The sequence below is a fragment of the Comamonas sp. BIGb0152 genome, from assembly GCF_024809975.1.
In the GTDB taxonomy this organism is placed as follows: Bacteria; Pseudomonadota; Gammaproteobacteria; order Burkholderiales; family Burkholderiaceae_C; genus Comamonas.
The window spans coordinates 57672-173014 of the sequence record NZ_JANUDY010000004.1; the positions used below are offsets into that span (position 1 = coordinate 57672).

Consider the following 115343-nt stretch of genomic DNA (forward strand, 5'->3'; position numbering starts at 1 on the left):
CGCTGTTTTCGCAGCACTTATGAACCTATTAAATGCCTGAATAAAATTTTACGCACTGGTAAAAACACTAGGCTATGACAAACGGTGGATATGTCGCGCCCTGCAGGGCAAGACGACGCAGCACTCGAAGGGAATGCGATTTTTTGCGCATCCGGTGGGATAGGAAAAGCCGGCAATGCGGGCATGGCCGCCCGCATGCGGTGCGGGTTTGGCACGACCTTGCGGCACGGGGTTGTGTGCACCTGAAAGCCACGCCTGGTGGCACCGGCGGGCAGAGTTTCGAACCCGGCTCCGCTGCTTTCCGGCTTGTGGCACTGAAGCATGCGCTGCATCAGACCCGGCCATGCGCAGCACCGGGCCTGGGTGATCCGCTGCTTTTACGCCATGCCATCAGACCAGGAGGCATCCAGGGGCTGTTAGCGACATGGCCCGCACATGGCGCGCAGTCAGCGATAATGATAACAATTCCCATTTGCGTGTGTAGCAGGCTTGCGTCCCAGAGCGCGACGACGGCATCCACCGGTTGCGAAGACCTTCCCTCCCTTTTAGCAACGGCCGTCTGGTGTTTGAGCGCTACTACCGCGAACTGCTGAACTTTCTGTCCCGATCTGTGCAGGACCGCGACACGGCGGCCGATCTGGCCCAGGAGAGCTATGCCCGCGTGCTGGCGGCGCAGCAAAGCGGCCAGGCCGTGCAAGACCCGCGCGCCCTGCTCTACCGAACCGCCCGCAATCTGGTCATCGACCAGCACCGCCGCAGCAGCATTCGTGCCGAGCTGGAGACATCGCCTGCATCGGCAGATGAGGCATCCGGACTGGAACACTTGGCGGGCCCGCGCAGCCTGGAGCCCGAGACCATCCTGGCCTCGCGCGAAGGCCTGGCCGCCATGGTCGCCACCATCGACCAATTGCCACCGCGCTGCCGCGAAGCCTTTATGCTCTACAAGTTCGACGGCCTGAGCTATGCCCAGATCGCCGAGCAGATGGGTATATCGACACGCACGGTAGAGATGCAGCTGCAAATCGCGATGGACGCCTGCTGGCGTTGCCATGACCGGCTCGATGGCATCCCACCGACCGTCCCTGGACGCGCGCGCAGCAAACGCGCCCAACCATGAGCAGTCCATGTTGGCCTCCAGAATCCAGAATTGACCACGAGATGAACGCACCGCCCCAGCCACCAGACAACACCGCTGGCCTGCGCCAGCAGGTGCTGGACTGGTTTGTCCGGCGCCAGCGCGAGGCCTGGAGCGCGCAAGACGAACAGGCCTTTGTGCAATGGTTGCAGGCCGATGCCCGCCATCGCTCTGCCTATCGGCAGTGGGAGCAGTATTCGGCCGCGCTGGATGCGATGCCCGCTGACACCCTCGCCCAGCTGCGCCGCAATCTGGCCCGTGACAAGGCGCAACTGGCGGCCACGCAGCCGCCTACACTCCCTGCTGCTGCAGCCGTCACGGCCCTGCGCCGCCGCTGGGTGCTGCCATCGCTGGGCATGGCTGCGGCGATTGTGATGACCACCGGCACCGGGCTGCTGGCCTGGCAGCACTGGCAGGCTCAGCCCGTGTTCAAGCAAGCCTACGCCTCGCAGCGCGGCCAACAGCTGGAAGTGCAACTGCCCGATGGCAGCCAGCTGCGCCTGGACACTGCTACCCGGTTGGAGGTGAGCTACTACCGGGAGCGCCGCGAAGTGCTGCTGCACGACGGCCAGGCCGTGTTCAGCGTGCAAGCGGATACGCAGCGCCCCTTCCATGTGCTGGCCGGCCCGGTGGGCATCACCGTAGTCGGCACCCGGTTTTCCGTGCGCTACACGCCGGGGCTGGCGGGCAGCGATGGCGTGCGGGTAGGAGTGGAAGAAGGCCAGGTGCGGGTGCTACGCCGCGATGGCGCGCCCGGCCCCGCATGGGCGCAGATCGCCGAGGCCCAGACCTTGGCTGCCGGCCAGCAGATCAGCGCTGACAGCCAAGGCAGCCTGAGCCCCATCCAGCAGGTCGCCGCCGAAGGCATTGCCGCCTGGCGCGAGCACCGCATCAGCTTTGTCAACACGCCGCTCTCGCAAGCGCTGGCGGAGTTTGAGCGCTATGGCAGCACGGGCCTGTCGATCCACGACCCGGCAGTCGCCGCGCTGCGCCTGAGCGGCACCTTTGACCCCAGCGACACCCAGACCCTGCGCAAGGTACTGCCCCATGCGCTGCCGGTGCGGCTGCAGCAAGTGGCAGGCGGCCTGGAGATACGCGCTGCGCGTTGACCTCCCGGCCCCGGCAAAAATTTTTAATAAATTTTCGCAGCCACTACCGTATTTCTCGCCACTCGTGCGTCTACCTCAGTAGGAATGATTTGCATTGACTACTTTGAGGACCCTCATGCCGTATCCCCTCTTGCGCCCCGCTCCGCTGGCTTTGGCCATTGCCCTGGCCTTGGCTACCGCCGGCGTACATGCGCAAAGCGCAGCGCTGCCTACCACGCCGCTGGCCTTCAGCATCCCGGCCCAGCCGCTGGCCGAAGCGCTCAATGCCTGGGCACGGCAAACGCGCATCCAGCTGATCGCCCAGCAAGGCCTGGTGGCCGGCAAGCGGGCACCGGCCATCGTGGGCAGCTTGACGCCGAACCAGGCCCTTGACCGCCTGCTGGCCGGCACCGGCCTGGTGGCGACGGTGGAAGGCCAGGCCGTGGTCATCAAGGCCGCATCGCTGGGCGAGGAAGGCGCGACCCTGGCCACCGTTACCGTGACGGCAGATGCCCAGCGCGATGGTGCCACCGAAGGCAGCGGCAGCTACACCCAGCGCGGGCCCAGCGCCACCGCCACGGGCTTGAGCCTGAGCTTGCGCGAGACGCCGCAGTCGGTGAGCGTGATGACGCGCCAGCGCATGGACGACTTCAAGCTGGACACCTTGACCGATGTGATGGAGCAGACGCCCGGCATCGGCACCTACCGCCAGGGCAATGCCACCGATTTCCAGGCGCGCGGCACCTCGGTCAACCTGCAAACCGATGGCATGAGCCAGGTGCGCAGCGGCTGGTACTACCTGACCAGCACCCTGTTCTCGCTCGATGACATGGCCGAGATCGACCACATCGATGTGCTCAAGGGCTCCTCAGGCCTGGTGGTGGGCAAGGGCGAATACGGCGCCACCGTCAACATGGTGCGCAAGCGCCCCACCCGCAGCTTCCAGGCCAGCGTGCAGGCCAGCGCCGGCAGCTGGGACAGCTACCGCGCCCAGGCCGATATTGGCGGCCCGCTCAACGAAGCGGGCACGCTGCGCGGCCGCCTGGTCGCATCGGCCACCGATGCCGGCAGCTTTCGCGACCATGAAGACAGCCAAAGCAAGATGCTGTTCGGCACCCTGGAAGCCGACCTGAGCCCCGACACCTTGCTGAATGTCGGCTTTACCTACCGCCAGCGTGCGGCCCATGGCATCGGCACCACCCAACCCATCCAGGGCTACACCCGAGCCGGCGTCAAAACGCCCGACCGTCCACGCTCGTTCAACACCGGTGCCCCCTGGGGCGGCTATGACCAGGACGCTTTGAACCTGTTCGGCAGCCTGGAGCAGCGCCTGGGCAATGGCTGGACGAGCAGCCTCAAGGTCTCGCACCAGCGGGTGGCCATGGACGACATGTTTGCGGGCTACCTGTATGACCAGGACCGGCTGAACTATGGCCGCTGGACGGACATGCGCAACAACAACTGGACCGTGAACCTGGACATCAAGGGCCCCTTCAGCCTGCTGGGCCGCCAGCACGAGCTGCTCGCTGGCATCGGTATCTCGCGCTTCCAAAGCAGCGTCAAACTGCCTTTGAACGCGCTGACCCTGCTGCCCCTGGCTGGCCTGGGCCTGAGCTACGACCAAGGCGGCGCCTACCTGCCCGAGCCCGACACCAGCAGCTGGACCTATGGCGACAACCGCTTCAGCCAAAAGCAGCGCTACGCCTATGCGGCGGGCCGCTTTCAACTCAGCGACCCGCTGCAGCTGATCGCCGGCTTGCGCGTGACCCGGTTCGAAGAGCGCGACACCACCCCCTACTGGTGGAACTACGACATGAACGAGAGCGCGGTCTACACGCCCTATGCCGGTCTGGTCTATGACTTCCACCCCAACCTGTCAGCCTACGCCAGCTATGCGAGCATCTTCCAGCCCCAGACCTCGCAGGACGAGCAAGGCCGCACCCTCAAGCCCGAAGAAGGCAACACCTATGAGATCGGCATCAAGGGCGAGTTCTTTGACAAGCGCCTGAACGCCAGCATCAGCCATTACTGGATCAAGACCAAGAACACCGCCGAAGAAACCGGCGGCCTCACCCCGGGTGGCGACACCGCCTACCGCTCCGTTGCATCGGCGACGCGCCACGGCTGGGAGCTGGAGCTGTCGGGCGAGTTGGCGCGCGGCTGGCAAGCCCAGGGCAGCCTGGTGCGGCAGAACAGCTCGCTGAGCAACACCAGCCAGTACCCCGAGTACCAGTTCAAACTGGGCAGCACCTACCGCTTTGATGAAGGCGCGCTGCGCGGCTTGACCGTCGGTGCGTCCACCCGCTGGCAGGACAAGACCTCCGTCAGCAACGGCGCCGCCACCTTGGCGCAAAGCAGCTACGCCCTGCTGGACCTGATGGCCCGCTACCAGGTCGACAAACAGCTGTCCTTCAGCCTGAACATCAACAACGCTTTGGACAAGCAGTACAAAGCCGGCGTGAACAACTTCAGCGCCATCGGCCTGTTCTACACCTGGGGCGCTCCGCGCAGCGTGAATGTCGGTATGCGTTATGACTTCTGATGGGTCGCCCTAGCCTGGCCCTGGGTCGGGGGCTCTAGCCGCGCAGCCATGCTGACGGCGATCGCGCAAGCCCGCAACCTGTCCACGGCTGCGGGCTTGTGCACGGTGGTCTGCTACCGCTTGTCGAATGCCATGTCGGAGGCCGATGCACCGCTCACAGGCTGCTAGCCGGGTCTGGCAGCGCCTGCAAACCCGGGCTTGTTTTGGCAGGCACCGTGCGCTGCAGCACCGTGCCGGTTCGGCTACCCAGGTACACACCCTGTTCGTAGGCAATAGCCCCATTGACGATGACGCAGTCGATGCCTGCAGCGGGCTGCTTGGGGTCATCAAAGGTGGCGGTATCGCGCACGGTCTGGGGGTCAAACACGCACAGGTCGGCATAGTGGCCCTCGGCCAGCACGCCGCGCTTGTCGATGCCAAAGACCTCGGCCGTCAGGCCCGTCATCTTCCAGACCGCCGTCTCCAGCGGGAACAGGCCCAGATCACGGCTGTAATGGCCCAGCACGCGGGGAAAGGTGCCCCACAGGCGCGGGTGTGGGCGCTCGTTGGAGGGAACGCCGTCCGAGCCGATCATGGTGGGGCCGAAGGCCAAGATGCGCTGCACATCGCGCTCATCCATGTTGAAGTAGATGGCGCTGGCCGGCTGCAGGCGGGCGGAGGCCTCGGCACGCGAGACCTGCCAGCGTCTGGCGATATCGCCCAGCTCCTGGCCTTGCAGCTCGGGGTGGGCGGCGCTGTCGGCAATCACGATCCTGCCACTCAAGCGCTCCTCCTGCAGGTGCAGGATGGTCGAGCTGGCATGGTAGGGGTAGCAATCGAGCGACACGCACTGGCGGCGCATGGCGGCCTCAATCTGCGGCAAGGTCTGGGCTGAATTCCCCCAGTTGGCCTGGCCCTGCAGCTTGTGGTGCGAGATGATCACGGAGGCCTGCGCGCGCTGCCCGATCTTGAAGGTCTCCGCAATGGACTGCTGGCTGTGCGCTGCTTCGTCACGCATATGGCTCACATACAGCGCGCCAAATTCGGCCAGCGGCTGGGCCAGCTTGCACAGCTCCTGCGTGCTGGCTGCGGCAGCGGGCGGGTAGTAGGTGCCCGATGACAAGCCCACCGCCCCGGCCGCCAGCGCCTCGCGCAGCAAGGCCTGCATGGCGGCCATTTCTGGCGGGTTGGCAGCCCGGTCCAGATCGGCCATGGCCCGCACCCGCAAGGTGGTATGGCCCACCAGCGGAATCACATGTATCGCGGGCGGAGATGCGCGCAGCGCTTGCAAATAGGCCTCAAAGGTCGAAAAGCGCGTGGCGGCATCGCTGAGCAAATTGAGCGGCGCGGGCATCGGCGAATCCGGGTACAGCGGCGCCACGCTGATGCCGCAGTTGCCGGTGACCACCGCCGTCACCCCTTGCGAGAGCTTGAAGCCCATCTGGGGTTGCAGCAGCAGGGCCTGGTCGTCATGCGAGTGGGCATCGATAAAACCTGGTGCAACGATCTTGCCCCTGGCATCAACCACCTTGTCGGCCTGCGCAGCGGACAAGTCGCCCAGGGCCGCAATCACCGTGCCGCGGATACCAACATCGGCCTTGAACCGGGGGCGCTTGCGGCCATCGATGACCTCGGCACCACGGATCAGCACATCAAATACCTGCGTTTGCATCTGGCCTCCTTGCATGACATCGGTTGAGGGGCAGTTGTGGCCAGGTCATTCCACCTTGGCGCCACTGGCCTTGACCACCGCACCCCAGTGCGCGCGCTCCGAATCGACGAGGGCTTTGAAATCTTCTGGCAGGCCCGCCAGCGGGGTGTAGGCCATTTTTTCGAGTTGCGTTCTGATCGCGGGCGTCTTGAGCACCTGGTTCAAGGCCGTGTTCAGATGCACCACCACATCACGCGGTGCGCCGGGCGGCAGCAGCAAGCCGCCCCAGGCATTCATCACAAAACCCTCCACACCGGCCTCTTGCATGGTCGGCAGATCGGGGTACTGGAAATAGCGCTTGGCACTGGTCACCGCCAGCGCACGCACCTTGCCAGCTTGCAGCTGCGGGGCGGCGGTGACGATGTTTTCAAAGTAATAGTGCAGGTTGCCGCCAACTAGATCGTTCAGTGCCTGGGGTGAGCCCTTGTACGGAATGTGCTGTGCAGATTTCAGCTCCATCCGAGTCTTGAACAGCTCGGCCCCCAAATGGCTGGTGGTACCAATACCGCCTGAGCCATACTGCACCAGATTGCCTGCACTTTTGACATAGGTCACCAACTCCTCGACGGTGGTGACGGGAACCTGGTTGCTCACCAGCAAAAAGCTGCTGGTGGTAGCAATGCCGCCAACCGGCACCAGGCTGCGCGGGTCGTAGGGGAGTTTGCTGAAAAGAAACTCATTGGTCGTCAACGTGGCATTGTTGCCGTAGCCCAGGGTGTAACCATCGGGCGCCGCGCTGACCAGCGCCTGCATGCCTATGTTGCCACCCGCACCGCCTCTGTTTTCAATCACCACCGGCTGGCCCAGCTGCAGCGACAGCGCATTGCCGATCAGGCGCGTGAGCACGTCGGGGCTGCTGCCAGCCACGCTGGGCACAATGATCTTGATGGGTTTTTCAGGGTAGGCCGCGTGCGCGGTGCAAGCCAGCAGCGGCCATCAGCAAACGGCGTGAAAACAGAGCAGCAGCCATGGAGTTTCTCCCGAAGATTGGAGTACTGGTAAAGGGACCGGCTGGTATGCAGCCAATGCCCCTCTGCCCTCCTCCTGTTGAACCTAAGATCCTGCACGGCATAGCGTCCAAGACAGATTCATTCTGTTCTGAGTCTTTCCAAAAATCTGCTGAATTAACAACAACCTACCAAAGCAACATGTGCAAAAAGCAGGAGAGGGCAACAGAAGGCCGCAGAGCCAAGCACAGAGCGTCCATAAAAAAGCCCGTCGGCTTTCATGCCAACGGGCTCGGGTGCTATGGCTTGGCTAGCGCTTACTTGGCTTTATCAAATGCTTCAGTCAGCCTATCAACGGCTTGCTCGATCTGCGCCACATCGGGCGCTGCAAATGACAGACGCATCGAATGCAGATTGGCATGGTCGGCATAGAAAGCCTTGCCCGGCACAAAGATCACGTTGGCGGCGACGGCGGCATCAAACAGCTTTTGCGGATCGATGCGGGTGTCGAAGGTCATCCAGACAAACATGCCGCCCGCGGGCTGCACAAACTGCACCAGATCGCCCAGGCGCGCTTTCAGCCCCTGGGTGAGGGCCTGCATGCGGCGCTGGTACTCCGCGCAGGCCTTGGCCACCGCTTGTGGATAGCGGCCGGACTGCAGATAGCTGGCAGCCACGGCCTGCGCCAGGGGCGAGGTGCAGAGGTCATTGGTCTGCTTGGCCACGGTGCAGCGGCGCAGCACCGCCGGGTCGGCCACCATCCAGCCCACCCGCAGGCCGGGGGCCACGGTTTTGGACAGGCTCGACAGGTAGACCACCGGGTTCTCGCTGCCCGCCACTTGCTGCTGGGCCGCGGCATAGACGGGTGCGGGGCGGGCATCGGTAAAGGCCAGCTCGCCATAGGGATCGTCCTCAACCACCACAAAGCCATACTGCAGCGCCAGCTGCACCAAGCGCTCGCGGCGCTCTTGTACCAGCAAGGTGCCGCAGGGGTTGGAGAAGTTGGGCACCGTGTAGAGCAGCTTGGGGCGCTCGGCCACGGGCAGCGCGGCCAGCAGGGCCGCCAGCGCCTCCACATCCAGGCCATCGCCATCCACCGGTGTGCTCAATATCTTGGCGCCCGCCTGGCGCAGCGCCGCAATGGTGGCGGGGTAAGCGGGGGTTTCCACACAGACGGCATCACCGGGCTGGATCAGCACGCGCAGCAGCAGGTCAAATCCCTGTTGCGATCCAGTCGTCACCAGCACATCGGCAGCGCTGCAGCGGATGCCGCGCTCTTGGCACTGGGCGGCCAGCTGCTCGCGCAGCGCGGGTGAGCCTTCGGTGGCGCCGTATTGCAGCGCGGTGGCGCCCGTGGTCATGGCCTGCGCAGCGGCGGCGGCCAGGCCTTCTTGGTCAAACAGGCTGGGCGACGGGTAACCGCCGGCCAGCGAGATCATGCCAGGGCGGCTGAGGTAGGGAAACAGCTCGCGGATGGGCGAGCCTTGCGGGTTGGCAAATGCGGGCGTGAATTGAAAAAAGGACATGGCCTTGTCTCGCTGTTTTGTCTCTGGTTGTTGTTATTGGCCATGCCTGCCAAGGCAAACACAGCCGGTGCTTAGTTTTTGGCAGTGCCCAAATCCACCGTGCCGCACAAATGCTGCGGATCGAGCCGGTCGCGCCAGCCATCGGCCCATTGCTGCAGCAGCGGCGGCGTAAAGCGCTGGTAGTAGGCCAGGTTGTGGGGGCCCACGCCGTGCTCGGCGCTGTAGCTGCCGCCAAAGTCCTGCACCACCATGCCGTAGATGGCATCGCGCAGGCGCTGCACCACAGCCGGGTCGTAAGGCTCGGTAGCATCCTTGCGCCAGATGACGTTGAAGTGCACGCCGCCATCGGCGATATGGCCAAAGTCCACCACCGTGAGGAAGGGGTAGTCGCGCGCGACCAGCTCACGGCCTTTGCGGCAGAATTCCATGATGCGCGAACGCGGCACCGACACATCAAACGCAATCGGCTTGCCCAGCGCACGCGCGCCTTCGCTGATGCTATGGCGCAGGTGCCACAGCTCGGTGGCATTGCCCAAAGCGGCATTGACGATGGTCGACTCGAACTGGTCCTCCAAAAAGCTGTTGAGCGCTTCCTGCAAATCCAGCTGGCTGTACTTGGCAGCGGCATTGGCCTCCAGCTCGACCAGGATGGCGAACTCGGGCGCGTCGTCCGGCGCAAAGGGGTTGCGCAGGTTGGGCACATGGTCGATGGCCGCCTGCATGGCGTTGCCCGAGATGCCCTCAAACGCGGCCAGCCAATCGCCCAGGTCGCGCTCAAAAGCCTGCAGCAGCTCCATCACCGCCTCGTCCGAGGCGGGCACCACCAGCGCGGTGGCGCGCTGCGTCGGGCGGGCATGCACCTGGATGGTGGCCCGGGTCACGATGGCGCCGGAGCCACCGACAAACAGCTGCTTCCAGTCCACGCCGGTATTGTTCTTGCGCAGCGCACGGCCCAGCTCCAGCACTTCGCCGGGTGGGTCCATCAGCACCACTTGCAGGGCCATCAGGTTGGAGCGCACATCGCCATAGCGGATCAGGCGGGTGCCGCCGGTGTTGGTGGCCACCATGCCGCCGATCGAGGGGTTGGCCCCCAAGTCGATGGGGAACCACAGGCCATGGGGTTCGAGCTTGTCGTTGAGCTCCTGCAGGGTGACCCCCGCATCCACCACCACGCTGCGGTTGGCCACATCCACCTCGCAGTGGCTGCGCAGGCGCGATAGGCTCAGCACCAGCTGGGTGCCGCTCATGTCGGGCGTGCTGGCACCCACCATGCCGGTATTGGCGCCTTGCGGCAGCAACGCAATACCGCGTGCTGCGCACAGCCGCACCACGGCTTGCACCTGTGCCACATCGGCGGGGCGCACCACCAGGCGCGCACGGCCCTGGCCGTAGCGCGCGCCTTCTTCGTAGGCGGCCATATCGCTGCCTTGCAGCACGCCGACTTCGCCCACAATGGCGTGCAGCGCGCTCAGCAGCTCGGTGTTGTCCATGTCAGAGGCGGCCATCGCTCAGGCCACGCTTTCTGCCACAGCGGCTTGCGCCAGGGCCTGGCGCACCGCTTGCAAGGATGCATCCTGCATGGCCTGGTACAGCGCAATCTCGTCATGCACCGGGGCGCCAAGATCAGCCTCGAAAGCCTGCTGCGCCTGGTTGGCCTCGTAGTGTTTTTGCTCTTCGCCGCCCAGGTTGGACTGGAAGATGCCCGCTGCGCTCACCGGCAGAAAATCCTCGTACACGATAGGCTCGGCACGCACCACACCGTCGGCAATCAGGGTCTCGATATCGGCCGAGGCATCGCCCACCGGCTGCTGCAGCACATAGCGGTAGAAGGCCAGGCCTTGCTGGCGCATGGCGTCATGGCTGTCGGGGAAGGCCGCGAACGACGATTCCAGGCGGTCCTGGTAGTTGGCGCTGGCGCTGCCGGCATTGCCCATGCTGCGCACCTTGGCCAACAGGCTGTCATACAGCGCGCGGCCCTTGCGGGTGAGGGCCACGCCGCGCTGCTCGATCTCGCCAAAACGGGCGGTGTGCGTGCCCTGGTCATCGCTACCGGGGAACAGCACGCGCTCTTGCAGCGCCTTGAAGCTGGTCTGGCGCAGCAGGATGGGGCAGGCGCGGCGGGGTGGGCCTTCCACAACGTCTTTGGCATCCATGCCATGGGCCGGCATGCCGGCCTGGGCCACGTCGATGTCCAAAGTGCGCGGTGTCAGGTGGTTGATGTGCGGGCCCTTGAAGCAGACCACATCGGCGATCAGGCGGTGGGCCTTGTGCAGCTTGTCATAGGTGGCGGCATCCACGGTGGCCTCGCTGTGCCAGCGGAAGGTCTCCAGCGCCTCACGCACAAATTCGTCGGCCTGCGCATCGCTCAGGCCACCGGCGGCTTCGCACTGGGCAATCAAGGCCAGTGCGCGTTCGCTAAAGATCTGGCGGCGGGCCAGAATGGCAGCGGCTTCTTCGCGCACCGCCGCATCGGCAATCAGCTCCAGGCGCAGCAGCGAGGTGAACACCCGGAACGGGTTGCGGTTGAGCGAGCTGCCCAAGACCGGGCGGAACGCGGTGGAGTGCACCGGCACACCGGCCACCGACAGGTCGTAGTAGCCCACGGCCTCCATGCCCATCACGGCAAACAGGCGGCGCAAGGTGGCCAGCTCTTCTTTGGTGCCCACGCGGATGGCGCCATGGCGCTCCACATCCAGGCGCTCCAGCTCATCGGCCTGCTCCATTGCACGTTCCAGCGCGGGCTGGGTCTTCAATACCTCGCCATTGACCTGGGCCACCAGCGCCATCAGGCTGCCGTACTGCGGCACTTCATCGCGGTACATATCGGACATGGCGCGGGAGAAGCGCGAACGGACTTCATCGGGGTGCACAAAGTGGGTCATCGGGGGTACCAGATCAAGAGCTAATAAAACGAGAAAACCAGGCCTTGGTGGGCCGCCAAAAAGCGGCTCGGCACCAAGACAACACTGCGCGTCATGCTAGGCAGAGGCTTGTTCCAGGTCAAACGACAATAGCGCGGCAAATTATTCCAATTACGCACAACATGGGAGGGGGCTGCCGGGGCGGCTTGCAGGCACCAGCGCCCAGGCATAAAAAAACCCAGCCGAGGCTGGGTGGTGGTGGGTGCAAGCGCGGCGCTTACTGGTCGGCGTAGGCTTCCAGTGGCTTGTCGTTGGGCTCTTGCAGCAGCTTCTTCAGTGCATCGCTCATCGGCAGGTTCAGCGCCTGGCCCTTAGGCGGGATGGGTTGCATGAACCACTTGTCATAGACCTTGGCCAGCTCGCCCGACTTCATCATCTTGGCTAAGCTGTCGTCCACGGCCTTCTTGAAGGCCGGGTCGTCCTTGCGGAACAGCAGCGCAATCGGCTCCGATCCCAGCGCTTCACCGACAATCTTGAAGCCGGCTGGGTTGGCCGAGTTGGCAATCACGCCCGCGAGCAGGTTGTCGTCGAGCACAAAGGCATCGGCGCGGCCCGATTCCAGCAGCATGAAGCTTTCGAAATGGTCCTTGCCCAGGGTGGTGGGCAGGTTGATGCTGTTGTCCTTGGCAAACTTGCGCAGCAGCTGCACGGCGGTGGTGCCCGCCGAGGCGGCCACGTTCTTGCCATCGAGCTGCTTGACGCTGGTGATGTTGGAATCAGCACGCACCGCTGCGCGCACCTGGCTCACATAGGTGGTCACCGCAAAGGCGACTTGCTTTTGGCGGCTGAGGTTGTTGGTGGTGGGGCCGCAGCCGATGTCCACGGTGCCGTTTTGCACCAGGGGCATGGTGTTCTGGGCCGTCAGCGCCATGTATTCGATCTTGGCCTTGGGCGCGATTTCCTTGAGCACGCGCTCGCACAGCTCGACGTGGTAGCCGCCAAAGCTCTGGTTGGAGCCAATCGCATAGGCCATGGGGGCCGAGCTCTCACGCACGCCCACCACCACCTTGCCGCTGCTGTTGATCTTGTCAAAGGTGCTTTGCGCGAACGCCGCGCCGCCTGCGGCAAAAGCCACCGCCGCAGCAACCATCTTGATGCTGAATTTCATTGTGTACTCCTTGGAATGAACGAACTGGTATCCCGGCACTGCTGCCTGGATCCCTCACCAGCTTTGCGATTGCGCTGGTTGTAGTGCGCTGCGCACGCGCGCTTTAGAACTAAATGGACACGCCGGTTTTGCGCCAGCGCATCCAACCTCCGAGTATTCCAGAGAGTCGCGCCAATCCCTAGCGCGTATTCCGAAGCATGTGTTGCTGTTTTGGAAACACCATGCTGCGCTGCCGTATCCGGCAGCGCCAGGGGGACAAGGCTTAAGGTGCCAGCCGGCTGACCAACGCAACGGTCGAAGGATCCACGCCCTGCCAATCGCCCTGGTCCCGGCGTGCAAACAGGTCCTTGGCCAACTGCTTGCCCAGCTCCACGCCCCACTGGTCAAAGCTGTTGATGCCCCAGAGCGCACCACTGACAAAGACGCGGTGTTCATACAAGGCAATCAGCGCGCCCAACGATGTGGGGGTGAGCTTGTCCATCAGCAAGAATGTGCTGGGCCGGTTGCCTGGGCAGAACTTGGGGCCCTGCTCTTCGGTACGGCCCACCAGCAGGGCCTGCGCCTGGGCAATGGCGTTGATCACCAGGTTGTTCTGGTGGCTGGCCAGGTTCTTGCCGCCCTCGCGCGCGGCGATGAACTCCACCGGGATAACATCACGGCCCTGGTGGATCATCTGGAAAAAGGCATGCTGGCCGTTGGTGCCCGGCTCGCCCCAGACGACGGGAGAGGTTGCATAAGGCAGCGGCTGGTTGTCTACATCCCGGCCCTTGCCGTTGCTCTCCATCTCCAGCTGCTGCAAATACGCGGACAGGCGGCGCAGGCCATGGCTGTACGGCGCCACACAGCGCGTGGCAAAGCCCTGAAAGTTGCGGTACCAAATATCGAGCAGGCCCAGGCGCACCGGCAGGTTCTGCGCCAGCGGTGCCATCTTGAAGTGCACATCCATGTCATGCGCGCCCTGCAGCAGCGCACGAAACGATTCAGCCCCCACCGCAATCGCAATCGGCAAGCCGATCACCGACCACAGCGAGTAGCGGCCACCGACCCAGTCCCAAAAGCCCAAAGTGGTGTCAATACCAAAAGCGGCTGCCGCCTCGGTATTGGTGGTCAGCGCCCAGAAGTGCTTGGAGATCGACAGCGCAGCGCTGCGGTCCTCGCTGCCGCCATGGGCGATGAACCAGTCGCGCGCCGAATGGGCGTTGACCATGGTCTCCAAGGTGGTGAAGGACTTGGACGCGACCAGGAACAAGGTGCTCTCGGGCCGGGTCTGCGCCAGCACATGGCCCAGCTCATGGCCGTCCACGTTCGAGACAAAATGGAAGCGCTTGCCGGCAATGCGCCAGTCCTCCAGCGCGTTGACCACCATGGCCGGGCCCAGGTCCGAGCCGCCAATGCCGATGTTGACAATGTCGGTGATCTGCGGGTTGGCGCGCACCTGCTCGGCCAAGGCCAGCATCTGTGCCAGGCTGTCATGTACATCGGCCAGCGCCGCGTGCACCTCGGCGGGGCTGCCCGGTAGCCAGTTTTCCAGGCCCTGGGCGGGCTGGCGCAGCAGCCAGTGCATGGCGGCGCGGCCTTCGGAGGCATTGACCTGCGCACCGGCAAACATGGCATCGCGTGCCTGCTCCAGGCCACACTCATGCGCCAGCTGCAGCAGCAACTGCTGGCTGTGGCGGTCGATCAGGTTCTTGGACAGGTCGGCAAACAGATGGGGCGCTTGCTGGCTGAACTGGTCCAGCCGCGCTGCGTCTGCGGCAAACGCAGCGCGCAGATCGAGGCTGCGGCCCTCATCGTCGTAGTGCTGCTGAAGCTGTTGCCATGCAGGGGTTTGGTCGCAGCGTTTGCGCTGTGTCGCACATTCTCGGTTCATACGGGGCAGTGTAAAGCGCTGCGCGGTGCTGCCAGACCAGGCTGGCAGCCACCCGATCAGGCAGATTGCAACAACTTGTCGAGCTTGATGGCATCGGCCACAAAGGCGCGGATGCCCTCGGCCAGCTTCTCGGTGGCCATGGCGTCTTCGTTCAGTGCAAAGCGAAAGCCCGCCTCGTCGTACTGCACGCGCTCCAGCGACAAAGCCTTGGCGGCCTCGGCGTTCAAGGCCGGCTGCAGCGGTGCATCGGCAGCCGCCAGCTGGGCCAGCAGCTCGGGCGAGATGGTGAGCAAATCGCAGCCCGCCAGCGCGGTGACCTGGCCGATATTGCGAAAGCTCGCGCCCATCACCTCGGTAGTGATGCCGAAATGCTTGTAGTAATCAAAGATGGCTTTGACCGATTGCACACCGGGATCATTGGCACCGGCCATCGCGGCCTCGTTCCAATTGCTGCCGGCCTGCTTTTTGTACCAGTCATAGATACGGCCCACAAAGGGCGAGATCAGCTGCACCTTGGCTTGGCCGCAGGCAATAGCCTGGCACTGGGCAAACAGCAAGGTCAGGTTGGTGTGGATGCCTTGCGCTTCCAGCGCCTTGGCGGCCTGGATGCCTTCCCAGGTGGAGGCAATCTTGATCAGCACGCGGTCGATGTGCACGCCTTCGGCCTCGTAGAGCGCAATGATGCGCTGGGCACGGGCGACTGTCGCATCGGTGTCGAAGGACAGACGGGCATCGACCTCGGTCGACACACGGCCCGGGATGATGGACAGGATCTCGGCGCCAAAGCGCACCAGCAGGCGGTCCATCACCTCGTCGAGCGGTTTGCCTCGGAATTTTTGCACCGTCTCGGTCAGCAGCGGCGCATAGTCGGCCTTCTGCACCGCTTTGAGAATCAAGGACGGGTTGGTCGTGGCGTCTTGCGGCTGGAACTGCGCCAGCTGGTGAAAGTCACCGGTATCTGCCACCACCGTGGTCAGCGCTTTGAGTGCATCGAGTTGGTTCATGGTCTGCTCTTGGTCAAGGTCCGATTTGCCGCGCTTGTCTCCCATGGCCTGCTGCGGCAAACACGAGGGCCGCCCAAGCTTAACCGAACTTATGCCCGGTTTGAGGCTGGCTACATTCTACGGCTTCTCCTCGACCATGAAACTGAGTTACATTAATCCCTGCCTTGATGTTCAGGAAGTTTCATGCGTTTTGATCTGGTTTTATTTGGTGGCACCGGCGATCTGGCCTGGCGCAAATTGCTGCCCGCGCTGTTTCAATCTTTCCGCCATGGCAGCTTGCCTGCGGGCGGGCGCATCATCGGCGTAGGCCGGGGTGAGATGACGGATGACGAGTACCGCGCGCTGATTGCCCAGCGGCTGGCCGAGGTCGAGGCCGACAAGCGGCCCAGCGATGCGGAGTTCGCCCGCTTTGCCCAGCATCTGCACTATCTGCGCATGGACCTGTCGCAACCGACCGACTACACCGCATTGCGCGCGCTGCTGCAGGCGCGCAATGCAGATACGGTGGTGATGTACCTGGCCACGGCCCCCTCGCTGTTTACCACCGTCTGCGAGCAGCTGGGCGCTGCCGGCCTGGCCACCGAGCGCACCCGGGTGGTGCTGGAAAAACCACTGGGCCATGACCTGCCCTCGAACCGCGCCATCAACGCCGCCGTGCGCGAGGTGTTTTCCGAGACCCAGATCTTCCGCATTGACCACTACCTGGGCAAGCCCTCGGTACAAAACCTGTTGGCCTTGCGCTTTGGCAATGCCATCTTCGAGCCGCTGTGGCGGCGCGAGAACATCGCCAGCATCGAGATCACCATGGCCGAGCAGCTGGGCGTGGAAAAGCGTGGCGAGTTCTACGAAAGCACCGGCGCGCTGCGCGACATGGTGCAAAACCATGCCTTGCAACTGCTATGCGCCATTGGCATGGAGCCGCCCATCAGCGCCGACGCCGATGCCATCCGCAATGAAAAGCTCAAGGTGCTGCAGTCGCTCAAGCGCTGGACACCCGAGACGGTGAACCGCGACGTGGTGCGCGGCCAATACGCCGCCGGCCAGATTGGCGGCAAGCCGGTGCCGGGTTACCGCCAGGAAGACGGCGTCTCCCCCAGCAGCCAGACCGAAACCTTTGTCGCGCTGCGCACCGAGATCAGCAACTGGCGCTGGGCGGGCGTGCCGTTCTTCATCCGCACCGGCAAGCGCCTGGCGGGGCGTGAGGCCTCGATCGTCGTGCATTTCCGCCAGGTTCCGCATGCCATCTACCGCACCCCGCTGGGCGCTGCCAACCGCCTGGTGATCCACCTGCAGCCCAAGGATGGCCTGACGTTGCACTTGATGGCTGCGGCCCAAAGCCAGGCCGATACCGGTGGCGTGCAGACCTTGTCCCCGGCTGCCTTGGACCTGGACTTTGACCAGCGCTTTGGCAGCGAGCGCGTGGGCGCCTACGAGCGCCTGCTGCTCGATGTGATCGCCGGGCGCCTGAACCTGTTTGTGCGCGCCGATGAGCAGGAAGCGGCCTGGCAATGGGTCGAGCCGATTCTGGACACCTGGCAGCAGGCCAATGCCCGGGGCGAAGCCCCCCGGCCTTATGTGGCAGGGCATTGGGGCCCGGGCGCTGCCAGCGCCCTGGTGGCCCGCGATGGCCACAGCTGGATGGAAGAGTTTTGAGCACCGCTGCCACCCACCAGGGATTCCCATGCTAGACCGCATCACCGCCTCTCTCCCCTCTCTTGCGCCGGCCGAGCAGCGCGTGGCCCGCCTGGTGCTGGCCGATCCGCGCGCCTTTGCCTCGCGCCCGGTGCGCGAGCTGGCCGAGCTGGCCCATGTCAGCAAGCCCACGGTGGTGCGCTTTTGCCGCAGCATGGGCTATGACGGCCTGGCCGATTTCAAGCTCAAGCTGGCGGGCAGCGTCAGCGAAGGCGTTCCCTTTATCCACCGCAGTGTGGATGCCGATGACAAGACCGGCGACGTCATGGTTAAGGTGGTGGACAACTCGGTGGCTGCCTTTTTGGCCTACCGCAATGCCGCCAGCACCACGGCGCTGGAGGCGGCATCGAGCGCCATCGTGGCCACCTGGCAGGCGGGCAAGCGCATCGAGTTCTATGGCGTGGGCAACTCTGGCATCGTGGCGCAGGACGGGCAGCACAAGTTCTTTCGCCTGGGCGTCACCAGCCTGGCGACCAGCGACGGCCATATGCAGGTGATGAGCGCCACCATGCTGGGCGCGGGCGACTGCGCCATCGTCATCTCCAACTCCGGCCGCACGCGCGACCTGATGGACGCCACCGACATTGCCAAGCGCAATGGCGCCACCACCATTGCCATCACTGCCAGCGGCTCGCCGCTGGCACGCGCAGCCAATATCCACCTGGCCGCTGACCACCCCGAGGGCTACGACCGCTACAGCCCCATGGTCTCGCGCCTGCTGCATCTGTTGATTCTGGATGTGCTGGCCACGACCGTGGCCTTGCGCATCGGCGAGCCGCTGCAACCGGTGCTGCAGCAGATGAAGGACAACCTGCACGCCAAGCGCTACACCTGACGGCGTATCCGCCTGGACAGAACGAAAAACGGGGCAGCCAAGGCTGCCCCGTTGTCATGCTGCGTTTGCGTTAGTGTTTAACGCACATCCACAAAGCTCTTGGTGCTGTACAGCTCGGTGGACAGGCGCTTGAGCAGTGGCAGACCGGTGCTGGCATCCTTGGGCTGCGATTCGATGTAGTTGAAGAACACATCGGCATCGAGCACACCGATATCCAGGCGGCGCGCTGCCGGCACCGATGCCAAGGTCTTGTAGCCGTCGCCGCCATTGGCGTTGAAGCTCAGCACAAACAGGCGGTAGGTCTTGGCCTGGTCCAATGCAGCCCACTGGCCACTGGTGGCATCACGCACTTCAATGCCCGATATGCGGCTGCCAAACGCCTGCTTGGCATTCACATCAAAGCGCATGCCACCGGTGTAAGGGTAAGGGCCGGTGGAGCCGCCTGCGCCGTACACGGCTTCCAGGCCGTCTTCGAGCATGCCCTTGACCTCGGCACCCGTCACATCCAGGCGGTACAGCATGTTGCCAAACGGCAGCACCTGGATGGCATTGGCAGCAGTCACTTCACCGTTCAGCGCAATGCGCACGCCACCACCGCTTTGCAGCGAGATGTCGGCACCGCCATATTGCCGGTTGGCCACTTCCAGATAGGACTGGGCCACCAGCTGCTGGATATCGCCACCGCGCAGGCTGACGCTGCCTTCGGTGTTGCAGGCTGCGCTGGAGCGGCTGTAGTCGGTGCTGCCCACGCCGCCGGGCACCCGGCGCGAGCACAGCTCTTGCGGCGCCACCGCGACCTTGGTCACGTTGAAGCTGGCCACCTTGTCGCTGAAAGGCTTGAGCACCGCCTGGGCCTGGGCCGAAGGCGCTGTCATGCGCAAAAAGCCCGCGGCGTTGACGCTGCTGATGATGGAGGCGCGCTGGGCTTCGGTGGCGGCGGTGCCGGCGATCTTGAAGTCATCGCCAATCAGCACATGGGGCGTGCCCTCGCACTGGCTGACGGCGCCGTCCTTGTCGAACTTCACTTTGAGCTCGCCCACGACTTGCGAGTACTCCCAGGCCTGCACGATGCAGACGGGCTTGCCATCGAGGTCGGTGGTATTGGTCGGGTAGGCGCCGCCTGGCGTGCCCACGCCCAAAGTCTTCATCGCATCCGGGCCCAGCAAGGTGTGCGAGTCACCGCCAACGATCACGTCGACACCGCGCAGCTTTTTCGCGATGCTGCGGTCGTTGTCGTAGCCAATGTGGCTGAGCAGCACAATGCGCTTGACGCCTTGGGCCTGCAGCTTGTCGATTTCGCGCTGGGCGGCCACGGCTTCTTCTTCAAACAAAGTGTCCTTGTCCGGGCTGGACGAGGCCTTGGTCTTTTGCGCAATGGTCAGGCCCACGATACCGATCTTGTGGCCGCCACGCTCCACCACGGTGGAAGGGGAAACCAGGTTGGCCGATTTCATCGCCGAGCTGGCACCAAACTGCACATTGGCGCTCAGCACCGGGGTCTTGCAGCTGCCATTTTTCAGGCGATCAAGGATTCCCTTGAGGCCGCTGTCGCCCTTGTCGAACTCGTGGTTGCCCAGGGTGTAGGCATCAAAGCAGACCGTGTTGAGCATGGCCATGTCGGCCTCGCCGTCGGCCCCTGCGCGGTTGAAGTACAGGGTGCCGGTCACCGCATCACCGGCGTGCAGCTTGAGCACATTGGCCGACTGGGCAGCCATCGCTTCAATGGCGGCGGTCACCCGGGGGAATCCTGCAGCATCCACCGTCACTGCAGTGGTCTTGCCATCCAGCGGCAACTGCAGGGTGGCCGTCTTGCTCGCCAAGGTGGAGTGGTGGTCATTGATGTGCAGGATCGTCAGCACATCGTCTTTTTCGCTGTCGCTGGAGCCCCCGCCGCCGCAAGCCGCCAACACGGCAGCCGCCACGCCGCACACGGCCCACACCATCACCCGACGCGATCCCTCTCGCACTGACACTGCAACCATTCTTCTCTCCGTTTTGACAAAGGACTCTATGGTTTGTCTGCTTGATGACGTAGATGTGACTTTCTGTAATAGCAAAGGGGCTTGCCAAGCTGCTTTCCAAAAACAAAACCGGCGCCTGAGACGCCGGTTTTGAGGTGCCTGCCCATACATGGCGCGGGCAGCAGTGGGTGCTTTACAGCACCGGAATACGCCCCTCTTCGACCGCATGGCAGGCCACTTTCACGCCGGCGTCATCGATCAGCTGTGGGCGCTCGCTGCGGCAGCGGTCATTGGCCAGCGGGCAGCGCGGGTTGAAGGCGCAGCCAGTGGGCGGGTTGAGCGGATTGGGCACCTCGCCTTGCACAGGGGTGCGGGCCTTGCCGGTGTCGTGCATCTTGGGGATGGCATCGAGCAGCATGCGCGTGTAGGGGTGGCGTGGCTGGGCAAACAGGGTCTGCTTATCGGCCAGCTCTACCAGCCTACCCAAATACATGACGCCCACCTGGTCGCTGACGTGGCGCACGACGGCCAGGTTGTGCGAGATGAACAAATAGGTCAGGCCGCGCTTTTTCTGCAGGTCCTTCATGATGTTGAGCACCTGGGCCTGCACCGACACATCCAGCGCCGATGTGGGCTCGTCGCAGACCAGAAACTCCGGCTCGGTGGCCAGCGCACGGGCGATGGAGATGCGCTGGCGCTGCCCGCCCGAGAACTGGTGCGGGTACTTGAGCATGTCCATGGGCGCCAGACCCACCTGCACCAACAGCTCAGCCACGCGGGCCTTGAGCTGCTCGGCATTGGTAATCAGGCCATGCTCCTTGAGCGGCTCGCCAACGATCTGTTCGACCAACCAGCGCGGATTCAGACTGGCATAGGGATCCTGGAAGATCATCTGCACCCGGCGGCGCATGGCGCGTGCATTCGGGTCACGAAACGCAGCATGGGCATCCTGGCCATCAAAGGTGAAGGTGCCGCGCGTAGGGCCGTACAAGCCCACCAAAAGGCGCGCGACCGTGCTCTTGCCGCAGCCCGATTCACCCACCAGCGCCAGCGTCTTGCCTCGTTCAATGTCAAAGCTCACGCCATCGACGGCGCGCAGCAGGCTGCGCGGCTTGCGCTCCAGCACCCGGTTGAGCCAGGGTGCCGATACATCGAAGGTCTTGGCCAGGTCACGCGCCTGCACCAGCGGCTGCTTGTCGCCCGCGCCTTGTGCGCCTTGCAGTGGCGCTGCGTTCTTGTTCGTCATGGTTGCCATCTCGCTCATACCGTGTCCTCGGTGGCCGCTACGTTGGGCTGGTAATCGGGTGCATGCAGCCAGCAGGCCGCCTGGGTGGCAGCCGCGGCCATCAGGTCGGGGCGCTGCTCCATGCAGCGGTCGAACACCTGCGGGCAACGCGGGTTGAAGGCGCAGCCCTTGGGGATGGCGTTGAGCCGGGGCATGGCGCCATCGATCTGGTTCAGGCGCTCGCGGTCGACTTCCATATCCGGGATGGACGCCATCAGGCCCCGGGTGTAGGGGTGTGCGGGGTGGTTGATCACTTCATGTACCGGGCCAATTTCCGCGACACGGCCGGCATACAACACCGCCACGCGGTCGCAGGTCTCGGCAATCACGCCCATGTCATGGGTGATCAGCATCACGGCCGCACCGCGGGTGCGGCAGATGTTTTTGAGCAGGCTGATGATCTGCGCCTGGATCGACACATCCAGCGCGGTGGTCGGCTCATCGGCCACGATCAGCTTGGGCTCGGCGGCCAGGGCCAGTGCAATCACCACGCGCTGGCGCATGCCGCCAGAGAACTGGTGCGGAAAGTGGTCAATCCGCTCTTCGGCCGCCGGAATCCCGGTGTCCTTGAGCAGCTGGATGGCGCGCTCGCGGGCCTCGCGCGCCGAGAGCTTGAGGTGGGCCTGGATGGTCTCGATCAGCTGGCGCCCCACGGTGTAGAGCGGGTTCAGCGAGGTGAGCGGATCCTGGAAGATCGCGCCAATGCGGCGGCCCCGGATATGGCGCATCTTGTCGGCGGACAGATTGTCGATGCGTTCGCCTTCGAGCAGGATCTCGCCCGAGGCCACATGGCCTGGTGGCTCCAGCAGGCCGATGATGGCCGCACCGGTCAGCGACTTGCCTGCGCCCGATTCACCGACAACGCCCAGGATTTCACCGGGGGCAATGGAGAAGGAGATATTGTCCAGCGCCCGCAGCACACCATGGCGATTGGGAAACTCGACCACCAGATTTTTAACTTCCAACAATGACATCGTGGTTGTTCCTTATTCGTCTTGTGTCCGCGCCATCAGCGCAGGCGCGGGTTGAGCGCGTCGCGCAGCCAGTCACCCAGCAGGTTGACCGACAGCGCAATCAGCACCAGCATCAGGCCCGGGAAGATGGTGATCCACCATTCGCCAGAGAACAGATAATCATTGCCCACGCGGATCAAGGTGCCCAGCGATGGTGAGGTGGGCGGCGCGCCCACGCCCAAAAAGGACAGGGTCGCCTCGGTGATGATGGCGGTGGCCACCTGGATGGTGGCCAGCACCATGACCGGGCCCAGCACATTGGGCAGCACATGCTTGACCATGATGCGCAGCGGCGCCACGCCGGTGACGCGGGCGGCCTGCACGTATTCTTTGTTGCGCTCGACCATGGTGGAGCCGCGCACCGTGCGCGCGTACTGCACCCAGCCGGTGAGCGAGATGGAGATGATCAGCACGCCAAAGGCCAGCGATTCATTGGCATTGGGAAACAGCGCACGGCCCACGCCGGCAATCAGCAGCGCGACCAGGATGGCCGGGAAGGACAGCATCACATCGCACAGGCGCATCAGCACCGAATCGATCCAGCCACCCTTGAAGCCGGCCAAGAGGCCCAGGCCCACGCCCACGACCACGGACAAGATCACCGAGGCCAGCCCCACAATCAGCGAAATGCGTGCGCCATACATCAGCGCCGACAGAATGTCGCGGCCCTGGTCATCGGTGCCCAGGATGTACTTCCAGCCGCCCTCTTCGCTCCACACCGGCGGGATGCGGGCATCGCTCAGCTCCAGGGTGGTCAGGTCAAAGGGGTTGTGCGGCGCCACCCAGCCTGCGAACAGCGCGCAGAACACGCATATCGCAGCAATGATGGCGGCCACGATGGCTGTGGGCGATTTGCGAAAGCTATAGCCCACATCGCTATCCATCCAGCGCCTGAGTCGGTTTTTCATCGTCATCGTTTCTCTCTCTTGTCACGGGCCGCTGCAGCGCAGCAGCCCAGGGCATTTACTTCTTTACGGTCATCCACTTGAAAGGCATGAAGCCATCGGCCATCTGCACCAGCTCCACGTTCTTGCTCACACCCCAGTTCATGTACTGCTGGTGCAAGGGCAGGTAGCCCACATCGTCGGCCACGGTCCGCAGCGCTTCGTGGATCGCCTGGTTGCGCTTGGCGGTATCGGTTTCCGACTGCACCTGCCGGGTCAGCGCATCAACCTTGGGGTTGCAGTAGTTGCCATAGTTGAAGGCGCCAGCCCCCTTGCCATCGTTGCAGTTCATCAAGGCGAGCAGCGGGTTGTGGGCGTCATAGGTCGATGGCGTCCAGCCCAGGATGTAGAAGGCGGTTTCGTGGCGCATGATGCGCGGGAAATACGTGCCCTTGGTCTCGGCATTGAGTTGCACCTTGACCCCAATCTTGGCCAGGTTCGCTGACACCGCCTGGCAGATGCGGCTGTCATTGATGTAGCGGTCGTTCGAGCAGTTGAGCGTGAGCGAGAAGCCGTCTGGGTAGCCCGCTTCAGTCAGCAGTTTTTTGGCCGCTGCCGGGTCGTAGGACAGGCGTTTGACGTCGTCGGGATAGCCATTGACACCCTTGCCGATCAAGGTGGCTAGGTTACCCGAGGCCCCGCGCATGACCTGCTTGTGCAGGCCGTCGATATCGATGGCCTGGTAGAAGGCCTGGCGCACGCGCTTGTCCTTAAACGGGTTCTTGCCCTTGACGCTGGAATTGAGCAGCTCATCGCGCTTTTGGTCCATGCCCATGAAGATGGCGCGCAACTCGGGGCCAGACACCACACGCGTGTTGCCCGTGCTGCCCACCCGGTCCAAGTCCTGCACCGGTACCGGGTCAATCACATCGACCTGGCCCGAGAGCAGCGCGGCCACGCGGGTCGCATCGTTGGCCACCGGGGTGTAGACGACTTCCTGCACATTGCCATCGATCTTGTCCCAGTAGTTGGCGCTGCGGTTGAAGACGGTGCGCACATTGGGCTGGCGCTCGCGCACCCGGTAGGGGCCCGTGCCATTGGCTTTGAAGGAGGCGGTGTTCTCGATGCCCTTGCGGCGGTCCACCGGGTTGACGGCATTGTTGGCCTCGGACCAGGCCTTGCTCATGATGTAGACCTGCGAGATCATGCTCGGCAGGATTGGGGCCGGGTCCTTGGTTTCGATGTCTACCGTGTAGTCATCGACCTTGCGCGTCTCCTTGATGGGGTTGGTGTAGGACTTCATGTCCGAGCCTTCGAGCTGCGTGCGCATCATCGAGAACACGACATCATCGGCGGTGAACGGCGTGCCGTCATGGAACTGCACACCTTTGCGCAAGGTAAAGCGCCAGACGGTGGGCGAGGTCTGCTCCCATTGGGTGGCCAGCACCGGGCGCAGGCTCAGGTCCTTGTTGCGGCCGGCCAGCGGTTCGTAGACATTGCCGGTAACGCTCAGTTGCACGGTCTCATTGAAGGAATGCGGGTCCATGGACAGGGCATCGCCTTGGGCACCAATGCGCACGGTCTGCGCGCCGGCTGCCACATAGGCCGCGGCCAGTACCGAGGCCAGCAAGGTCTTGCACATCATGTGTTTCATCGTTCTTCCCTTTTTTGTAAATTCCAGCCTTGGCGGGCCGGGTGCTGCGGTCTCAGACCAAAGCAAGCGGCATGCCACGCTCGATGATGCCGGCGTGCAGGGCCGCACCCAGCGGCAACACATCGTCATTGAAGTCGTAGCGGTTGTTGTGCAGCGGAATGATGTCGTCCCCCACGGCCTGGCCCAGGCGCAGATAGGCGCCGGGCTTTTGCTGCAGCATGAAGGAGAAATCCTCCGCCCCCATGCTCGGGTCCATGTTGCGCACCACCAGGGCCTCTCCCACCAGATCGGCGGCCACATCGCCTGCAAAAATGGCATCTTCAGGCGTGTTGATGGTGGCCGGGTAGGAGCGCTCGTACTGCAGCTGGGCATTCACGCCAAAGGCCAGGCCCAGGGCCTGGCACAGCTCGCCCAGGCGGCGCTCGACCAGGTTTTGCACATCGGGGTTGAAGGTGCGCACCGTGCCCACCAAGGTGGCGGTGCCCGGCGTCACGCTGAAGGCGCCCAGGTCACCGGACTGCAGCGCACAGATGCTGATGACGGCCGCATCGATGGCACGCACATTGCGCGAGACGATGGATTGCATGGCCGTAATCAGGTGGGCCGAGGCCAGCACCACATCATTGGTCTGGTAAGGATGGGCGCCATGCCCGCCCTTGCCGCTGATGTTGATCTGGATGCGATCGGCTGCCGCCATCATGGCACCAGGGTTGACGCCAATCATGCCCTGGCGCATGGCCGGCCAGTTGTGCATGGCATAGATCGACTGCACCGGGAAGCGGTCGAACAGGCCGTCCTGGATCATCTCGCGCGCGCCGGCATAGCCTTCCTCGCCGGGCTGAAAAATCAGTACGGCCGTGCCATCAAAATTACGGCTTTCGGCCAGGTAGCGCGCCGCGCCCACCAGCATGGCGGTGTGGCCATCATGGCCGCAGGCATGCATCAGCCCCTGCTTGCCCGAGCGCCAACTGCAATTGCCCTGCTCGGTGATGGGCAGCGCATCCATGTCAGCGCGCAGACCGATCATGCGCCCGCTGCCGTGCTTGTGGCCACGGATCACCCCCACGACACCGGTTTTGCCGATGCCTTGGTGGACCTCGTCCACGCCGCACAGGCGCAGCGCCTCGCTCACGCGGGCCGCCGTGTACTTTTCTTCAAAACCCAGCTCCGGGTTGGCATGCAGATCGCGGCGGAAGGCCGTCAACTCAGGGTGGATCTGGGCCAGGTGGGAGAAGGCGCGCGAGCTGGCGCTATAAGGCAGACGCGGCATCTCAGTGGCCCCCCGACTTTTCGACGCGCAGGCGCGGGTCAACCGCGAAATACAGCAGGTCGACCACCAGATTGATCACCACAAAGATCAGCGCAATCAGGCACAGGTAGGCAGCCATCACCGGAATGTCGGCAAAGGTCACCGCCTGGATGAAGAGCAGGCCCATGCCCGGCCACTGGAACACGGTCTCGGTGATGATGGCAAAGGCGATCAGCCCACCCAGCTGCAGACCGGTGATGGTCATCACCGGCACCAGCGTGTTCTTGAGGGCGTGGCCAAAGTAGATAGTGCGGTTGCTCAGGCCCCGGGCCTTGGCAAACTTGATGTAGTCCGTGCGCAGCACCTCCAGCATCTCGGCGCGCACCAGGCGCATGATCAAGGTGAGCTGGAAAATCGCCAGGGTGATGGCCGGCAGGATGATGTGGTGCCAGCCCTTGGCGCTCAGCAAGCCCGTGCTCCAAAAGCCCAGTTGCATGGTGGTGCCACGGCCAAAGCTGGGGAACCATCCCAGGTGCACCGAGAAAATCAGAATCAGCAAGATGCCGATCAAGAAGGTGGGCAGGGACACACCCAGCAGCGACAAGGTCATGAACATCTGGCTCATGAAGCTGCCCCGGCGCAGCGCCGCGTACACACCCATGGGCACACCCAGCACCAAGGCCAGCAAGGCAGCCACCATGGCCAGCTCGAAGGTGGCGGGGAAGCGCTCGGCAATCAACGAAGAGACCTTGGCCCCCTGGCGCAGGCTGATGCCGAACTCGCCCTGGGCGGCATTGAGCAAAAAGTGCCAGAACTGCACGAAAAATGGTTTGTCCAACCCCAGGGCACTGCGCAATTCGGCAATCTGCTGTGGGGTGGCGTCCTGGCCCAGCAAGAAGGTGACGGGGTCACCCACATACTGGAACAGCATGAAGGAAATGAACGCCACGGCGATCATCACGATCACCGCCTGGATCAATCGGCGCAATATAAATGCAAACATGGCTGACTCTCATCGTGGCAAACAGGGTCTGGGGGCCTCAAAGCGCCCAGGTTGGTTGTCTGCCTATTCCTCTGTCGTTTTTATGAAATAGCCCACCGCCTGTACGGGCAGTGGGCCTGCAAAACGCTATTTGCGGCAGATCAATTTACCGTCACCAGCTTGATGTCTACCCGGTTGTCTGCGCGGTGTACCAGGTCGATGTTTTTCTTCATCGCCCAGGGGATCACCTGGTCATACAGCGGCAGGTGCGAGACCGTGTCGTTGGACAACTGCAAGCCCTCGGTCAGCATGCGGGTGCGCACGGGCTGGTCGGTTTCCGTCTTGACGCGGTCTACCAGGTAGTCCATGCGCTGATTGCTGTAGCGGCCGACATTGTAGTTTCCGTCGCCACCCTGGCCTACGGTGCGCACCAGCGACTGCAGGCTGTAGAGCGCATCAAAGGTGGGTACACCCCAGCCGAGCATGTAGACACTGGCCTCGTTGCGCTGAATCATCGGGAAGTAGGTCACCATGGGCAGGGTGCGCAGCTTGGCCTTGATCCCCACCTTGGCCCACATGGCCGTCACAGCCTGGCAGATGGCCTCATCGCTGATATAGCGGTTATTGGGGCAGGCAAAGTCCACCTCGAAGCCATCGGGGTAACCCGCCTCGGCCAGCAGCTTCTTGGCAGCATCCTGGTCGTAAGGCAGGCGTTTGCCCACCGCTTCCGTCCAGCCATTGACCTGGGGGGCAATGAGGGTGCCGGTCGGCTTGCCCAGGCCGCGCAAGATGGTCTTGGTGATGGCCTGGATATCGATCGACTGGTACAGCGCCTGGCGCACCTTCTGCTCTTTGAGCGGGTTCTTGCCTTTGATGTTCGAGCCCGGCAGCTCATCGCGGAACTGGTCCATGCCAAAGAAGATCGTGCGGTTCTCCAGGCCTTCGAGAATCTTCAGCTCGGGGCTGGCGCGCAGGCGGTTCAGGTCTTGCGGGGTGGGATCGAGCACCATGTCCACCTCACCGGACAGCAGCGCTGCCATGCGGGTGGGCGCGGATTTGATCGGGGTGTAGGTGATGCTCGTCACATTGCCCGGCATCTGGCCCCACCAATTGGGGTTTTTCTTGAGTACCATGCGCACATCGGGCTGCCACGATTCAAGGATGAAAGGGCCCGTGCCCATGGCATTGCGGTGGGCAAAGTTCTCGTCGGCCTTCTTGATGTCCATCGGCTCGGTGGACTTGTTTTTCTCCGACCAGGCCTTGCTCATCATGCGCAGCTCGGTCATCTGGCGCAGCAGCACCGGGTTCGGGTCGCGCATGAAGATATCGATGTTCCCGTCATCGACCTTGACCACCTTCTCAATGCCCTGCACGAAGGGGCCGTAGTTCGAGGTCTTGGCCATTGCGCGCGAGATCGAGAACACCGCATCATCGGCCGTGAAGCTGGAACCATCCTGGAACTTCACGCCCTGGCGCAATGAGAAGCGCATCTGCTTGGGGCTGATTTCCTTCCACGCAGTGGCCAGCAACGGCTCGACCTGGAAGGTCTTGCTGTTGTAGGTCACCAAGGTCTCATAGACATAGGGGTGAATGGCATTGTGCAGGCCATTGTTTTGCGCATGGATATCCCAGCTGGCCACATCGGCCTGGCTGGCCCACTTGAAGGGCTTGGCCTGGGCCACGCCAGCTGACAAAACGGCGGCTGCCGCTATCGCAACCAGAGCAAGAGAAGGCTGTTTCATAAGTCCTCGCAGAATAGTAGTGCTTCACTATGCCGCAAGGAACCGATCTTCCGCATGGTGCTTCCCCCAGGGCGGGGGAATTCCCGAGTTCCTCTAATTTCTGTTATGTGACCGGCAATCACAGGCCTTTTGTCGGGCAAAACCTGGCTTCGTCTGCCAAATGTGAAACAGCAAGCCCTGATGCGCGAGGTCTGCCGCCGCGCCCTGCGCCTCAAAAAAACCATGCACAGCGTCTCTTGATGCCTATGGCCAACGCGAAGCCGGCTGCATGTATGAACCCTGCCACAGCCGATCACCCGGCGACCTGGCACCGCCTTGCACCAAGCGAGGGCCTCGCGCAGGCAAAGCACAAGGCAGAAGGCAGAAGGCAAAGAGCGAGCACTCAGCACTCAGCGCGCAGAGATGGGCGCGGGCATCCGCACCAGCACAGCGGCAAGGTATCGACGCACCATGAAGTTGCCAGCCACCTGGCAAACAGGCATAAAAAAAGCCCGTCTTTCGACGGGCTTTTTGCTTTTCAGGTTGAGTAGCTAGGAAACCCTAGCCATTCATTAGAAAGCGTGACGCACACCAACGGTGATAGCGTTTTGGTTCTTGCCAGCACCAGCTGGATCGATACCCAGGCCATTAGCCGACAGGCTCATGGTTTCGCTCTTCTGGTTCTTCAGGAAAGCGTAGGTGCCGTACAGAGCGGTGCGCTTCGACAGGTTGTGGACATAGCCCAGCGACAGCTGGTGAGCCTTGCCTTCGATTTCCTTGTTGTCGTAGTAGTTGTAAGCCAGACGTGCTTCGCCAGCAGCGCCGACAGCAGCCGTTGCGCCCAGACCAGCGGACTGGAACTTAGCCTTGCTGCCACCACCCACTGGGGTGCTTTGCACTTGACGGATCAGACCCGACAGCTTGAAAGCGCCGAAGTTGTAAGCAGCGCCCAGACCCAGACCTTGAGCCTTTTCGAAGCTGGCGGTAGGATCGTTCTGTTGGTCATAAGCAATACCGGCGCTCAGAGGGCCGTTATTGTAACCAGCGGACACGCCGATGTAACGCTTAGCGGAGCTGTCACCAGCGGTTTCGCCGAAGCCGTAGTTCACGCCAGCGGTGAAGCCGGACATGTTAGGCGTGTAGTACGAAACCATGTTGCCAACGCGAACTGGGTCGCCGAAGCCGTAGGTGCCGTTGCCGAAGCTGAAGTTCTGGCCGATACCGACTTGGCCGAACACGTCGTAGCCAGACACGGTGTTGTAAGCTGCGGTCAGTTCACGACCCAGACGCACTTCACCGAAGTTGCCCATCAAGGACACGGTGGAACGACGCTTGAACTCGAAGCCAGGACCTGCAGCGCCGCCGCCGGAAGCGGTACCGCTGTCGTTCTGGATTGCGCCTTCCAGCCAGAAACCAGCCTTCAGACCGCCACCCAAATCTTCCACGCCGCGGAAGCCCAGACGGCTGGTGGCGTTACCGGAGTTGGTCAGACCGTAGTTGCTTTCGCCACCGCTGGTCTTAGCGTAGGTCACGCCAGCATCAACGATACCGAACAGGGTCACGGAAGATTGAGCCATTGCGGCGCCGGAAGCGGCCAGCACTGCCAAGGCAACAAGAGATTTTTTCATTGCGAGTTACTCCAAGGTTTAACAGACGGCGCTGGTACGGGGGGGTTAATGTCAGCCTCACGGTTCTGCACAACTTCTACCTGCTCCCGCGCCAACCTCCTAGTGTGGAAGTTCTCTCTATTTCAACAGACCGCAGGCGGTTGCGCAAACAAATTCCCCCACATGAAGAGCTATTCACTGTAAATCGTTGCTTGAGTGCAACGTTTAACGAATGTCAGCAGCCGTCCTATTTTTCGACAAAAATTTGCTGCAACACAAGCCGTTTCAGAGGAGATTCGCCATGTTTGCAGCGGGGTGTATTCTACTGGTTAGCATCAGACCCTATGCAAGATCGACTCCTTAGCGCGGCGGATACTGCGCTGCGTACCCTGTTCGCAACACCCCATGCGGCGCATCCCTCGCCGGCCACAGGCATCCCCGAGGCGGAACTCAGCCCAGCGGAGAAAAAACTTTCTGCTTCTTATATGCGGGTCAACCATGTGGGCGAGGTCTGCGCGCAAGCGCTCTACACCGCCCAGGCCATGGTGACGCGGGACGAACATCTGCGCGAGCACCTGCTGGAAGCCGCCCAGGAAGAAATGGACCACCTCGCTTGGACCCACCAGCGCCTGCAGGACCTGGGAGAACGCCCCAGCCTGCTCAACCCCCTGTGGTTTGCCGGAGCTTTTTTGATTGGAACCGTGGCGGCCAAGGTCAGCGACCGTGCCAGCCTGGGTTTTGTCGAGGAGACGGAAAACCAGGTCTCCCTGCATCTGAAGTCCCATCTGGAGCTGCTGCCCGCGCAAGATGCCCCGTCACGGGCCGTCGTCAGCCAGATGAAGGCGGACGAAGAGCGCCACGCCGCCGCCGCAGTCGATGCAGGTGCCCTGCCCGTGCCCCCGCCCGCCCGGGTGCTGATGAAGATCGCCTCCAAGGTGATGACCGCCACCGCCCACCATATATAAGACGCGAATGTCGGCAGCAGGAAAGCCAAGCCTGACAACCGCTATACACGCCGGAAGCACACCATGAAAAAGCCGCCCTGACGGCGGCTCAGCGGGTGCAGCAGTTCTGCAACACCGAGGCCTTAAGCCTCCACCAGGTCAAAACCCGTGGTGATCTCGGCCGTTTTGCTCAGCATGATGCTGGCCGAGCAGTATTTCTCGTGGCTCATGGCAATCGCGCGCTCCACAGCGGCTGGCGGGATGCCTTTGCCGGTAACTGTGAACTGCATATGGATCTTGGTGAACACCTTGGGCTCGGTCTCGGCGCGTTCGGCCTTCAGGGCCACGGTGCAGTTCTTGACATCATGGCGGCCGCGCTTGAGGATCAGCACCACGTCATAGGCGGTGCAGCCGCCGGTGCCGGCCAGCAGCAGCTCCATGGGGCGGGCAGCCAGGTTCTGGCCGCCGTTGGCCGGGTTGGCTGCATCTGGCGCGCCATCCATGGCCACCACATGGCCGCTGCCGGTTTCGGCCACAAAACCCATTCCCGAACGCGCGCCACTCGCGCCTGTCCACGTTACCGTGCATTCCATTGCAACTCTCCAAAAATCAGACAGCATGAGTGTGGCAGATCTGCCCGTACCTCTGCCATTTGTTGCTGGCTATCAACAGCATTGGGGAAAAAAATGGTTGCGCACATTATTTTGCTGCATCGCAACAGAAACATCGCTATACTTGGACTCATCTGCTGCTCCACAGCCTGGCCAAGCCAAACCAAGTGGATGCCAGCTTGCAAGTTGTCTCCTCCACCTCTCAAATGGTGGTTTCAAGCCCCTGATTCACATCAGGGGCTTTTTTTCTGCCTGGCGCCGCCAAAACCACCGCTGGCCCGCTCCAGTGAACGCCAGCGGTTATAGTGCATCGGTCTCTCGATCACCTGATGCACGCCACCCCGCCCATGCTGCCACCCGCGCATGCTCTGCGGGCTGGCGCATCAGCCAGGCGCCACCCGCATGCGCTACCTTCCTGTTGCCTCTTTTCTCTAGCGTGCATCCCCTATGCCTTCCAAGACTGCTGCCGCGCTGACGCCGGCCGATTACCTGAAGAAAATCCTGACTGCGCGTGTTTATGACGTGGCCATTGAATCGGGCCTTGATCCTGCCAAGAACCTCAGCCGTCGCTTGCACAACAAGGTGCTGCTCAAGCGCGAAGACCAGCAGCCGGTATTCAGCTTCAAGCTGCGCGGCGCCTATAACAAGATGGCCCACCTGACGGCCGAGCAGCTCAAGGCCGGCGTGATCTGCGCATCCGCTGGCAACCACGCGCAAGGCGTTGCCCTGTCGGCCAACCGCCTGGGCACCCGCGCCGTGATCGTGATGCCAACCACCACGCCCCAGCTGAAGATCGACGCCGTCAAAGGCCTGGGCGGTGAAGTGGTGCTGGCTGGCGAGAGCTTCAGCGATGCCTATGAGCACTCGCTCAAGCTGCAAAAGGAACAGGGCCTGACCTTTGTCCACCCCTTTGATGACCCGGATGTGATCGCCGGCCAGGGCACGATTGCGATGGAGATCATGCGCCAGGTGCAGAAAATCGGCTCCTCCCAGCTCAACGCTGTGTTTGTCGCCATTGGCGGCGGCGGCCTGATTGCCGGTGTGGCCAATTACATCAAGGCCGTGCGGCCGGAGATCAAGGTCATCGGCGTGCAGATGAATGATTCGGACGCGATGATCCAGTCTGCCCGCCTGGGCAAGCGGGTAACGCTGAGCGATGTGGGCCTGTTTGCCGATGGCACAGCCGTCAAGCTGGTGGGCGAAGAAACCTTCCGCGTGGCGCATGGTCTGGTCGATGAATACATCACCGTCGACACCGATGCCGTCTGCGCCGCGATCAAGGACATCTTTGTCGACACCCGCTCCATCGTCGAGCCCTCGGGCGCGCTGGCAGTCGCCGGCATCAAGCAGTACGTCGCCAAGAACAAGACCAAGGGCGAGACCTATGCGGCGATCCTAAGTGGCGCCAACATGAACTTCGACCGCCTGCGCTTTGTCGCAGAGCGCGCCGATGTGGGCGAGGAAAAGGAAGCGCTGTTTGCCGTCACCATCCCCGAAGAGCGCGGCAGCTTCAAGCGTTTTTGCGAGGTCATCGGCAATCTGCCGGGCGGCGCACGCAGCGTCACCGAGTTCAACTACCGCATCAGCGATGACCAGCGCGCCCATGTGTTTGTCGGTATCTCCACCAACAGCAAGGGCGAGTCGGAAAAGATCTGCCGCAACTTCCAGAAAAACGGCTTTGACGCGCTGGACCTGACCTTTGACGAGCTGGCCAAGGAGCATGTGCGCCACATGGTGGGCGGCCGCTCGCAGCTGGCCCAGGACGAGCGCCTGCTGCGCTTTGTCTTTCCCGAGCGGCCCGGCGCCCTGTTCAAGTTCCTGAGCCTGATGGCGCCGAACTGGAACATCTCGCTGTTCCACTACCGCAACCAAGGCGCAGACTACGGTCGCATCCTCGTGGGCATGCAAGTGCCCCAGGAAGACTCGCAGAGTTTTGAGCAGTTCCTCAACAACCTGGGCTACCCCTGGGTCGAAGAAACCCAGAACCCGGCCTACCGCCTGTTCTTGCGGGCTTAAAGCCTCTCTACCGGCCGCCCGCGCCATGCAAGCCCTACGCCATTTTTTGCTGGCTGTGCAGTTTTTCACCCGCATCCCCATCACGGGCAAGCTGGGTGACTGGGTCGGTTACAGCCCCGAGATGCTGCGCGCCAGCGCCGGTCATTTCCCGGGCGTGGGCTGGATTGTCGGTTTGGTCGCTGCTGGCGTGCTGGCCGCCAGCAGCCTGCTGCTGCCCGCTTCCAATGCCTACAGCCCGCTGGTCGCCGCCGTGCTCAGCACCTTGGCCACCGTGCTGCTCACCGGCTGCTTTCATGAAGACGGCCTCAGCGACGTGGTCGACGGCCTGGGCGGTAGCCACCAGCGCGAGCGCGCGCTGGAAATCATGAAGGATTCGCGCATCGGCGCCTATGGCGCCATGGCCATGGTGCTGGCCGTCCTCAGCAAGACCGCGCTTATTGCCCTGCTCGCCAGCCACAGCCTGGCGCTGGCCATGGCGAGCTTGGTCGCCGCCCATGTCATCGCCCGGCTCTGGCCCATGTGTGTGGTGCGCAGCCTGCCCCATGTGGGCGACAGCGCCAGCTCCAAAAGCAAGCCGCTGGCGGCATTCATCAGCCGCCAAGGTCTGGTCTGCTGCCTGCTCTGGTCCCTGCCCGCAGCCTTGTTGCTGGGCCTGAGCCAGGGCTGGCCTGCGTTGCTGCTGGCCCTGGTGCTGAGCGCTGCCGCCGCGCTGTGGATGCGCCAATGGCTGCAACGCCGCCTGCAAGGCTTTACCGGCGATGGCCTGGGCGCTGCCGAGCAGGTCAGCGAGATCGCTTTTTACCTGGGCGTGGCCCTGTCGCTGGGCCCGGCAGGCCTGTGGCTGGCCAAGGCGCTGGCATGAGCGCGCTGTGGCTACAGCGCCATGCCCAACCGCTGGTGGCACCCGGGGTGTGCTACGGCCGCAGCAATATGCCCGCCGATGACAAGGCCACCGCCGCTGCAGCACTGGCACTGCACAGCGCCTGGGCGGCTGAGCTATTGCAGGCCGGCACCGTCTGGCACTCACCACTGCAACGCTGCGTGCAGCTGGCCACCGCCTTGCAGGCACAAGCGCCGGGTTTCACACTGCGGGCTTGCGACGATCTGGCGGAAATGGATTTTGGTGCTTGGGAAGGCCAGCGCTGGGACGATATTGCGCGCGATGAGATACAGGCCTGGTCCGCTGACTTCATGGCCTATGCGCCCGGCAGCGGTGAATCACTGGTGGCCATGATGGCCCGCGTGGCACGCGCGCTCGATGCGGCACGCCAGCAGGCGCTGGAGACCGGCCAGCCGGTACTTTGGATCAGCCATGCCGGTGTGGCGCAATGCGTGCACTGGCTGCTGACCCGGGGCAACCGGGTGCCGCTGGCCAAAGACTGGCCCTCGGTCAAGATCGCTTACGGGGAATGGCTCCGGCTGCCGCTGCTCAGCAACAGCTGAACAAACCTTTACCTCATTTTTAAGATCAGCTTGAGCGCTCAGTCGCGCAGCGAACCTGTGCTGCGGTCCACATTGGCGGCGGTATCTGCAACAGGAGCCGGCGCGGGCACAGGCGCAGCGGCCTGCACCTGCGGTGCGGCCGGGCTCGCGGGCACCGTGGCTGCTACAGCATCGATCGGGCGCAGCGCAGGCAGCGCAATGGTCATCGCTGCGGGCCCATCCACGCCAGCGCCCAGGGTCACCGCGCGCGGCGCATCGCTGCGCAGCGACTGCAACACCAGGCCATCGGCCACCACCGCACCGACCCGGAATACTTTGGCAGGCTGGTCATCGACGGCAATGACGGCTGCGCCGCCTCCGCTGTTCTTGCCTGCCATGACACCCAGCAAACGCCAGCGGGTGGGCGCAACAGGGGCGGCTACGGGCGCACCCTCTTGCACACCAAACAGGCGCGCCATGGCAGCACCATCCACCTGCACGGCAGCCGGGCCACCGGCCTGTGGCACCGCCAGCACCTGGCGCGGTGCCGACAGCTTAAGCCCCCAGAACACCGCCAATGCCGCAGCGCCAGCCCATAAAAAGCCGGCCGCCAGCCGAGGAGACCAGGGGTTGCGTGATAGTGTCACCATTCGCAGATTATGATGCACCCAGATGTCAGTTTCGTCACTTTGACCCCCTTTGACCTGAGAGCATGATGTTTTCCTTCCGCCCGCAGTCGGCAGCACGCCACATCCAAGCCCATCTCCAGCGCGGCTTTACCTTGATCGAGCTGATGGTGGTGCTGGTCATCATCGGCGTGCTGGCCGCGCTGATCGTGCCCAATGTGATTGGCGCTGCCGACGAGGCACGCGTGACCGCTGCGCGCACCGACATCACCAACATCGGCGGCGCGCTCAAGCGCTACCGCCTGGACAACCAGCGCTACCCCACCGCCGAGCAAGGCCTGGCCGCGCTGATCAACCGCCCCAGCAGCGGCCCCGCGCCGATGAACTGGAAGCCCTACCTGGAAAAGCTGCCCAATGACCCCTGGGGCCATCCGTACCAGTACCTGAACCCCGGCGTCAAAGGCGAAGTCGATGTGATGAGCTTTGGCGCTGACGGCCAGGCCGGCGGTGAAGGCAATAACGCCGACATCGGCAGCTGGCAATAAGCCCGTTTAACAAGCGCTTTGCACTTTTGCAGTTTTTGCTCTGACTCCGCCCTGCTTTCCGGCCACCATGCGTTGCTCGCTTCCACCCACCGCCCAGCCGCGCCGCCAGCGCGGCTTTAGCTTGATGGAGCTGCTGGTCGTCATCAGCCTGATGGCGCTGGCCAGCGCCGGCGTGGTGTTTGCGATGGGCGACAACAGCCAGGACCAGCTCCAGCGCGAAGGCCAAAGACTCGCCGCCCAACTGGAAGCCGCCCGGGCCCAGTCCCGTGCCAGTGGCCAGCCGGTGCGCTGGCGTGCCGACAGCCAGGGTTTTGTGATCGAGGGCCTGCAAGGCGGCTCGCGCCAGGGCGCCTGGCTGCATCCACCCGTGGCAGTGCGCAGCAGCGGCGATATCATCCTCGGGCCCGAGGCGCTGATCGGCCCCCAAACCGTGGTGCTGGCCTACCCCGGTCGCAGCGCGAACAGCATCGCAGTGGCCACCGATGGTGTGCGCCCGTTTGCCTTGCAAGCGCCCTGAACCTTTTCCCCACCCGCCTCGCGTGCCCAGCAAGTCCTCCCCCCATTCCGGTTTCACCTTGATCGAGGTGCTGGTCGCGCTCGCCATCGTCGCCATTGCGCTGCTCGCGGGCGGCAAGGCGATGAACGCGCTGACGCAGACAGCAGGTCGCCAAAGCGATGTGATGCTCGCGCAGATCTGTGCCGAGAACCAGCTGATTGCTGCACGCCTGTCGCAACAGCTGCCCGGCCTGGGCAACACCAGCGTGGCCTGCGAGCAGGCGGGCCGCCTGTTTGATGTGCGCGTGGGCGTGTTTGCCACGCCCAACCCGGATTTCCGCCGCATTGATGCCCATGTGTTTGGCAACGGCGCGCCCTTGCTGCGCCTCAGCACCATCGTGGGGAGGTACTGATGCCGCGCCCCCCCCGTTTTAGCCAGCAGCGCCCCCAGGGCTTTACCTTGATCGAGCTGCTGATCGCCATCTCCATCCTGGCGGTAATGACCCTTGCCAGCTGGCGCGGCATTGATGGCATGGTGCGCGCCCAGCAGCAAGCCCACGCCTACAGCGAAGAGGTGATGGTGGTGCAGGCGGCGCTGTCGCAGTGGAACACGGACCTGAACGCCATCGAGCGCGTCGCCGCCACCACCCCGGTGGACTGGGATGGCCGCGTGCTGCGCCTCACCCGCCGCAGCAGCGACATCAATGAACAAGGCCTGCGCGTGGTCAGCTGGGCGCTGCGCAGCCTGGGCAACCGCGATTACTGGGTGCGCTGGCAGTCGGCGCCCGTGCGTGATCTGCAGCAGTGGCAGCAGGCTTGGAATATGGCGGCCCACGCCGTCTCCAACAGCGCACTGACCAACACCAACGCCGATGGCGGCCCGCAGCAGACCGTGCTGATGCCCATCAGCGGCTGGCAGCTGCTGTATTTCCGGGGCAACAGCTGGAGCAATCCCCTGTCCAGCCAAGGCAGCAATCCCCAGACCGATACCAACAACCCCACCACGGTGGCGCTGCCCGATGGCATCCGCCTGCGCCTGGAGCTGCCCGCACCCGGTGCGCTCTCAGGGGTCATCACCAATGACTGGGTCAATCCCATCGTGTCGGGTAACAAATCATGAGGCGTCTCCGCAACTCCCGTACAGGCCAGCGCGGCGCGGCGCTGCTGGCGGCCATGCTCACCGTCACCTTGGTGGCCACGATTGCCGCCAGCGCCGTCTGGCAGCAGTGGCGCAATCTGGAGGTGGAAGGCGCAGAGCGCACCCGCGTGCAGGCCGCCTGGCTGCTGCTGGGCGGGCTGGATTTCTCGCGCCAGGTGCTGCGCCAGGATGCGCGCGTGGGCGGCCCTGATTCTCTGTCCGAGCCCTGGTCCGTGCCGCTGGCCGAAGCGCGCCTGTCCACTTTTTTGCAGGCCTCTAACAACCAGAGCAATGCCGACGACAGCAGCATCGATGCCGCCCAGGCCTTTTTGTCCGGCGCCATTGTCGATGCCCAGGCGCGGCTCAATATCCGCAACCTGGTCGACAAAGGCCAGATCAACCCCGTGGCGCTGCGCCAGTTCCAGCGCCTGTTTGAGCGCCTGGGCCTGCCCAGCGCGGAGCTGACCGTGCTCAGCCAGCAAGCGCAGGCCGCGCTGCGCACCGAGGGCAAGGCCGCCAATGCACCGCTGCTGCCCCGCACCTACAAAGAGCTGGCCTGGTGGGGCCTGTCCCCCGGCACGCTGGCCCGGTTGGAGCCTTATATAGTCTTGCTGCCCCAAGAGAGCAAGGTCAATGTCAACACCGCATCGGCCACCGTCATCTGGGCCGCGGTCGAGGGCCTGGACTTTGCCACCGCCCAGCAAATAGCGCAGATGCGCCTGAGCCGCGCCTTTGACGACACGGCCGATCTGCAGAAACGCTTCCCCAGCAACACGGCGCTCTCCAGCGCCAACGCGCTGCTCGATGTCAAATCCATTTATTTCGAAGTCTGGGCCCGCCTGCGCTTTGACGACCTGGTGGTGCAAGAAAAATCCCTGGTCTACCGCCAGGGCCTGAATGTAACGACCGTGGTGCGCGAGCGCGGTGCCGCGCTGGCCGCCAGCCTGATGGGAGACGGCGCCGCCAACTAGGCGCCTGTGCCTGAACAAGAACATGATGACAAACGTATTGCAGATCGGTGAACCCGAGACCTCTACAATGCAGCGCACAACACGCCCATGAGTACTTTACTGATTTCACTGCCGCTGCCCCCTGGGCCGGACACGGCGCCCAGCGCGGCCGGGAGCTACAGCTATGCCCTGTCTCCGGATGGCGTGGCCATCAGCCAGCAAGGCAGCACCACCGCTGGCCTGCTGCCCCAGCCGGGCCGCACTGGCGAGGTGGTGGCCGTCGTGCCGGCTGCGATGCTGTCCTGGCAGCGGGTAACCCTGCCCCAGGGCGTAGGCCCGGGCTCGCCCCGGCTGCGTGCGGTGCTCGAAGGCCTCTTGGAAGAGCGCCTGCTCGACGACCCCGCCCAATTGCACTTTGCGTTGCAGCCCGACACCCGCGCTAACGCCCAGGGCGAACCCATCTGGGTCGCCTGCTGCCCGCGCCAGTGGCTGCGCGACCACCTCCAGGCGCTGGAAGCCGCAGGCCGTGCGGTGGCCCGCGTCGTACCCAGCCATGCCCCGGGCGAGCCTTCAGCCGACGGTGCGCAGATCCTCATCACCGGCAGCCCCGAACTGGCGCATGCGCTGGTCTATGGCACGGACAGCGCCGATGCGGTACTGGTGCTGCCCGTCTCGCGCGAAAGCGCCGCCCTGCTGCCCGCGCTCGGGCCTGACAGCATCGTCCATGCCGAGCCCGCCGTGGCCAGCACGGCCGAACACTGGCTGCAGCGGCCCGTGCAGCTTTACAGCCCCGCCCAGACTCTGCGCGATGCCGCGCGCAGCGACTGGGACCTGGCACAGCTGGAATTTGCCAACAGCGGGCGCAACCGCCTGCAGCGGCGCCTGGGCAGCGGCCTCAATGATGTGCTCCATGCCCCCGCCTGGCGCCCGGCGCGCTGGGCCGTGCTGGCCCTGGTCGTGCTGACCGTCGTGGGCGCCAATATCTGGGCCTGGCAAGAGCGCCAGCAGCTGCAGGCCAAGGCCGCGCTGGTGCGCAGCAGCCTGACCACCGCCTTCCCCAACGTGCAGGTCGTGGTCGATGCCCCCGTGCAGATGGCCCGCGAAGTCGCCAACCTGCGCCTGGCCTCGGGCGGGCTCTCGCCCACCGATGCCGAGCCCTTGCTGGCAGCGGCGGGCCAGGCCCTGTCCAGCCTGCCCGCCGGCACGGTGCCCAGCACGGTCGAATACAGCGGCAGCGAGCTGCGCCTGCGCGGCCTGCCCACCGATGGCTTTGAGGCCTTCAGCCAGAAACTGCAGGCCCAGGGCTTGCAGGCCCAGATGCAAAACGACCAATGGGTCATCCGCGCGCAGGCCCAGCCATGAAGAAAAACACCTCCCGCCCTTCGGCATCGGCCTCCTCGTCCGCAGCCAACCTGCTGCGCCAACGCTGGCGCGCGCTGGATGCACGTGAGCGCCGGGGCGTCAGCCTGGCCGCTGGCCTGGTGCTGATCGCGCTCTTGTGGTGGCTGGCGATTGCGCCGGTGCTGCAAACCTGGCGCAGCGCGCCCGCCGCGCACGCCCAGCTTGACCAACAACTCGCCCGCATGCAGGCCTTGCAGGCCGAGGCGCGCCAGCTGCAATCGGCGACCAAGGTCAGCACCGCCCAGGCGCGCCAGCAGCTTGAAGCCTCGCTCACCCAGCAGCTGGGCACCAGCGCCAAGCTGACCGTGCTCGGCGAGCGCGTCACCGTTACCTTGAGCCGCGCCTCGGCCGCATCCACCCAGCGCTGGCTGGGCCAGGTGCGCGCCAATGCGCATGCGATTGCCTCCGAGCTGCGCCTGACCCGCGATGAACCCGCCAAGGGCGCAGCAGCTGCTGCCGCCCCGACCTGGTCGGGCAACATCGTTTTGCAGCTGCCTGCACAGTAAGCGGCAAACCAAGATGGCCCAGCAGCGCTTGACCTCTCCCCTTGCCAGCAGCGGCGCCCGTGCGCCCTGGCGCTGGGCCGTGCTGGGCGCCTGCACCGGCGGCCTGGCGGCGCTGGTGCTGTTTGCTCCGGCGCACTGGCTGGCCCAAGGCCTGGCCTGGGCCAGCCAGGGCCAGCTGCAGCTGCGCGAGCCGCGCGGCACCGTCTGGAACGGCTCGGCCCAATGGGTGTTTACCGGCGGCCAGGCCAGCCGCGACCAGATGGCCCTGCCCGGCCGGGTGGACTGGGCCCTGCGCCCGGGCCTGCGCGGCCTCAATATGCGCTGGAATGCCAGCTGCTGCATGGCCACGCCGATGCCCATCCGCATCCAGCCCCATTGGGGCGGTGCCAGCGTACAACTGGCCACGCATGAGAGCCGCTGGCCGGCCTCCTTGCTGACCGGCCTGGGCACGCCCTGGAACACCATCCAGCCCCAGGGCCAGCTGCTGCTCAAAACCCGTGATCTGTCGCTGGCAGTCAATGCCGGGCGGCTGCAAGTCCAGGGCGGCGCTGACCTGGATGTGATGGCGGTGACCTCGCGCCTGTCCACCATCCAGCCGCTGGGCAGCTACCGGCTGCAACTGCAAGGCGGTGACAGCACCGGCCTGCAACTGTCCACCTTGGATGGCGCGCTCCAGCTCAAAGGCCAGGGCCAATGGGTGGGCCAGCGCCTGCGTTTTCAGGGAGAAGCCTGGGCCGCCGAAGGGCGTGAGGCCGCTCTCGCAAATCTATTGACTATGATCGGGCAGCGCAGCGGAAGCCGCGTGCTGCTCTCGGTTGGCTGAACATATGATGCATTACCACTCTCCCATTTATCGATTTGCGCTGCACTCCATCGCGGCGAGCGTCCTTTTAATGGGCGGCAATGGCGCGGCGCTTGCGCAGACCGCCATCAACACCGGCACGGCCAGTATTCGCCCCGGCGAGCCGGTGACCTTGAACTTTGCCAATGCCGACATCGAGTCCATCGCGCGCACCATGGCCACCATCACCGGCAAGAGCGTGGTGGTCGATCCGCGCATCAAGGGCACGATGAACCTGGTGACCGACCGGCCCGTCTCGCCCCAGGCTGCGTTTGAGCAGTTTCTGGCCGCGCTGCGGCTGCAGAACTACACGGTGGTCGAGGCCGCCGGCCTGTACAAGGTGGTGCCCGAGGCCGATGCCAAGCTCCAGGGCGGCACGGTGCGCATCACCCAGGGCGGCGCGGGTGGCCAGGTCGCCGGTGGCGGCCAGATCGTCACCCAGATCTTCAAGCTCAACTTCGAGAGCGCCAACAACCTGGTGCCGGTGCTGCGCCCGCTGATCAGCCCCAACAACACCATCAATGTGAACCCGGGCAACAACTCCCTGGTCATCACCGACTACGCCGACAACCTGCAGCGCCTCTCGCGCATCATCGCGTCGATGGATGTCTCCAACGCCAGCGATGTGGAAGTGGTGGGGCTGCAGCATGCCGTTGCTACCGATATCGTGCCCCTGCTGCAACGCTTGTTGGAAGGCGGCCAGACCATTGCCAGCAGCGGCACGGCCACCGCTGGCGCAGCAGCCACAGCGCAGTCCGACAATGCCTACCGCACCTCGGTGCTGGCCGACCCGCGCACCAACAGCATCTTGCTGCGCGCGGCCAACCCGGCACGCCTGTCGCAGGCCAAGATGCTGATCGGCAAGCTCGACAGCCCCAGCCGAGGCGCCAACGCCTCGGGCAACATCCATGTGGTCTACCTGCGCAATGCCGATGCCACCGCGCTGGCGACCACCTTGCGCGCGGCCTTGGCTGGCCAGGACAGTAACAGCGCCAGCCCCGCCACCAATTTGTCCAGCGGCGGCAGCAGCGGTGGGCTCTCCAGTAACACCCGCAGCGGCTCCACCTCGCTGGGCGGCAGCACCAGCGGCACCCTGGGCAGCGGCTCGGGCAGCAGTGCCAGTGCAGGCGGCCTGGGCTCGGGTACGCGCCTGGGTACCGGCACCTCGCTGGGCAGTTCCGGCGACAGCGGCAGTGCCACCGGCGGCATCATCCAGGCCGACACGGCCACCAACTCGCTGATCATCACCGCGCCTGAGCCGCTGTACCGCCAGATCCGCGCCGTCATCGACCAGCTCGACAGCCGCCGCGCGCAAGTGCTGGTCGAGAGCCTGATTGTCGAAGTCAGCGCCGAGAAAGCCGCGCAGTTTGGCGTGCAGTGGCAAAGCCTGCTGGGCCAGGGCAACAACGTCGTCGGCGTCATCGGCAACAACTTCACCGTGGGCGGGGCCAACCTGTTCAACCTGGCCGCTGGCATTGCCAACGGCACCTACAGCACCCTGCCCAGCGCCGGCATGAATGCAGGCCTGGCCTTCAAGCACAACGGCGAATACGTGCTGGGCGCGCTGGCCAACCTGCTGCAGTCCAATGCCGACGGCAATGTGCTTGCCACCCCCAACCTGCTGACCCTGGACAACCAGGAAGCGCAGATCCTGGTCGGCCAGAACGTGCCCTTTGTCACCGGCTCCTACGCCAACAGCGCCGGCAACAACTCCGTCAACCCCTTCACCACGGTGGAGCGCAAGGATGTGGGCCTGACCTTGCGGGTGCGCCCGCAGATCAATGCCAATGGCACCGTCAAGCTGACCATTTACCAAGAGACCTCCAACGTGCTCGACGGCACCACGACTAATGCCAATGGCCCCACCACCAACAAGCGCTCGATTGAATCGACCGTGCTGGTGGACGACGGCTCGGTCATCGTGATCGGTGGCCTGCTGCAAGACCAGTACTCCGGCTCGGTGCAGAAAGTGCCCTACCTGGGCGATATCCCCGGCATTGGCGCGCTGTTCCGCAGCGATACGCGCTCGCGCAAAAAGACCAACCTGATGGTCTTCCTGCGCCCCGTGGTGATGCGCGATGCCGCTGCCACCCAGCAGGTGAGCATGGACCGCTACGAGCTGATGCGCGGCGCACAGATCGCCGCCCAGCCCGAGCAAAGCAGCCGCGTGCCGATCAACGACTCGTCCATCATCACGCCGCTGGGCCAGCAGGTATCGGGTACGCCACTGGGCTACTCCGAAACCCCGGTGCTGGAGTCGCGACCCCTGACCGTGACGCCGCAAGGCATGCGCTTCGAGCCCTGATAGCGCCCAGAGAGACAGGATCCCATGCGCCACCCCCTGCCCTATGCCTTTGCGCGCAGCAGCCAGTTGCTGCTCGAAGAAGATGCCGGCCAGCACCTGCTGTGGCACGGCGCCCAGCCCCAGGGCTCGGCGCTGTCCGAGGTGCTGCGCAAGTACCCCGTGCAGCACCTGGCCCAGTTGGGCGATGCCGAACTGGCCCAGCGCATCAGCGCCGCCTACTCGCACAGCGAATCGAATGCCGCCACCGTGATCAGCGAGGTCGAAGAAGGCACCGATCTCTCGCGCATGATGCAGGACATCCCCGCCGTCGAGGATTTGCTCGAATCGGCAGGCGATGCGCCCATCATCCGCATGCTCAACGCCTTGCTCACGCAAGCAGCGCGCGACGGCGCCTCCGACATCCACATCGAGCCCTATGAGCGCCATTCCAGCGTGCGCTTTCGCATCGATGGCTCGCTGCGCGAAGTGGTGCAACCCCACCGCGCCTTGCATGCCGCGCTGATCTCGCGCCTCAAGATCATGGCCGACCTGGATATCTCGGAAAAGCGCCTGCCCCAAGACGGCCGCATCAGCCTGCGCCTGGGCACCCGCGCCATCGATGTGCGCGTCTCCACCCTGCCCAGCGCCCATGGCGAACGCGCCGTGCTGCGTCTGCTCGACAAGAGCGAATCCAAGCTCAGCCTGGGCTCGGTCGGCATGCAGGGCGAGACCCTGCGGCGCTTTGAGAAACTGGTGGCCCAGCCACACGGCATCGTGCTGGTGACCGGCCCCACCGGCTCGGGCAAAACCACCACCTTGTATGCGGCGCTGAGCGGGCTCGATGCCAGCCAGGGCAACATCATGACGGTGGAAGACCCGATCGAGTACGAGCTCTCGGGCATCGGCCAGACCCAGGTCAACCCCAAGATCGACCTGACCTTTGCCAAAGCGCTGCGCGCCATCCTGCGCCAGGACCCGGACATCATCATGATTGGTGAAATCCGCGACTTCGAAACCGCGCAGATCGCCATCCAGGCTTCCCTCACCGGTCACTTGGTCCTCGCCACCCTGCACACCAACGATGCGACCAGCGCCATCACCCGCCTGACCGACATGGGCGTCGAGCCCTTCCTGCTGTCCTCGTCGCTCCTGGGCGTGCTGGCCCAGCGCCTGGTGCGCCGCATCGACGACAGCGACCCCAGCGGTTACCGAGGCCGTACCGGCATCTTTGAGCTGCTGGTGGTGGACGAGGCCATCCGCGCGCAAATCCACGCCCAGGCGCCCGAGGCCGACATCCGCAAGCAGGCCATGGCCGCCGGCATGCAGCTGATGCGCGAAGACGGCGAGCGCCTGGTGCGCGAAGGCATCACCAGCGCCGAAGAAGTGGTGCGCGTCACCCGCGATTGACAGTAATTCGCCGAATACCCTGGTGGCGCCGCCCGCGCCAACGGGTATTGGCGATTTGACACAATCGCCCCATGTTGGAATCGCTCAATACCCTCGTCGCGCCCTATGGCGGCATGTTGTTTCTCTGGCTCACCGTCTTGGCCATCGCCAGCCTGGCGGTGCTGCGCCACTTTCAGCCGCGCATGCCCACCGCGCTGCTGCGCAGGCTGATGCGCATCGCCGGCCTGATGGCGCTGGGTATCTCCTGGTTTGCGATGCAGCAAGGCGAGCACTACCTGGCCACTGCGCTGCTGGTGCTGCTCTGGGGCATTCTGGTGGGGATCAGCTGCGCGCGGGAGATTCGGCGGCGCTGAGAACCTGTTTATACGGCCCCGGTTCATCGGCAAAAACAGGGCGCTGGCCGCCCTCTGCCCGCCATAACCACAGTCAGCAAAGGATATTTGCCTAGGCAAGAATGTCCGCATGACTGAGACAAAAACACCCCCCGCGCTTTCGATGTTGGACCTGGTGGCTGTGCGCGAAGGCGGCACCGTTGCCCAGGCTTTGCAACTGGCCGTGCGTACCGCGCAGCATGTCGAGTCGCTCGGCTTTACGCGCTACTGGATGGCCGAACACCACAATATGCCGGGCATTGCCAGCTCGTCCACCGCCGTGTTGATTGGCCATGTGGCCGGTGCCACGCAGCACATCCGCGTGGGCTCGGGCGGCATCATGCTGCCCAACCACGCACCCCTGGTGGTGGCCGAGGCCTTTGGCACCTTGGCCGAGCTGTACCCGGGCCGTATTGACCTGGGCCTGGGCCGCGCGCCGGGCACCGATGGCATGACGATGCGGGCACTGCGCCGCGACCGGGTGGAGACGGAAGAAGACTTTCCCCGCGATGTGCTGGAGCTGCAGCGCCTGCTGGCCCCCGCCCAGCCCGGGCAAAAACTGGTGGCCACGCCAGGCGCTGGCACCAATGTGCCGCTGTGGTTGCTGGGGTCGAGCCTGTTCTCAGCCCAGCTGGCCGCGCACCTGGGCCTGCCCTACGCCTTTGCCTCGCACTTTGCGCCGCGCATGCTGCAGCAAGCGGTGCAGCTGTACCGCGACCTGTTCAAACCCTCGGCCAGCTTGGACAAGCCCTATGTGATCGTCGGCGCGCCAGTGATCGCAGCGCCTACCGACAGCGAGGCCGAGTTCCTCGCCAGCAGCACCTACCAGCGCGTGCTGGGCATTGTGACGGGCAAGCGCGGCCTGCTGCCGCCACCGGTCGAAGGCTTTATGGAAGGCCTGAACATGGCCGAGCGCCAGGCGATTGAAGGCTTTTTGGCGGTGGCCTCCATCGGCGGCCCAGAGCGTGTGCAGCAGCGCCTGAAGGTGCTGGCCCAGCACACCGGCGCTGATGAGCTGATGCTGGTCTGCGATATCTATGATGGCGACCTGCGCCTGCGCTCGCTCGATATTGCAACCCAAGCCTTGCGGGCAGGCTACGCAGCCTAAACACAGGCGCTAACCAGCGCCTTTCCCCCGGATCGGCGCCCTTTTTTCAGCAAAAGCGACGCCGATCCCATCCCACCCAGGCTATGCTTGCGCCATGTCTGTCCCCTATAGAACCACCCTGCCAGCGGCACTGACGGCCTGCAGCTTGCTGGCCGGCTGCATGCAGCAGCCCCCCGACGATCCCCCCCCACCCACGCCCCAGGCCCAGGAGGCCGCGCCGGCTGTGGCCCCGCCTACGTCTGCCGCGCAGCCCCAGCCCAGCGCCCGCAGCGAAGACCCGGCCTTGGCCGCGCACATGCAAACGCCCGAGTTCCGCCGCGAGTACCGCACCAAGCAAGAGCAGCTGCAGGTCGAGGCCGACGTGCAAGAGAGCGCTGCCTGGCTGGGCAGCACCGGTCTCAGCGATGCGCAAGAGCGCGCGGTTCCTCGCTATATCCGCATGGAGCTGGGCCAATCGCTGGGCAGCACCGACCCGGTACGCGCCGATGACCTGCAGTACATGGGCCAGTTTGCCGAGTTGGATGGCACCGTCTACTACTGGCGCATTCCCGACAAGGCCCATGCCCATGGCGACACCCATGCCGGCCCGGCCTATGTCTATATCCGCAAGGATGGCGGCGGGGTGTTCTACACCGACTGGGGCAACCGCACCCCACCGGGTTAGCCAAAGCGCCACTACCCGTGTGTACAGGCGTTTGCCGGAATAACGCCTATTCCGCCTGCGCCTGCAGGCTGCTTTGATAATGGCCAGCGGAGACACCACAGCATGAGCAACACACCCCAAGCAGCGCTGGCCGATCCCCGGCGCGATCCCCAGCAGTTTCTTCTGGACCTGTACCGCAGCGCCGTGCTGCGCGCGCAGCCGCTGCACAGCCTGGCGCAGTACCTGCCCAAGCCGCCCAAAGGGCGAACGGTGGTGCTGGGCGCTGGCAAGGCCGGCGGCTCCATGGCCCAGGCGCTCGAAGCCTTGTGGCCACAGGACGCGCCGCTATCAGGCCTGGTCGTTACGCGTTACGACCATATTCCGCCGCGCCCCCAAGGGCTGGCCCAGCGCCTGGAGGTGGTGGAGGCCGCGCACCCCGTGCCCGATGCCGCTTGCCTGGCCGCTGCCGAACGTATATTGGCGCTGACCGAAGGGTTGACGGCCGACGATCTGGTGCTCTGCCTCATCTCCGGCGGCGGATCGGCCCTGCTGACCTTGCCCGCCGAAGGCATGGACCTGCAGGAAAAGCAGCGCATCAACCAGGCCCTGCTAGAGAGCGGCGCCGCCATCGGCGAGATGAACTGCGTGCGCAAGCACCTCTCGCGCATCAAGGGCGGCCGCCTGGCCGCTGCCTGCCACCCGGCCCAGGTGGTGACCCTGACCATCAGCGATGTGCCTGGCGACGATCCCTCGGTCATCGCCAGCGGCCCCACGGTGCCTGATGCATCGACCTGTGCCGATGCGCTGGCCGTGCTGAACCGTTACCAGATCAGCGTGCCGGACAGCGTGCGCGCCGCGCTGGAAGACGGCCGGCTGGAGACGCCCAAGCCCGGCGACCCGCGCTTTGCCGGCCATGAAGTTCACCTGATCGCCACGCCCCAGCAGTCGCTGGACGCCGCAGCCGCGGCCGCACGCGCGGCCGGTATCGCCGCCTATGTGCTGTCGGATGAGATCGAGGGCGAGTCGCGTGACGTCGGCAAGGTGCATGCCGCGCTGGCGCGTGCCGTTGCCCGCCATGGCGCGCCGTTTGCCAAGCCCTGCGTCATCCTCTCGGGCGGCGAGACGACCGTTACCATCCGCCCACGCCAGCCAGGTGCCGCCAAGGGGCGTGGCGGCCGCGCCGGCGAGTTCTGCATGGGCCTGGCGCAGGCCTTGCAGGGCCAGGGCAATGTCTGGGCGCTGGCGGCCGATACCGATGGTATCGATGGTGTGGAAGACAATGCCGGCGCCCGCGTGGCACCCGACACCCTGCAACGCGCGGCCAACCAGCATCTGAGGCTGAGCGAGCACCTGGACCGCAACGATGCCTATGGGTTTTTCGGGGCGCTGGAGGACCTGGTGGTCACCGGGCCCACGCACACCAACGTCAACGATTTCCGCGCCATCCTGGTGCTGTGATGTTGGCTGCCTGCCCCGGCCGCCCCTATCCCCCTTGGTGCAGACTCTCCCACCAAGCGGTGTCAAAGCTGCCTTGCAAAAACGCAATAAAGGACTGCACCTTTTGCGGCACCAAGCGCGGCGAGGGGTAGACCGCATGGATCTCCTGCTCGGGCAGACGGCAGGTCTTGAGCACCTCGACCACGCGGCCCGCCTTGAGCGATTCATGCGCCACATAGCGCGGCAGTGCGGCCACGCCCATGTGCGAACGCGCAGCGGCCAGCAAGGCCGACAGGTTGTTGGAACGCAGCCGCCCCGTCACGGGCACCGACACCGACTCGCCACTGGCGTTGCGCAGCCGCCAGACATCGTTGCCCTGCACGCTGCTGTAGATCAGCGCGGAATGCTCTTTCAGATCAGACGGCCTGCGGGGGGTGCCCTGCTTGCGCAGGTAGGCGGGTGATGCCACCAGCACCCAGGGATTGACGCCCAGCATGCGTGCGCCCAGCGATGAATCGGCCAGTTTGCCCAGGCGCAGCGCCACATCAATGCCCTGGGCCACCAGGTCGGTGTAGCGGTCCTCAAAGCTCAGGTCCACCTGCACCTGCGGGTTGTGCTTCATGAACTCCATGGCCAGCGGAATCAGCACGCGCCGCCCAAACGCCACCGAGCTGCCAATGCGCAGCTGGCCTTGCACCTGCGTTTGCCGCACCTGCACGACCTTGTCCGCATCGGCCACATCGCTGACGATGCACTTGCATTTTTCGTAGTACAGCGCACCCGGCTCGGTCAGGCTCACGCCACGCGTATTGCGGTTAAGCAGCCGCACTTTGAGCCGCGCCTCCATCGCCGCCACCTGCTTGGTCACCGTGGGCTGGGTGGTCGAGAACTCCTGCGCCACCTTGGTGAAGCTGCCCGTTTCCACCACGCGCACAAACATGTGCATGGCATCGAGTCGGTCCATGGTTTTGTCTCCTGGAAATGTCGTGCATGGATTGCGCGCAATGCCTCAGGCAATTCTGAATCGACGATACGCAGGGCGCGGCGATCTAAGCAGAACACATTTATCCATTCCTGGGCGGAATAAATTTTATGGTCTGCCTGCGCCTTCCAGCAAGGGCTTGTCTTCCCTACAGTGAATTCCAACTGTAAAGGAGACCCCATGGCCAAAATGAAAGCGATCGAAGCCGCAGTCCGCGTGCTGGAAAAAGAAGGTGTGAGCGTGGCGTTCGGCGTGCCCGGCGCCGCCATCAATCCGCTGTACGCAGCGATGCAGGCGCACGGCGGCATCGGCCATATCCTGGCCCGCCATGTCGAAGGCGCCAGCCACATGGCCGAGGGTTATACCCGCGCCGTGGCCGGCAATATAGGGGTGTGCATAGGCACCAGCGGGCCGGCCGGCACCGACATGATCACCGGCCTGTACTCGGCCAGCGCCGATTCGATACCGATTCTGTGCATCACCGGCCAGGCGCCGCGCGCCCGGCTGCACAAGGAAGACTTTCAGGCCGTGGACATTGCCTCCATCGCCAAGACCGTGACCAAATGGGCCACCACCGTGCTGGAGCCCGCCCAGGTGCCCGGCGCCTTCCAGCAGGCCTTCCACCTGATGCGCTCAGGCCGCCCCGGCCCGGTGCTGATCGACCTGCCCATCGATGTGCAGCTGGCCGAGATCGAGTTCGACATCGACACCTACGAGCCCCTGCCCGCCTACAAGCCCGCCGCCACGCGCAAGCAGGCCGAGAAGGCCATCGCGATGCTCAACGCCTCCGAGCGCCCCTTGATCGTCTGCGGTGGCGGGGTCATCAATGCCGATGCTGCCGGCCTGCTCGTCGAGCTGGCAGAAACCTTGAATGTGCCGGTGATCCCCACCTTGATGGGCTGGGGCAGCATCCCCGACGACCACCCGCTGATGGCCGGCATGTGTGGCCTGCAGACCAGCCACCGCTACGGCAACGCCAGCATGCTGGCCTCGGACTTTGTATTTGGCATCGGCAACCGCTGGGCCAACCGCCATACCGGCTCCATCGATGTCTACACCCAGGGCCGCAAGTTCATCCATGTCGACATCGAACCCACGCAGATTGGCCGCGTGTTTGCACCCGACTTCGGCATCGTCTCGGATGCCAAGGCCGCGCTGCAGCAGTTCCTGGCCGTGGCCCAGGAATGGAAGGCCGCCGGCCAGCTCAAGGACCGCAGCGCCTGGGTGGCCGACTGCCAGGGCCGCAAGAACAGCATCGACTACCTGCGCAAGACCAATTTCGATGACGTGCCGATGAAGCCCCAGCGCATCTACCAGTGCATGAACCGTTCGCTGGACCGCGACACCACCTATGTCTCCACCATCGGCCTGTCGCAGATTGCAGGGGCCCAGTTCCTCCACGTCTACAAGCCCCGCAACTGGATCAACTGCGGCCAGGCCGGCCCCCTGGGTTGGACGACACCCGCCGCGCTGGGCGTGCGCGTGGCCGATCCCCAGCGCAAGATCGTGGCCCTGTCGGGCGACTACGACTTCCAGTTCATGATCGAGGAGCTGGCCGTGGGCGCGCAGTTCAAGCTGCCCTACATCCATGTGCTGGTCAACAACAGCTACCTGGGCCTCATCCGCCAGGCGCAGCGCAACTTCAGCATCGATTACTGCGTGCAACTCGCGTTCGACAACATCAACATGGCCGAGGGCGAGGCCGCACGCGGCTATGGCGTGGACCATGTCAAGGTCGTCGAAGGCCTGGGCTGCAAGGCCATCCGTGTGCACCGCCCCGAAGAATTCGCCCCCGCAATGCAGCAAGCCGAGGCCTGGATGGCCGAGCACCGCACACCTGTCGTCATCGAATGCATTCTGGAGCGAGTGACCAATATCGCCATGGGCACCGAGATCGACAACGTCGTCGAGTTTGAAAGCCTGGCGGCCGACAAGGCCGATGCCCCCAGCGCCCTTGCGCTGCTGGATTGATCGTTCCCTTTTTTATTGGAGATACACCATGCCCCGTTTTGCTGCCAACCTCAGCATGCTGTTTACCGAAGTGCCGTTTCTCGATCGCTTTGAGCGCGCCGCCCAAGCCGGCTTTGAGGCCGTGGAGTTTCTGTTTCCTTATGCCTACCCGGTCGAAGACATCCAGCAGCAGCTTGATGCCACCGGCCTGCAGATCGTGTTGCACAACCTGCCTGCGGGCGACTGGGATGCGGGCGAGCGCGGCATCGCCTGCGACCCCAGCCGGGTGGACGAGTTCCGCGCTGGCGTGGCCCAGGCGGTGACCTATGCCCACGCGCTGGGCGTGCCCCAGCTCAACTGCCTGGTGGGCAAGGCGCCCGCTGGCGTGGATGCCGCCACCCTGCGCCGCACCTTGGTGGACAACCTGCGCTTTGCCGCAGCGGCGCTCAAGATGGCCAAGCTGCGCCTGCTGATCGAGCCCATCAATGCCTTCGACATTCCCGGCTTCTACCTGAACCGAACAGACCAGGCGCTGGACATATTGGATGAAGTGGACGCCGCCAATGCCTTTGTGCAGTACGACATCTACCATGCCCAGCGCACGGAAGGCGAGCTGGCCGCCACCTTGCAAAAGCACCTGGCCCGCATCGGCCACGTGCAGCTGGCCGACAACCCGGGCCGCCACGAGCCAGGATCGGGCGAAATCAACTACCCCTTTCTGTTCGCGCACCTGGACCGCATTGGCTACAGCGGCTGGGTGGGCTGCGAATACAAGCCGGCCAAGGACACGGCATCCGGGCTGCACTGGATCGAGACCGTGGCGGGCCAGAAAAGGGCTGCAGCCACCGCTTGATCCGCGCACGGCACGCACAAACATCGCTCATTCAGAAAACCAAGGAGATCTCTTCATGCATGCAACGCCCCTCAAACTGGGATTCATTGGCCTGGGCATCATGGGCGCGCCCATGTGCAGCCACCTGATCGCCGCCGGCCACCAGCTCTTCGTCAATACCCGCGGCAAGCTGCCAGCCCATATCGCCGAGAGCAGCGCCACCCAGTGCACATCAGTGCGCGGCGTGGCCGAGCGGGCCGACATTATTTTTGTGATGGTGCCCGACACACCCGATGTCGAGACCGTGCTGTTTGCGCCCGACGGGCTGGCAGCCGGCCTCAAGGGCAGCAGCGGCAAGATCGTGGTGGATATGTCGTCCATCTCGCCGGTCGCTACCAAGGACTTTGCCAAACGCATCAATGCGCTGGGTGCCCAGTACCTGGATGCGCCGGTATCGGGCGGCGAAGTGGGTGCCAAGAACGCCAGCCTGTCCATCATGGTGGGCGGGCCGGAGGCGGCGTTTGAGCGGGTCAGGCCGCTGTTCGAGACGCTGGGCAAGAACATCACCCTGGTAGGGGGCAATGGCGATGGCCAGACTGCCAAGGTTGCCAACCAGATCATCGTGGCGCTGAACATCGAGGCGGTGGCCGAGGCCCTGCTGTTTGCCTCGCGCGCAGGGGCCGATCCGGCGCGGGTGCGCCAAGCGCTGCTGGGCGGCTTTGCGTCGTCCAAAATTCTGGAAGTGCATGCCGAACGCATGATCAAGCGAACTTTTGAGCCGGGATTCCGCATCGCGCTGCACCAAAAAGACCTGAGCTTGGCGCTGTCCAGTGCGCGCCAACTCGGCGTGTCCCTGCCCAACACCGCCCAGACGCAGGAGCTGTTCAACAGCTGCGTGGCCCATGGCGGTGCGGGCTGGGACCACTCCGGCCTGGTGCGTGCGCTGGAGATCCAGGCGAATTTCGAGATCGGGCAACAAGCCCCCGCTTAAGCCTGTTGCAGGCCGGGCAGACCGGCTATGCTTGCGCGATGTCCCGCCCTGCCCGCCTGCTCCAACTGCTCGATCTGCTGCGCCGCGCGCGCCAGCCACAAACCGGCCCGGCGCTGGCCCAGACCCTGAAGGTGAGTCTGCGCACCGTCTACCGCGACATTGCCAGCCTGCGCGAGCAAGGCGCGGCCATCGAGGGCGATCCGGGTATTGGTTTTGAGATGCGGCCCGGCTTTTTGCTGCCACCGTTGATGTTCAATGCCGATGAGCTGGAAGCCCTGCTGCTGGGCGCGCGCTGGGCCAGCCTGCAGGCCGACCCGCAGCTGGCCAGTGCCGCCAGCGCCGCGATGGACCGTATCCGCAGCGCCTTGCCGCTGGAGCTGCGTATTGCGGTGGACACCAGCGGCCTGATGGTCCCCGACATGCAGCCCGCCACCCCGACCGAGCCCTGGCAGACGGCGCTGCGCCGTGCCATCCGCGCCGAGCACAAGGTGGTACTGCACTATCAGGACCAGCACGGCCGCCTGACCGAGCGCCTGGTCTGGCCCTTTGCGATGGCCTATTTCGACCGCAGCCGGGTCGTGTCCGCCTGGTGTGAGCTGCGCCAGGGCTTTCGCCACTTTCGCGCCGACCGGGTGCATGCGATGCAGGAGCTGCAGGAGCGCTACCCGCAAAGCCGCCACAGCCTGATCCAGCGTTGGCTGGCGGAGACAGGCTTCAGCTTGAGTGGCTGGTCGTAGGCTGCTGACAGTTTCTGTCAGCCCCTCTGTCTAACCTGCAAGGCATGGCGACTTTGCCAAGCCCTGAACAGGAAGATGACATGACCTCCCACAACGCCCCGCTGCGCTTTTTCTACCACCCCCAGTCCCGCGCCCGCATGGTGCGCTGGATGCTCGAAGAGTGCGATGCCGTCTATGAACCGGTGCGGCTGGAGTTTGGCGGCTCGATGAAGTCGCCCGACTACCTGGCGCTGAACCCCATGGGCAAGGTGCCGGCACTGCAGCATGGCCAGACGATGGTGACCGAGACGGGGGCGATCCTGGCCTACCTGGCCGATCTTTACCCCGAGAAAAAGCTGGCACCGGCGCTGGGCAGCGCCGAGCGCGGCAGCTACTACCGCTGGCTGTTCCTGGTAGCAGGGCCGGTGGAGGCAGTGTCTACCGCCAAGGCCGAAGGCTGGCTGCAGAACCAGACCGAACGCCAGGCGCTGTCGGCAGGCTATGGCCGCTTTGACGATGTGCTGCGCAGCCTGCAGCTGGCGGTGACCGGCAAGCGCTATGCCTGTGGCGACCACTTCACGGCCGCTGACCTGTACCTGGCCAGCTATATCGGCTGGAGCATGCAGGAAGGCAGCCTGCCCTCGCTGCCCGAATTCCAGGACTACGCACTGCCGCTGCTGCAACGCCCGGCCGCCCAGCGCGCCAACACGCTCGATGGCCCCGTCGAGATGCCCGGCGCTGCGGCAGCCTGATCGGAGCTGTGCCATCAGCGTGCCACGTGGATGGGGCACAATAGCCCCGGGTGGCCGTCGAGCCACCTTGTTTTATCCACCTGCCCATGCCCGCTTTTTCGTACGAAGTTCTAGACGCCCAGGGCCAGACCCGCAAGGGCATGATCGAAGCCGACAGCGCCAAGGCGGCGCGCAGCCTGCTGCGTGCCCAGGCCATGGTGCCCTTGGCGGTCGAGCCGCTGGGCGACGTCGACGACAGCGGCGCCAGCATGGTGCGCAGCCGGCGCGCAGTCTTCAATGCCACCAGCCTGGCAGTATGGACGCGCCAGCTCGCCGGCCTCATCAGCTCGGGCCTGCCGCTGGAGCGTGCGCTGACGGCGCTGATGGAAGAGATCGACAGCGAGCCCCAGCGCCAGCTGGTGGCCAGCCTGCGCGCCGAGGTCAATGGCGGCTCCACCTTTGCCAAGTCGCTGGCCCTCTACCCCCGTGATTTTTCGCAGATCTACCGCGCGGTGATCGATGCGGGCGAGCACAGCGGCCACCTCGACCAGGTGCTGTCGCGGCTGGCCGATGATTTGGAAGAGCGCGACCAGCTCAAGAACAGCCTCATCGGTGCCTCGCTCTACCCGGCCATCGTCACCTGCTTTGCCTTTGTCGTGGTGATGGTGCTGATGAGCTATGTGGTGCCCCAGGTGGCCGAGGTGTTCTCGGGCACCAAGCATGCGCTGCCGCTGCTGACCCGCGTGATGCTGGGTTTCAGCGACCTGATCCGCCACTGGTGGTGGTTGGGTGCCGGCCTGGCCTTTGTGGGCACGGTGATGCTGCGCCTGTCGCTGCGCCAGCCGGCGTTTCGCCAGCGCTTTGATGCGGGCTGGCTGCAGCTGCCGGTTGTTGGCAAGCTCTCGCGCAACTACAACGCCGCCCGCTTTGCCTCCACCTTGGCCATGCTCAGCAATGCAGGCGTGCCCATCTTGAAGGCGCTGCAGGCCGCGGCCGAGACCGTCTCCAACCAGGCCATGCGCCAAGATGCCATCGATGCGCTGGACCAGGTGCGCGAGGGCGCCCCGCTCGCATCGGCCCTGGCGCAAAAAAAGCGCTTCCCCGCGCTGCTGTCGATGTTTGCCCGCCTGGGCGAGCAGACCGGCGAGCTGCCGCAGATGCTGCAGCGCGTGGCCAACCAGCTCGCCGGCGATGTGAAGCGCCGCGCGATGCGCCTGGCCACCATCCTGGAGCCGCTGCTGATCGTCGGCATGGGCATCGTCGTCGGCATCATCGTGATGGCCGTGCTGATGCCCATCATCCAGCTCAACCAGTTTGTGCGTTAAACAACCAGTCTGACCCCGCTTGGCCCGGCCAGGCTAGCGGGGCCAAGTTTCACTCCGCGTGGATCTTGTTGGCCTTGACCACATCGCCCCAGAGCTTGTACTGCGCGCGCGTCATCGCCTCCAGCTGCTGGGGCGTGCCGCCGCCAGGCTGGTCGCCGCGTTCCTGAAAGCTGCGGATAACAGCAGGCTCTTTGAGCACCGTGTTGATGGCGGCGTTGAGCTTTTGCACCACCTCCGGGCGGGTGCCGGGCGGGCCATACATGCCGATAAAGGAGATGATCTCGAAGTCCTTCAGCCCCACTTCGGCAGGGGTCGGCACATCGGGCAGCGACGCCACGCGGCTGCTGCTGGTCACCAGGATGGGGCGCACCTTGCCGGACTTGATATAGGGATCAAACACCGAAGTGGCATCAAACATGGCTTCGATGCGGCCGGCCATCAGGTCGATCACGGCAGGGCCGCTGCCCTTGTAGGGCACATGGTTCATCGCCGGGCTACCCAGGCGCTCGCGCATCAGCTCGGTGGTCACATGCACCAGCGATCCGGCACCGGGCGTGCCATAGTCCACGCCCTTGCCGGCCTTGGCGCGCTCCTTGACCAGGGCCGAGAACTGCGCAAAGTCCTTCACCGGCGACGAGGCGGGCACCACCAGCACCAGCGGCGACTGCAGCAAGATGCCCACGGGCACAAACTTGGTCGGGTCCACAATGCCCAGGGTCGGGAACACATGCGGGGTCACCGTCATCGAGCCATTGCCCACCAGCATGCGGTAGCCGTCTGGGGCCGAGCGCATGATGTCCGCCGAGCCCAGGTTGCCATTGACCCCGGCCTTGTTCTCGATCACCACGCCCTGGCCCAGGTTGGCCGCCAGGCTGTTGCTGAGCACACGGGCGGCAAAATCGGTCTGACCACCTGGGGGAAAGCCCACCATCAAGGTCACCGGCTTGGTCGGGTAGGCGGTTTGCGCCAGCGATGGCGCACTCGCGCCCAGCAGGCTGGCCCCCAGCGCCAGGCCCAGGGTCAGTTTGCGGCGCAGCATCGCGTGCTGTGTTGTCTTGGTCGTCATTGTTATGTCTCCTTGGTTTGAAATCAGAGTGCAGCAGGCGCTGCCATGTCTTCCTGCGCGGGCGAGAACTTGTCCACCGCTTCCCACAGGCCATTGATATAGACAGCGCCCAGCGCCCGGTCATAGAGGCCATAGCCGGGCTTGCCGGTTTCGCCCCAGATCATGCGGCCGTGGTCCGGGCGCACATAGCCTTCAAAGCCCACATCGTGGTAGGCCTTGACGATGGCCGCGATATCGAGCGAGCCACAGGTCGAGAGGTGAGCGGTTTCTTCGAAATCTCCCTCGGGCGATACCTTCACATTGCGGATATGCGCAAAGTGGATGCGGCCCCGGCCGCCAAACTCGCGCACCAGTGCCTCCACATTGTTCTGCGGGCCGGCACCCAGCGAGCCCGAGCACAGAGTCAGGCCATTGGCGGGGCTGTCGATCAGGTCGACGATGCGGGCCAGGTCATCACGGTTCTTGACGATGCGTGGCAGGCCAAAGATGGGGCGCGGCGGGTCATCGGGATGGATGGCCATCTTGATGCCGCATTCCTCGGCCACCGGGATGACGGCCTGCAGAAAATAGGCCAGGTTCTGCCACAGCTGCTCGGCATCCACCTGGCGGTAGGCCTGCAGCAGGTCTTGCAGCTCATCGCGGCGGTAGCTGCTGTCCCAGCCCGGCAGCGAGATGCCTTTTTCCGCATCGATGCTGTCGGCCATGCGGCTGTCAAAGGCCAGGCAGGTGGAGCCATCGGGCAGCTGCTTGGCCAGCTCGGTGCGGGTCCAGTCAAACACCGGCATGAAGTTGTAGCAGACCACCTGCACACCGGCGGCAGCCAGGTGGCGCAAGGTTTGCTGGTAGTTGGCAATCAGCTGGTCGCGGCTGTCACGGCCCAGTTTGATGTCCTCATGCACCGGCACCGACTCCACCAGCTCAAACGTCAGGCCAGCGTCCTCGATCTGCTGCTTGAGCGCCTCGATCTTGGCCAGCGGCCAGACGGCCCCCACCGGCTCGTCATAGATCGCCGAGACGATATGCGTGACCCCGGGGATCTGGCGGATATAGGCCAAGGACACCGGGTCCGCGCTGCCAAACCAACGAAACGACATCTTCATGTTCTTTGAACCTCTTGCTGCAATCAAAAATCTGGTTAGACCAATTCTACAAACTGGCCAGACCATTTTGATTGATGGTTTACCACTATGTCCGGTATTTGCGGTGGTTTGGCCAGTGCGCGGCTTACACTGCTGCTGGCCCTCCGGTTTTGGCGGATCGGCCTACCAACGGAATACGCGCAAGATGCCCAACAAGCTGGTCCCTACGGCTGACGACGACAGCCGCACCACCGGTGTCAGGTCCTACCAGGACCTCGCCAGAAAAATCCTTGAAGAGACTGCCACCGACAGCGCAGCCGCCGACCAGCGCCTGCCCTCGGAGCGCAGCCTGGCCGACATGTTTGGCGTCAGCCGCACTGCCGTGCGCGAAGCCATCATTGCGCTGGAGGTGCAAGGCCTTGTCGAGGTGCGCCTGGGCTCGGGCATCTACCTGCAGCCCCATAGTCCCAACGGCCCCAGCCGCCTGCCCGCCTTTGATCTGCCCACGGGCCCCGGCCCGCTGGAGACCCTGCGCGCCCGCGTGCTGGTGGAGGCCGAGATAGCCGCAGCCGCTGCCAGCGAGCGCCGCGATGCCGACCTGGACCGCATGCTCGACGCACTGGCCACCATGCGCCAGCAGCTCGGTGACAAGGACGCCTATGACGCCGCCGACCGGCGTTTTCACCTCGCCATTGCCGAGGCCACCGGCAACCGCGTGCTGCAGCACATGGTGCAAGCCATGTGGGACAACGCCCGCCAGGACCCGCGCTGGGACAAGATCGAACAGCATTTCCACTCCGAGCAGCTGCGCGAGGCCAGCCTCAAGGACCACCAGGCCATCTTTGCCGCGATTGCCGAGCGCCAGCCCGCGCAAGCCCGCCAGGCGATGCAGCAGCATTTGGGGCGCGTCATCTCGCAGTTCTCCCAGGCCTGGTATTAAGCAAGAACAGCGCTGCCACTGCGCTATATTGGCCCTCAGTTCAGCAACAAGGACGGCCATGGCTGCCACTCTCGAAAACAAGCTGGTGGTCGCGATCTCCTCGCGGGCGCTGTTCAACTTTGAAGAAGAAAACCGGGTTTTCGAGCAGGACAAGGACCAGGCCTATGCCCAGCTGCAGCTGCAGCGGCTGGAGACGCCCGCACCGCCCGGCGTGGCGTTCTCGCTGGTGCGCAAGCTGCTGGCCTTCAACAGCGGCACGGCGCAGAAGGTCGAGGTGGTGCTGCTGTCGCGCAATGACCCGGTCAGCGGCATGCGGGTGTTCCGCAGCTGCAAGGCCCATGGGCTCGATTCGATCCAGCGGGGCGTGTTCACCCAGGGGCGCGACCCCTTCCGCTACCTCAAGCCGCTGGGCGCCCATCTTTTCCTGTCTGCCAATGCCACCGATGTGCAGCAGGCGCTGCAGCTGGGCTTTCCGGCCGCGCGCGTGCTGACCGAATCGGCCCAGGCGCAGGACAGCAACCCCGACGAAGTGCGCATTGCCTTTGACGGCGATGCCGTGCTGTTCTCGGACGAGGCCGAGCGCGTCTTCCAGGCCCAGGGGCTGGACGCGTTCCAGCGCCATGAGATCGAGCATGCCGCCCGCCCCCTGCCCGATGGCCCCTTCAAGCCACTGCTGGCCGCGCTGCACCGGCTGCAGCAAGATACGCAAAGCCAGATGCGCATCCGCACCGCCCTGGTCACCGCCCGCAGTGCCCCGGCCCATGAGCGCGCCATCCGCACCCTGATGGACTGGAACATCGGCGTCGATGAAACCATGTTCCTGGGTGGCCTGGCCAAGGGCGAATTTCTGCGCGAGTTCGAGCCCGACTTCTTCTTTGACGACCAGACCGGTCACGCCACCAGCGCGGCGGCCCATGTGCCCGCCGGCCATGTGAGCAGCGGTATCTCCAACCTCTGATCGCCTCCGCCAAACCCAGACGCAAAAAAGCCGCTGGCTCCTGAAGGAGGCAGCGGCTTTGGCGTTCAGGCCTGGGTTTTCAGATGCTTAGAACTGCTTGATAAAGCCCAGAGAAACCGCACGCCCCTGCAGCGGCGCCGCGTTCTTGATGAACGAGGTGTGCACATAGGCCAGCTTATTGGTCAGGTTGTCCAGCTTCAGGTAGATCTGCCAAGGCGTGCCGTCGCTGGAGGTCTGGTGGTAGCTGACGCGCCAGTTCAGCATGCCGTAGCCGGGGGTCTCGCTTTCATAGTCGGCCACCTTGTTCTGGCGCTTGACCAGCTGCCACTGCGCCTCGCTGCGCCAGTTGGCCCATTTGCCAGCCACGCGCAAGCCCACACGGGCAGGGGCCAGGCGCGGGATCTTGCTGCCGTCTTCCAGCTTGGCATGCACCAGGTCACCGGTGGCGCCCACCGTCCAGTTCGCATCGATGCGGTGCTGGATCTGGCCTTCCAGACCGGTGAAGGTGGCAGTCTGCTGCGCATACTGCAGCAGCTGCAGGCCGTCGTGCTCATCGACGGTGCGACCGTAGATGTAGTTGTTCACCCGGTTGCGGTAGACATTGACCGAGAAGGTCGTGTCGCCCGCCGTGCGTGCCAGCCCAATGTCGATATTGCTGGAGCGCTCCTTGCGCAGATCGGGGTTGCCCAGCTCGTAGGTGGAGGTGGCCATGTGCAGGCCGCGCGCATACAGCTCTTCGGCCGTGGGCAGGCGGCTGGCCGAGGTGACATGGGCGCTCAAGCGGTAGCCCGGCATAAAGCGCCAGCTGCCGCCCAGCGACAGCGAATTGCCCTTGTGCTTGCGCACCAGGCCGTCGTCGTTGGCATACACGCTTTGCCAGTCGTGGCGCAGTGCGGCCTCGACGCCAAAGTCGCCAAAGCGGCGCTCTTCGAGCAGGTAGACGCCCTGGCTTTGCGTGCGGGTCGGCTGCACATAGGCTTCCTCACCGGTGGCGCTAAAGCGGCGCTGCGCAGCCTCAAAACCCAGCACACCGGTCCAACCGGCGATGGGCTCATGCAGCACATCCACACGCAGGTCATGCGCGCGGTTCTTGAAGCTGGTGGAAATCTCGCCGCCCTCGATCTCGTCGTGGTGGTAGCGCGTCACACCCCCGCGCAGGCGGATGGCTGAGACGCCGGCAAACGGCTTGCGCCATTCGGAGCGCAGGTCATAGCGCTCGCTGTGCATGTCCACCACCGGCACGCCCTCTTCCTCATGGTCGTGGTCATGGTCGTCGTCTCCATGGTCGTGGCCGTCATGGCCGCCGCAGTGCAGGTGCAGACCATGGGTGTGGCAGCCCTCAAAGCTGTGGTTGTGGCCGGGCAGGCCATAGCGCGCCTGGGTGCGGGTGTAGGCCAGGCCCACATAGCCGCTGTCACCGATCCAGGACAGGCCAATGCTGCCGCCGGCATTGCGCGCGCGGCTGCCTTCCACCTTGTTGCCCAGGCCCCAGCCGCTGCCCACGCGGTAGTCATCGGCATTGCGGGCCATGCCCTCTACATGCAAGGCAAAGGGGCCCGAGCCCGCCGTCAACGACAGCGCGGTCGCGGCATCGTTGGCGCCCGTGCCGGCACGCACCTCGACCTGGCCTTCATAGCCCTTCTCGGGCACCTTGGTGGGGATCTTGTTGTCCAGCACATTGACCACGCCGCCAATCGCACCGGCACCATAAATCAGTGCCGAGGGGCCGCGCAGCACCTCGATCTGGGTGGCCAGCATGGGCTCGCTCACCACCGCATGGTCGGGGCTGATGGTCGATGCGTCCTGGATCACCGCACCGTCGTTCAGCACCTTGACCCGCGCGCCATCCATGCCCCGGATCACCGGCCGGCTCGCACCTGCACCAAAGTGCGTGGCCTGGATGCCGGGCTCATTGGCCAGGGTCTCACCCAGGCTGGCGCCACGTTTTTGAACCAGTTCGTCGCCCTGCAGCACGGTCACGGGGGTGGTCATGTCGTCGACCGTGCGGTTGGTGCCGCTGGCCGATACCGTCACCTCGGGCAAGGTGGTGGCCGTGGCCGGGGCTGCACCCTCGGCGTTCTGGGCCATTGCCGCGCTGCTGAGCAGCAGGCCGGCCACAGCGGCGGCCACCGGGCGCAGGTTGCGGGCCTGCGGCTTGAAAATTGCGGTGCGCGCCAGCAGCGGCTGCGCCTGTTGTGCATGGAAACCCATGGTCTACCCCTCGAAAAGCCCATGCCTGTGTGGCATGTGCGCGCGCAGCCCATCACAACGGCTTGAACCCGCCGAGCGCCATGGCGCTCCTGCGGCTACGCGGAAAAAACAAGACAGACCGGCCTCACCCGCTTGCTGCGCGCTATCAAGAAAAAGCGCGCGCGGGCAGCCGTGTCACTGGAACAAGGAGGGGGTAGGAGAAGGAGGCCCGCGCGCAAAGAACAGCGCCGGGCTTTGCCGCAGCAAGATGGCCAGCACGGTCGCTGCCGTTTCTTGCACAGCGCGCAGCAGGGGTGCCTGCAAGGAATGGCTGAGCAGGCCTGCGCCCAGGGCCATGTGGGAGAAGCCCTGGCAGTCGGCTTCGGAATGCTTGCCAAACAGGTCATGCACGCCATGGCCGCTGCTGGCCACGGCATCGCCGCTGTCGCGCTCGGCGGCCGATGCCGTCGCGGTCACCGCAGCCGTCTGCAGCGTCCGGGCATACAGGTGGCTGATGTCATGGAGCTTGCCCAGCAGCGGCAGGCACAGCTGCGCCAGGCACAGCCAGCACAGCAACACCATCGCCCAGCCACGCAGCGGCCTCGGCGCAGGCGCCGAGACAGACAGGGGATGGAGAGCGCGCAGGGAAGACACAGGCCGGGCAGACAATCAAACCAGTGGCCCCCGCCGAGGATGGCCACTATTGCAAATGAATTGCATTATGCCTGTAAATACCAGGTAAAACCGCGCAGAGCGGACAAGGCCCATAAAAAGCCAAGGCCCGGAATACCGGGCCCTGTGCGGCGCTTGGCGGGACGGCTGGCTTACAAAAAACGTTCCAGCAGCTTGCGCGAGGCCTTGTCCAGCCGGTTGGTATCCGGCAGCCGGTAGTGCACGCCATCGGCCGAGGTGATCAGCAGGTTCTGCCGGCCATGGAGCTTGCGGATGTCTTCCTCGGCCTTCAAGGTCATGTCCACCGGGCCCCGGTCGGTCTCCAAGGTCCAGATGCTGGGCACCGAGAAGGTGGAGACGCTGACGATGCGCTCGATCAGCGGCTGGAACTCGCGCGCGGCCAGGTCTTCTTCCAGCAGCGCGCGGGCGGCCGGGTCTACCGCCTCCATATCGGCGATCCACAGCACTTCCTTGCCGTCTTCACCAATCAGCGAAATGCCCAGCAAGGGGGCCGACAGTGGAAAGGCGCGCACGGGATTGACCTGGTGCGCTGTGCCGTCCTTGAGGAACACCAGGCGGCCAAAGCTGTTGCGGCTGAGCGCCAGCGGAGAGGAAATGGTTGTCATGAAAAGTCTTTCCTGGGCTGCAGATCAGCGGTTGTCATCGGACGCATCCACATGCGCTTTGGGGATGGGCTGGATGTCATAGGTCACGCCTGCGGCGCGCGCAGTCACCACGCCAGCGGCTTCTGCATCCTCCTCGGCACGGCGCGCCTGCGCCATATACAACCGCCAGTAGGCGCCCTCCTGGGCCATCAGCGCGTCGTGCGATCCCACCTCGACAATCTCGCCCCGGTCCATCACCACCAGGCGGTCGGCCTTGCGCAAGGTTGACAGGCGGTGGGCAATCGCAATGGTGGTGCGGCCCTGCACCAGGTTGTCCAGCGCCCGCTGGATTTCCTTCTCGGTCTCGGTATCCACGGCCGAGGTGGCCTCGTCCAGGATCAGAATGCGCGGGTCGATCAGCAAGGCGCGCGCAATGGAGATACGCTGGCGCTCCCCGCCCGACAGGCCCTGGCCGCGCTCGCCCACCAGCGAGTCATAGCCGTAGGGCAGGCGCAAGATGAACTCATGCGCATGGGCGGCGCGCGCTGCGGCCACAATCTCTTCGCGCGTGGCATCGGGCTTGCCGTAGGCAATGTTCTCGGCGATGGTGCCGAAGAACAAAAACGGCTCCTGCAACACCAGGCCGATGTTGCGGCGGTAGTCAGACACGGCAATGCGGCGCACATCGACGCCATCGAGCTGGATCGAGCCATCGGTCACGTCGTAGAAGCGGCTGATCAGGTTGACCAGGGTGCTCTTGCCCGAGCCGCTGTGGCCCACCAGGCCAATCATCTCGCCGGGGCGGATCTGCAGGTTCAGGCCCTTGATGACGGTGCGGCTGCCGTAGCGGAAGCCAACGTTGTCCATCGTGATGGCACCCTGCACCTTGCCCAGCTTGACCGGGTTGACCGGGTCGGGCACGTTGCTGACATGGTCGAGGATGTCGAAAATGCGCTTGGCACCAGCGGCGGCCTTTTGCGTCACCGACACGATGCGGCTCATCGAATCCAGCCGGGTGTAGAAGCGGCCGATGTAGGCGATAAAGGCCGTCAGCACACCAACGGTGATCGAGCCACCCGCGACCAGGTAGATACCGAAGGCCCAGACGATCAGCAGGCCGATTTCCGTCAGCAGGGTGACCGTGGGCGTGAACAGCGACCAGGTCTTGTTGACCCGGTCATTGGCTTCCAGGTTGACCTGGTTGGCCGCGGCAAAGCGGTCGGCCTCGCGCTGCTCTTGCGCAAAGGCCTTGACGACACGGATCCCGGGGATGGTGTCGGCCAGCACATTGGTCACTTCGGACCAGACGCGGTCGATCTTCTCAAAGCCGGTGCGCAGCCGGTCGCGCACGGTGTGGATCATCCAGGCAATAAAGGGCAGCGGCACCAGGGTGACCAGGGCCAGCCAGGGGTTGATCGAGAACAGGATGGCCGAGGTCATCACGATCATCAGCACATCGGTTGCAAAATCCAGCGCGTTGAGCGACAGAAAGAGGTTGATGCGGTCGGTTTCGGCGCCGATACGGGCCATCAGGTCACCGGTGCGCTTGCTGCCATAAAAATCGAGCGACAGCTTGAGCAGGTGGTTGTAGGTGGTGGTGCGCAGGTTGGCGCCAATACGCTCGGACACCCGGGCCAGAACAAAGGTGCGCGCCCAGCCCAGCAACCAGGCCACCAGCGCCGACAGCAGCAGCGCGCCCAGGTAAAAGCGCACCAGGCCGGCATCGATCTTCTCACCGTTCTGGAACGGGATCAGGATCTTGTCCATCAGCGGAATCGTCAGGTACGGCGCCACCAGCTGGGCCGCCGTGGTGCCCAAGGTCAGCATAAAACCCAACAACAATTGCATCTTGTAGGGTTGGGCAAAGCGCCACAGGCGCAGCAGCACCCAGCTGGAGGTGGGGGCGTTTTGCTGGCGCGCGCAGGCCGGGCATTCCTCGCTATCGGGGGGCAAGACGCTGGCGCATACCGGGCACAGCGCGCGCTCGTCGGCCACCGCCTCGTAGGCTTGGTTGCGCAGCAAGCGCTCGCGCTGGCGCTCAAACTGCTGCACCAGGCCCAGCACCGCCGTCTGGTGTGCCAAGGTGATGCGCCACAACCCCAGGCGCTGCGTGCTGTCGTGCAGCTCCAGGCTGCCAATGCCGCCATGGTCAAAAAAACGCAGGGCCAAGTCAGAAGATAGTGCCCACTCACTCCATTGCTGGCTGCCTGGATCAAAGGCCAGCAGGCGCTCGGACGTCAAGACCACCTGGCCGCTGCCAAAACGCAAATCCGCCGTCAGGTCAACCGGAGTGACGGCAAGCACGTTTTCCAAAGTATGGAGCTTGGCTCGCAAGGGGGTTCCGAGCGGGCCCGCAAAGAATGCTGACGCGTCCGCGGAATGTTGATGTTGCATATGGCGTGTTTTTCTCTCCGCACTCGGCGGTGGCTGTTGTCCGGTGAACAACCGCATATTATTGTGGCGAATAACTTGTGACGAATAACAGCACAGGCTGATCCATCCTCATCTGTCTTTAACGTCTGACACGTCCAATTGGCTGACAGAGGTTAATCTGCCTTATTTGGGCGCACAATGCTTTCCCATCTACGGCGATTCCCGTTGGAATTGTTACTTATGTTTATCCGTTGATCGATATGGCGAAATTCAATACCATCCAACTCTTGCGCACCACGTTTTTGCGCGGCCCCAGCGTCTGGACCTACCGCCCCGTACTGGAGGTCTGGCTGGACCTCGGAGAGCTGGAGGACTATCCCTCGAACAAGATCCCCGGACTGAACGAGCGCCTCACCACCTGGCTGCCCGATCTGATCGAGCACACCTGCGGCGTCGGTGAGCGCGGCGGCTTTATCCAGCGCCTCGAAGGCGGTACCTGGATGGGCCATGTGATGGAGCACGTGGTCATCGAGCTGCTGAACCTGGCCGGCATGCCCGCCGAGTTCGGCCAAACGCGCGAGATCTCCAAGCGCGGCGTCTACCGCATGGTGTTCCGCTGCCCCGAAGAGGCCGTGGCCCGCGTCGCGCTGGAGCATGGCCACCAGCTGCTGATGGCCGCCATCAACGACGAGCCCTACGACATCAAGCCGGCGGTCCATGCGATCAAGACGGCGATCAATGACCGCTACCTCGGCCCCTCGACCGGCTGCATCGTCGATGCCGCCAGCGAGCGCCGCATTCCCCATATCCGCCTCAATGACGGCAACCTGGTGCAACTGGGCTATGGCGCGGCACAGCGCCGCATCTGGACGGCCGAGTCCGACCAGACCAGCGCGATTGCCGAAGGCATTGCCCAGGACAAGGACTTCACCAAGCGCCTGCTGACCGCCTGCGGCGTGCCCGTGCCCGAAGGCCAGATCGTGGCCACACCCGAAGAAGCCTGGGCAGTGGCCCAAGAGATCGGCTTTCCCGTCACCGTCAAGCCCTCGGACGGCAACCACGCCCGGGGCGTGACCCTGGAGCTGTCGCAAGAGGCCGATATCAAAACCGCCTTCGCCCTGGCCCAGCCCGAAGGCTCGGATGTGATCGTCGAGAAGTTCATCGACGGCGTCGAGCACCGCCTGCTGGTGGTGGGCGACAAGGTCGTCGCTGCCACCAAGGGCGAAACCGTCAGCGTCTACGGCAATGGCAAGTCCAGCCTGCGCGAGCTGGTCGCCGTGCTTAACGAAGACCCACGCCGTGGCCCCGAGCAGGAATACCCGCTCGACTGGATCAAGCTCGACGCAGGCGCTGTCAAGCTCGAACTCAACCGCCAGCATGTCACCCCCGATTCGGTCATTCCCCAAGGCCAGGGCGTGCTGCTGCAGCGCAATGGCAACATGGCCATCGACTGCCTTGATGACGTGCACCCGGACGTGGCCTACTACGCGGTTCTGGCAGCCAAGATCGTCGGCCTGGACATTGCTGGCATGGACATGATCTTGAAGGATGTGTCCCAGCCCATGCAGGGCCAGGGCGCGATCCTCGAAGTCAATGCCGGCCCTGGCCTCTTGATGCACCTCAAGCCCACCAGCGGCGCGCCGCGCCCGGTCGGCATGGCCATTGCAGACCACCTCTTCCCCCGCGAAGACGGCGCAGGCGCAGGCCGTATCCCCGTGGTGGGCATTGTCGGCACGCAGAACAATGCCTTTATCGCTCGCCTGGTCGGCTGGCTGCTGCAGCTGTCGGGCAAGCTCACCGGCGTGGCCAGCGACGAGGGCATGTTCCTGTCCAACCGCCAAACGCAAAAGACCAATACCGCCAACTGGGCCGGCGCCCACCGCCTGCTCACCAACCGCCTGGCGCAGGCAGCGGTGATCCAGACCACGTCCCGCTCCATCCTGGAAGAAGGCCTGGCCTATGACCGCTGCCTGGTCGGCGTGGTCACCGACATGGAGGGCTTCGAAACCCTGGGCGACCACGATGTGCTCGAAGCCGGCCAGATGCGCCGCGTGATGCGCACCCAGATCGATGTGGTGCTGAGCGATGGCGCTGGCGTGCTCAATGCGGATCTGCCAGAAGTGGCCGACTTGGCCGAGCTTTGCGACGGCGAAGTCGTGCTGTACACGACCCAGGCGGAGAACGAAGCCGTGGCCGCCCACCGCGCCAACACCGAAGCCCAGCACGAAGGCGGCCGTGCCGTCCTCATCAAGGGCGCCAACGTGGTGCTGGCTACCGGCGCGCAAGAGCGCGTGCTGGGCACCCTCGATGCACTGAGCCTGCCCGGCGGCAAAAAGCCGGACCCCTCGGCGCTGCTGGCCGCCATCGCCACGGCCTGGGCGCTGGATATCACCCCCGATCTGATCGGTGCCGGTATCAAGACCTTCGAGTACAACGCCTGATACGCCGGACACGGCGCTCCACGACGACAAGCATGCACGGCCCGCTGTTTTTCAGCGGGCCCTCCATCTGAAAGAAACACTATGCAGCTCTCCCGCACCCGTGCCTTGCGTGGCCCCAACCTCTGGACCCGCAGCACCGCCATCGAGACCATCGTGCGCTGTGAAGACAGCGAACAGCGCTACAGCACCATCCCCGGTTTTGAAGAAAAACTGCGCGCGCGCTTCCCCAATATCGCCCCCCTGCAACCCCATGGCGCCGACCAGGCGCTGTCGCTGGCCCATGTGCTCGAAGTCGCAACGTTGTCGCTGCAAGCGCAGGCCGGCTGCCCGGTCACCTTCAGCCGCACCCATGTGACGACCGAGCCCGGCACCTACCAGGTGGTGGTCGAGTACACCGAAGAAGCGGTGGGCAAGCTGGCCATGGAAAAGGCCGAAGCGCTGATCCATGCCACCCTGAACGACAGCCCTTTTGATGCCGACGCCGCCATTGCCGCGCTGCGCGAGCTCGATGAAGACGAGCGCATCGGCCCCTCGACCGGCGCCATTGTCGATGCCGCCGTCGCCCGGGGCATCCCCTTCCGCCGCCTGACCAGCGGCTCGCTGGTGCAGCTGGGCTGGGGCTCCAAGGCCCGCCGCTTCCAGGCAGCAGAAATCGACTCCACCAGCGCCGTGGCCGAATCCATTGCACAAGACAAAGACCTGACCAAGCGCCTGCTGCATGCCGCCGGCGTGCCCGTGCCCATGGGCCGCCCTGTCGCCGATGTGAACGAAGCCTGGGAAGTCGCTTTGGAAGTGGGCCTGCCCGTCGTGGTCAAGCCCCAGGACGGCAACCAGGGCAAGGGCGTGGTGGTCAACATCACCACCCGCGAAGGCCTGGAGGCCGCCTACAAAACCGCCAGCGAATTTGGTGACGAAATCATGGTCGAGCGCTTTCTGCCCGGCCATGACTTCCGCCTGCTGGTGGTGGGCGGCCAGCTGGTGGCAGCGGCCCGCCGCGAGCCGCCCCAGGTACTGGGTGACGGCCAGCACACCATCCGCGAGCTGGTGAACCTGGTCAACCAGGATCCGCGCCGGGGCACCGGCCACGGCACGGCACTCACCAAGATCCGCCTGGACGATATCGCCATCTCCCGCATTGCCAGCGAAGGCATGACCCCCGACAGCGTGCCTGGCCAGGGCCAGCGCGTGGTGCTGCGCAACAATGCCAACCTGTCTACTGGCGGCAGCGCCACCGATGTGACCGACGACGTGCATCCCGAAATCGCCGCCCGCGCGATTGAAGCGGCCCAAACCATTGGCCTGCACATCTGCGGCGTGGACGTGGTCTGCGAGACCATGCTCAAGCCCCTGGAAGAGCAAAGCGGCGGCATTGTCGAAGTCAACGCCGCGCCCGGCCTGCGCATGCACCTGGCGCCCTCGTTTGGCAAGCCCCGCCATGTGGGCATCCCCATGGTCGACGAGATGTTCAGCGCCGGCAACGACGGCCGCATCCCGGTCGTCGCCGTGACCGGCACCAACGGCAAGACCACCACCACGCGCGTCATCACCCATTTGTTCACCTCGCACGGCTGGCGCACGGCGATGACCAACACCGATGGCGTCTACGTCAACGGTCGCCAGATCGACAGCGGCGACTGCTCGGGCCCGCGCAGCGCGCGCAACGCCCTGGCCCACCCGGAGACCGATGCAGCCGTGCTCGAATGCGCGCGCGGCGGCATTCTGCGCGAAGGCCTGGGTTTTGACCGCTGCCAGGTGGCCGTGGTCACCAACGTCGGCGAAGGCGACCACCTGGGGCTGAACTTCATCACCACCAAGGAAGATGTGGGCGTCTTGAAGCGCGTGATCGTACAGAACGTCGCCCCCACCGGCTACGCCGTGCTCAACGCCGCCGACCCGCTGGTCGCCGCGATGGCCCATGTCTGCCCCGGCAAGGTGATCTTCTTCGCCGCTGACCGCCACCACCCCGTGATGGCCACGCACCGCGCCCAAGGCAGCCGTGTGGTTTATGTCGATGGCGACAGCATCGTGGCCGCCGAAGGCTCCTGGCGCGAGTCCATCGCGCTGCGCGAGATCCCCATCACCCGCAATGGCGCGATCACCTTCCAGGTGGAGAACGTCATGGCCTCCATCGGCGCCGCCTGGGCCTCGGGCCTGCCTTGGCAGACCATTCGCCGTGGCCTGGCGGGCTTTGTCAACGACAGCGACAACGCACCGGGCCGCTTCAACGTGATGGACTACCGGGGAGCGACGATCATTGCCGACTACGGCCACAACCCGGACGCCATCCGCGCGCTGATCCAGGCCGTGGAAGCCATGCCCGCCAACAAGCGCAGCGTGGTCATCAGCGGCGCCGGTGACCGCCGCGACGAAGACATCCGCGTGCAGACCGAGATGCTGGGCGAGGCCTTTGACGACGTGATCCTCTACCAGGATGCCGCCCAGCGCGGCCGCGCCGACGGCGAAGTCATCGCGCTGCTGCGCCAAGGCCTGCAAGGCGCCAGCCGCACCAGCTATGTGACGGAGATTCACGGCGAATTCATCGCCATCGACCACGCGCTGGAGCGCCTGCAACCGGGCGACCTCTGCCTGGTGCTGGTGGACCAGGTCGAAGAGGCGCTGGAGCACCTGCAGCGCCACGTGGCCGAAGCCGCCGCCGCCCAGGCCTGATCCCCGCCCCTTGATGCACCGGCCACCGCGCCGGTGCAGCCCTCTCTCCTTTTTCGGACGCCCTCCATGCCCTTCACCTCTTATTGGCGCCGCGCCCTCGTCGCCGCAGGTTGCCTGGCCGCCACGGCCGCCTGGGCCCAGCCGGACACCATCGGCTCGGTGGACACGGTGTTCAAGTTCATCGGCCCCGACCACAAGATCGTCGTCGAGGCCTATGACGACCCGCTGGTCAAGGGGGTGACCTGCTATGTGTCGCGGGCCCGCACGGGCGGCGTCAAGGGCGCGCTGGGCCTGGCCGAGGACCGTTCGGAGGCCTCGATTGCCTGTGTGCAGGCGGGGCCGATCAGCATCGACAAGCCTTTGAAGCAGCAAGAGGAGGTGTTCAGCGAGCGCACTTCGTTGCTGTTCAAGCGTTTGCGGGTGGTGCGGATGGTGGATGCGGCGCGCAATACTTTGGTCTATATGACTTATTCGGACAAGGTGATTGAGGGCTCGCCGCAGAACAGTGTGACGGCGGTGGCGGTGCCTGCTTCTACGGTTATTCCGGTCAAGTGACCTCTCTTCCTTTGCGCTGATCGCCGCTACGGCTGCGCTTCTTAAATTGCGCTGTTTTCTACTGGCGTAGAGCTGCTGGCCGGGTCTCGCCCCGGCGGGCGAGGTACTTTTCTTGGCGACCAAGAAAAGTACCCAAAAGAAGGTCGCCCTGCTGCTTGCGACCCTTCGCTTTGCGAAGGGCAACCTGTGTCGTGGCGTTTGCGGGGTGTGCCGCGAAACTCACTACGCGCCAGGGCGCTCCGTTCGGACAGACGCGGCAAGCTAGTTGACGATGCACTGGCACTCTGCGGTGCCAGTGCCACCCCACAAACACCACGCCCCAGGCGCATGCAAAAGGGGAATGCGAACACCCCAACAGCCCAATACCAGTAGGCCATCGCTACGCTCGGCCCCCCAAACAGGCCGAGCGTAGCGATGGCCTGTGTCTGCGCACCTCCCCTTCTGAATGCGCCGAGGAGCACAGGGTATGGGCTGGGCAGTTGCACCGCAGAGTGCAACTGCTTCGTGAACTGATTCACCGCGTCTGTTTGAACGGAGCGCCTCTGGCGCGTAGTGAGTTTCGCGGTGCAGCCCATACCCGCGCACCACAGGTTGCCCGCAGCGAAGCGAAGGGACGCAGTCAGCAGGGGCGGCCTTCTTTTGGGTACTTTTCTTGGCCGCGCAAGAAAAGTACCTCGCCCGCCGGGGCGAAACCCGGCCAGCAGCCCTACGCCAGTAGCAAACAGAACGCATTAAAAAGCGCTGCAACAACTAAACAACAAACAAATCAAGCCTGCCGCCCCAAAGGCTCCACCAACCCTTGCCACAACAAACTGGCATCCGCCAACCCAGCCACCCGACCAATCACCATCATGCAAGGACTCCCCAACCCACTTCCCTGCAAACAGGCAACCAAACAAGACAAAGACGTCAACACCGACCGCTGAGTAGACAAACTGGCGTTCTGCACCAAAGCCACCGGCGTATCCGGCGCCAAGCCACCGGCCAATAAACCAGCCTCCATCAAAGGCGCCGCAGCCACCCCCATATAGACCACCAAGCTGAGAGACATCGCCTCCGCCGTAGCCCCCAGCTGCCGCCAATCCAAAGGCGCCCCACCCGGCTTGGCATGGCCAGTCACAAAGACCACGCCGTGGGCGTAATCGCGGTGGGTCAGCGGCACGCCCAGGCTGGTGGCGGCGGCCAGGCCCGAGGTGATGCCGTTGATCACCTCCACCTGCACGCCCTGGGCCTGCAGGTGCGCGACTTCCTCGCCGCCCCGGCCAAAGATAAAGGGGTCGCCCCCTTTGAGGCGCACCACCGTCTCGCCTTGGCGGGCGGCCATCACCATCAGCTTTTCGATAAAGGCCTGCGAGGTGCTGGCCCGGCCGCCGCGCTTGCCCACATAGATGGTGCGGGTGGCAGCAGGCGCCAGCGCCACGATGTCGGCGGAGACCAGGTCGTCCACCAGCAGCAGAGTCGCCGCCTGGATCGCGCGCCAGGCGCGCAGGGTCAGCAGCTCGGGGTCGCCCGGGCCGGCCCCTACCAAGTAGCAGCGGCCGGCAGCGAAGGGGGTGGTGGCAATGGCATGCATGGCAAGACCTTTCAAAAGCATCAGGCAGAGGGCGCCAACGCGGCCGGGGCCACGCGCTGCACCAGCTGCTTGAGTTGGGGAATGCAAGAGCCGCAGCGCGTGCCGCAGCCCAGGGTGTTTTTCAGCTGCAGCAGGCGCTGCTCGGGCGCGCCGTCGATGCCGGCCAGGGCCGCGCCAATGGCGGCCTCGTCCACATTCATGCAGGCGCAGACCTGGCGCGCACGGGTTGGCAAAGCGCCAGGTGCCTGGCTGCCCGAGGCCAGCAGCAGACGGCCAAAGCTGCGGGTCGATTGCTCATCGCGCAGCACCGGCGCCAGCCACTGGCCGGCACTGGTATCGCCGCAGAGCAAAAAGGCCTGCAGCACCGGCTCACCCGCTTGCTCGCCCATGGCGATGGCGCGGCTGCACTGGCGCTGGACATCGGCATAGCGCAGGGTCTGCGGGCCATCCAGCTGCAGCAGCTGCTGCAAACGCGCCAGCAAGGCCGCAGGCGGTGCCTGGCGCGCGGCGGCGCGGAACTGCAGGCCGTTGCGCCCCTGGCCGGCAGCGCCATCCAGCGGCACGGCCCGGCCAAACAGCACGCAGCTGCCAAAGTCAAACGCGCCCATCAAAGCCGCCAGCGCCTGGCGGGTGGCCAGCACCTGCTCGTCATCCAGCCAGGCCATGCCCAGACAGTGCCAGGGCAGGTCGGCCTTTTCCAGCTGCACCGCCACATGCTTTAACTCGGGCTGCTTGGAGCGCGGGCAGCGCTCGGGCGTGGTCAGCGCGTTCACGCCTGCCAGGCGCTGGCCGTCTGCCGTGCTGCCGCTCAGGTGCTCGCTACCCCAGTGCATCGGCAGGTTCAGCTGCGCGGGCTGCAAACCGGCATCGGCTTGCACCGGCAGCACCAGGCTGCCGTAGCGGCTGCGCAGCTGCACCAGGTCGCCGTCTTGCAGCTGCAGCTGCTGCATATCCTGCGGGTGGGCTTGCAGGCTGGGCTCGCTGGCCTGGGCAAACAAACGGCCCAGCTGGCCGGTGCGGCTCATGCCATGCCACTGGTCGCGCAGGCGGGTCGTGTTCAGGCTGAAGGGAAACTGCGCATCGCGCGGCACGGCGACCGGCTTCCAGGGCTGGGCGTCAAAGCGGGCGCGGCCATCATCGGTGGCAAACCGGCCATCGCTGTACAGGCGCTGGCGCCCCTGGGTCGCACCGCTGGGCAGCGGCCACTGCTGCGGGCCTTGTGCCTCCAGCATTGCCCAGCTCAGGCCGCTGATGTCCAGGTCGCGCCCGCGCGTGCTGTCGCGGTGCTCCATCCAGATGGCTTCGCAGCCGCGCTCGGCCTGCACGGTGTCATAGGCAAACAAGCTGGGGCGGCCGGGGCGCAGATGGCGCTCCAGCCGCTGGGCCAGTTGCACGCCAATCTGCCAGTCATGGCGCGCCAGGCCGGGCGCGGCCACGGCAGCGCGCACCCGCGATATGCGGCGCTCGCTGTTGGTGACCGTGCCCAGCTTCTCGCCCCAGGTGGTGGCGGGCAGCAGCCAATCGGCGTAGGCCGTCGTCTCGGTCTGGGCAAAGGCCTCCTGCACCACCACCAGCTCAGCCCGCTCCAGCGCCCGGCGCACCATGGCCTGCTCGGGCAGGCTTTGCGCCGGGTTGGTGCAGGCAATCCACAAGGCCTTGATCTGGCCATCGGCTGCGGCCTCAAACATCTCCAGCGCCGACTTGCCCGGCAGGGCAGGCACGGCATCCACACCCCACAGCTGGGCCACCTCGGCTCGGTGCTGTGGGTTGGCCATGTCGCGGTGGGCGCTGAGCAGGTTGGACAGGCCACCCACCTCGCGCCCGCCCATGGCATTGGGCTGGCCGGTCAAAGACAAGGGACCAGCCCCCGGCTTACCAATCTGGCCGGTGGCCAGGTGCAGGTTGATCAGCGCCGCATTGTTGGCCGTGCCGCTGCTGCTTTGGTTCAGCCCCTGGCAGTACAGGCTGAGCGTGGGCAGGCGTTCGCTGTGGCTGCCCGGCGCATCCGCCCCGCCCCAGGCGATCCACTGGGCCGCCAGGTACAGGTGGGCCAGCGCCAGGCCGCAGACCTGGGCCACCCGCTCCGGGGTCGCTTCGCGCACCACGGCCTGCAGCTGCGCAAAGCCGCTGGTGTGCGCATCGACAAAGGCCGGGTCGGTCCAGCCCTCGGCCAGCATGATGTGCAACAGCCCATGGCAGAGCATCACATCCGTACCCGGCTGCAGGGCCAGGTGCAGATCGGCCAGCTCGGCGGTCTCCGTGCGGCGCGGGTCGACGACGATGATCTTGCGCTCGGGGTGGCGCGCCTTGGCCTCTTCCACCCGGCGGAACAGGATCGGGTGCGCCCAGGCCATATTGCTGCCGCTGATGAACAGGCAGCCGGCCAGGTCCATGTCCTCATAGCAGGCCGGTGGCGCATCGGCCCCCAAGGTGGCCTTGTAGCCCGCCACCGCGCTGCTCATGCACAGGCGCGAGTTGGTGTCCAGGTTGTTGGTGCCCAGCAAGCCTTTGACCAGCTTGTTGAACACGTAGTAGTCCTCGGTCAGCAGCTGGCCGCTCAGGTAAAAGCCCAGCGCATCGGGCCCATGGTCGGCACGGATCTGCAGCAGCTGGGCAGCCAGGCTGTCCAGCGCTGTGTCCCAGCTGCGGGCCTCGGGCTCGCCCCCGCGCTGCAGGCGCTGCATCGGTTGCAGCAAGCGGCTTTGGCGCGCCAGCGCGGGCGCTGCCGTCAGGTGCAGGCTGCTGCCCTTGGTGCACAGCTTGCCCAGGTTGGCGGGGTGCGCCGGGTCGCCGCGCACAGCAGTGATCTGCTGGCCATCGCTGCTGATGATCACGCCGCAGCCCACGCCGCAATAGGGACAGGTCGATCGGGTCTCTTGCATGGGCGGCTCCGTCCGGTGGGGCGGCCTTAAGCGGCCACGGTGGATGGCGACGGGCTGCAGCTGGAGGCGGCAGAACCGCAGCGCCCCAGGCCCACAGGCCCCGCCAGCGGCCGGGTCTGCGCCAGCGCATGCCCGGCCAGCTCATCGGCGCGCAGCTGCACCGCGCTGCCCTCCAGCCGCACCGCAAAGCGCGGTGTGCAGCCCTCATCGGGGGCGGCGGCCTGGCCGGTGGCCAGCGCAATCGTCCAGTTGTGCAAGGGGCAGGCCACGCTGCTGCCAAACACCAGGCCTTGCGACAAGGGGCCGCCCTTGTGCGGGCAGCGGTCGAGCAGCGCAAACACCTCGCCACTGGCGGTGCGGAACAGCGCCACATCCAAACCCTGGGCGCGGGCCACGCGGCGTGCGCCCAGCACCGGAATCTCATCGATGGCGCAGATGGTGATCCATTCATTCATATCGGACTCCTGGTGGCGCGGCATCATGCGCCGGCGGTGGTGAGGGGGGCAGAAAGGGCCGGCAGTGCGGGCAGTGCCTGCAGGGGCTGGAACTGGCGCAGATCCACGGCCGCCTTGTCGGTCTCGAACCAGGGATCGGGCTCGCCTTCCAGCGCTTGCTGCAGCGCAGCCCACAGTGCCTGGCGGCCAGCCGCATCGTCCAGAATGCGGCGCTTGAGATAGTCCAGCCCCACACGGTTCAGGTAATGCACCGTGCGCTCCAGGTACCAGCCTTCCAGCCGGTACAGCTGCATAAAGGCGCCGGTGTACTCCAGCACTTCTTCGGCGGTCTTGAGCTTGGTCAGAAAGTGCGCCACCTCGGTCTTGATGCCGCCATTGCCGCCGATGTACATCTCCCAGCCCGAATCCACGCCGATGATGCCCACATCCTTGATGCCCGATTCGGCGCAGTTGCGCGGGCAGCCGCTGACGGCAAACTTCACCTTGTGCGGCGCATACATGCGCCACATCGCGCGCTCCAGGTCCTTGCCCATCTGCGTGCTGTCCTGCGTGCCCATGCGGCACCATTCGCTGCCCACACAGGTTTTGACGGTGCGCAGCGCCTTGGCATAGGCATGGCCACAAGGCATGCCTATGTCATTCCACACGCCTTGCAGGTCTTCCTTTTTCACGCCCAGCAAGTCGATGCGCTGGCCGCCGGTCACCTTCACGGTGGGAATCTGGTACTTGTCCACCACATCGGCAATGCGGCGCAGCTCGGCGGCCGTGGTCTCGCCTCCCCACATGCGCGGGATCACGCTGTAGGTGCCATCCTTTTGGATATTGGCGTGGCTGCGCTCGTTGATAAAGCGGCTTTGCGGGTCGTCACGGGCCTCCTTGGGCCAGGTGCTGATCAGGTAGTAATTGATAGCAGGGCGGCAGCTGGCGCAGCCATTGGGGGTGCGCCATTCCATGAAGCGGAACACGCTGTCCGTCGTCAACAAGCGGTGCGTGCGGATGGCATCGCGCACGGCCTGGTGGCCGTGGTCACTGCAGCCGCACATGGGCTTGGTCTTGGGCGATGCCGAATAATCCCCACCCACGGTAAACATGATGATCTGCTCGACCAGGCCGGTGCAGGAGCCGCAGCTGGCGCTGGCCTTGGTGTGCTTGCGCACGTCATCCAGGGTGAACAAACCCTTGTCCTTGATGGCCTTGCAGATGGCACCCTTGCTCACGCCATTGCAGCCGCAAACCTCATCGCCATCGGCCAGCGCAGCGGCCTTGCTCTGGCCCTGGTGGCCGGCATCGCCCAGGTTGGATTCGCCAAACATCAGCTTGTCGCGGATATCGGCCACGCTGCGGCCTTCGCGCAGCAGCTTGAAGTACCAGCTGCCATCAACAGTGTCGCCATACAGGCAGGCGCCCACCAGCCGGTCTTCCTTGATCACCAGCTTTTTGTAGACGCCCGAGTAGGGGTCGCTCAGCACAATCTGCTCGGTGCCCTCCCCGCCCTGGAAGTCCCCGGCCGAGAACAGGTCAATACCGGTGACCTTGAGCTTGGTCGAGGTGAGCGAGCCCTGGTAGCGGCCAATGCCCAGCTCGGCCAGGTGGTTGGCCAGCACCTTGCCCTGCTCAAACAAAGGCGCCACCAGGCCGTAGGCAATGCCCCGGTGCGCCGCGCACTCGCCCACCGCGTAGATGCGCGGGTCGGTGATGGTCTGCATGGTGTCGCTGACGACAATGCCCCGGTTCACATGCAGGTGCATGGCTTCGGCCAACGCCGTGTTGGGGCGGATGCCGACGGCCATCACCACCAGGTCGGCGTCGATCTCGCGGCCATCGGCAAAGCGCAGTGCGCGCACGCGGCCTTCGGCATTGCCCAGCAGTTCCTGCGTCTGGGCTTGCATAAAAAACTGCATGCCCCGCTCGATCAGCGATTTCTTCAGCAGCTGCCCGGCCTGGTCATCCAACTGGCGCTCCATCAGCCACTCGCCCGCATGCACCACCGACACCTGCATGCCGCGCTTCATCAGCCCATTGGCCGCCTCCAGCCCCAGCAAGCCACCGCCAATCACCACCGCATGGCGCCAGCGGGTAGCGGCATCGATCATCGCCTGGGTATCGGCGATATCGCGGTAGGCCAGCACGCCCTGCAGCTCCTTGCCCGCAATCGGCAGCATGAAGGGGTTGGAGCCCGTGGCCAGAATCAACCGGTCGTAGTCGGCCGTCATCGCCTCGCCATCGGCATTGCGGGCATGCACCACCCGGCGGGCGCGGTCCACCGCATGCACCGTGCAGCCGGTGTGCAGGCGCACGCCATGCGTCTCGTACCAGCGCCAGTCGTTGAGGACGATGTCTTCCAAGGTCTGCTCGCCCGCCAGAACCGGCGACAGCAGGATGCGGTTGTAGTTGGGGTGCGGCTCTGCGCCAAATACCGTTATCTCGTACAAATCCGGCGCCAGGGCGAGCAGCTCTTCCAGCGCTCGCACCCCGGCCATGCCGTTGCCAACCATGACCAACTTGATTTTTTTCATCGTATTCCCCGTGGGCAGCACAAAAAAAAGACGTCTAGGCGCCGCATGCCAGGCATGCGCGCTGAGACGTCTTTGTCTTTGGGCAGCGGTGCCACTTTGCACTGCCGCCCGGTGGCCGCCATGGCCACGCCAAGAGCTATGCAAGTTCCATACCAAGTTGGCTGTCGACGCGCGCCCGCAGCCGCGCATCGCCTGCGCACATTTTTTGTGCTGCCTCGGTGCCACACTGGCGCCACCCTGCCTCATTTGCGTGCACAAAAAAGGCGCTCCGTGTGGAGCGCCTGTTGCTAGCTAAGCAGGATTTATCAGGCCAGCTTCTCCACATGCACCTGGCGGGTGTAGAGAAAGTCGATCACCGCCTTGCGGCAGGCCTGGTACTGCGCATCCTCGGCCAGCGCCACGCGGTTGCGCGGGCGGGCCAGCGGTACCGTCAGCACCTCGCCAATCGTGGCGGCGGGCCCATTGGTCATCATCACGATCTTGTCGGACAGCAGCACGGCTTCGTCCACATCATGGGTGACCATGACGACGGTGCTGCGCGTGCGCGCGACGATCTCCAGCAGCTCATCCTGCAGCTTGGCGCGGGTCAGGGCATCCAAGGCGCCAAAGGGCTCGTCCATCAACAGCACCTGGGGCTCCATCGACAGGGCCCGGGCAATGCCCACGCGCTGCTTCATGCCGCCCGATATCTCGCCGGGCCGCTTTTGCGCTGCATGGGTGAGGCCGACGAGCGCCAGCGCGGCATCGGTGCGGGCGGCCAACTGTGCCTTGCGCTCGCGCCCGCCAAACACCCGCTCTACCGCCAGGTGCACATTGGCCCAGCAGGTCAACCAGGGCAGCAGCGAATGGTTTTGGAACACGACGGCGCGCTGCGGCCCGGGGCCCTTGATCTCGCGGTTGGCGCAGAGCAAGGTGCCTTCGCTGGGGCTGGCCAGCCCGGCAATCAGGTTCAGCAAGGTCGATTTGCCGCAGCCCGAATGGCCGATCAAGCTGACAAACTCGCCCTGGGCGATCTCCAGGTTGATGCCCTGCAGCGCCTGGAACAGGCCCTTGGCGGTCTTGAAGCTTTGCGCCACCTGCTGCACCTCGATGTACTTGGCGTTGGGGGCAGCGGCCTGGGGGCTGGGGTTGATGGTCATGCCTTGACCTCCTCAAAAGTGAATGCGGTGGCCAGGCGGATCAGCGCCCATTCCAGCAGCAGGCCCACCACGCCGATGACAAAGATCGCAATGATGATGTTCTTGACGTTGAGGTTGTTCCACTCGTCCCAGACCCAAAAGCCAATGCCCACGCCACCGGTCAGCATCTCGGCCGCCACGATCACCAGCCAGGCGGTGCCGACTGCCAGGCGCACACCCGTCAGCATGTAGGGCAGCACGGCAGGGAAGAGGATGGTGGTGGCAATCTTCCACTCACTCAGGTTCAGCACCCGGGCCACATTCATGTAGTCCTGCGGCACGCGCTGCACGCCGACTGCCGTGTTGATCACCATTGGCCAGATCGAGCAGATAAAGATCGTCCAGATCGCCGCCGGGTTGGCACCCTTGAACACCAGCAGGCCAATGGGCAGCCAGGCCAGCGGTGATACCGGGCGCAGCAGGCTGATCAGCGGGTTGAACATGCGCGAGAGAAAGTCAAAACGCCCAATGACAAAGCCCAGCGGAATGCCCACCAGCGCCGCCAGCCCAAAGCCGATGCTCACCCGCTGCAGCGAGGCCAGCACATTCCATCCCACCCCCTGGTCATTGGGGCCGTTGCGGTAGAAGGGGTCGCGAAAGATCTCCTGCGCCTGCACCCAAGTCTCCTGCGGGCTGGGGATGGCCGGATTGCTTTGGGCCACGATGGACCACAGCACCAGCAGCAAGCCAAAGCCCAGCACGGGAGGCAGCAGGTTCTGCACCAGCGCGCCAAAGCGCTGCTGCCAGACGGCGGCCAGATCGCGCTTGGCAGCGGCAGGTACGGCCGCAGCAGGCGGACTACCCGCCGCAGCCACCGCTACGGGCAAACTCCGCGCCATGTGCTCATGGATGGACAACACCTTGCGCTCGGCTGGGGTGGGCGTGGTTAGGGGCGAAACACTCTCTCGCAATGCAGCGGGCATGGGGATCTCCTTATCAGGCTTTGATCACAAAGCTGTCGGCGTACTTGGCGGGGTCCGATCCATCCCAGACCTTGCCGTCGATCAGCTGGCTGCTGCGCATGTCCGACTTGGGCACGGCGATCTTCAGCTGCGCGGCCGCTTCCTTGTACAGGGCGGTCTGGTTAATCTTCTTGGCAACGGCCAGGTAGTCGGGGTGGTTCTTGAGCAGGCCCCAGCGTTTGTGCTGGGTGAGGAACCACATGCCATCGGACAGATAGGGGTAGCTGGCCTCGCCATCGGCAAAGAACTTCATGTGGTTGGGGTCGTCCCAGGTCTTGCCCAGGCCGTTTTGGTAGCGGCCCAGAATGCGCTGATTGATGGCATCCACGCTGGTGTTCACATAGGCCTTGCCGGCAATGGTCTCGGCCATCTTTTGCTTGTTCTGCAGGCTGGCATCGATCCAGCGGCCTGCCTCCAAAATGGCCATGGTCACGGCGCGCGCGGTGTTGGGGTGGCGGCTGACAAAGTCCTGCGTGCAGCCCAGCACCTTTTCCGGGTGGTCGCGCCAGATGTCCTGGGTGGTCACTGCTGTTATGCCAATGCCATCCATGATTGCGCGGTGGCCCCAGGGCTCGCCCACGCAAAAGCCATCCATATTGCCCACCCGCATATTGGCCACCATCTGCGGCGGCGGCACGGTGATGACCTTGGCGTCTTTCAGCGGGTGGATGCCTGCGCTGGCCAGCCAGTAGTACAGCCACATCGCATGGGTGCCCGTCGGAAAGGTCTGCGCAAAGGTGTATTCGCGTTTTTCCGCGCCCATCAGCTTGGCGAGCGAGGCGGCATCCACCGCGCCCTTGTCCGCCAGCTTTTTGGACAAGGTAATCGCCTGGCCATTGCGGTTAAGCGTCATCAGCACCGCCATGTCCTTTTGCGGGCTGCCTACGCCCAGCTGCACACCGTAGACCAGGCCGTAGAGCACATGGGCAAAGTCCAGATCGCCATTGACCAGCTTGTCGCGCACGCCGGCCCAGCTGGCTTCCTTGCTGGGCATGATCTTGACGCCGTACTTCTGGTCCAGGCCCAGCACCGAGGCCATCACCACGCTGGCGCAGTCGGTCAGCGGGATAAAGCCGATGTTGACCTCTTTTTTCTCGGGCGCATCCGAGCCCGCCGCCCAGACGCCCTGGTGGCCCAGCGCGCCGTAGACAAAGGTAGCGGCCGCTGCCTGGGCGCCGTGGCGCAAAAACTGGCGGCGGCCGGCCTGGGGCGCAGCGGCCGGCAAGGCCTCGGTGGCGGGGGCTGCATCGGTGGTGGTGGGGCGTATCGTCATGCTGGTCGGACTCCATCGAAAGCGTTGCAAGTTCCAAAAACAAAAAACGGCGTCCTTTCGCTGAGGGTCTGCACCATCAGGAAAGGGACGCCGTTGTCCCGAAATAACTCGCGATTACCGGAAACAGGCCGCCTTTGGCCTGGTTAACCAAGTCTTTGCATATTCCATGCCAATTCAAGAAATTTCAGTGCTTCCCTCTGGAGAGCAGGCCTGCGCCAGCCCCCCAAGCGCAGCCCGATCCCTGCAATGGTGCATTGCAGCAGCTGGCTGCCCGACGGCTGCCATGCTTTGGTGCGCGGAGCGTGTTTTAGAGGACAGGATCAGCGGCGTTCGTTGGCGGCAGGCACGGCGGGCACCAAGGCCGCCATCGCCAGCACCGCCTCGGCCACCTCCAGCATGCGCTTGTTCTGGTTCATCGCCGTCTGGCGCAGCAGCTGGTAGGCATCGCTCTCGCTGAGCTGGTGCTGGGCCATCAGCAGGCCCTTGGCGCGCTCCAGGGTCTTGCGTTCATGCAGGGCGGTCTTGGCCTCGTGGATCTGGCTCTGCATGGTCTGCAGGTGCTGTGATTGCTGCTGCACCAGCGACAAGATATCGCGCCCCAGCGCCGGCGCGCCCACGGCATCCAGCGACCAGGCATCGGGCGGTGCCGAGGCTTCAAAAAAAGCCATGCCGCCTTCCCTGCCCTCTGCCCCCGCTTCTGCAGGTTCAGCACCCGGCGGCAACGCCTGCAAGGCCGCCAGTGCTTGCTGCTGCGCCTGCAGCTTGTGCAGGCACAGCACCTGCAGCTCCTGCGCCACCAAGGTCTCCACGCCATGCAAGGCATCGAGCCGGTGGCTGCAGGCGGCAAACCAGTCGGCGCTGCCGCTGCGGCTCAGGCGGCAGCCGGCGGCGGTATGGGCCACGCGGCGCATGCGCTCCACCGCCGCCATGTCGGTGTCGCCCGCCACATGGGCCTGCCACAGCACCAGCACGCTGGCGGTGGCCAGGCTGGCAAATACCTCAAAACAGCGCTCCTGCGATTCGATCAGGTGCAGCCACTGCGCCCGGGCGGGGGGCTGCAGCTGGCCCGAGGCAAAGGCGCTGGTGCCGCAGGCGCGCTCCTGCCCGGCCAGCTCCTTGCCCTGCATCAGGTGGAACAAGGCGACCAGCATGCGCGATATCTCCGGCTCATTGGCGCTGTCCGCCGCCTCAAAGACAACGGCCAGGCAGCCGGCAATCAGGCGCGCAAAGGCATCGGTGCAAGCGGGCGGTGTGAGCCGCCCGGCCTGCACCTGGGCGCGCAGCGCAGGCAGGGCCGCCACGCCTTGCAAGGTATAGGCAATGGCATTGCACAGCCGCGCCCCGCTGGCACCGGAGGGGTGCGGGCCCAGCCGGTCCAACTCATCGCGCACGTTGGCCATCTGCGCATCCACCTGCAGCCGCTGGGGCGCCAGCAGCTCGGTGCCCTGCGCGCCGCCACTGGCCAGCACCATGTTCGACAGCCCGCGCTCCTTTTGCAGCGCATGCACCAGGCCCGACATGGCCACCACCAGCGCGCAGGCCTTGCCCAGCTGTTCCAGCGCAGCCATCTCATGCTGGCGGGCAGCGACCAGAAAATGCAGGGAAGACTTCATAAACGCGCACCACCGATGTTGAGCGCTATCCCCAGCAGGTTTCATGCCATGCCGGCTCGTGCCTCGCTCAGCGCAGCATGCTGGACATGGCCGACAGGCAGTTGGTCATGCGCACGGCCGATTCAATGTCCGGCGCGCTAAAGCGCACCGTGCGGCCATCGACCCGCTCCAGGGTCGGCCACTGGCAGAACAGATCGGCCATGCCCGGCGAGGTGGCCGCAATCTGTACTTGCACCGGGCTGGGGGTTTGCAGTGGCTGGCAGCGGGCACGCCCGGCCAGGCCCTGCTCTGCCCCGGCGCGGATGGCCTGCTGCGCCTGCTCGGGCGAGAGGCTGATGCCGCTGCCCTGGCCGGTGGCGCGCTTGGTCTGCACAAACACCGCATGGGGGAAGATCGCCTGGTTCTCCTCGCGCAGCACATCGTCGCCCGCCAGCATCACCACCGGCGCGCCATAGGCCCCTGCCAAGGCGCCGTAAAGGCTGGCCTCGCTGGCCTCTTGCCCATTGATGTGGATGCTGGCAAAGGCAAAGCTGTTGATGGTGTGGGCCAGAATACCCCGGCCCTGTGCGCGCGAGTGGTAGCCCACCATGCAGACGGCATCCAGGCCCAGCTCCACACCAGCCACCATGCTCAGGTAGCGCGGCTTGCCCTGGATGACCTGGGCGCGCGCATCGAGCAGATCGGGCGGCATATTGCGAAAGCCGCCATGCGAGTCATTGACATAGACCTCCAGCGCGCCGGCAGCAAAAGCGCCTTCGACGGCGGCATTCGCCTCCTGGGCCATCAGGCGGCGCGCGCGCTCGTACTCGGGGTTGCCCGCGCGCACCTGCTCGGGGTGGTAGACACCGGCCACGCCTTCGATATCGACAGAAATCAGTACTTTCATCGCTTCAGTCCTTGCACAGTTCTTGCAGCCCCCAGCGCTGGTGGCCGTCACGCCCTTGCACGCTCAGGGCATGCCATAGCGCATTCAAAATGGATTGCTCCACTGCATCGGCCGCCGCGCGGAACAGCGGGTCCAGTTGCGCTTCATGCAGCATGGCCAGCGCCGGCATGGGCGCGGCCGCATCGGCCGGCAGGGTGTAGGCGGTAGAAAACGCCAGCGCAATATCGCCGCTGCCATGGCCGTAGCAGGAGCCCGTATTGGCCAGGCCGGCAGCGGCACGCCGCGCCACGCGGCTGAGCTGGCGGCTGTCCAGCGGTGCATCGGTGGCCAGCAGCATGATGATGCTGCCTTTGTCGACGCCGTCACCCACTGCGGTGCCAGCTAGCTCACCAGCGGCCAGCTTGGCCTGCAGGCGCCGCTCCAGCGCCGCGCCCACCGCCTGGCCGCCCCAGCGCAGATCTGCCAGCCTGCCCATATTGGCCAGCACCAGCGCGCCCACGGTATAGCGCTCTTCGCCCACAACGACCTGGCGCGATGCGCTGCCGATGCCGCCCTTGAGCTGAAAGCCCGACATGCCCCGCCCCGCGCCCACCGCGCCCTGCACCACCTCGGGCGATGCACTGTCCAGCGCCGCCTGGTAGTGCGCCGGGCCAATGGCCATACGCTGGATATCGCTCAAATAGCCGTCATTGCATTCCAGCACCAGCGCATTCACCGTCGGCAGGCTGCGTCCGCATTCGGGGTTGGCGGCAATGCACTGCGCAATCTGCGCCTGCACGATGGCTGAGACGCCAAAGGTATTGGTCAGCGCAATCGGGGTTTCGATCTGGCCCAGCTCGGCCAGCTGCACCAGGCCAGCGCTCTTGCCAAAGCCGTTGATAACGGCCAGGCCCGCAGGCAGCTTGTGCAAAAACGGGTTGTCCACTGGCGGGATCAGCACCGTGACGCCGGTCTGCAGATCGCCATCGGCCACGGTGCAGTGGCCCAGGCGCAGCCCCGCCACATCGGTGATGGCATTGCGCGGGCCCGCAGGCAGCAGGCCGACGACGGGCAATTGCCTGCAAGCGGCCAGCAGCGCCGCGTCTTGGGGCTCAGTCAATATGCGCTCCCGAGTCCTGCACCACTTGCTTCCAGTAGGCCAGCTCGGCCGGCAGGCTGGCCTTGAAGCTTTGCGGTGTCGAGATCACCGATTCAGCGCCCAGGTTCTTCAAGCGCTCGGCCATCACCGGCGTGGCCAGCACCTTGGTGATGGCGGCATGCAGGCGCACGACGACGGTATCGGGCGTGCCGGCCGGCGCAAACAGCCCGTACCAGCTGGTGACAGCCAGGCCCTTGCCCAGCGGGGTGATCTCGGGCGCCAGCTGCGTGGGCTTGTCCGAGGCCACGCCCAGCACCCGCAGCTTGCCGCTGCTGACAAACGGCATCACGCCGGGAAAGCTGCCAAAGGTCATCGGCAACTGGCCAGCCACCACATCGGTAGCGGCGGCCGATGCGCCCTTGTAAGGCACATGCAGCAGATCAATGCCCTTCTGCTTTTTCAGCATCTCGCCCAGCAAATGGTTCAAGGTGCCATTGCCGGCCGATGCGTACTCCACCTTGCCCGGGTGCTGCTTGGCATAGGCCACCAGCTCGTCCAGGTTCTTGGCCGGAAAGTTCGGGTTCACCACCAGCAGGTAGGGGGCAACTGCCAGCTGCATCACCGGCGTGAAGTCCTTGATCGGGTCAAACGGCACCGTGCTGTAGAGCGCCGGGTTGATGGTGTAGGCGCTTTGCGCCGTCACCAAAAAGGTGTAGCCATCGGCCGCGCTGCGGGCGACTTGGCTGGTGCCCACATTGCCATTGGCGCCTGCCCGGTTCTCCACAATCACCGGCTGGCCCAGCGATTGGCCCAGGCCCTGGGCGACGGCGCGGGCGATCACATCATTGGCGCCGCCGGGCGCCTGGGGCACGACAAAGGTGATGGGTTTGCCCGGCCAGTTGGCGCTGCTGGCAGCACTGCCTTGTGCCCAGGCCTGGGGTAGCACGCCACCTGCCAGCACTGCGGTCAGTGCCGCAGCCAGCGCAGCACGGCGCGGCAAGCAAGCGGAAGGGGTGGTCGTGTCAAACATCATCGCAATATCTCCAGTAATGGGGCATAGGCCGGCAATCCCGCGCGGCGCAGCCGCCATTGTTGCACTGGCCGGGGGGCAGAATGCTGCGCCGGGCGCGCCCATGCATCGCGATGGCAGCAGAGGCCAGCGCCCAAATACGCGCCCTACAGCAATGCCAGGCCGGGCGGCAGGCTGTCGCCCAGGCTGCGTTGCTGGTCTTCGGCATCCATGGCGACCACCTCGCTGACCATCGCGATCCAGCGCTCCGGCGCGCCGCTGCTGCGCATCTTGTCCAGCACCTCCGTGCGCAGCGCATCGGGCAGATCGCGGGCGCGGTCGCCGGTCATGCGGGCCATTTGCAGCGCGGCAAACATGGCGGTCTCGTTGCGGCGCCAGTCCTGGGCCAGGGTGGCCTGCACAAACTCCTGCGCAGCGGCAGGCGGCATGACGAGGTGGGCATTGGCGGCCATCGGCTGGCGTGCGGCCAGGCGGCCAATGGCCCACCAGGTCTGCACCGTTTCGCCCTCGCGCTTCAAGCGCTGCAGCATCCACTGGCCCATCTCCTGGCGGTACTGCCAGGGGACAGCCTCCATCGCGGCAAACAGGCGCAGCATGTCGTCATAGCTGCCATGGCTGCTTTTGCCACCAGCGCCATCGGCGCGCTTGCGGGCGGTTTGCTGCACGGTTTTTTGCATATGGCCGGCCACGTCTTCCAGCAGCTCCATCTGCTGCGCCTCGTTCAGGCCCGCAGCCACCCGGCGCCAGAACACCCACCATTCCGTCCAGTTGCCCGGCTCCTTGCCATGGCCCAGGCCTTGCGGGTACAGCGCCCAGACCTGCTCCACCCGCCAGGCATCCAGCTGCGCGCCCAGGCCCGGGCGCAGGCACCAGCCGGCCAGGTTCAGCCAGGCGCGTTCGTGCTCGGGCGTGCGGCGGCGGCGCTTGGCACGCGCCAGCAGCGCATCAAACATGGCCCGCAGCAGTGCCAGGTCCCAGCTCGTGCGCGGGCCCAGCAGCCGCTCCAGCACCTGGCGCAGCTGGCGTACTTCCTTGGCATCCACCGCCTGCGCCTGGTTGCCAAAAATTCGGTCGATCTGCGCAATGGCCTGCTCCCGGCGCGCGCTGGCGCGCTCGTCTTCAGCGGTGTCGTTGTGGGCGGTACTGTCATCCACCGCCTGCACTGCGCCGCGCAGGCTAAGCGGCAGCAGCCAAGACTGGCTCGGGTCATCGACCGCCAGGCAGCGCACCTCCAGGGTGCCAACCTCTGTCATGCTGGCCTGCAGTTGCACCTCGATCTGGGCTTTGTGGTGGCCCTCGGGTGCCGGCAGCACGGTGGCGAGTGGCGGCAGCTCTACCCAACCTTCCCCCTGCAACGCTGCCAGTTGCCCCGCTTGGGCAGGCAGGCTGGGCAGGCTGTTGGCCAGCAGATCAAAGCGCACGGCCTGGCCGAGCTTGAGTGCAAAGCGCCGGCCCGATAAAACAATCCGCACCCCTTCTTGCGTGCCGCGTGGCAGCAGGCACAGGCCCTGGGGTGCTGAACCCTTGGCACCGGGCAGCAGCAGCCAGTAGCTGCGCGCCGAACCGCCGCCAATCTGCGGCAAACGGCTGCGCAGGCTGGCGGCAGGCGGCACTGCAGCATCCGTTGTTGCGGGTACCGCTGCGGCTGGTTCAGGCTCGGGCGCAAAGCGGGTCAGGCCATAGGCGGCTGCGCCCCGGGCCACCGCCCAGTCGGGGTGCGGGTTGTGCAGCACGCGCAGCGGCTGGCCGCGCCAGGCCGACAGCTGCTGCTCAAGCCGCTCCACCACCGCATGCGCATGGAACACGCCGCCATTGAGCAGCACGGTATCGGGCAGCGCCTGCGCCGCGCCACTGCCCGCGTGCTGCGCCAAAAACTGCGCCAAGTGCCGGGTAATGGCCGCATCCGCCGGGTATGGCAGGCCAAAGCCGCGCAAGGCGCCCTGGCGTTTGCTGGGCACCGCGCTGCGCTCGGCCAGCGGTAAAAATCCTTCAACCACCCATTGCTGGACCTGGGCGCGGCTCAGGTTGGCGGTCTTGCTTTGCGCCAGCAGCCGGCTGCCCCCGCCCAGCAGGGTTACCGCCACCTGCTCAGGCGCATCGGCGGCCAGCAACTGCTCTTTGGCGATGCGGCAGCGCTGCACCAGCTGCGCAAAACGGGCGGCGGGCAGGCGCTGGCCCTCGGGCGCAAACTGGGGCTCCAATTGGTGGGCGAGGGCCAGGTCCATGTTGTCGCCGCCCAGCATCAGGTGCTCGCCCACGGCAGTGCGCGTCAGGCTGGGCAGGCCGCCATCGGCAGCGGGCTCGACCTGGATCAAGGTCAGGTCTGTCGTGCCACCACCCACATCCAGCACCAGCACCAGCCGGCTGTCTGCCAGCTGCGCAGCCAGTTGCTCGCCTTGCAATACCAGCCAGTCGTGGAAAGCGGCCTTGGGCTCTTCGAGCAGATGCACCTGGGGCAGGCCCGCCAGTTGGGCAGCCTCCAGGGTCAATACGCGCGCGCCCTCGTCAAACGAGGCCGGCACCGTCAGCACCACGATCTGGGCGCTCAGCGGCGCCTCTGGATGCGCCTCTTCCCAGGCTGCCTTGACATGGGCCAGGTACGAGGCCGATGCCGCGAGGGGCGATATCTTGGCCACCTCATCGCCCGCGCCCCAGGGCAGGATGGCCGCGCTGCGGTCCACCCCCGTGTGCGACAGCCAGCTTTTGGCGCTGGCGACCAGGCGGTTGGGCACCGCTGTGCCCAGGTCACGCGCCCAGCGGCCGACCACCGCAGGTGCGTCGTCGCTCGCGCCTTGCGGCGGCCAAGGCTGCTGCCAGGCATCGCCCAGCTCATCGGCTGTCGCCTGGTAGCGCACGGAGGGCAGCAAGGTCTGCGCCTGTACCTCTCCCGCGCTGCTGCGTTGGGGAATGGTCAGCAGCGCAATCTCGTCACCTGTCGCCGTCAGGGCCGCATAGGCCACCACCGTGTGGCTGGTGCCCAGATCGATACCAATGACATAGGAGGGAGACGAGGAATTCATAAACGGCCAAGCGAGACGGCAAAAACCCGGCCAAGGATGGCCGGGTAGGTGAATCGTAACAATTCTTGCAAAGACCTAGGCTGTGCTCCTAGTGCGGCACAGCACGCTATCCCGTCGTCTCCGCATCAATCCGGCAGCGCATAGGCCATCAGCGAATCGCCCATCTTGGTGCCGAAAGAGCCATGCCCGCCGGCCATGATGACCACGTACTGCTTGCCGCCAATGTCGTAAGTCATAGGAGTGGCCTGGCCGCCGGCTGGCAAGCGCGCCTGCCAGAGCAGATCGCCGTTGCTGGCGTTGAAGGCGCGCAGGTAGTTGTCTTGCGTCGCACCGATAAACATCAGATTGCCACCGGTGGAGATCAGGCCACCCAAGCCGGGCACACCCGTCTTGATGGGCGGCAGCTGCATGAGTTTGGGGAGGCTGTCGCGGATGGTGCCCACGCGCTTTCTCCACACGACTTCATGGGTAGCGAGATCCACACCCGCGACGGTCATCCATGCGGGCTCCTTGCAGGGCAGGCCCAGCGGCGACAAAAAGGCATTGAGTTCCACCCCATACGGTGTGCCGTACATGGGCTGCACGCCTTGCTCGGTACCTGCGCCTTTCTCCGTGCGCGGGCGGTTCGGGTCCGCAGGGATCAAGCGCGAGACAAAGGGCAGACCCAAGGGATTCATGAATGCAATCTGGCGGTCGCTGTCCACGGACATGCCGCCCCATTCAAATACCCCGAGGTTGCCCGGAAAGACCAAGGTGCCATTCTCCGACGGCGGCGTGTAGATGCCTTCGTAGTTGAGACGGTGGAAGATCACGCGACACATCAGCTGGTCGAACATGGTGGCGCCCCACATGTTCTTGTCCGTCAAATTCTCGTGCGGGCCCATGTTCAAGGGCGAGAAGGGCTGCGTCGGCGCGTAGTGCTCGCCCTTGGTTTGCGGGCCGCGCTTCACGCTCTGCGGCACCGGTTTTTCGGTCACCGGCAAGATGGCTTCGCCACTGCGCCGATCAAGAACGAACAGCTGCCCGGTCTTGGTCAACACATAAATAGCGGGCACCGTCGTGCCATCCGGGCGCTTGAGGTCCACCAGCGAGGGCTGCGCCGGCACATCCATGTCCCAGAGGTCATGGTGGGTCGTCTGGAAGTTCCAGACCAGCTTGCCGGTGCTGGCATCCAAGGCCAGCATCGAGTTGGCATAGCGCTCTTTCAGCGCGGTCCGGTCGCCGCCCCAGATATCGGGCGTGCCCACGCCGGTCGGCACGTAGACGATATCGGTCTGGGCGTCATAGGCCAGCGGCGCCCAGGCATTGGGGGAGTTGTGCACGAACTCGCCCTTGTCGCCTGGCATCTGGTTCGGGTCCTCGGCGCCGGTATCGAACACCCAGCGCAGCGCGCCCGTGTTGACGTCATAGCCCCGGATCACGCCCGAGGGCTCCGAGTTGGAAAGGTTGTCGGTGATCGAGCCGCCAATCACGATGGTCGAGCCGGTCACCACCGGGGGTGACGTCGGGTTGTAGCCGCCACGGTAGGGAAACGGCATATTGGCCTGCAGATCGACTTGGCCATTGTTGCCAAAATCGCTGCAAGGCTTGCCGGTGTCCGGGTTCACTGCAAAAAGGCGCCCATCGTTCACCGGCAGGATCACCTTGCGGGGACACTCGGCAGAGGCCTGGGTCAGGTTCTTTTGCACGCTGGCGCTGTTGGCCTCCGCGTTGGCGCTGTCGTAGTAAGACACGCCTCGGCAGGTCAGATGCTGGAAGGTGCGGTCGGCTTTCAGCTGCGGATCAAAACGCCACAGGCGCTTGCCGGTTGCGGGGTCCAGCGCATCGAGGAACTGGTGCGTGGTGCAGATAAACATGCGGTTGCCCACCTTGATAGGGGTCAGCTCCGCCGTGGTTTCGCCCGAGTCGTCGTCGCCCTTGAAGTCGCCCGTCTGGTACTTCCAGGCCAGCTGGAGCTTGTTCACATTGCTGTCGTTGATCTGCGCCAGCGGCGAGAACCGCACACCGGCCTGGGTGCGCCCATAAGCCGGCCAGTCGCCCTCTGCCACGCCCGCCACTGGCGTGCGCTGTGAAGACGGCGCGCGCGCAAGCGTGCCATTGACTTCTTGCGGATCGTTGAACCAGCTGAGACCCAGCACAGCGAGCACCGCTACCAGACCGAGAGACAGCAGCGATTTCGCCGCCGTGCTTTGGCTCAGCCGCCGGCTCGCCCAAGGCAACACCAGCCACAGCCCCAGCACAAACCAGATATCCAGTCGCGGCGTAAGCGCCCAGAAATCCGTCCCCGACTCCCAGATGCCCCATGCGATCGTGGCCAACAGCAGCACCGCATACAGCCACAGGCTTGCCACGCGGTCACGCGCATACAGCCAGGTGATGATGGCCAGCACCAGACCGGCGACCAGGTAGTAGGCCGAGCCACCCAGCGTGATTAGCCATCCCCCACCCCCCACTAAAAACAAGGTCACCAGGACCAGGATCGCTACCGTTATGTTTCTAGCGATGGGTTTGCCATGCGATTGCGTCATTGCTTCCACTTTCAGGCCATTGGGCCCAAGGTTGAACGGAAGACTTCTACCCATTGGAGCAGTCGCTAAGCCTACGAGTCTCTGGGCCGCTGAATTGGATGAGTCGGCAACTATTGCAGCACCAGGCCATGGCGTTGTCTGTCAGCCAAATGCTGTCTTTTCCGGTCTGGGCGCGGGAAGTATGGCGGTCCCAGCGGGAGGTCTGGCGATCGCAAGACAAAAAATGCGCTGTCTATTCAGCGCTTGCGTTGCGACCGCATCCACCACATTTGCCATCCCGCTCCCACCATAAAAATGGCCAGCCACGCGAGCACCGTGCCGCGAACCAAAGGTGATTCAGGGCCGGTGGCCAAGGGATGGGCGACGGGCAGACGCGTCAAGGTTTCGCCGATGGCAGGGACCAACAGCAGAAAGAAGCTGAACGAAAAGCCGAACTGCGAAAGGTAGGGAACCAGGCGTGGGAGTAGCGGCAGCTGCCGAATGAGCAATGCCCCACCCATCACCAAAAGCGCCAGAATGCCCAAGGCATGGCCGGCATTGAAACCCCCTGTGCTGGACAAGCCGAACGAGGTGAGCACGGTGAGAAGCATGCTGACCAGGTACAACTGACCCGACCGCTTGGCCGGGTCAATGGCGCGGTAGCGGATGAAGCTGTACAAGCCCGCCGCGAGCGGCACCAGACTGATAACGGTATGGAATGCGCCAAGCGTGGAAATGGGATGTGGCATAGGGTGGTATTTCTAAAAACAACCGACTAGTTGATTGGTTACAAGGATAAAAAATAGAGGGCCCGACAACCTGAGTGATCGGGCCATCCTTCAAGCTGCCAGTCGATGTATCGCCGTGCGCACGATCGTCTGAAAAGCATCGGGATCATCCAATGCGCGGGCCGTCAGCATGGCGCCGTGCACGGTGGACATCAATGCGAGCGCTTCTACCGGCGCACTCACTTCTGGCTTGAACTGCGCTTTGGCCTGGCCTTGCGAGATGACCGCTGCCAGCCACTCGCTCAGATCCTGGAAATAGCCGCGCACTTCAGCCGCAATTTCCGGCGGGATCATCGGCGCTTCCGCGGCCAGCATCGCGCAGATGCACATCGTCGATGAACCGTCGCGTATGCATCGCGCCCAGTAATCGACGTAAGCGTTCAATTGGGCTTGTGGGTCATCGCCCAAATGCTGCTGCATCGCTGCCAAGCCCTCCACAGATTGCTGCCGGTGCCGTTGCACCACCGTCAACACCAAGTCCGCCTTGCTGGGGAAATGGTGGTGGATGCTGGCCTTGCCTATCCCTACCTTTTCAGAGAGATCCGCATAGCTGAAGCCGTTGTAGCCGCCAGCTGCCAGCAATTGCCGGGCGTGTTCCGCCAATTCAGTGGCGCGAGGGGAGAGTTCAACAGTCATCGGGTCAATGGGTAGCGCTTTCGGAGATGAGCCATTCTACTAGTTGGTTGGTTGGCGTCAAGCGCCCGGTTTTTGAGGGGCGAACCACGCTTGCCTCAGTGGGCCTGCCTCAGGCAGATGCGCGTAATAGCCGTTCGGACAAGGCAGAGAAGCGTACGCTTGGCAGCAGAAAGCACAGGGCCTCCGGGTCCGCATCCAGCCTCTGAAGCAAAGGACAGTCCAAGGTTTGCGTGTCCAGCAGCAAGGGCTCCACCGAGGCAACATCCACCGGCAAGTCAATCGTCGCCAATGCCGACATGCCAGGGGCGCCGTCCGCTGTCGGAACCTCCACCACAGCGGCGTGCTGAGAGGCCAGGCGAACGATCGCATCCGACCAGCCATTGAACATCTCGGACCAAGGGGGTGACAAAACGGCGTCCGCTGCCCGCAGTGCCCTGGCCGCCAATCTTGGCGCGCTTCCATTGCCGGGCGCAATGTCGACGATGGCCTCATCGGGAGTCACGCGGAAATCGAAGCGGGCTGGCCAATGGGACGGCAAGGCATCACTGAACAGGCGCGCCCCGGCCACATGGGCCAGGCTGTCCATCACGTTGTAGACAAAGGCGACGGTGGGAATGGGCGGCGCATCAGACAGCGGCTCTGCCAGGTACAGGCGCCAGTTGCTCTGCAACGGCGAAGGCATAACGCGCCTCAAGGGACCCATCCACCGAGGACCAAAATGGCCATGCCGATAGGTCAGCACCGTCAGAGGGGTGAGCCCCTAGTAAGACCAGAGGCGCGCGCCCGCTGGGGCAAACGGAGCGGCCAGGGCTTCGTCCACCAGCCAATTCATATAGACCACATCCACCACATCGCTGTCCAAGGTCATGAAGGGCAGACGAGACATGAAGGCTCGCCGATACGTGGCAAAGCGACGTGAATTGAGCAGCTTGGCCAGGCCATTGCCAAACCTGCCCTGGTACGGGTGTGTGTAGAGATGATTCATGGAAGCGGTAGACAGCAGCGCTGGCTGGCACCGTTGCGCGGTAATGGCGGAAGGCCGGTTCTGGCCGAAAGCGCCATGTTAGCGCCAGCAGCCAGTCATCCTGCGGCTCCGCCACGATGGATCATCCTTGGAACCCTCTGCAAAGCGAACTTGCAGTCGCGACACATCCGGCCACGGCTGCTATCACTTGATGGGTCCTTGCTAACGTTTCGGATCCCCACGCACAAAGTCCACCACGGTCGGCAGTACCGGGGCTAGCCAGTCCAGCGGCCGAGCCAGCGCGGCAACGGTCGTCACGTGGCTGAGGTGGTCAAAGATCCGCATATCCACGTCGGTACCGGCAGCCCGCAAGCGGTTTGCCAGGCCGACGGTGTTGCGCTGCGTATCAACGACCTTGTCATTGCGTGCGGCCAGCAGCAAGCTGCGGGGGGCCTTGGCGTTGGCGTAGAAGATCGGCTGGGAATCGGCAGGGGTGTGCGGCCAACCAAAAGCCACCTGCACCTGGGGGTCCACAATCGGCAAAAAGTCGTAGGGCCCAGCCAGCCCAATCCAGCCCGCAAGCCGATCGGGTGTCAGGCCCAAAGGCGCCAGCCAACGCGGGTCCAAAGCCAGCATGGCGGCGTTGTAAGCCCCGGCGGAATGGCCCATCACCATCACCCGCGCCGGGTCGCCACCCAGGCTGGCTGCATGCGCCAAGGTCCACTGCAGGGCCAATGCGCAATCGCCCAGCAAGCCGTCGTACTGCACCTGGGGGCTCAGCCGGTAGTCGGCCACCACAGCGATGATGCCGTTGGCTGCCAGCGCTTCGCCGACGAATCGGTACTCGGCCCGCTCGCCACTCGTCCAGTTGCCGCCATAAAAAAAGAGCACCACTGGCGCATTGCCGGGCACCGTGCCTGTCGCTGGCTGGTACACATCCAGCAAATGCCGTGGATCGGGCCCATAGCGCACACCCGTGGGGCCGTGGTAGGTGTCATGGGCCACCAGGTGGTCGAGTACCTGGGCACCAGAACAGCCGGACAGTAGCGCTGCGATGGCGGAACCGATGCCCATGAGGCTTAGGCGGCGGTTCATGGGGGTGGAAAGTTTAGAAGAAATGGGCATGTAACCCTATACGCCACTAAACGCCTTTTGGATTCATCTGCGTACTCCAACTTGGCGCGACTGCAAAAACTCATGGACCCAATAGCCGGGAATCGGCACATCCTGTTCAGCAAAAACCGGAAAGCGCGCCAAGGGTTTGTTGAAATCGGCTCTAACAACTTTGTTGGACACCGGCCGACTTCACGATGCCTTTGAATGTGCGGAACTCCCTGCCAGCGGCAACTGCTTCAGGCTGCTTGCTGTTGTTCGACGCATGAGTAGCAAACAGTGCGGCTACCCAAATGCAGTCATTTCCACCAGTGTCCGTTGAAGCGACGTTCTAAGCCTCTCAGCTGTCACCGGAAACTTACGTAGGCCGAATAACCGCTTTGGCATGGGTTGAAGTGGGGCTATCGACCCGAAGCAGACAGTTGCTAACGGCGCAAATAACCGGCGCTGCGCGACAGCGAAGCGTCCGTGTCAATTTTCCTTGTTAGCTTTCATTCTCTGCCAAGACCCAGTCACCTTGACTAATTCTAGTCATCATAGTGAATGGGAAGTTATGGAAAAAATTTTCAATATCTTCTGATTTCACCTGATTAATGTGATGTAAATCCCCATCAGCTAACTGTAGAGCTATCATTTTCTTGGTAATTTCAGCAAATGTATCCACTTCCGAAAGCAACCACGTTTTCTGATCTCTTTCAAAAAACTCATAAGGCAGGTCATCAAGGCTTAAGTTTTTTACATCATGAATTTTATCTTTACTAAATTCTGCCAGAACAAATTCAAAAAAATCGGTGAGGTAAGAATATAAAAGATGTGTATGAAAGACAAAATAATTGTCAGCAAAGTTGATGTTATTGTTGTACTGGTTAGAGTACATATAATGAGGATTAATCAAATCATCTAAGTTAGAATTGTAGGCCTGAAAACATATTCTATTTTCCACATTTTCATCATTCACATAGAAAGGATTAACTGTGATCCCGCCGTGAACTATTCTATTCCTAATTTTATTAAGACTTTTATACCAATCCAACTGCAAGGCAATGAGTTTATTTGAATAAACCTCAAATTGTCTTTCCAAAAATTCGTACCTATTGCCTTCTTTCTTGCTAGGAAAAATTAGCTTGTCTGCTATTTGATACGCAATATCAAAAATTGTGCTAATTTTATAATAGCAATATTCAACGGAACTTATGCTAACAACCGAAGTTTGATCGTAATTTTTAATAAAATCACTATCTTTTTGAATTTTACTAATATAGGCAACTGTATAGAATAGTTTTTTAAAGTGCGTTTTTAAATTTTTAAAGAGAAAATGAATACTATCATCATCCAGAATTTCTGGTTCGTACTTGTTTAAATACATAATGAGTTTATACATTGGGCTATCAACTCTTTTCGAATTTACATCGAAATACATCGCAGATCCTCATTTGAAAGCTAACGTGGAGTTCAGCGGACGGCAAAAGCACAGCTTTTGGTGGTCCGCTGGAACGATCTGTTAGCTGTTGTTTGCTTGGAAGGCACCGATACCTTGTATGGCGAGCTCAAAATACTCGTTTAGCTTTTCACGTGCGGTGAACTTGTTGGAAAGCTCCGCCGGATGTATCGACATTGTGAGTTCAAATAGGTACTCGTCTTCGTCTGAGTCAAGCCTGCTTCTGTCGTTGTCTTCGGGTAGATAAATGTAGGCCCTTGTAAGCCTGAAACTGTATAAGACATGCTGGGGTATATAGGATATCAGCTGATGAAGTTTATCAACTCTTTGCACGTCAAACAAAAACCATGCAGAGAAGAAGCGATCTGTCTCTATATCAAGGGATGATATTAGATCTGACCAACTTCTCTGTAGGTGAAATTTATCTAGATCTTCCACCCTGGCGTTGGATGCCCTCACTAGGCGCAAGAAGCCTATTTCAGAAAACTTCGCAACAAGCCTGTCAAACAATGCGTCTTTGCTCGCGTTGAGCCTCTCTTTTAGTTCTTCATCTGATTTGTAGGCTTCTTCATGATCATCCCAATTGCTTTCACGCTCCGCGCCATACAGATAAGAATGCATGTAAGGCGTGTAGTAATCATAATGATCGGGGTCATAGTGATCACTGAATTGTAGGTAGGCGCGCAGCTTCACATCAAACGAATAGCATTGACCATCTTCCAATGCATAACCATCGCCTAGATAGTGCTTAATTTGTGCAGAGCTGTAGCGAGGCGACTCACCATTTGGATACATGTAATCCAAATACCATGTATAGCCCCCATTCTTGTCGTCGTAATATATCGATCTAACACGAATAAAGTGCTTCTCTGGCATTGCCAATGATTCTATTTCAGAAATTCTCTGACTAATAGAATCGAAGTGATGCTCGTGATATGAACCAATTCTGTTGGCGAGGTGAAAGTAATAACCTTTGTAATTGACAACCCAGTGATTAGGGTTCTCGGTGGCATATACCTTCCAAGTTGCAGACTCCGCCGATATTGGGAAGAATCTCTGTGCGATACGCCACAAACTGGCACAAGAGAGCGCCTGTTCAATAAACACATAATCCCAATAGATTGCTGTTATGTCGTTTTTGGGATTTTTCGTTATTGCCTCAAGCCGATTCACCACAGCAGATGATGGCTGCGTCGAGCAAGCAAGTATAAAACCTGCGGCATCATGCTGTGTACATGAATCTACTATGTCATCAAGATCTTCTACGCTGACGGACTTCCCGCTATGCGCGTTATGCTTGCATTGAATAAGCCATCTTTTTTTGTCGGGTGCGAAGAAGCTTTGGCGTTCCTCCACACACACAAGATCTCTCCCTCCATCGGGGCCGACACCACTCCAGTAAACTTTGTATCCTTTTGAAAAAAGCAACTCCCTAATTAGTAGTTCGAAATCTTTTCCATCTTTATTCAACTCTTTAAAATCGAGCATGGGTTTGTCCGTGGAAACAGCTAACTAAATTTAGACGACAAGCAACAAAAGTTCGTCGTTTTTATAAAAATGAATGTATCTGCAATTTCGAGAGTGAGCAATTACAAATAAACCTGTTTAGGCAACCCTAAAAATTTCGAGATTGCAGCTTGTTGTGAGGGATCAAAGGCCAATATTGGAATGACTGTTACTGGCCGATCTGCGACTATTGCAGACCGACCATGTGTTCACCCCATAGCAGTCTTCGGTTGGGCTGTTAAGTTTGGCTGCTTAGTCGGACATCACTCGTTAAAAGCCCGCGAGGTTCCGTCTTGATAGATGATGCTGTCGACGCGGAACTTCAGTTTCATATTGTCTTGCTCCGCGTTTCTAACCCATTGGTGAGATTCAATAAATTGGTTGAATCTAAATCCTGATCCCTTCTCGACGTGCGCCACGCCTACGCTTACAGGCTTTTCAATTGTCCAATTGAGTGCGAATTTTTGCTCACCAAATAAGTCTGTGAAGATGAGCACACCTTTGATGGCTCTTGCAGGCTTATCAAGACCTATTGGGTTAAACGAAATATCGAAAAATACGTAATCTTGATAGTCCTGCTTGGCGTATTTTTTCTTCAGAAGCGTGACTTCCAATATTTGTTCACGCAAGTCTCTATCTGCGGCTGTTGGAGTTGCTTCAGGCACTCCCGCTTTTGGTGAAGACTCCGAGGTTTGACTGCTGACGTTTGGGCTTAAAGCGCCAAGCTGTGGCGATGCAAGCCCATATTTAGCAACCAAGTATTGCTGACGAAGCATCGCAAGGCTGTTTCGCTCAGTAGCGGCACCCATGACTGCCATGGTTCCTGCAAGGCCACCAGAGTAAAGGTTTGCTTTTGCCTCTGCCTCCGAAACCTTGAGCTCCTGCTTCATCATCTCCTCTTCCAGCATTTTTGCGCGTTCGAGGTCAGCCTTGGAAGCGACGGTCTCGATGGTCACCTTAGCCCCGGATTCAATGGCATGGATTCGTTGCTGGATCAGGGCTTCATTGGTTTTGAGCGTTTCCAGACGTAGTGCGATCAGCGCCTTCACGAGCCCACCGCTGAACTTGGCGTTCTGCAATTCGGTCGCCGAGACCTCCTGCTTGGAGGCATCAAGCTCAGTACGTAGCGCTTGCACCTGTGCCTGCTCTTCCGAGCTTAGGCTTTTCTTACAACCAACCAGTGCCAAACAGATACAAAGCACACATACGGATAGCTGAGATCTCATATCACCCCTCACTTTTAACTTCACTGACTCACATTCTGACGGTTGGACTTTGACGCCCAACCGTATTTAGATGACAACCGAAAAGCGGTTATCGCTTTTGAAGAAATGAATCTATCCGTAAAAATGTGAGCAAACAATCGCAAGGCTATTTTTTAGTAAAGCCAACAACTTCCATATTGCAGCCCGTGTTGACCACAAAAAGCCCTGATCAAATAGCTGCTGCTGGCTCTGAGTTCAACCGACGCACGCAGGGCACCACCAGGCCCCATCCCGGCCAGCTGCGCGCACTGGCCCATACGACAGCCATACCGTTTGAGCAACCACGCACACGGGTAAGCGCCCACCATGGGTAGATCTTTCGCAGGGTTCCTGGCATCTAGTCGCCATCCACACGACGCCCTAGGCCCACAAGGCGTCGTTTGCAGTCAATAGCCAGCTATTGGCAAGCTAGACAGACAACGCAGCGGATCGCCCGAGACCGTCCGCGTTCAATCCCTCAGGCTGCCACGGCCAGTGCGCTGAGCTCCTCCCCCAAAAACCCCTCCACCGTCCGCGCCTCACGCCCCAGCACCTGGCGCACCGTCGCAGTCACCGCAGCCGCATGCCCCGCGCGCATCAGCGCAAAAAACTCGCCATGCACTTGCGCGATAAACGGGTCGGTGACGGGGGCGGCCACAGGCGCAGAAGCGGTGATGGGCCGGCCCAGCAGGCGTGATGCGATCTCGGCCAGCTTTTGCGGGCGCAGTGCCTGGCTGCCGGTCAGCACCCAGGGGCCGGATGCGCCCAGGCGTAGCTGGGCGGCTTCGGGGTTCAGCAGCGCCTCCACGGCCACATCGGCAATGTCGCGGGCATCGATGTAGGAGACACCTGCGCCCAGGTGCTGGGAGCGGAGCACATCGCCGCTGCGCAGTTCGCCTGCGATGCGCGACAGGCCCACCTGCATCCAGGCATTGGGGCGCAGCACGGTGTGGGGGATGCCACTGGCCTGCAGGCCTTCCTCGATGCGGCCATGGGCATCGCCGGACAACGAACGGCCGGGTGGATCAATGGTCCAGTCCGAGCCGGAGAGCTTGACGACGTGTTGCACACCGGCAGTGCGCGCGGCCGCCACCACGCGCAGCTGCTGCTCGGCCAGCGCCGGGCTGATCGGAGAGAGCAGGAACAGCCGCTCAATGCCAACGAGGGCCTGGCCCAGGGCCGCAGCGTCCTCAAAACTGCCCTGCGCTATCTCAACCGTATCGCCCCAGAGCGCCTGCGCGGTGGCCGCCTGGCGCACCAGCACCCGGGGTCGCGCTTGCCGGGCCAGCAGGCGCGGCACCAGCAGCTGGCCCAGGCGCCCGCTGGCGCCGCAGACCAGCACGCGGGGATGCTGGTTCGCACTCATGCGCGCAGCGCCTCTGGCTGCGCCGCGCTTTGCGCGGGCGCATTCTCGGCCAGCAAGCGGTTCAGCGGCCGGGCATCCACCCAGTCGGCGACCGAGAAATCGGCCGGCAAAAAGCCCCATTCCAGCAAAAAGTCCTTGAAGTAGCCGATCGCATCGACCAGCTCGGGCTCCAGGCTGATGCCCAGATGGCGGTGGACATCGGCGCCGTTGGAGGCCAGGATGGCCTCTTCGCTGGTGGCGATCTCGCGGGCCACAAAGCGCAGGGTCTCGTCGGGATGGGCCTCGGCCCAGCGGCCGGCGCGCTGCACCACGCGCAGCAGCGCCAGCACCAGGTCCGGGCGCTGCTCGGCCAGGGCGGCGTCCACCGTCAAGGTGCGGGGCGTGCCATTGTTGATGCGCACACGCGGGTCAGGGTGGCGGCCAAATTCGCTGACCAGCTGCGCGCCGATCAGGTTGGCCACCAAGAGGCCCTCGGCGCCTTTGACAAAGATCGCATCGACCTCGCCGCGCACCAAGGCGTCCGCCTCGCGGAAATACGGGTGGCGGCGGCGCAGGCCAAAGAGGCTGGGCGTGCCATGCTGCTGGATCACCGACTCCTCAATCACCAGGTCCACCAGCTGCACATCGCTGTGCTGCAGGCCCACCAAGGACAGGCCCGAGACCAGGCCCTTGAGGGCGGTGGCGCGGTGGAAGTCGATCAGGTCATTGACGCGATGGGGCACGCCAAAGCGCTTGCCCGCCAGGTCCTCGGGCTTGTCGATGCCCCGGCCCGGCAAGGTCACCAACGCCTGGAACTCGTCCGTCCAGGTAATGGCCACCAAGCGCGTATCGCTGCCTTTGGCCCGCGCCCAGATAGGCGGAATATTGCCGCCCTGGCGGAAGGACCAGGGCAGGCTGTGGTCAAAATGGCTCTCGCGCACCTTGCGGTCCTTGGAGTCAAAGATGGATTCGACCCCAATGCCCAGCGCCGCAAAGGCCTGCTGCAGCCAGCCTTGCTGCGCGGCAATGCCCAGTGGGGATGGAACAGGGCAGCGGGTGTACCAGAGCGAGCTGGGTTGTGCGGCTTGTGCAGCTTGCTCGTTGGGAATGTTGGAAGCGCTTGTCATGGGTTTCTCCTGGTGGAAAGGGATCAGGACGCGGCCAGCCAGACGCCGGCCAGGTTGCCGGCCACGCCATCCGCACCCACCGTGTGGTTGCGCACGCGCTTGTCGGCAATGGTGTAGATGTCGGGGGCGACCAAGGTGATGTCGGGCAGATCGGTGGCGATGTGCTTTTGGAACTCGGCCACCTCGCGGATGCGCTGGGCCTCGTTCATCTCGACGGCGGCAGACTCCAGCAGGCGGTCCACCTCTGGGCTGGCGTAGTGCGAGCCGTTGGAGAACGGCAGCCCGCGCTGAAAGCTCTTGGACCAGTACAGGCGCTGGATGCCCACCGTCGGGTCAAAGGTGTTGCTCATCGCGCTCACATGCAGGTCAAAGGCGCGGTCGGTGTAGATGCGCTTGATGTAGGTGGCAAAGTCCTGGCTGTTGATCTGCACATCGATGCCGATGCGCCCCAGCGCCTGCTTGAGGAAATCGCCGGTGCGCTGGCCACCCTCGTTGGGGATGGGGGTCAGGTTCAGGCGCGCGCGCCACTGGCCGCCGGCCTTGCCGCGCGTGAGCCCGGCGTCGTCCAGCAGCTTTTCTGCGCGCTTGATGTCATAGGGCAGCACCGGCAGATCGGGCACATAGAACTTTTTCAGCGCCGGGTGCACCGGGCCGGTGGTCAGCTTGCCCTGGCCGTACCAGGCCACCTTGAGCAGGTTCTCGCGCTGCAGCGCGTGGGCAATGGCCTGGCGCACGCGCAGGTCCTTGAGCAAGTCGCTCTCCAGGTTGAACTCCAGCCGGTAAACGCTGTTGATGTACTCGTAGCCCCGGGTTTCGAACTGCAGGCCCGGCTTGGCGCGCAGGCGATCGACCTCGGCAAAGGGCACCGGCGAGCTGGGCGCAATCTGCACCTGGCCGCTTTCGATGGCCGCCGTGCGCGCGGCGGCATCGGGGATAAAGCGCACCACCAGGCGGTCGATATAGGGCTTGTCGCCATCCCAGTAATGGGGGTTGCGCTCGTAGATCACATGGCTGCCGCGCACCCATTCCTTGAACACAAAGGGGCCCGTGCCCACGGGCGCATTGTTGGCCGGGTTGGTGTCGGCCCGGCCGCTGGAATAGAGGTGCTTGGGCACGATGGGCGACTCTGAGGCCGCCAGCGCCGTGATCAGGTAGGGGATGGGGCGGCTGAGCTTAAGCACCACGGTGTGCGCGTCGGGCGCCTGCACCTCCGCCACGCCGGCAAAGGTGGCGCGGCCCCGGGGGTGGAACTCCTTGAGCAGGCCGATCGAGTGCAGCACATCGGCCGAGGTAAAAGGCTTGCCGTCATGCCATTTGACGCCCTGGCGCAGCTGAAAGCGGTAGACCAGGCCATCGGGGCTGATGGACCAGGCCACGGCCAGCTGCGGCTGGGGGTTGAGGTTGAAGTCATAGGTCAGCAGCCCCTCGGTCACCTTGCCCGATATCGTCACCGACGAGCCAGCGGTGTGGGCAATCGTCGTCAGGGTCGGTGGCTCGGGGAAGAGCAGCAGGTTCAGGGTGCCGCCTTTTTGCGGCTTGTCCTGCGCCCAGGCCAGGCTGGGGACGGCGCTGCCGATGCCAGAGGCAGCAGCGGCCAGCATAAAGTGGCGGCGCGAGGCGAGCGAGAAATCGGGATCAAAGGGCATGCGATGTACCAAGTGTTAAGAAGTGGCGGCCGCGCTCAGGCAGCGGCCTGGCGCTTTTGCAAAGCAGCACGGCCGGTGTTGCTGCGGATGAGGCTGTTGGCCGGTGAATGGATCTGGCTGCACAGCACATTGCGCAAATGGCGCTCCAGCGCATTGCGCCGCGCCAGGCCGTGGTTGCCGGCCAGCTCCAGCGCCAGCTGCACCACGCGCAAGGCGTTGTCCACGGCCACATGCTTGGCCACGGCGACCAGGCCATCGGGGGCGGTGCCGCTGTCGTAGGCGCGGGCATGGCTGTCCAGCAGCCAGTCGCTGCTTTGCAGCAGCACCTCGATCTCGCCAAACTTTTCCTGCACGGTGGCGAGCGATGCCAAGCTGGCACCGCCCAGCGCACTGGGGCGGCGCTGGTTCAAAAATGCGGCCAGCCAGTCGCGGGCCGAGCGCGCTGCGCCGTCATACACCGTGGCCACCAGGCTGAAGTACCAGGCAATGCCATGGGCCTCGCGCTGCAGGCCCAGGCTGGCGGGGCGCAGCCCCACCGCATGGTGGTCGGGCACCCAGGCACCGTCGAGCACCAGGTCGTGGCTGACGGTGGCGCGCATGCCCATGGGGTTCCAGGTGTCGACCAGGCGCGCACCGGCGGTATCGCGAGGCAGCACAAAGCTGCCCAGGCGCGGCTCGGGCTCATCGGTCACGGCCAGCACGCTGATCCAGGCCAGCAGCGGCCCTCCCGTCACATAAACCTTGTGGCCGCTCAGCTGCCAGCCGCCGGCCACGCGCTTGGCCCGTGTGGCCGGCAAGCCGCCGTGCGATGGCGAGCCCAGCTCCGGCTCTACCTGGGCGGCATTGAGCAAGGCGGGGCCTTGCAGGCTGGCCGCTATCAGCTGCGCCGCCAGGTCTGCCGGCCACTCGCCCTGCCCCGCCCGCTGCGAGCGGGCAATGGCCGCATGGTTGCTGTAGTGCATCGCCAAAATCAAGGCCACCGCCGGGTCGCCCTGGGCAATGGCACCGACCACCGCACGCGCGCTGGCCAGGCCGGCGCCATGGCCCCCGGCCTCGCGGGCAATGGTCAGCCGCAGCAGATCGGCCTGGTGCAACAGCGCAAACTGTGGCGCGGGTGCAGCGCCACTGGCGTCGTGGGCCTCGGCCAGCGCCGCCAGTTGCCCGGCCAGCGCATGGGCGCGGGCCAGCAAGGCGGCCTCGTCCAGCGCCGGGCCTGGGGCTGTGGTGGCCGTGTCCAGTGGCTGCTGCAGCGCCTCCAGCACCGCGCTCATGCATCCCCCTGCGCATAGCGGGGTGGCACCACAAAGCCGCCCTGGGCCTGCTCCCAGGCATGGGCAAAGGCGATGGTGGTGCGGTCTTCCAGGTAGGGGCCGACCACCTGGGCGCTGATCGGCAGGCCCTCGTCATCCAGCCCAACCGGGAAGCTGGTGGCGGGCAGGCCCGGCAGCACCGGCAAACCGGCCCAGTAAAACAGCTCGCGAAAGCCGATCTCGCGCACCCCATCGGCATAGGCCACGGGAAAGCGGCGCGCCTCTTTGTGGCCCTGCTGCTGGTGCACAAAGGCGGGGGTCGGCGCCACGGGGGTCAGCACCACATCAAAAGCGCTGAACAGCTGCTCCCACTGGTGGCTCAGCGCATGGCGGTGCTCGTTGTCCTGCAGCCAGGTGGCATGGGGCAGGCTGGGCGCGCGCAGCAAGGCGGCCTCGGCGCTGCGGTCATCGGGCTCCAGCTCGGCCAGGCGCTGCTGCTGCGCCTCGGTCAGCGGGGCCGCATTGGCGACGGACGAGCCCAGCAGGCTGCGGTAGGTGCGGTGCTGCTCGCTCAAATCAGGGCGCTGCGCGGGCGGCAAATCGCGCCACTGCGTGGTCTGCACGCCCTGGGCCTGCAAGGCGGTGACGACGCGCTCAATCACCAGCTGCTCGGACAGGCTCGCCTCCTGGCCCGGCCAGGCACCCAGCACCAGCACCCGAAAATCCTGCAGCCGCTGGTGGCGGGGCGGTGGCAAGCTAGCCTGCCAGCCCTTGGCTTGCAGCGGATCGAGGTTGAGCAACTGCTCCAGCGCCAGCCCCAGGTCCAGCGCAGTGCGCGCCAGCGGCCCGGCCACCGACAGATCGCGTGCGCTAAAACGCCCCTGCGGCGCGCCCGTGCCGCGCATCGAGATCAGCCCGTAGCTGGTCTTGTGGCCAAACACGCCGTTGAAGTGCGCGGGAATGCGCACCGAACCACCAATGTCCGTGCCCAGCTCCAGCGCCACAAAGCCCGCCGCCACGGCCGCCGCGCTGCCGCCCGACGAGCCGCCTGGCGTGCGCTGCAAATCCCAGGGGTTGCTGCTGCTGCCGTAAACGGCGTTGTAGCTTTGCAGATCGCTCAGCGCCAGCGGTACATTGCTTTTGCCGATCAGCACCGCGCCCGCCGCGCGCAAGGCCGCCACCGCCGGCGCATCCTGCCGGGCGATATTGCTGCGATAGTCGGGGTTGCCCACGGTGGTGGGCAGGCCTGCGACATCGAAGTTTTCCTTCACCGTTATCGGCAGGCCCAAGAGCGGCTTGCGCTCGCCTCGCTGCAAGGCTTGGTCAGCCGCCCGGGCATCGCGCCGGGCTTGTTCGATGGCACGCACCGGGATCGCGTTCAGCTCGCCATCGTGGCGCTCGATGCGGGCCAGCGCCTGCTCCAGCAGTTCTAGCGCGCTGATGCGGCCATCGGCCAAGGCCTGCAGCTGCTCGCGGGCGCTGGCAAATGCCAGGCTGGGCGCAATGCGCGGGGTGCCTGCTGCGGCCTCGCTGAGCGTGGTTTCGTTAGGGAAGTCGATGTTGGTCGTCATTGGCGTGCCTCCAGCCACAGGTCAGAAAAGTCTCCAGCCGTCAGGTCAATGCTGTTGTTGAGCCCATGCACCCGGGTGCTGTGTACCCGCAGCGCAGAGGGCACGGTCGCGAGCGGGTAGACGGGCAGCTCGCGACCAACGATCTGCTGGATCTCGCGGAACTGCGCCGCACGCTTGGCCTCGTCAACCTCGACAGCGGCCTGGCGGAACAGGTTGTCGACCTGGGGGTTGTTGTAGTGCGAGGCATTGATCCAGATCAGCGGGTTCTTGATGCCGTCGGACCAGTAGATGCGCTGCACGCCGACGGAAGGATCAAACAAGCGGCCCAGGCCGTTGATGTTCAGGTCGAACTCACGGGCGGTGTAGGCGCGCTTCAAAAAGGTGGGCAGGTCGCCGTCCAGAATGTCCACCTTGATGCCCACGCGGTTGAGCGCAGAGCGCAGGTACTCAGCCGTCTGCTTGAACTGCGCGCCTGGGATATAGGTGAGCTTGACGGCAAAGCGCTGGCCATTGGCCTGGCGCGGGTAGCCTGCCGTATCGAGCAGCTGGTTGGCGCGGGCCACATCAAAGCCGTAGTTGAACTGGCTGTCGTCGTAATAAGCACCCAGCACCTTGGGGATGGGCGAGTTCACCAGCTCGGCCTGCTTGTAGTAGACGTTGTTGACGATGAAGTTGCGGTCCACCGCATGGGCAATCGCATGGCGCACCTCGGGCTTGGCCAGCACCGGGTTTTCAACGTTGAACTCCAGGAACGAGGCATTGTTCAAGAACGCGTCATAGCTGGCGTCGAGCTTGAGGCTGGGCTTTTGCAGCAAGCGGCCCAGGTCGGCCAGCGCCAGGTTCTGTGCCACATCGGCCTCGCCCGTTTCAATGGCGGCCGAGATGGCGGCCGGATCGCGCACAAAGCGGATCACCACCCGGTCCACATGGGGCACGCCCGGGCGCCAGTAGCTCGGGTTGCGCTTGAGGATCACATGGCTGCCGCGCACCCACTGCTCAAAAATGAACGGGCCCGTACCCACCGGTGCGTTGGAATTGGGGCTGCCCAGCGGATCGCCATCGCCATAGCGGTGCGCCGGCACAATCGGCAGCTCCGCCGATGACAGCGATTTGATCAGGAAGGGCGCGGGCTTGGACAGCACCAGCACTGCCGTGTGCGCGTCAGGCGTATCGACCCGCTCCAGGTTCTGTAAGGTAATACGGCCGCGCGGCCCCAGCTTTTTCTGAGTCAGAAACGAGTAGCGCACATCGGCCGAGCTGAAATCGTGGCCATCGTGGAACTTAACGCCCTGGCGCAGCTTGAAGCGGTACTGCAGGCCATCGGGGCTGACCGTCCAGGATGTTGCCAGCAAGGGCTGGGGCTGGAACTTGGCGTCATAGCGCAGCAGGCCTTCGGTGATCTTGGCGCTGACATCGCGGTTGTCGGTCTTGGTGTCCAGAAAGGACACCAGCGAGGTCGGCTCTTGCGCGACGACGGATGTGACGGTGCCGCCCTTGACGGGCGTGGCGGGTGCCTGGGCATAGGCAGCCCCAAAGCTGCTGGCAGCCAGCAGGCCCCAGGCCAGGTTTTTGTAGAGAGTTCGCATGGGCAGTGGTCCAGGAGAGAAGGCGCAGACAAAGCGCGGATAGCACGCAAAAAGCGCAAAGAAAACGGGAGGGGCGGAGAAAGTCTGTGGATAAGTGCGGCGCACAGTGCAGGCGCTACGGCTAGAAGCGCAGCCCCGCCTGCTTCATCAGCGGCAAGATGCGGTCGCCAAAAAACTCCAGGTCGGGCTTGAAGTCAAAAAAGCTCAGCTGCAGCCCATCGATGCCCGCACGCTTGAGCTGTACAAACTGCTCCACCACCTGCTCGGGCGTACCGATCACTTCGATATTGCCGCCGATAGCGCGGCGCTTGGGGGCGTCAAGGGCCGTGCGGCCCCGCCAGGCATGGGCATCGCTCTTGAGGCTGCTAAAGCCCTCGGGCGTGCGCTGGTCCTGGTGGGCCACGATGGCATCGTGGTAGGCCCAGGTCTCGGCCTCGGTATCGCGGCTGATGACCATGGGGTTGAGCAAGGTGCGCACCGTGCGGCCGGCATCGCGCGCCACCTGTTTGACCCGAGCGGCGTGGGCGGGCAGCACCTCAATGGCGCGGGCAAAGTCGGATGCGCCGGGGCTGGTGATAAACACCAGGTCCGAATGCTTGGCGGCAAAGGCGATGCCGGCGTCCGACCCGGTGGCGTTGACCAGTGCCGGCCGGCCAAAGCGGGGCTTGGGGCTGACAAATCCTCCCCCCAGCTTCCAGGACGATTGCCCCTCAAACGAATAGTTCTCGTCATAGGACCACAGGCGCTGCACCACCTCGATGAACTCCGAGGCCAGGTCATAGCGCCGGTCATGTTCGATCTGGTCCCAGCCAAACATCTTGTGCTCGACCTCGCGGTGGCCGGTGACGATATTGATGCCCCAGCGCCCGCCCGAGATATGGTCCAAGGTAGCGCCCCACTTGGCCAGGTGCAAGGGGTGCAGCGGGCCGTAGAGCACATGGATGGTCGAGATCAGCATGATGCGGCTAGTGACCGAGGTCAGCGCCGCCGTGGTGGCAAAAGAGTCCAGCGCCTCGCCATTGAACACCCCGCCATAGCCGCCCTTGGGCAGCCACTGCGACAGCGCAAACACCAGATCGAACCCGAGGTCTTCGGCCTTCAGCACCAGGTCCTTGTTGTAGTCAAAGCGCCAGTCGGTGCTGCGCGGCAGGGTCGAGGCGCTCCAGCCTCCTGCCTGGATCGGCAAAAACAGGCCCAGCAAAATCGGCTGCGCAAAGGCTTGCGCCAGCGGGCTGTCCGGAAAATCCAGCGGCGATGCGAAGCGCTCTGTATCGGCGAGCGTATCCAGGGGTATTGCAGAGTTCATAGATCAGCCAATGGGTCAAAACAAAGGATGGCGATCCGGCCTCAACACAAACCGGTTATTCAAACACCACCGCGCCCTTCGATAATCACATAAACCATGCAGGCGCTCTTGCGCCTATTTTGCATTTGTATATTCAAAAATCAGCCATGGCTGCCGGCAGATCTTTTGAAACGCGGCACACCGCCAAAGCCCACAACAGGCATCGTCACCGCATATAGCTTGTGGGCATATGCAGCAAGGCAAACAAAATATGCGACTTGGGAGGCGTTTAATAACAAAAACCATCGGTGAGCATCCGCCAACCGATAAAAATCAGATACCGATATTTGTTATTTAGTTTGTGCTTTTCCATATATGAAATGGCATGCTGCAAATACCCCTGATGGCGCACGAACCCTCCTATCATGGATGGGTTCACCCCCATTAATAATCCGCATGAGTACCACCCCACGTTTATTAAGATCGCTCTGGTTCAATGCCAAATATGCCGTGCCCACGGTGCTGGGCGTTGCGATCCTGAACTTTTTGCTGCTGCAGCTCACGCCCGGTGATGCGGCCGATGTGATGGCCGGTGAATCAGGCGCGGCCACAGCCGAAACCCTGGCGGCGCTGCGCACGCGCTTTGGGCTGGATCTGAGCGTGTTGGAGCAGCTGCAGGCCTACCTGGGCAACCTGGCGCATTTCAGCCTAGGCTTCTCCCCGCGCTACAACATGCCGGTGATGGAGCTGATTGGCCAGCGCCTGCCCAGCACCTTGCTGCTGATGGGCCTGGCACTGGCCATTGCGCTCAGTCTGGGCATTGCACTGGGCACAGCGATGGCCTATTTTGCGGGCCGCCTGCCGGACCGCCTGCTGTCCGTGCTGTCGCTGCTGTTCTATTCGGTGCCGGGCTTCTGGACCGGGCTGATGCTGATCGTGCTGTTCTCGGTCAAGCTCGGCTGGCTGCCCAGTGGTGGCTCGGCCAGCATTGGTTCGCAGCTGAGCGGCCTGGCCGCCGTGCTCGACCAGTTGCGCTACATGGTGCTGCCTGCTACCTCGCTGGCGCTCTTTTATGTGGCGATCTACGCCCGCCTCACCCGCGCGGCGATGCTGGAGGTGCAGTCGCAAGATTTTGTACGCACTGCCGCTGCCAAAGGCCTCTCGCCCTGGCGCATCACCGTGCGCCATGTGCTGCGCAATGCCCTGCTGCCGGTCACCACCATGGCCGGCATGCACCTGGGCGGCATGCTCGGCGGCGCCGTCGTCGTCGAGACCGTCTACAGCTGGCCCGGCCTGGGCCGCCTGGCCTTTGAGGCCGTGCTGAGCCGCGATTTCAGCGTGCTCATGGGTGTGCTGTTTCTCTCTTCCTTGCTCGTGATCGCCGCCAATGTGCTGGTCGATCTGCTGCATGCCTGGCTGGATCCCCGAATCGAGGTGCGCTGATGTCTTTGTCTTCCTCTACCCCAGCGCTGCCGATCCCCCCGGCCGCCGCCCACCCGCTGGCTGCCGCGCAAGCAGCGCGCAGCACTACCAGCAACGCCGAGCCCGATTCCCTGCCCTGGCCCAATGTGCATGCGCCCGATGCGGTGCGCACGACCACCAGCGCCGCCAACGCCGGCAGCGGCAGCCAGGGCTACCGCGCGCTGCGTGTGTTTCTGCGCAACCCCACGGCCATGCTGGGCTGTGCCTTTTTGCTGGCGGTGTTGGCACTGGCGCTGACGGCACCCTGGCTTTTTCCCGGCGACCCGCTGGACATGGTGGCCCAGCCCTTTGTCTGGCCGGGCCAGGATGCGGCCTACCTGCTGGGCACCGACTCCATGGGCCGCGATGTGGCAGCGGGCATTGCCCACGGAGCGCGCGTGTCGCTGCTGGTCGGCGTGTCGGCCACCTTGATCGGCCTGAGCCTGGGCATTGGCATTGGTGCCGTGAGCGGCTACTTTGGCGGCTGGGTCGATGAGCTGTTGCAGCGCGTGGTGGTGCTGTTCCAGACGATACCCAGCTTTATCTTGCTGGTGGTGCTGGTGGCGATTGCCCAGCCCGCCATCGGCACCATCGTGGTGGCGATCGGCCTGGTGACCTGGCCGACGGTGGCGCGCCTGGTGCGGGCCGAGTTCCGCGCGCTGCGCCACAAGGAGTTTGTGCTGGCCGCCCGCGCGCTGGGCTACTCGCACAGCCGCATCATCTTTCGCGAGATGCTGCCCAATGCGCTGCCGCCCATCATCGTCACTTCGTCGGTGATGGTGGCCTCGGCCATCTTGCTCGAATCGGCGCTGTCCTTCATGGGCATGGGCGACCCGAACGTCATCAGCTGGGGCAGCATGATCGGCTCGGGCCGCGACCTGCTGCGCACCGCCTGGTACCTGACGGCCGCACCCGGCCTGGCCATCGTGTTTGCCGTGCTGGCCTTCAACCTGATTGGGGATGGTTTGAACGACGCCCTCAACCCCCGTCTGTCGCAGGAGCGCTGAATGTCCCCATCCCCCTTGCTTGATGTGCGCGGGCTGAGCATCCGCTTCCCCCAGCTCGATCCCGTGCGCGGGCTGAGCTTTTCGGTACAGGCTGGCGAAACCCTGGCCATCGTCGGCGAGTCCGGCTCGGGCAAATCGCTCACCGCGCTGGCGCTGATGCGCCTGCTGCCCCGGGCCGCCCGCATTGCGCAGGGCGAGGTCTGGTTCAACGGCCAGAACCTGCTGGACCTGAGCGAGCCGGCGATGCGCCAGCTGCGCGGGCGCGAGATCGGCATGATCTTCCAGGAGCCGATGACCTCGCTCAACCCCGTCTACACCATTGGCTGGCAGATTGCCGAGGTGCTGCGCCAGCACGAGCGCCTGTCGGCCAAGGCGGCCCGCCTGCGCGCCATCGAGCTGCTCGATACCGTACGAATCTCCGATCCGCAGCGCCGGGTGGATGATTTTCCGCACCAGCTCTCTGGCGGCATGCGCCAGCGCGTGATGATTGCCATGGCCATTGCCTGCCGCCCGCGCCTGCTGATTGCCGACGAACCCACCACCGCCCTCGACGTAACCATCCAGGCCCAGGTGCTGGACCTGCTCGACGGGCTGCGCAAGGACTTGTCTATGGGCCTGATCCTGATCACCCACGACCTGGGCGTTGTCTCGCAATGGGCCGACCGCGTGGTGGTGATGTATGCCGGCCGCGAGGTGGAACAAGCCCGCCCCGGCCCGCTGTTTGACGAGCCCCTGCACCCCTACACCCAGGGCCTGCTGGCGGCATCGCCCCGGCTGCAGCCCGGCGCGCATTACCTCGATGGGCCGCTGACCGAGATTCGCGGCAGCATCAGCTCGGCCATTGGCCAGGCCGGCTGTGCCTTTGCGCCGCGCTGCCCGCGCGCCCAGGCCTATTGCCACAGCGTGGTGCCGCCCCTGCAAGTAGCAGGCCCCCAACGCCTCAGCGCCTGCCCCATCACCTTGCCTGCGTCTGCACGCAGCGCCCAACTTGCCTAGGACCGCCATGAGCCTGCTGACTGTCAGCGATCTACAGACCCACTTCAAACTGCCCAAGGGCGTGCTGCGCGCCGTCGATGGCGTGTCGTTCCACATTGCCAAGGGCGAGACCGTCGGCCTGGTGGGCGAATCGGGCTGCGGCAAATCCACCCTGGGCCGCAGCCTGCTGCGGCTGGAGACGCCCACGGCCGGCCAAGTGGCGCTGGATGGCGAGGACATCTTGCCGCTGCAAGGCGCGCGCTTGCGCAGCCTGCGCAAGCGCATGCAGATGATCTTTCAGGACCCGTTTGCGTCACTCAACCCGCGCCACAGCATCGGCACGATTTTGGAGACGCCATTGCAAGTGCATGGCCTGGGGGACCGCGCCCAGCGCCGCCGCCAGGTGGAGCGCCTGCTGGACCGTGTGGGCCTGCCGCGCAGCGCCCTGGGCCGCTACCCGCATGAGTTCTCTGGCGGCCAGCGCCAGCGCCTGGGCATTGCCCGCGCGCTGATGCTGCAGCCCGATCTGGTGGTCTGCGACGAGCCGGTCTCTGCGCTTGATTTGTCGATCCAGGCGCAGATCCTGAACCTGCTGGTGGAGATGAAACGCGAGTTTGGCCTGTCCTACTTGTTCATCTCGCATGACTTGTCGGTCGTGCAGTACTTTGCCGACCGGGTGCTGGTGATGTACCTGGGCCGCATCGTCGAGAGCGCGGACCGCCGCAGCCTGTGGACCACGCCGCGCCACCCCTACACGCAGGCGCTGCTCGATGCCGTGCCCGACCCATCGCGCCACCGCCAGGCGGCCCCTCTTTTGGGCGAGCTGCCCAGCCCGCAGAACCTGCCCAGCGGTTGCCGCTTTCATCCGCGCTGCCCGCGCGCGACGGCGCTGTGCA

92 protein-coding genes (1 of these 92 only partly in view) are annotated in these 115343 nt (G+C 64.1%); 38 read left to right on the top strand and 54 right to left on the bottom strand.

Going from position 1 to position 115343, the window contains the following annotated elements:
* The first annotated feature begins 562 nt into the window (after positions 1–562).
* The 3 genes from M2375_RS09365 to M2375_RS09375 all read left to right on the top strand — a co-directional run bounded on the left by M2375_RS09365 (position 563) and on the right by M2375_RS09375 (position 4765).
* Entirely contained in the window at positions 563–1117 is a 555-nt protein-coding gene (locus tag M2375_RS09365) for a sigma-70 family RNA polymerase sigma factor (protein ID WP_259166030.1), read from the top strand.
* A 41-nt stretch (positions 1118–1158) separates the two neighbouring features.
* Complete coding sequence (locus M2375_RS09370) at positions 1159–2244, top strand: FecR domain-containing protein (RefSeq protein WP_259165425.1); 1086 nt, start codon at positions 1159–1161, stop codon at positions 2242–2244.
* A 115-nt stretch (positions 2245–2359) separates the two neighbouring features.
* Positions 2360–4765 (top strand): TonB-dependent siderophore receptor, encoded by a 2406-nt coding sequence (locus M2375_RS09375; protein ID WP_259165426.1) that lies wholly within the window; start codon positions 2360–2362, stop codon positions 4763–4765.
* 154 nt (positions 4766–4919) lie between these two features.
* Here M2375_RS09375 and M2375_RS09380 read toward each other — a convergent pair whose 3' ends face one another.
* From M2375_RS09380 to tal, 8 genes are all read right to left on the bottom strand, one after another.
* Positions 4920–6416 (bottom strand): amidohydrolase family protein, encoded by a 1497-nt coding sequence (locus tag M2375_RS09380; protein ID WP_259165428.1) that lies wholly within the window; start codon positions 6414–6416, stop codon positions 4920–4922.
* 45 nt (positions 6417–6461) lie between these two features.
* Positions 6462–7322 carry a tripartite tricarboxylate transporter substrate binding protein gene (locus M2375_RS09385; protein ID WP_259165431.1) on the bottom strand — a complete coding sequence of 287 codons (861 nt, stop codon included), beginning with the start codon at positions 7320–7322 and terminating at the stop codon, positions 6462–6464.
* A 397-nt stretch (positions 7323–7719) separates the two neighbouring features.
* Complete coding sequence (locus tag M2375_RS09390; RefSeq protein ID WP_259165433.1) at positions 7720–8928, bottom strand: PLP-dependent aminotransferase family protein; 1209 nt, start codon at positions 8926–8928, stop codon at positions 7720–7722.
* 71 nt (positions 8929–8999) lie between these two features.
* On the bottom strand, positions 9000–10433 hold the full coding sequence (locus M2375_RS09395; RefSeq protein ID WP_259165436.1) for an FAD-binding oxidoreductase: 1434 nt from the start codon (positions 10431–10433) through the stop codon (positions 9000–9002).
* Positions 10434–10436: 3 nt separating this feature from the next.
* Entirely contained in the window at positions 10437–11810 is a 1374-nt protein-coding gene (locus M2375_RS09400; RefSeq protein WP_259165439.1) for a VOC family protein, read from the bottom strand.
* Between the two features lie 256 nt (positions 11811–12066).
* The gene (locus tag M2375_RS09405; protein WP_259165441.1) at positions 12067–12957 is read right to left on the bottom strand and encodes a transporter substrate-binding domain-containing protein; all 891 of its coding nucleotides are present in this window, start codon (positions 12955–12957) and stop codon (positions 12067–12069) included.
* Positions 12958–13219: 262 nt separating this feature from the next.
* On the bottom strand, positions 13220–14827 hold the full coding sequence (gene pgi / locus M2375_RS09410; RefSeq protein ID WP_259165447.1) for a glucose-6-phosphate isomerase: 1608 nt from the start codon (positions 14825–14827) through the stop codon (positions 13220–13222).
* Positions 14828–14883: 56 nt separating this feature from the next.
* Positions 14884–15831, bottom strand: coding sequence for a transaldolase (tal, locus tag M2375_RS09415; protein ID WP_259165451.1), 948 nt, complete (start codon positions 15829–15831; stop codon positions 14884–14886).
* Positions 15832–16014: 183 nt separating this feature from the next.
* Here tal and zwf point away from each other — a divergent pair, with 183 nt between their 5' ends.
* Together zwf and M2375_RS09425 are read left to right on the top strand one after the other, a co-directional pair.
* Positions 16015–17484: a glucose-6-phosphate dehydrogenase gene (zwf, locus tag M2375_RS09420; RefSeq protein ID WP_259165453.1), complete on the top strand. Its 1470-nt coding sequence runs from the start codon at positions 16015–16017 to the stop codon at positions 17482–17484.
* A 28-nt stretch (positions 17485–17512) separates the two neighbouring features.
* Entirely contained in the window at positions 17513–18358 is an 846-nt protein-coding gene (locus tag M2375_RS09425; protein WP_259165454.1) for a MurR/RpiR family transcriptional regulator, read from the top strand.
* A 77-nt stretch (positions 18359–18435) separates the two neighbouring features.
* Here the strand turns inward: M2375_RS09425 and M2375_RS09430 are convergent, their stop codons facing one another.
* From M2375_RS09430 to M2375_RS09470, 9 genes are all read right to left on the bottom strand, one after another.
* Complete coding sequence (locus tag M2375_RS09430; RefSeq protein WP_404979297.1) at positions 18436–20340, bottom strand: bifunctional metallophosphatase/5'-nucleotidase; 1905 nt, start codon at positions 20338–20340, stop codon at positions 18436–18438.
* 172 nt (positions 20341–20512) lie between these two features.
* The gene (locus M2375_RS09435) at positions 20513–21565 is read right to left on the bottom strand and encodes an ABC transporter ATP-binding protein (protein WP_259165456.1); all 1053 of its coding nucleotides are present in this window, start codon (positions 21563–21565) and stop codon (positions 20513–20515) included.
* 14 nt (positions 21566–21579) lie between these two features.
* Complete coding sequence (locus M2375_RS09440) at positions 21580–22578, bottom strand: ABC transporter ATP-binding protein (protein WP_259165459.1); 999 nt, start codon at positions 22576–22578, stop codon at positions 21580–21582.
* A gap of 35 nt (positions 22579–22613) precedes the next feature.
* Complete coding sequence (locus M2375_RS09445) at positions 22614–23525, bottom strand: ABC transporter permease (protein WP_259166041.1); 912 nt, start codon at positions 23523–23525, stop codon at positions 22614–22616.
* A gap of 55 nt (positions 23526–23580) precedes the next feature.
* On the bottom strand, positions 23581–25155 hold the full coding sequence (locus tag M2375_RS09450) for an ABC transporter substrate-binding protein (RefSeq protein ID WP_259165460.1): 1575 nt from the start codon (positions 25153–25155) through the stop codon (positions 23581–23583).
* A 52-nt stretch (positions 25156–25207) separates the two neighbouring features.
* Positions 25208–26425, bottom strand: a complete 1218-nt coding sequence (locus M2375_RS09455; RefSeq protein ID WP_259165462.1) for a M20 aminoacylase family protein — start codon at positions 26423–26425, stop codon at positions 25208–25210.
* A gap of 1 nt (position 26426) precedes the next feature.
* Positions 26427–27407, bottom strand: coding sequence for an ABC transporter permease (locus tag M2375_RS09460; RefSeq protein WP_259165464.1), 981 nt, complete (start codon positions 27405–27407; stop codon positions 26427–26429).
* Positions 27408–27547: 140 nt separating this feature from the next.
* The gene (locus M2375_RS09465) at positions 27548–29128 is read right to left on the bottom strand and encodes an ABC transporter substrate-binding protein (protein WP_259165467.1); all 1581 of its coding nucleotides are present in this window, start codon (positions 29126–29128) and stop codon (positions 27548–27550) included.
* A gap of 551 nt (positions 29129–29679) precedes the next feature.
* Entirely contained in the window at positions 29680–30735 is a 1056-nt protein-coding gene (locus M2375_RS09470; protein ID WP_021025741.1) for a porin, read from the bottom strand.
* Positions 30736–31058: 323 nt separating this feature from the next.
* Between M2375_RS09470 and coq7 the strand changes: the two genes are divergently transcribed.
* Positions 31059–31679, top strand: coding sequence for a 2-polyprenyl-3-methyl-6-methoxy-1,4-benzoquinone monooxygenase (gene coq7 / locus M2375_RS09475; protein ID WP_259165478.1), 621 nt, complete (start codon positions 31059–31061; stop codon positions 31677–31679).
* Positions 31680–31801: 122 nt separating this feature from the next.
* Here coq7 and M2375_RS09480 read toward each other — a convergent pair whose 3' ends face one another.
* Positions 31802–32251, bottom strand: coding sequence for an OsmC family protein (locus M2375_RS09480; RefSeq protein ID WP_259165479.1), 450 nt, complete (start codon positions 32249–32251; stop codon positions 31802–31804).
* Between the two features lie 465 nt (positions 32252–32716).
* On the opposite strand from M2375_RS09480, the gene ilvA reads away from it, so the two are divergent.
* The 3 genes from ilvA to M2375_RS09495 are packed head-to-tail and all read left to right on the top strand — an operon-like array spanning position 32717 to position 35728.
* Complete coding sequence (gene ilvA / locus M2375_RS09485) at positions 32717–34285, top strand: threonine ammonia-lyase, biosynthetic (protein WP_259165482.1); 1569 nt, start codon at positions 32717–32719, stop codon at positions 34283–34285.
* A gap of 25 nt (positions 34286–34310) precedes the next feature.
* Positions 34311–35147, top strand: a complete 837-nt coding sequence (gene cobS, locus M2375_RS09490) for an adenosylcobinamide-GDP ribazoletransferase (RefSeq protein ID WP_259165484.1) — start codon at positions 34311–34313, stop codon at positions 35145–35147.
* Positions 35144–35728, top strand: a complete 585-nt coding sequence (locus tag M2375_RS09495; RefSeq protein WP_259165486.1) for a histidine phosphatase family protein — start codon at positions 35144–35146, stop codon at positions 35726–35728. Before cobS ends, M2375_RS09495 begins: the two co-directional genes overlap by 4 nt.
* A gap of 38 nt (positions 35729–35766) precedes the next feature.
* Here the strand turns inward: M2375_RS09495 and M2375_RS09500 are convergent, their stop codons facing one another.
* A complete protein-coding gene (locus tag M2375_RS09500) occupies positions 35767–36357 on the bottom strand; it encodes a type II secretion system protein N (protein ID WP_259165487.1) in 591 nt (196 codons plus the stop codon).
* A 65-nt stretch (positions 36358–36422) separates the two neighbouring features.
* On the opposite strand from M2375_RS09500, the gene gspG reads away from it, so the two are divergent.
* From gspG to M2375_RS09570, 14 genes are all read left to right on the top strand, one after another.
* Positions 36423–36878 (top strand): type II secretion system major pseudopilin GspG, encoded by a 456-nt coding sequence (gspG, locus tag M2375_RS09505; RefSeq protein ID WP_404979298.1) that lies wholly within the window; start codon positions 36423–36425, stop codon positions 36876–36878.
* 67 nt (positions 36879–36945) lie between these two features.
* Positions 36946–37395: a prepilin-type N-terminal cleavage/methylation domain-containing protein gene (locus M2375_RS09510; protein WP_259165491.1), complete on the top strand. Its 450-nt coding sequence runs from the start codon at positions 36946–36948 to the stop codon at positions 37393–37395.
* 22 nt (positions 37396–37417) lie between these two features.
* Entirely contained in the window at positions 37418–37786 is a 369-nt protein-coding gene (gspI, locus tag M2375_RS09515) for a type II secretion system minor pseudopilin GspI (protein WP_259165493.1), read from the top strand.
* The gene (locus M2375_RS09520; RefSeq protein ID WP_259165495.1) at positions 37786–38493 is read left to right on the top strand and encodes a prepilin-type N-terminal cleavage/methylation domain-containing protein; all 708 of its coding nucleotides are present in this window, start codon (positions 37786–37788) and stop codon (positions 38491–38493) included. The genes gspI and M2375_RS09520 overlap by 1 nt, the downstream gene beginning before the upstream one ends.
* Positions 38490–39482 (top strand): type II secretion system minor pseudopilin GspK, encoded by a 993-nt coding sequence (gene gspK, locus M2375_RS09525; protein ID WP_259165496.1) that lies wholly within the window; start codon positions 38490–38492, stop codon positions 39480–39482. Before M2375_RS09520 ends, gspK begins: the two co-directional genes overlap by 4 nt.
* An 87-nt stretch (positions 39483–39569) precedes the next feature.
* On the top strand, positions 39570–40823 hold the full coding sequence (gspL, locus tag M2375_RS09530; protein ID WP_259165497.1) for a type II secretion system protein GspL: 1254 nt from the start codon (positions 39570–39572) through the stop codon (positions 40821–40823).
* On the top strand, positions 40820–41368 hold the full coding sequence (locus M2375_RS09535) for a type II secretion system protein M (RefSeq protein ID WP_259165498.1): 549 nt from the start codon (positions 40820–40822) through the stop codon (positions 41366–41368). Before gspL ends, M2375_RS09535 begins: the two co-directional genes overlap by 4 nt.
* Positions 41369–41381: 13 nt before the next feature.
* A complete protein-coding gene (gspN, locus tag M2375_RS09540) occupies positions 41382–42191 on the top strand; it encodes a type II secretion system protein N (protein WP_259165499.1) in 810 nt (269 codons plus the stop codon).
* Between the two features lie 4 nt (positions 42192–42195).
* A complete protein-coding gene (gspD, locus tag M2375_RS09545; RefSeq protein ID WP_404979299.1) occupies positions 42196–44514 on the top strand; it encodes a type II secretion system secretin GspD in 2319 nt (772 codons plus the stop codon).
* Positions 44515–44538: 24 nt separating this feature from the next.
* The gene (locus M2375_RS09550; protein WP_259165501.1) at positions 44539–45900 is read left to right on the top strand and encodes a GspE/PulE family protein; all 1362 of its coding nucleotides are present in this window, start codon (positions 44539–44541) and stop codon (positions 45898–45900) included.
* Positions 45901–45971: 71 nt separating this feature from the next.
* Positions 45972–46253 (top strand): hypothetical protein, encoded by a 282-nt coding sequence (locus tag M2375_RS09555; RefSeq protein WP_259165502.1) that lies wholly within the window; start codon positions 45972–45974, stop codon positions 46251–46253.
* A gap of 109 nt (positions 46254–46362) precedes the next feature.
* Positions 46363–47379 carry an LLM class flavin-dependent oxidoreductase gene (locus M2375_RS09560; RefSeq protein WP_259165505.1) on the top strand — a complete coding sequence of 339 codons (1017 nt, stop codon included), beginning with the start codon at positions 46363–46365 and terminating at the stop codon, positions 47377–47379.
* 94 nt (positions 47380–47473) lie between these two features.
* Positions 47474–48043, top strand: coding sequence for a hypothetical protein (locus M2375_RS09565; protein WP_259165506.1), 570 nt, complete (start codon positions 47474–47476; stop codon positions 48041–48043).
* A 102-nt stretch (positions 48044–48145) separates the two neighbouring features.
* Complete coding sequence (locus M2375_RS09570; protein WP_259165507.1) at positions 48146–49480, top strand: glycerate kinase; 1335 nt, start codon at positions 48146–48148, stop codon at positions 49478–49480.
* A gap of 25 nt (positions 49481–49505) precedes the next feature.
* Here M2375_RS09570 and M2375_RS09575 read toward each other — a convergent pair whose 3' ends face one another.
* Entirely contained in the window at positions 49506–50423 is a 918-nt protein-coding gene (locus tag M2375_RS09575) for a LysR family transcriptional regulator (RefSeq protein ID WP_259165508.1), read from the bottom strand.
* Between the two features lie 198 nt (positions 50424–50621).
* Between M2375_RS09575 and gcl the strand changes: the two genes are divergently transcribed.
* The 6 genes from gcl to gspF all read left to right on the top strand — a co-directional run bounded on the left by gcl (position 50622) and on the right by gspF (position 56986).
* On the top strand, positions 50622–52412 hold the full coding sequence (gcl, locus tag M2375_RS09580) for a glyoxylate carboligase (protein ID WP_259165509.1): 1791 nt from the start codon (positions 50622–50624) through the stop codon (positions 52410–52412).
* Between the two features lie 28 nt (positions 52413–52440).
* Positions 52441–53244: a hydroxypyruvate isomerase gene (hyi, locus tag M2375_RS09585; RefSeq protein ID WP_259165512.1), complete on the top strand. Its 804-nt coding sequence runs from the start codon at positions 52441–52443 to the stop codon at positions 53242–53244.
* A 55-nt stretch (positions 53245–53299) separates the two neighbouring features.
* Positions 53300–54214, top strand: coding sequence for a 2-hydroxy-3-oxopropionate reductase (locus M2375_RS09590; RefSeq protein WP_259165514.1), 915 nt, complete (start codon positions 53300–53302; stop codon positions 54212–54214).
* 38 nt (positions 54215–54252) lie between these two features.
* Positions 54253–54951 (top strand): YafY family protein, encoded by a 699-nt coding sequence (locus tag M2375_RS09595; RefSeq protein WP_259165516.1) that lies wholly within the window; start codon positions 54253–54255, stop codon positions 54949–54951.
* A gap of 80 nt (positions 54952–55031) precedes the next feature.
* Complete coding sequence (locus tag M2375_RS09600) at positions 55032–55682, top strand: glutathione S-transferase family protein (RefSeq protein ID WP_259165517.1); 651 nt, start codon at positions 55032–55034, stop codon at positions 55680–55682.
* An 86-nt stretch (positions 55683–55768) separates the two neighbouring features.
* Positions 55769–56986, top strand: coding sequence for a type II secretion system inner membrane protein GspF (gspF, locus tag M2375_RS09605; protein WP_259165518.1), 1218 nt, complete (start codon positions 55769–55771; stop codon positions 56984–56986).
* Positions 56987–57035: 49 nt separating this feature from the next.
* Here the strand turns inward: gspF and M2375_RS09610 are convergent, their stop codons facing one another.
* Entirely contained in the window at positions 57036–58052 is a 1017-nt protein-coding gene (locus tag M2375_RS09610; protein WP_259165519.1) for a tripartite tricarboxylate transporter substrate binding protein, read from the bottom strand.
* A 23-nt stretch (positions 58053–58075) separates the two neighbouring features.
* Positions 58076–59152, bottom strand: coding sequence for a mannonate dehydratase (gene uxuA / locus M2375_RS09615; protein WP_259165521.1), 1077 nt, complete (start codon positions 59150–59152; stop codon positions 58076–58078).
* A 184-nt stretch (positions 59153–59336) separates the two neighbouring features.
* On the opposite strand from uxuA, the gene M2375_RS09620 reads away from it, so the two are divergent.
* Positions 59337–60071: a FadR/GntR family transcriptional regulator gene (locus tag M2375_RS09620; protein WP_259165523.1), complete on the top strand. Its 735-nt coding sequence runs from the start codon at positions 59337–59339 to the stop codon at positions 60069–60071.
* A 58-nt stretch (positions 60072–60129) separates the two neighbouring features.
* Entirely contained in the window at positions 60130–61029 is a 900-nt protein-coding gene (locus M2375_RS09625; RefSeq protein WP_259165524.1) for a 5'-nucleotidase, read from the top strand.
* Positions 61030–61116: 87 nt separating this feature from the next.
* Here M2375_RS09625 and M2375_RS09630 read toward each other — a convergent pair whose 3' ends face one another.
* From M2375_RS09630 to M2375_RS09645, 4 genes are all read right to left on the bottom strand, one after another.
* The gene (locus tag M2375_RS09630; RefSeq protein WP_404979300.1) at positions 61117–63240 is read right to left on the bottom strand and encodes a TonB-dependent receptor domain-containing protein; all 2124 of its coding nucleotides are present in this window, start codon (positions 63238–63240) and stop codon (positions 61117–61119) included.
* A gap of 174 nt (positions 63241–63414) precedes the next feature.
* The gene (locus tag M2375_RS09635) at positions 63415–63801 is read right to left on the bottom strand and encodes a hypothetical protein (protein WP_259165526.1); all 387 of its coding nucleotides are present in this window, start codon (positions 63799–63801) and stop codon (positions 63415–63417) included.
* Between the two features lie 242 nt (positions 63802–64043).
* On the bottom strand, positions 64044–64517 hold the full coding sequence (locus M2375_RS09640; protein WP_259165527.1) for a DUF1854 domain-containing protein: 474 nt from the start codon (positions 64515–64517) through the stop codon (positions 64044–64046).
* 24 nt (positions 64518–64541) lie between these two features.
* Positions 64542–66890, bottom strand: coding sequence for an ABC transporter ATP-binding protein (locus M2375_RS09645; protein ID WP_259165528.1), 2349 nt, complete (start codon positions 66888–66890; stop codon positions 64542–64544).
* A 239-nt stretch (positions 66891–67129) separates the two neighbouring features.
* Here M2375_RS09645 and cphA (M2375_RS09650) point away from each other — a divergent pair, with 239 nt between their 5' ends.
* The 3 genes from cphA (M2375_RS09650) to M2375_RS09660 all read left to right on the top strand — a co-directional run bounded on the left by cphA (M2375_RS09650) (position 67130) and on the right by M2375_RS09660 (position 72532).
* Entirely contained in the window at positions 67130–69310 is a 2181-nt protein-coding gene (gene cphA / locus M2375_RS09650) for a cyanophycin synthetase (protein WP_259165529.1), read from the top strand.
* A gap of 81 nt (positions 69311–69391) precedes the next feature.
* Entirely contained in the window at positions 69392–71977 is a 2586-nt protein-coding gene (cphA, locus tag M2375_RS09655) for a cyanophycin synthetase (RefSeq protein ID WP_259165530.1), read from the top strand.
* A 66-nt stretch (positions 71978–72043) separates the two neighbouring features.
* Positions 72044–72532: a CreA family protein gene (locus tag M2375_RS09660; protein ID WP_259165531.1), complete on the top strand. Its 489-nt coding sequence runs from the start codon at positions 72044–72046 to the stop codon at positions 72530–72532.
* A gap of 766 nt (positions 72533–73298) precedes the next feature.
* Here the strand turns inward: M2375_RS09660 and cobA are convergent.
* From cobA to M2375_RS09800, 28 genes are all read right to left on the bottom strand, one after another.
* Complete coding sequence (gene cobA, locus M2375_RS09665) at positions 73299–74105, bottom strand: uroporphyrinogen-III C-methyltransferase (RefSeq protein ID WP_259165533.1); 807 nt, start codon at positions 74103–74105, stop codon at positions 73299–73301.
* A 20-nt stretch (positions 74106–74125) separates the two neighbouring features.
* The gene (locus M2375_RS09670; RefSeq protein WP_259165534.1) at positions 74126–76987 is read right to left on the bottom strand and encodes a nitrate reductase; all 2862 of its coding nucleotides are present in this window, start codon (positions 76985–76987) and stop codon (positions 74126–74128) included.
* A 26-nt stretch (positions 76988–77013) separates the two neighbouring features.
* The gene (gene nirD / locus M2375_RS09675) at positions 77014–77442 is read right to left on the bottom strand and encodes a nitrite reductase small subunit NirD (protein WP_259165535.1); all 429 of its coding nucleotides are present in this window, start codon (positions 77440–77442) and stop codon (positions 77014–77016) included.
* A gap of 23 nt (positions 77443–77465) precedes the next feature.
* Positions 77466–79958 carry a nitrite reductase large subunit NirB gene (gene nirB, locus M2375_RS09680; RefSeq protein ID WP_259165536.1) on the bottom strand — a complete coding sequence of 831 codons (2493 nt, stop codon included), beginning with the start codon at positions 79956–79958 and terminating at the stop codon, positions 77466–77468.
* Positions 79959–80263: 305 nt separating this feature from the next.
* Positions 80264–81097 carry an ABC transporter ATP-binding protein gene (locus M2375_RS09685; protein ID WP_259165537.1) on the bottom strand — a complete coding sequence of 278 codons (834 nt, stop codon included), beginning with the start codon at positions 81095–81097 and terminating at the stop codon, positions 80264–80266.
* Entirely contained in the window at positions 81094–81975 is an 882-nt protein-coding gene (gene ntrB, locus M2375_RS09690; RefSeq protein ID WP_259166062.1) for a nitrate ABC transporter permease, read from the bottom strand. Before ntrB ends, M2375_RS09685 begins: the two co-directional genes overlap by 4 nt.
* 97 nt (positions 81976–82072) lie before the next feature.
* Positions 82073–83371, bottom strand: a complete 1299-nt coding sequence (locus tag M2375_RS09695; protein WP_259165538.1) for a CmpA/NrtA family ABC transporter substrate-binding protein — start codon at positions 83369–83371, stop codon at positions 82073–82075.
* Between the two features lie 320 nt (positions 83372–83691).
* A complete protein-coding gene (locus tag M2375_RS09700) occupies positions 83692–84984 on the bottom strand; it encodes a nitrate regulatory protein (RefSeq protein ID WP_259165539.1) in 1293 nt (430 codons plus the stop codon).
* Positions 84985–85051: 67 nt separating this feature from the next.
* Entirely contained in the window at positions 85052–85870 is an 819-nt protein-coding gene (locus tag M2375_RS09705) for a M55 family metallopeptidase (RefSeq protein ID WP_259165540.1), read from the bottom strand.
* A gap of 4 nt (positions 85871–85874) precedes the next feature.
* Entirely contained in the window at positions 85875–86969 is a 1095-nt protein-coding gene (locus M2375_RS09710) for a P1 family peptidase (protein WP_259165541.1), read from the bottom strand.
* Positions 86962–87981, bottom strand: a complete 1020-nt coding sequence (locus tag M2375_RS09715; RefSeq protein ID WP_259165544.1) for a tripartite tricarboxylate transporter substrate binding protein — start codon at positions 87979–87981, stop codon at positions 86962–86964. The genes M2375_RS09710 and M2375_RS09715 overlap by 8 nt, the downstream gene beginning before the upstream one ends.
* Before the next feature lie 143 nt (positions 87982–88124).
* Positions 88125–90998: an Hsp70 family protein gene (locus M2375_RS09720; RefSeq protein ID WP_259165545.1), complete on the bottom strand. Its 2874-nt coding sequence runs from the start codon at positions 90996–90998 to the stop codon at positions 88125–88127.
* A gap of 125 nt (positions 90999–91123) precedes the next feature.
* On the bottom strand, positions 91124–93526 hold the full coding sequence (locus M2375_RS09725; protein WP_259165546.1) for a glucose/quinate/shikimate family membrane-bound PQQ-dependent dehydrogenase: 2403 nt from the start codon (positions 93524–93526) through the stop codon (positions 91124–91126).
* 236 nt (positions 93527–93762) lie between these two features.
* Complete coding sequence (locus tag M2375_RS09730) at positions 93763–94254, bottom strand: hypothetical protein (RefSeq protein ID WP_259165548.1); 492 nt, start codon at positions 94252–94254, stop codon at positions 93763–93765.
* A 90-nt stretch (positions 94255–94344) separates the two neighbouring features.
* Complete coding sequence (locus M2375_RS09735) at positions 94345–94929, bottom strand: TetR/AcrR family transcriptional regulator (protein ID WP_259165549.1); 585 nt, start codon at positions 94927–94929, stop codon at positions 94345–94347.
* A 109-nt stretch (positions 94930–95038) separates the two neighbouring features.
* A complete protein-coding gene (locus tag M2375_RS09740) occupies positions 95039–95611 on the bottom strand; it encodes a hypothetical protein (RefSeq protein WP_259165550.1) in 573 nt (190 codons plus the stop codon).
* Between the two features lie 78 nt (positions 95612–95689).
* Positions 95690–95815, bottom strand: a complete 126-nt coding sequence (locus M2375_RS09745) for a hypothetical protein (protein WP_259165552.1) — start codon at positions 95813–95815, stop codon at positions 95690–95692.
* 300 nt (positions 95816–96115) lie between these two features.
* Entirely contained in the window at positions 96116–96988 is an 873-nt protein-coding gene (locus tag M2375_RS09750; protein ID WP_259165553.1) for an alpha/beta hydrolase, read from the bottom strand.
* 502 nt (positions 96989–97490) lie between these two features.
* On the bottom strand, positions 97491–98426 hold the full coding sequence (locus M2375_RS09755; RefSeq protein ID WP_259165554.1) for a hypothetical protein: 936 nt from the start codon (positions 98424–98426) through the stop codon (positions 97491–97493).
* 81 nt (positions 98427–98507) lie between these two features.
* Positions 98508–99932 carry a restriction endonuclease gene (locus tag M2375_RS09760; RefSeq protein WP_259165555.1) on the bottom strand — a complete coding sequence of 475 codons (1425 nt, stop codon included), beginning with the start codon at positions 99930–99932 and terminating at the stop codon, positions 98508–98510.
* Between the two features lie 281 nt (positions 99933–100213).
* On the bottom strand, positions 100214–101176 hold the full coding sequence (locus M2375_RS09765) for a hypothetical protein (RefSeq protein ID WP_259165556.1): 963 nt from the start codon (positions 101174–101176) through the stop codon (positions 100214–100216).
* A gap of 496 nt (positions 101177–101672) precedes the next feature.
* Positions 101673–102560, bottom strand: coding sequence for an NAD(P)H-binding protein (locus M2375_RS09770; RefSeq protein WP_259165557.1), 888 nt, complete (start codon positions 102558–102560; stop codon positions 101673–101675).
* Positions 102557–103666: an ABC transporter substrate-binding protein gene (locus tag M2375_RS09775; RefSeq protein ID WP_259165558.1), complete on the bottom strand. Its 1110-nt coding sequence runs from the start codon at positions 103664–103666 to the stop codon at positions 102557–102559. The genes M2375_RS09770 and M2375_RS09775 overlap by 4 nt, the downstream gene beginning before the upstream one ends.
* 23 nt (positions 103667–103689) lie before the next feature.
* Positions 103690–105312 (bottom strand): ABC transporter substrate-binding protein, encoded by a 1623-nt coding sequence (locus M2375_RS09780; protein WP_259165559.1) that lies wholly within the window; start codon positions 105310–105312, stop codon positions 103690–103692.
* 35 nt (positions 105313–105347) lie between these two features.
* Positions 105348–106583, bottom strand: a complete 1236-nt coding sequence (locus M2375_RS09785; protein ID WP_259165560.1) for an acyl-CoA dehydrogenase family protein — start codon at positions 106581–106583, stop codon at positions 105348–105350.
* Positions 106580–108133, bottom strand: coding sequence for an amidase (locus tag M2375_RS09790; protein WP_259165561.1), 1554 nt, complete (start codon positions 108131–108133; stop codon positions 106580–106582). The genes M2375_RS09785 and M2375_RS09790 overlap by 4 nt, the downstream gene beginning before the upstream one ends.
* Positions 108130–109719 carry an ABC transporter substrate-binding protein gene (locus tag M2375_RS09795; RefSeq protein ID WP_259165562.1) on the bottom strand — a complete coding sequence of 530 codons (1590 nt, stop codon included), beginning with the start codon at positions 109717–109719 and terminating at the stop codon, positions 108130–108132. Before M2375_RS09795 ends, M2375_RS09790 begins: the two co-directional genes overlap by 4 nt.
* 121 nt (positions 109720–109840) lie before the next feature.
* Positions 109841–111025 (bottom strand): LLM class flavin-dependent oxidoreductase, encoded by a 1185-nt coding sequence (locus M2375_RS09800; protein WP_259165563.1) that lies wholly within the window; start codon positions 111023–111025, stop codon positions 109841–109843.
* Between the two features lie 435 nt (positions 111026–111460).
* Between M2375_RS09800 and M2375_RS09805 the strand changes: the two genes are divergently transcribed.
* The 4 genes in view from M2375_RS09805 to M2375_RS09820 are tightly spaced (at most 7 nt apart) and all read left to right on the top strand, a layout consistent with a single transcriptional unit that may run on beyond the window.
* Positions 111461–112447 carry an ABC transporter permease gene (locus tag M2375_RS09805; RefSeq protein ID WP_259165564.1) on the top strand — a complete coding sequence of 329 codons (987 nt, stop codon included), beginning with the start codon at positions 111461–111463 and terminating at the stop codon, positions 112445–112447.
* A complete protein-coding gene (locus M2375_RS09810) occupies positions 112447–113472 on the top strand; it encodes an ABC transporter permease (RefSeq protein ID WP_259165565.1) in 1026 nt (341 codons plus the stop codon). Before M2375_RS09805 ends, M2375_RS09810 begins: the two co-directional genes overlap by 1 nt.
* The gene (locus tag M2375_RS09815; protein WP_259165566.1) at positions 113473–114468 is read left to right on the top strand and encodes an ABC transporter ATP-binding protein; all 996 of its coding nucleotides are present in this window, start codon (positions 113473–113475) and stop codon (positions 114466–114468) included.
* Between the two features lie 7 nt (positions 114469–114475).
* Positions 114476–115343: the 5' portion of an ABC transporter ATP-binding protein gene (locus M2375_RS09820; protein WP_259165567.1), read on the top strand. It continues 113 nt past the right edge of the window; the window shows 868 of its 981 coding nt (coding positions 1–868); it begins with the start codon at positions 114476–114478; its stop codon lies off the right edge, out of view.

Excerpts from the sequence above, each read along its gene's own strand:
- M2375_RS09370 (WP_259165425.1), top strand. The coding sequence starts at position 1,159 with ATGAACGCACCGCCCCAGCCACCAGACAACACCGCTGGCCTGCGCCAG.
- M2375_RS09375 (WP_259165426.1), top strand. The coding sequence starts at position 2,360 with ATGCCGTATCCCCTCTTGCGCCCCGCTCCGCTGGCTTTGGCCATTGCC.
- M2375_RS09380 (WP_259165428.1), bottom strand. The coding sequence starts at position 6,416 with ATGCAAACGCAGGTATTTGATGTGCTGATCCGTGGTGCCGAGGTCATC.
- M2375_RS09390 (WP_259165433.1), bottom strand. The coding sequence starts at position 8,928 with ATGTCCTTTTTTCAATTCACGCCCGCATTTGCCAACCCGCAAGGCTCG.
- M2375_RS09395 (WP_259165436.1), bottom strand. The coding sequence starts at position 10,433 with ATGGCCGCCTCTGACATGGACAACACCGAGCTGCTGAGCGCGCTGCAC.
- M2375_RS09400 (WP_259165439.1), bottom strand. The coding sequence starts at position 11,810 with ATGACCCACTTTGTGCACCCCGATGAAGTCCGTTCGCGCTTCTCCCGC.
- M2375_RS09405 (WP_259165441.1), bottom strand. The coding sequence starts at position 12,957 with ATGAAATTCAGCATCAAGATGGTTGCTGCGGCGGTGGCTTTTGCCGCA.
- pgi (WP_259165447.1), bottom strand. The coding sequence starts at position 14,827 with ATGAACCGAGAATGTGCGACACAGCGCAAACGCTGCGACCAAACCCCT.
- tal (WP_259165451.1), bottom strand. The coding sequence starts at position 15,831 with ATGAACCAACTCGATGCACTCAAAGCGCTGACCACGGTGGTGGCAGAT.
- zwf (WP_259165453.1), top strand. The coding sequence starts at position 16,015 with ATGCGTTTTGATCTGGTTTTATTTGGTGGCACCGGCGATCTGGCCTGG.
- M2375_RS09425 (WP_259165454.1), top strand. The coding sequence starts at position 17,513 with ATGCTAGACCGCATCACCGCCTCTCTCCCCTCTCTTGCGCCGGCCGAG.
- M2375_RS09430 (WP_404979297.1), bottom strand. The coding sequence starts at position 20,340 with ATGGTTGCAGTGTCAGTGCGAGAGGGATCGCGTCGGGTGATGGTGTGG.
- M2375_RS09435 (WP_259165456.1), bottom strand. The coding sequence starts at position 21,565 with ATGACGAACAAGAACGCAGCGCCACTGCAAGGCGCACAAGGCGCGGGC.
- M2375_RS09440 (WP_259165459.1), bottom strand. The coding sequence starts at position 22,578 with ATGTCATTGTTGGAAGTTAAAAATCTGGTGGTCGAGTTTCCCAATCGC.
- M2375_RS09445 (WP_259166041.1), bottom strand. The coding sequence starts at position 23,525 with ATGAAAAACCGACTCAGGCGCTGGATGGATAGCGATGTGGGCTATAGC.
- M2375_RS09450 (WP_259165460.1), bottom strand. The coding sequence starts at position 25,155 with ATGAAACACATGATGTGCAAGACCTTGCTGGCCTCGGTACTGGCCGCG.
- M2375_RS09455 (WP_259165462.1), bottom strand. The coding sequence starts at position 26,425 with ATGCCGCGTCTGCCTTATAGCGCCAGCTCGCGCGCCTTCTCCCACCTG.
- M2375_RS09460 (WP_259165464.1), bottom strand. The coding sequence starts at position 27,407 with ATGTTTGCATTTATATTGCGCCGATTGATCCAGGCGGTGATCGTGATG.
- M2375_RS09465 (WP_259165467.1), bottom strand. The coding sequence starts at position 29,128 with ATGAAACAGCCTTCTCTTGCTCTGGTTGCGATAGCGGCAGCCGCCGTT.
- M2375_RS09470 (WP_021025741.1), bottom strand. The coding sequence starts at position 30,735 with ATGAAAAAATCTCTTGTTGCCTTGGCAGTGCTGGCCGCTTCCGGCGCC.
- coq7 (WP_259165478.1), top strand. The coding sequence starts at position 31,059 with ATGCAAGATCGACTCCTTAGCGCGGCGGATACTGCGCTGCGTACCCTG.
- M2375_RS09480 (WP_259165479.1), bottom strand. The coding sequence starts at position 32,251 with ATGGAATGCACGGTAACGTGGACAGGCGCGAGTGGCGCGCGTTCGGGA.
- ilvA (WP_259165482.1), top strand. The coding sequence starts at position 32,717 with ATGCCTTCCAAGACTGCTGCCGCGCTGACGCCGGCCGATTACCTGAAG.
- cobS (WP_259165484.1), top strand. The coding sequence starts at position 34,311 with ATGCAAGCCCTACGCCATTTTTTGCTGGCTGTGCAGTTTTTCACCCGC.
- M2375_RS09495 (WP_259165486.1), top strand. The coding sequence starts at position 35,144 with ATGAGCGCGCTGTGGCTACAGCGCCATGCCCAACCGCTGGTGGCACCC.
- M2375_RS09500 (WP_259165487.1), bottom strand. The coding sequence starts at position 36,357 with ATGGTGACACTATCACGCAACCCCTGGTCTCCTCGGCTGGCGGCCGGC.
- gspG (WP_404979298.1), top strand. The coding sequence starts at position 36,423 with ATGTTTTCCTTCCGCCCGCAGTCGGCAGCACGCCACATCCAAGCCCAT.
- M2375_RS09510 (WP_259165491.1), top strand. The coding sequence starts at position 36,946 with ATGCGTTGCTCGCTTCCACCCACCGCCCAGCCGCGCCGCCAGCGCGGC.
- M2375_RS09520 (WP_259165495.1), top strand. The coding sequence starts at position 37,786 with ATGCCGCGCCCCCCCCGTTTTAGCCAGCAGCGCCCCCAGGGCTTTACC.
- gspK (WP_259165496.1), top strand. The coding sequence starts at position 38,490 with ATGAGGCGTCTCCGCAACTCCCGTACAGGCCAGCGCGGCGCGGCGCTG.
- gspL (WP_259165497.1), top strand. The coding sequence starts at position 39,570 with ATGAGTACTTTACTGATTTCACTGCCGCTGCCCCCTGGGCCGGACACG.
- M2375_RS09535 (WP_259165498.1), top strand. The coding sequence starts at position 40,820 with ATGAAGAAAAACACCTCCCGCCCTTCGGCATCGGCCTCCTCGTCCGCA.
- gspN (WP_259165499.1), top strand. The coding sequence starts at position 41,382 with ATGGCCCAGCAGCGCTTGACCTCTCCCCTTGCCAGCAGCGGCGCCCGT.
- gspD (WP_404979299.1), top strand. The coding sequence starts at position 42,196 with ATGATGCATTACCACTCTCCCATTTATCGATTTGCGCTGCACTCCATC.
- M2375_RS09550 (WP_259165501.1), top strand. The coding sequence starts at position 44,539 with ATGCGCCACCCCCTGCCCTATGCCTTTGCGCGCAGCAGCCAGTTGCTG.
- M2375_RS09555 (WP_259165502.1), top strand. The coding sequence starts at position 45,972 with ATGTTGGAATCGCTCAATACCCTCGTCGCGCCCTATGGCGGCATGTTG.
- M2375_RS09560 (WP_259165505.1), top strand. The coding sequence starts at position 46,363 with ATGACTGAGACAAAAACACCCCCCGCGCTTTCGATGTTGGACCTGGTG.
- M2375_RS09565 (WP_259165506.1), top strand. The coding sequence starts at position 47,474 with ATGTCTGTCCCCTATAGAACCACCCTGCCAGCGGCACTGACGGCCTGC.
- M2375_RS09570 (WP_259165507.1), top strand. The coding sequence starts at position 48,146 with ATGAGCAACACACCCCAAGCAGCGCTGGCCGATCCCCGGCGCGATCCC.
- M2375_RS09575 (WP_259165508.1), bottom strand. The coding sequence starts at position 50,423 with ATGGACCGACTCGATGCCATGCACATGTTTGTGCGCGTGGTGGAAACG.
- gcl (WP_259165509.1), top strand. The coding sequence starts at position 50,622 with ATGGCCAAAATGAAAGCGATCGAAGCCGCAGTCCGCGTGCTGGAAAAA.
- hyi (WP_259165512.1), top strand. The coding sequence starts at position 52,441 with ATGCCCCGTTTTGCTGCCAACCTCAGCATGCTGTTTACCGAAGTGCCG.
- M2375_RS09590 (WP_259165514.1), top strand. The coding sequence starts at position 53,300 with ATGCATGCAACGCCCCTCAAACTGGGATTCATTGGCCTGGGCATCATG.
- M2375_RS09595 (WP_259165516.1), top strand. The coding sequence starts at position 54,253 with ATGTCCCGCCCTGCCCGCCTGCTCCAACTGCTCGATCTGCTGCGCCGC.
- M2375_RS09600 (WP_259165517.1), top strand. The coding sequence starts at position 55,032 with ATGACCTCCCACAACGCCCCGCTGCGCTTTTTCTACCACCCCCAGTCC.
- gspF (WP_259165518.1), top strand. The coding sequence starts at position 55,769 with ATGCCCGCTTTTTCGTACGAAGTTCTAGACGCCCAGGGCCAGACCCGC.
- M2375_RS09610 (WP_259165519.1), bottom strand. The coding sequence starts at position 58,052 with ATGACGACCAAGACAACACAGCACGCGATGCTGCGCCGCAAACTGACC.
- uxuA (WP_259165521.1), bottom strand. The coding sequence starts at position 59,152 with ATGAAGATGTCGTTTCGTTGGTTTGGCAGCGCGGACCCGGTGTCCTTG.
- M2375_RS09620 (WP_259165523.1), top strand. The coding sequence starts at position 59,337 with ATGCCCAACAAGCTGGTCCCTACGGCTGACGACGACAGCCGCACCACC.
- M2375_RS09625 (WP_259165524.1), top strand. The coding sequence starts at position 60,130 with ATGGCTGCCACTCTCGAAAACAAGCTGGTGGTCGCGATCTCCTCGCGG.
- M2375_RS09630 (WP_404979300.1), bottom strand. The coding sequence starts at position 63,240 with ATGGGTTTCCATGCACAACAGGCGCAGCCGCTGCTGGCGCGCACCGCA.
- M2375_RS09635 (WP_259165526.1), bottom strand. The coding sequence starts at position 63,801 with ATGGTGTTGCTGTGCTGGCTGTGCCTGGCGCAGCTGTGCCTGCCGCTG.
- M2375_RS09640 (WP_259165527.1), bottom strand. The coding sequence starts at position 64,517 with ATGACAACCATTTCCTCTCCGCTGGCGCTCAGCCGCAACAGCTTTGGC.
- M2375_RS09645 (WP_259165528.1), bottom strand. The coding sequence starts at position 66,890 with ATGCAACATCAACATTCCGCGGACGCGTCAGCATTCTTTGCGGGCCCG.
- cphA (WP_259165529.1), top strand. The coding sequence starts at position 67,130 with ATGGCGAAATTCAATACCATCCAACTCTTGCGCACCACGTTTTTGCGC.
- cphA (WP_259165530.1), top strand. The coding sequence starts at position 69,392 with ATGCAGCTCTCCCGCACCCGTGCCTTGCGTGGCCCCAACCTCTGGACC.
- M2375_RS09660 (WP_259165531.1), top strand. The coding sequence starts at position 72,044 with ATGCCCTTCACCTCTTATTGGCGCCGCGCCCTCGTCGCCGCAGGTTGC.
- cobA (WP_259165533.1), bottom strand. The coding sequence starts at position 74,105 with ATGCATGCCATTGCCACCACCCCCTTCGCTGCCGGCCGCTGCTACTTG.
- M2375_RS09670 (WP_259165534.1), bottom strand. The coding sequence starts at position 76,987 with ATGCAAGAGACCCGATCGACCTGTCCCTATTGCGGCGTGGGCTGCGGC.
- nirD (WP_259165535.1), bottom strand. The coding sequence starts at position 77,442 with ATGAATGAATGGATCACCATCTGCGCCATCGATGAGATTCCGGTGCTG.
- nirB (WP_259165536.1), bottom strand. The coding sequence starts at position 79,958 with ATGAAAAAAATCAAGTTGGTCATGGTTGGCAACGGCATGGCCGGGGTG.
- M2375_RS09685 (WP_259165537.1), bottom strand. The coding sequence starts at position 81,097 with ATGACCATCAACCCCAGCCCCCAGGCCGCTGCCCCCAACGCCAAGTAC.
- ntrB (WP_259166062.1), bottom strand. The coding sequence starts at position 81,975 with ATGGCGCGGAGTTTGCCCGTAGCGGTGGCTGCGGCGGGTAGTCCGCCT.
- M2375_RS09695 (WP_259165538.1), bottom strand. The coding sequence starts at position 83,371 with ATGACGATACGCCCCACCACCACCGATGCAGCCCCCGCCACCGAGGCC.
- M2375_RS09700 (WP_259165539.1), bottom strand. The coding sequence starts at position 84,984 with ATGAAGTCTTCCCTGCATTTTCTGGTCGCTGCCCGCCAGCATGAGATG.
- M2375_RS09705 (WP_259165540.1), bottom strand. The coding sequence starts at position 85,870 with ATGAAAGTACTGATTTCTGTCGATATCGAAGGCGTGGCCGGTGTCTAC.
- M2375_RS09715 (WP_259165544.1), bottom strand. The coding sequence starts at position 87,981 with ATGATGTTTGACACGACCACCCCTTCCGCTTGCTTGCCGCGCCGTGCT.
- M2375_RS09720 (WP_259165545.1), bottom strand. The coding sequence starts at position 90,998 with ATGAATTCCTCGTCTCCCTCCTATGTCATTGGTATCGATCTGGGCACC.
- M2375_RS09725 (WP_259165546.1), bottom strand. The coding sequence starts at position 93,526 with ATGACGCAATCGCATGGCAAACCCATCGCTAGAAACATAACGGTAGCG.
- M2375_RS09730 (WP_259165548.1), bottom strand. The coding sequence starts at position 94,254 with ATGCCACATCCCATTTCCACGCTTGGCGCATTCCATACCGTTATCAGT.
- M2375_RS09735 (WP_259165549.1), bottom strand. The coding sequence starts at position 94,929 with ATGACTGTTGAACTCTCCCCTCGCGCCACTGAATTGGCGGAACACGCC.
- M2375_RS09740 (WP_259165550.1), bottom strand. The coding sequence starts at position 95,611 with ATGCCTTCGCCGTTGCAGAGCAACTGGCGCCTGTACCTGGCAGAGCCG.
- M2375_RS09745 (WP_259165552.1), bottom strand. The coding sequence starts at position 95,815 with ATGTCTCGTCTGCCCTTCATGACCTTGGACAGCGATGTGGTGGATGTG.
- M2375_RS09750 (WP_259165553.1), bottom strand. The coding sequence starts at position 96,988 with ATGAACCGCCGCCTAAGCCTCATGGGCATCGGTTCCGCCATCGCAGCG.
- M2375_RS09755 (WP_259165554.1), bottom strand. The coding sequence starts at position 98,426 with ATGTATTTCGATGTAAATTCGAAAAGAGTTGATAGCCCAATGTATAAA.
- M2375_RS09760 (WP_259165555.1), bottom strand. The coding sequence starts at position 99,932 with ATGCTCGATTTTAAAGAGTTGAATAAAGATGGAAAAGATTTCGAACTA.
- M2375_RS09765 (WP_259165556.1), bottom strand. The coding sequence starts at position 101,176 with ATGAGATCTCAGCTATCCGTATGTGTGCTTTGTATCTGTTTGGCACTG.
- M2375_RS09770 (WP_259165557.1), bottom strand. The coding sequence starts at position 102,560 with ATGAGTGCGAACCAGCATCCCCGCGTGCTGGTCTGCGGCGCCAGCGGG.
- M2375_RS09775 (WP_259165558.1), bottom strand. The coding sequence starts at position 103,666 with ATGACAAGCGCTTCCAACATTCCCAACGAGCAAGCTGCACAAGCCGCA.
- M2375_RS09780 (WP_259165559.1), bottom strand. The coding sequence starts at position 105,312 with ATGCCCTTTGATCCCGATTTCTCGCTCGCCTCGCGCCGCCACTTTATG.
- M2375_RS09785 (WP_259165560.1), bottom strand. The coding sequence starts at position 106,583 with ATGAGCGCGGTGCTGGAGGCGCTGCAGCAGCCACTGGACACGGCCACC.
- M2375_RS09790 (WP_259165561.1), bottom strand. The coding sequence starts at position 108,133 with ATGACGACCAACATCGACTTCCCTAACGAAACCACGCTCAGCGAGGCC.
- M2375_RS09795 (WP_259165562.1), bottom strand. The coding sequence starts at position 109,719 with ATGCGAACTCTCTACAAAAACCTGGCCTGGGGCCTGCTGGCTGCCAGC.
- M2375_RS09800 (WP_259165563.1), bottom strand. The coding sequence starts at position 111,025 with ATGAACTCTGCAATACCCCTGGATACGCTCGCCGATACAGAGCGCTTC.
- M2375_RS09805 (WP_259165564.1), top strand. The coding sequence starts at position 111,461 with ATGAGTACCACCCCACGTTTATTAAGATCGCTCTGGTTCAATGCCAAA.
- M2375_RS09810 (WP_259165565.1), top strand. The coding sequence starts at position 112,447 with ATGTCTTTGTCTTCCTCTACCCCAGCGCTGCCGATCCCCCCGGCCGCC.
- M2375_RS09815 (WP_259165566.1), top strand. The coding sequence starts at position 113,473 with ATGTCCCCATCCCCCTTGCTTGATGTGCGCGGGCTGAGCATCCGCTTC.